Here is a 111,384-nt window from a genome sequence, read left to right as displayed (position 1 = left end):
ACGCCTATGGTAAGCCCGCGCGCGGATGCGATCCCGCTCGGGCGCAGGCTTCGCCGCAGCCGGAAACGACCCGCCGTGTCGCGGCTTTGCAGGACATCGCGATCCGCCGGCGGATCGATATCGCGACAGCGGCGATTTGCGGCGGTCTGAAGACAAGACGGTTTGACGGTGCCCCGGTCGGGCGGGGCGCCAGGAAAGAATGGATTGAGCAAGGCATCATGCAGCAAAGCGGAAGGCATATCGATCGCGACGGCGTTGATCTCGGGGATGAACCGCCGCTCATGGTCTATGACGAACGTGCGCAGCTTCCGGATCGGCGGCGGGTCAGCATTCGCTGGCTGACCGGCTCCGTCCTGACGGGCCTGACCTCGGTCACCCTGATGGGCGGGGCCTTGTTCGCCGCCCTCGACGGCCAGTATCAGGTCTCGGCCGCGCCGGTGCGCGGCGATGACGGCATCGCCTCGCCCGGGACCATCGGCCGTGGGTCGGCCAAGGGCGACCGGGTGATCCGCGCGGCGGCGCAATATTCCACTCGCCAGGTGATCCCTGTCTCCACCGTGCACAGGGTCGGCGACCGCGACCATATCAAGGTACGCCCCTTCGCCCTTGTCACCGCGACGCTTGCGACCCGCGCGTCGCGCGAGACGGCCGCCGACATTCCGCCGTTCAACCCGATCAAGCTTTTCTCCGACAACAACGTCCTTCCAGAACGCGCCGTCAGCGATGCCGTCTACGATGCGCGGGTGGAGGGCGAAGTCTCGATCAGCGTCAGCGACTTTCCCGTCGACAACCCGCTGGCGATCACCAACGCCGGACTTCAGGATGTCGAGATCGAGCAGATCGTGCGCCAGTCGGCGCGCTTCCTGTCGGGAAATGCCATCGACAGCGTGGCCGGACCGGTGATCGATCCGGGCCGCTTCGACTTCAACCTGGCGCAGCAGCCCGAATTGTCCCGGCTCAATGTGCGGATCACGCCGGAAAACGTGTCTTTCGTCTCCAAGAGCGACACGACGGATGCCTTCGCCGGCATGGAAGAAAAGATCATCCCGATTTCGGGAGAGCGGACCTTCCGCGAGGTGCTTCTGGAAAACGCCGCGGGCGAGGAAGAGGCCGACGCGATCATCGAAGCTTTCGAGCGCGAGTTCAACATCGCCGGCGTCGACACCGGACAGCGCATCCGCCTGGCGATGGCGCCGAGCGCAGCCGCCGCCGAAAGCATGGTGCCGCAGCGCATCAGCCTCTACACCGACACCGATCACCAGGCGACGGTCGCACGCTCCGACACCGGCGAGTTCGTCGCCGCCGAGGCTCCCGATACCTTCCTGCCGGACGCGTTCGCCGAGGCCGACCGGGTCGGCTATGCCGGCACCACGCCGACGCTTTACGACAGTCTCTATCAAACGGCGCTGGAACAGAACGTCGAGAAGGACCTGATCTCCGATCTGGTGCGGATCTTCTCCTTCGACGTGGATTTCAAGTCGCGGGTGAAGCCGGGCGATTCCTTCGAGGTCTTCTACGGCCTCCAGCAGGACGATGCCGACGTGCCGGCGGAAATCCTCTACACCGCGCTGACCAACCGCAGCACCACCCGCCGCTTCTACCGCTTCCGCACGCCGGACGACGGGGTTGTCGATTTCTACGACGAGACCGGCAAGAGCGCGAAGAAGTTCCTGATGCGCAAGCCGCTGTCGGGCGGGCGCTACCGCTCGGGCTTCGGCATGCGCAAGCATCCCATCGTCGGCACGATGCGCATGCACAACGGCGTCGACTGGTCGGCGCAGCGCGGCACGCCGATCATGGCCGCCGGCGCCGGCGTGATCAGCCGGGCGAAATGGGTCTCCGGCTACGGCCGCCGCATCGAGATCCAGCACGCCAACGGCTACACCACGACCTACAGCCACCAGACGAATTTCGCCAACGGCATTCGCGAAGGCATGCGCGTGCGCCAGGGTCAGGTCATCGGCTATGTCGGCTCCACCGGCCTGTCGACCGGCCCGCATCTGCACTATGAGGTCAAGGTGAACGGCCGCTTCGTCAACCCGATGCGCATCCGCCTGCCGCGCGGCCGCGTGCTGGAAGGCGAGATCCTCGAGGCCTTCAACCGCGAGCGCGACCGCATCGACACGCTGGTCGAACGCGCCGCCGGCCCCTCGCGCGTCGCCTCGCTCGAGCGCCCCTGACAGCAGAGCAGCCCGCGCCCACACACCCGCGTCGATCACGACCGGCAGCAAACGAAAAAGGCCCCGGACGGACTGTCCGGGGCCTTTTCCATTTTGAGGGACGGCGGCTGTCGCCGTGCCGCGGTCCAGGCTGCGGCGGCTCGCGTCAGGCCGCCTCGCTCTGCGTGCCGGCCACCTCGAACAGCAGCCGGTCGCTTCCGGCACTCACCCGCACCGACTGACCGTCGGCGACCTTGCCGGCGAGGATCAGCTCGGCGAGCGGATCCTGCACCTCGCGCTGGATCACCCGCTTCAGCGGACGCGCGCCATAGGCCGGGTCGTAGCCCTTGTCGGCGAGCCAGATGCGAGCGTCCTCGTCGAGGGTCAGCTCGATCTTGCGGTCGCCGAGCAGCCGCTCCAGCCGGTTCAGCTGGATGTCGACGATCGCCGCCATCTGGTTGCGCTGCAGCCGGTGGAACAGGATCTGGTCGTCCAGCCGGTTGAGGAATTCGGGGCGGAAATGCGCCCGCACCACCGACATCACCTGATCGCGCACCATCGAGGAATCCTCGCCCTCGGCCTGGGCGGTGAGGAACTCCGAACCCAGGTTCGAGGTCATCACGATCAGCGTGTTGCGGAAGTCGACCGTGCGGCCCTGACCGTCGGTCAGGCGACCGTCGTCCAGCACCTGCAGCAGCACGTTGAACACATCCGAATGTGCCTTCTCGATCTCGTCGAAGAGAACGACCTGATAGGGCCGCCGGCGAACCGCCTCGGTCAGCGCACCGCCCTCCTCGTAACCGACATAGCCCGGAGGCGCGCCGATCAGGCGGGCGACGGAGTGCTTCTCCATGTATTCCGACATGTCGAGGCGCACCATCGCGGTCTCGTCGTCGAACAGGAACTCCGCCAGCGCCTTGGTCAGTTCGGTCTTGCCGACACCGGTCGGGCCGAGGAACAGGAACGAGCCGATCGGCCGGTTCGGGTCCTGCAGGCCGGCGCGGGCACGCCGCACCGCGGTGGACACCGCATGCACCGCCTCCTGCTGGCCGATCACCCGGCGGGCGATCTCGTCTTCCATGCGCAGAAGCTTCTCGCGCTCGCCCTGCAGCATCTTGTCGACCGGAATACCGGTCCAGCGCGACACGATATGGGCGATGTGGTCGGTGGTGACCGCCTCTTCGACCATGTCGCCGCCCTGGTCCTGGCCTTCCGCCTCGGCGATGGCCTTTTCCAGATCGGGAATGACGCCATAGGCAAGCTCGCCCGCCCGGCCGAGATCGCCCTGGCGCTGTGCCCGTTCCAGATCGCTGCGCGCCTGGTCGAGCTGCTCCTTGAGCTTCTGCTCGGACGAGAGCTTCTGCTTTTCCGCCTGCCAGCGGGCAGACAGCGCCGAGGCCTCTTCCTCAAGATCCGCCAACTCGCCCTCGAGCTTGTCGAGCCGGTCCTTGGCCGCGGCATCCGTCTCCTTCTTGAGCGCTTCACGCTCGATCTTGAGCTGGATGATCCGACGGTCGAGCTCGTCGAGCTCCTCCGGCTTGCTGTCGACCTGCATCCTGAGCCGGCTCGCCGCCTCGTCCATCAGGTCGATGGCCTTGTCGGGCAGGAACCGGTCGGTGATATAGCGGTTGGACAGCGTCGCGGCCGCGACCACCGCGCTGTCGGTGATGCGCACGCCGTGGTGCAGCTCGTATTTCTCCTTGATGCCGCGCAGGATCGAGATGGTGTCTTCGACCGTCGGCTCGGAGACGAACACGGGCTGGAACCGGCGGGCAAGGGCCGCGTCCTTTTCGACATGCTTGCGGTATTCGTCGAGCGTGGTCGCGCCGACGCAATGCAGCTCGCCGCGCGCGAGCGCGGGCTTCAAGAGGTTGGACGCATCCATCGCGCCATCCGCCTTGCCGGCCCCGACCAGCGTGTGCATCTCGTCGATGAACAGCACGATGCCGCCGGCCGCCGCCTGCACCTCCGACAGAACCGCCTTCAGCCGCTCCTCGAACTCGCCGCGATACTTCGCGCCGGCGATCAGTGAGCCCATGTCGAGCGCCAGAAGCTTCTTGTCCTTCAGGCTCTCCGGCACGTCGCCGTTGACGATCCGAAGCGCGAGACCTTCCGCGATCGCCGTCTTGCCGACGCCGGGTTCGCCGATCAGCACGGGGTTGTTCTTGGTGCGGCGCGACAGGACCTGAATGGTGCGGCGGATCTCGTCGTCGCGGCCGATGACCGGATCGAGCTTGCCGTCGCGCGCTGCCTGGGTCAGGTCGCGGGCATATTTCTTCAAGGCGTCATACTGGCTTTCCGCCGAGGCGCTGTCGGCCGTGCGGCCCTGGCGCAGGGCGTTGATCGCCTCGTTCAGGCTCGCCGGCGTGACGCCGGCAGCGGCCAGTGCCTTGCCGGCCTCGCTCTCCTTGCTCATGGCAAGCGCGAGCAGCAGCCGCTCCACCGTGACAAAGGAATCGCCCGCCTTGTCGGCGATCTTCTCTGCCTGGTCGAAGAGCTGCGCCAGCGCCGGCGCCAGATAAAGCTGACCCGAGCCGCCCGACACTTTGGCAATGCCGGCAAGCGCCTTCTCATTGGCAAGGACGGCATCCTTGACGCGCCCGCCTGCGCGCTCGATCAGACCGGCGGCCATGCCTTCCGGGTCGTCGAGCAACACCTTCAACAGGTGTTCCGGCGAAAATTGCTGATGGGACTGGCCGATCGCATAGGTCTGCGCCGACTGCACGAATCCCCGCGCGCGTTCCGTGTATTTCTCGAAATTCATCTGTCACCTCCAGATCAGGCCATCCCCCGAAGCAGGACGCCTTTACGGATTGCGGGCCCTCATCCGGCACCCGCGCGGCCGGTCCAGGCCGCTCACAGGATATAGTGTGGCATTTCGATCACAAAAGAGGGAAAGCCCGTAGAGCAACAAAAAAGGAGCACGCGTCGCCGCGTGCTCCTGGTCAGTGGCAGTTGACGGCCCGTCGGGCAACGCCTGGATCGCTCGAGACCGGATCAAGACCGGTCCGCTATCTCCTTAGGCGTCGTTGGTCGCGGGCGTCTCGCTCTTTTCGTCCGTTGCGGCCGCCTTGGGCGTGCGGGCACGCGGCGTCCGGCGGGCACGCGGCTTGGGTTTCGCCTCCGGCTCGCCGGCGTCTCCGCCGGCGGCATCGTCGGCGCCATTGGCGGCCGGCGCATCGTCCTGATCGCTGTCCTTTGCACCGGCGTCGTCGCCCGTGCCGGGGGTGCGGGCCTTGCGCAGGCCGCGTCCCCGCGTTCCGCGCGTGCGGCGCCGGCCACGATCGTCGTCGTCGTCGCTGCTGTCGCCGTTGTCCTCGTCCTTCGCCTTTGCGGTCGCAGGGCCGTCGCCGGCCCCCGCGCTCTTGGCATTCAGAACGGGCATGTTGTCGACGAAGGGTTGGGGCGCATCCAGCGGCATCACCGACTTGGCCCCGTCATCCGACTTGGCCGCGTCACGGTCGCCGCGGTCGCTGCGCTCGTTGCGCTCGCCCCGATCCCCGCGCTCGCCGCGATCACCCCGGTCACCACGATCGCGACGCTCCTGGCGATCCTGACGCTCGGCGCGTTCGGTTTGCGCCTCCGCCTCGTCTTCGGCCTCGTCGCCGCGCGGAAGCACCACAGGCTGCTGCATGCTCTGCTGGGCAGAGGCGATGATGCGCAGATAGTGCTCGGCGTGCTGATAGTAATTTTCCGAGATCACCCGGTCGCCGGCAGCGGCGGCATCGCGCGCAAGCTGCTGGTATTTTTCGGCGACATGGTGGGCGGTGCCGCGGATCTTCACGTCGGGTCCATTGGACTCATACGTCCGCGAAAGCGGATTGGGACCCTTGCGGCCGCCACGGCCACGGATGCGCTTGTTGTTCTGATTTCCTGGTCTCATTCTGCCGTTTTCTCTCACGAACGGCGATCGACAACGGCCGATCAACAGTCCGGTCCGACACGGACCGGCGCCATGAAACGCAACGAGACTAAGTCGGTGTTGCGCGATCCATGCAGGTCCTTCGCTCGCGAGCAGGGCGACGCGTCAGCGCCGGCCTCTCCGGTAGTCTGGAAGAAGTCACCTGAACAGACCTATGCCAAGTCGCCCTGGGACCCGAAGGTCCTCGGCGCATCGTCTCCGACGGTGGTTCCCCGTCGCGCAATGCAGGTTCTGGCTGGAACGAAAAGTCTCTCAAAAACTTGTCGAACTGCCTACCCGTGGATAAAAGCACCACCCCCGTCGGGTCTCGGCGCTCAGAAACTAGCCGGTTCCGCCGGGTTTTCCAAGCGTCTTTTTCACGCGGGAAAAATCTGGTGTCATTTTGCAACCCTATGCCCGCCGACAACGCGGTCGCGCCCGCCAAGGTCTTGAAAGACGGCGGTCTCTTCAAGTCCGCCCGCTTCCAGGATCCGACACACGGATGACGCCTGGGTCGCGCCGATCTCGACCATCACCGCCCCGCCGCAAACGAGAAGGCGCGCCGCCTCGGCGGCGATTCGCCGATAGGCGGCCAGCCCGTTGTCCTCGGCAAAGAGTGCCAGCGGCGGATCGAACAGGCGCACCTCGCGCGAAAGCGTCGCGGTTTCCTCCACCGCGATATAGGGCGGATTGCTGACCAGCAGGTCGAAGCCCGGGGCGAGCGCATCGGCGAAATCCCCGTACACCGCATGGAACCGGTCGCCGACACCGTTGCGAAGGGCATTCTCCCGCGCGGTGGCAAGTGCGGCCTCGCTCAGATCGACCGCGACGGCGACAGCCTTCGGCAGCTCGCTCAACAACGCGACCGCGATCGCCCCCGTTCCCGTGCCGATATCGGCGAACCGCCAGTCCCGCTCGCGTCCGCCGCGCGCATCGCACCACGCCAGCGCCTGCGCGACGAGGGTTTCCGTGTCCGGACGCGGCTCCAGCGTCTCCGGCGACAGGGCGAAGGTCAGCCCCCAGAACTCGCGCTCCCCCAGAATGCGGCCGACCGGCTCTCCGGCGAGCCGCTGGGCCATCATGTCCGCAGCGAGCGCCGCCTCCTGCGGCGAGACCGGCCGCTCCGGATCGAGCACGACCCGGTCGACCTCGACCCCGGCGGCACGGGCGGCGAGGAGGCGCGCATCGAGCGCGGCCGTTTCCAGCCCGGCCGCGCGGAACGCTTTGCGCAACCGGGTCGCGAGCCGGCCGAGCGTCTCCGGCGCATCGCCCGGTGCCGCGCCCTGGGTCACAGGCCCTCGGCCGCGAGCAGATTGGCCTGATAATCGAGGACAAGCGCGTCGATGACCTCGCCGAGCGCCTCGCCGCTGACGATTTCGGGAAGCTTGTAGAGCGTCAGGCCGATGCGGTGGTCGGTCACCCGTCCTTGCGGGAAATTATAGGTGCGGATGCGCTCCGAGCGGTCGCCGGAGCCGACCTGCAGCCGGCGGGCCTCGGTGCGTTCCTCGGCAAGGCGCGCGCGTTCGGCATCGAAGATGCGCGCGCGCAGGAGCTGCATCGCCTTGGCCTTGTTCTTGTGCTGGGAGCGCTCGTCCTGCACGCCGACGACGATGCCGGTCGGAATATGGGTGATGCGCACGGCGGAATCGGTGGTGTTGACGTGCTGGCCGCCCGCACCCGAGGCCCGGAAGGTGTCGATCCGAAGATCCGACTCCTGAATGGTGACGTCGACATCCTCCGCCTGCGGCAGCACCGCGACCGTCGCGGCCGAGGTGTGGATGCGCCCGCCCGATTCCGTGTCGGGCACCCGCTGCACCCGGTGGACGCCGGATTCGAACTTCAGCCGGGCGAAGACATTCTGGCCCGAGACCGAGGCGATCACCTCCTTGAAGCCGCCGACCTCGCCCTCGCTCGCCGACAGGATCTCCATCTTCCAGCCGTTGAGCTGGGCGAAGCGCTGGTACATGCGAAACAGGTCGCCGGCAAAGAGTGCTGCCTCGTCTCCGCCGGTACCGGCCCGCACCTCGAGGATGACGTTGCGGCTGTCGGCGGAATCGCGCGGCAGGAAACCGAGGCGCACGTCTTGGCTCAGCGTCTCGATCCGCTCGACAAGCGTCTCGCGTTCGGCTTCCGCCAGCGCCTTCATGTCCTTGTCGCCGCCCGCGTCCGCGATCATCGCCTCGACGTCGTCAAGCTCGCCTTCCGCCTCCTGCAGCGCGCGGACCTTCTTTGCCAGCGGTTCCAGTTCGGCATAGTCGCGCGACAGTTTGACATAGGTGTCCGGATCCGGGTTTTGCGTCATCCCGTGTTCGATCTCGGCAACGCGCGCCAGCAGCGCTTCGAGTTTTTCCGCCGCAATCATGGCGTGGGGGCATCCTTTGAGGTGAGAAGGGAGGAGCCGGCGCGACCGGCAGGCGCGATCCGGCAAGGCGAGAGAGCCGTCTCGCTACAACGGAATGTCGTTTTCAGCGGCAAAGGCGCGCAGCAGCGCGCGCGGATCCTCAAGCGCGCCGGGCGTTTCCAGCCGGGGCAGCAGCCGCGCCGACAGCCGGCCGACGTCGAGGCCGCGCACCATCGCCTTCACCGGCCCCAGCGCCGCCGCCGACATCGACAGGGCGCGGTAGCCGATGGCGGCGAGCGCCATCGCCTGCAACGGCTGGCCGGCGATCTCGCCGCACAGCGTCACCGGCGTGTTGTGGGCGTTGGCGCGCTCCGCAATCTGGCGCAGCGCCCTGAGGAACGGCACGCCCATCGTGTCGAACCGCGCGGCGACCCGCGTGTTGCCGCGATCGACGGCGGAGAAGAACTGGAACAGGTCGTTGGAGCCGATGGAGGCGAAATCGACCGCATCGAACAGCTCGTCAAGCTGATAGAGCAGCGACGGCACCTCGATCATCACGCCGAGCTGCAGGCGTTCCGGCCCCTTGTGGTCGTGGCGGCGCAGATGCTTGATCTCGCGCTCCACCATCGCCTTGGCCTGGTGGAACTCCGACACCGCCGACACCATCGGAAACATGATGCGCAATTCGCGGCCCGCGGACGCATGCAGCAGCGCACGGATCTGGGTGCGCAGGATGCCCGGACGGTCAAGGCCGAAGCGGATCGCCCGCCAGCCCATCGCCGGGTTCTCCTCCTGGATCGCGCGCAGGTAGGGCAGCACCTTGTCGCCGCCGATATCGAGCGTGCGGAAGGTCACGGGGCGCCCGTCCGCCGCGTCGAGCACCTGACGGTAGTAGTCGGTCTGCTCGCTCATGCGCGGAAACGACGAGGCCACCATGAACTGCAGCTCGGTGCGGAAAAGGCCGACGCCGGCCGCGCCCGATTCGGACACCGCCGGCAGGTCGACCAGAAGGCCGGCATTGAGCTGCAGCGAGATGTCGACATTGTCGCGGGTGATCGAGGGCTTGTTGCGCAGCCGCCGGTATTGCGCCTGACGGCGGGCACGGAAGCGTACCTTTTCCGCATAGGCGTTTTCGATATCCTGCGCCGGGCGCAGGTGGATCTGGCCGCTCTCGCCGTCGACGATCACCGCGTCGCCCGATTCGGCGAGGCTGACGAGGTTTTCCGCAAGGCCCACGGCGGCGATGCCCAGCGCCCGCGCCACGATGGTGACATGGCTGGTCGGGCCGCCCTCCTCCAGCGCGATGGCGCGGATGCGGTCGCGGCCGTAGTCGAGCAGCTCCGCCGCGCCCATGTTGCGCGCCACGATGACGGCATCCTGCGGCAGGCTTTCCGACACGGGCCCGTGCTGGCGGCCCATGAGTTCGCGGATCAGCCGGTGCGCCAGGTCGTCGAGATCGTGCAGCCGTTCGCGCAAGTAAGGATCGGTCTGGCGCATCATTCGCGCGCGGGTATCGGACTGGACCTTCTCCACCGCCGCCTCGGCGGTCAGGCCGTTGTTGATCGCCTCCTCGATCTTGCGGATCCAGCCGCGATCATTGGCAAACATCCGGTAGGCTTCCAGCACCTCGCGGTGCTCGCCGTGCTGGGCGAAATCGCCGGAGGCAAGCAGGTCGTCGAGCGAAATGCGCAGCCGGGCGATGGCGCGCTCCAGCTTTTCAAGCTCGGCGGAGGCATCCTCGGCGATCAGGTTGGTGACGACGACCCTGGGTTCGTGCAGCACCACATGACCGAGCCCGACGCCGTCGGAGAGCGCCACGCCCTGGAAATGCATCGGCCGGGTCAGGTCGAGCTTGGTGCCCTGCTGGACGATGGCTTCCAGTTCGCCGGCGGCGACCATTTCCGCGATCACCATCGCGGTGGTCTGCAGCGCCTCGACCTCATCCTCGAAATAGGTCCGGTGCGACTGATTCTGCACCACCAGCACGCCAAGCGTCCGCCCGGCGCGCAGGATCGGTACGCCGAGGAACGAATTATAGGCATCCTCTCCCGTCTCCGGCCGATAGGCGAAGGCGGGATGGGCCTGGGCGTTGGGAAGATTGAGCGGCCGCGCGTCGGCGGCGATCAGGCCGACGAGACCCTCGCCGACCTTCAGGCTGGTCTTGTGCACCGCGTCGCGGTTGAGACCCTCGGTCGCATAGAGCTCGAGCACGCCGTCGGCACGCAGGATATAGACGGAGCAGACCTCGGCCACCACATTGGCCGCGATCAGGACTACGATCTTGTCGAGCCGTTCCTGAGCGTTGATCGGCTCCGCCATCACTTCACGGAGACGACGCAGCAGAACACGGGGGCCGGCGAGAGTGCTCCGCATCACCCGTCTAGTCCTTTCCGCATGGTCCGAACGGGCGACGAAACCGAACCGGTCAGCGCGCCCCGCGGGACCGCCGGGCCGGCAACCGTTCGCTTACCCGTCCAGATCGTATAGCGAATGGAGAGTCCGCACCGCAAGCTCGGTGTAGGCGGAATCGATGAGAACGGAGATCTTGATCTCCGAGGTGGTGATCGCGCGGATGTTGATCCCCTTCTGCGCGAGTCCCTCGAAACAGCGCGCCGCGATGCCCGCGTGGCTGCGCATGCCGATGCCGATGACCGAGACCTTCACCACGTCGCGCGCGCCCTCGATCGCCTCGTAGCCGATCGTGCCGCGCTGCTTTTCCAGCACAGAAAAGGCGCGGTCGTAATCGCTTTCGGGCACCGTGAAGGTGATGTCCGTGGTGCGCCCGTCGGGCGAGATGTTCTGGACGATCATGTCCACGTTGATGTTGGCATCGGCGAGCGATCCGAACACCGCGCTGGCGACGCCGGGCTTGTCGTCGACGTTGCGGATGGAGACCTGCGCCTCGTCCCTTGCAAAGGCAATCCCGGTCACGACTTGCTGTTCCACGATTTCATCCTCGTCGCAAATGAGAGTTCCAGGCGGCAGGCCGCCCGCGCCGACTTGCGGCGCATCCGGGTCGTCGAAGCTGGAGCGCACGAAGGTGCGCACGCCATGCACCATGGCCATTTCAACGGAGCGCACCTGCAGCACCTTGGCGCCGAGCGAGGCCATCTCCAACATTTCCTCAAAGGCGATGCGTTCCAGCCGGCGCGCCTTGGGCACGATCCTGGGATCAGTGGTATAGACCCCGTCGACGTCGGTGTAGATGTCGCAGCGATCCGCGCCGATCGCCGCCGCGATCGCCACCGCGCTGGTGTCCGACCCGCCGCGCCCGAGCGTCGCGATCCTATTGTCGGGCGCAACGCCCTGGAAGCCGGCGACCACGGCGACCTGCCCCTTCTCGAGGCGTTCGACCAGCCGCTCGCCGTCGATGTCGGTGATGCGCGCGGCGCCGTGCTGGGAATCCGTCTTCAGCGCGATCTGCCAGCCCTGCCAGGAGCGGGCCTCCACGCCCATGTCCTGCAGCACGATGGCAAGCAATCCGCTGGTGACCTGTTCACCGGAGGAGACCACCGCGTCGTATTCGCGCGCGTCGTGCATCGCCGACGCCTCGCGGCACAGGCCGACCAGCTTGTTGGTCTCGCCCGACATCGCCGAAACCACGACGGCCACCTGGTGACCGGCGTCGACTTCGCGTTTCACATGGCGCGCCGCATTGCGGATGCGCTCCAGATTGGCGACGGATGTTCCGCCGAACTTCAAAACCAGTCGGGCCATGGCACACGTATGACACTGCGAGCGTGAAAGGGGCCGCATCGGCGGGACTGCCGGGCGGATCGGCGCATAGCCATACAGACTGCGACGCCCCACCGCAACTGCCACGCTTGACAAAGCGCCTGCGACCATCGACCAAACCAGAACCAAGCGAAAGGGATCCCACGATGAGCGCCGCACATACCTCCAAAGGCACCTCCACCGGCACGGTCGACGATGCCGAGGTCGCCCGTTTTTCCGCGCTTGCGGCGGAATGGTGGAACCCGGCCGGCAAGTTCCGGCCGCTGCACAAGTTCAACCCCGTCCGCCTCACCTACATCAAGGAGCAGGTCTCGGCCCATTTCGGCCGCGACGACCGCTCCGCCGACGCCTTCAAGGGGCTGTCGATCCTCGACATCGGTTGCGGCGGCGGGCTGCTGTGCGAGCCGATGGCGCGGCTCGGCGCCAATGTGGTCGGCGCCGATGCCTCCGCCACCAACATCGAGGTGGCAAAGCTTCACGCCGAAACCTCCGGCCTCGACATCGACTACCGCGCCACCACGGCCGAAGACCTCGCCGCCGCGGGTGAAAAATACGACGTCGTGCTCAACATGGAGGTCGTCGAGCACGTCTCCGACGTGCCGCTTTATTTGGATGCCTGCGCGCAACTGGTGAAGCCCGGCGGGCTGATGTTCATGGCAACGATCAACCGCACGCTCAAGGCCTATGCACTCGCCATCGTCGGCGCGGAATACGTGCTGCGCTGGCTGCCCAAGGGCACGCACAGCTACGAGAAGCTGGTGAAGCCGGAGGAGCTGGAAGGCCCGCTGACCGCCGCCGGCCTGAGCGTGCGCGACCGCTGCGGCGTGACCTTCAATCCGCTCGCCGACAGCTGGAACCGCTCGTCCGACATGAACGTGAACTACATGATGCTGTTTTCCCGCGACGCGGACCGGGCGGAGTAGAGGCGGCGATGAGCAGCACGCCTCTGGTCCTCGTTCCGGGCCTCCTGTGCACGGACGCCCTGTTTGGCCCGCAGGTCTCGGCACTCGCCGGCCGGGCGGTGATGATCGCCGACCACCGCTCGGACGCGTCGCTTGACGCCATCGCCCAGCGACTTCTGGACACGGCGCCGGAGCGGTTCGCTCTCGCCGGACTGTCGATGGGCGGCTATGTGGCGATGGCAGTGATGCGCAAGGCGCCGCAGCGCGTCACGCGGCTGATGCTGCTCGACACCACCGCCCGCCCCGACACCCCGGAACAAACGGAAAACCGCCGCCGGCAGATGGCGCTTGCCGACGCCGGGCGGTTCGACCAGATCCTGCCCGCGCTGTTTCCGCTGTTCGTGCATGAAAGCCGCGAGCACGACCCCGCCCTCAGGGCGATCTGCACGCGCATGGCGGAAGACGTCGGCGCTGAAGCCTTCATCCGCCAGCAGGAGGCGATCCTGGCGCGGCCAGACGCACGCCCGGACCTTGGCCGCATCGCCTGCCCGACCACCATCGTCGTCGGCGAGGGCGACCGGCTCACGCCGCCGGACCGGGCCCGCGAAATGCACGCGCTGATCCCGGACAGCCGGCTCGAGGTGGTCGCCGACGCCGGGCATCTTCCGACCCTGGAAACGCCCGACGCGATCACCCGCATCATGCGCGACTGGCTGGCCTGACACGCCTGCGACGAAAGCGGCGCCGGCCCTCAGGCCCGCGTATCGACCATGACCTCGAAGCCGCCGAAGATCATGCGCTTGCCGTCGAAGGGCATTTCGCCGATTTCGGCCATGCGCGGATCGCTCATCATCTTCTCGAACACGATGTCCCGGACCTCGCGGGAGGGAAATTCGATCCAGCTGAAGACAACGACCTCGTCCTTTTCCGCCTTCACGGCGCCGAAGAAATCCGTCGTCTCGCCCTTTGGCACGTCGTCGCCCCAGCAATCCGTCACGCGCGTGGCGCCGAACTCGATGAAAAGCTTTGCCGCCGCAGCCGCATGGGCGCGAAACGCCTCCTTGTTCGCAGCCGGCACGGCCGCGATCATTCCAGTCACATAACTCACGGCATTTCCTCCTCGTGAAACGCACCCGACCGCGTCCCGTCGCCTGTGGCGCAAGCGCGAACGACGGAGCCAACTCGGATGCGGGCAAGCAGCAATCCTTGCTTGCCTATTTGAGTTGATATCAACATGATTACACCATGTCGAGACGGCTGGCTTTCAACGCGACACTCCAAGTGCGCGACACCTGCCTGTGCCTGCATGTCCAGCGCGCCGGCCGCGCGCTGGCGCGCCACTACGACGAGGCGCTTCGCCCCTTCGGCCTGACCAACGGGCAATTTTCCCTGCTGATGTCGCTGAACCGGCCCGAGCCGCCGACCTTCGCGCCCGTTGCCGAGATCCTCGCGATGGACCGCACGACGCTGACCGCCGCCCTCAAGCCGCTGCAGCGTCGGGGGTTGGTGCGCATCGAACCGCATCCGAAGGACCGGCGAGCCAGGTGCCTGATCCTCACCGACGACGGGCACGCCGCGCTAATCGCCGCCCTGCCCGCCTGGCATGAGGCCCAGGCACGGGTCGACCGGCTGCTTGCGCCGGCGGACCCTCAGGCCCTGCGCGATGCGTTGAAACGGCTGTCGTGACGAAACGGCGAGGAGATCAGTTGCGGTCTTCGGGAAGCACCGGCAGGGGCAGCACCGGAATGCCTTCCTCGATCAGGTCCGCCGCTTCCTCGCGCGTTGCCGCACCGTAGATGCCGCGCTCCTCGGCCTCGCCGTAGTGGATCTTGCGCGCCTCTTCCGGGAAGGCCGATCCGACGTTCTCGCCCTTGGCCATGAGTTCCGCGCGAAGCGCCCTGAGCTTGTCGAGGATTTCCGCCGCGCGACCGCTCGCCTCAGCGGCGATCGGCCCGGTCGCGACGGGCCCGGCGGGCGCATCGGGCACCGCGGCCTCGACGGGAGCAGGCACCGGCGCCGGCAGCGCCCGGCCTTCGCGCGAGCGCGCGGTGGAGACGGCCGGCGCCATTAGCGCCTTTTCGACATGGGTCGACCCGCAGGCCGGACAGGCCACCAGATCGCGCGCCCTTTGCGCCTCGAAATCGTCGGAGCCGCGAAACCACGCCTCGAAGGCGTGTCCGTCGGTACAGCGCAGCTGATAGCGGATCATCGCGCGCCCTCGGTGAGCGCGCCCACCTCGCGCAGCGTGAAGGGGCGGGCATTGGCAAGCGCGGGAATGCGCCCGCGCGCCGCAGCGACCTGGGAGAGATCGAGCTCGGCCAGCGCATAGCCCGGCGCGTCGTGATCGATCTCGGCCAGGATTTCGCCCCAGGGCGCGACGATCAGGCTGTGGCCGTAGGTCTCGCGCCCGTCCTCGTGTTTTCCGCCCTGCGCGGCGGAGACGATAAAGGATCCGGTCTCGATGGCCCGCGCCCGCTGCAGGATATGCCAATGCGCCTCGCCGGTCTGGCGGGTGAAGGCGGCCGGCGCGCTCAGGACCCCGGCGCCGGCCACGGCAAGCGCGCGAAACAGCGCGGGAAAGCGGATGTCGTAGCACACGCCCATGCCGAGCTTGACGTCGCCAAGATCGACCGTCACCGCCTCCTCGCCCGGCCGATAGGTCGCGGATTCGCGCCAGCTCTCGCCATTGGGGAGATCGACGTCGAACATGTGGATCTTGTCGTAGCGCGCCATCAACTGCCCGTCGGGCCCGAACACCAGCCCGCGATTGGCAACGCTTTCCGCGCCGGTGCGGATGGCGAGCGAGCCGATGTGCAAAAAGACGCCAAGCTCCGCGGCGAGCCGCGCGAAGGCCGCAACGCCCGCGTCCGCCTCCTCGGTCGCGATCTTGGAAAACAGGTCCTTGCGGCTCTTTTCCAGAAGATGCGTCATTTCCGGCGTCTGGATGTAGCGGGCGCCGTCGCGCGCCGCCGCGCGGATCAGCGCGCTCGTCTCCTCGATGTTGCGGGCGATGTCGCGCCCGCTGCGCGTCTGGATCACGGCTGCGCAAAGATGGGTCATCCGCTGTCCTTCCCGCTCGTCGAGGCCTGCGTCAGGCCGACAGCAGCGCGTCGAGCTTGCCGGCGCGTTCCAGCGCCATCAGCTCGTCGCAACCGCCGACATGGATGTCGTTGATGAAGATCTGCGGAAACGTCGAGGCGCCATTGGCGCGCTGGATCATCTCCTTGCGCAGCCCCGGATCAAAGGTCGCGTCGAGTTCGCGGAACGCGACCTCTTTCTTCTGCAGAAGGCTCTTCGCCATCGTGCAGAACCCGCACATCTGCCGGGTGTACACTTCAACCGCCATGTCGCAGCCTTCCTGAGCTTTGGTGTCCTTGTGGGGGCCGCGCGACTGCGGCCCCGGTCGGGATATATCGAGCATTGGCAGCGCTGTGCAAGGGCCAGCATCCCGCGCCGGCGCGCTAGCCAAGCGGCCGGTCGGCCCCCGCGTGGGCGAAGACCAGCACGTCCACCCCCGCCGCCCCGGCCTTCATCAGCGCGCGCGCCGCCGCATTGGCCGTCGCCCCCGTGGTGTGCACGTCGTCGACCAGCACGCAGCGCCGCCCGGCGATCCTGAGCGCGCCTTGCGAAGAGACCGCAAAGGCGCCGCGCACGTTCTTTGCCCGCGCGCTCGCATCCAGCCCGACCTGCCGGCGGGTGGCGCGCACGCGGCCAAGCCCGTCCGCGCAGATCTCGACGTTTCCGTTGGCGCGGGCGATCTCGCGCGCCAGAAGTCCCGCCTGATTGTAGCGGCGCGACCAGTTGCGAAGACGATGCAGGGGAACGGGCACCAGCAGCGGCGGACCGTTGTCGGCATCCTCAACGCACAGCAACTCGCTTCCGGCGCGCGCCATCCAGCGCCCCATCGCGCGCGAAACCGACGGGCGGTCGTGGTATTTCAGCCGCGCGACCAGCGCCCGCGCCGGCCCGCTGTAGGCGCTGACCGCGCGCAGCCGGTCATAGACCGGCGGTCTGGCGATCGCCTGCGGCGACACCGCGCCGGGCCCAAGATCATAGGCGAAGGGAACGCCGAGGCGCTGGCACCAGGGCGGTGCGAGAAACGGCATTTCGTGCCAGCACTTGAAACAGAGCGCCTGGTCGCTGGCGACCAGCCGGTCGCAGCACAGGCATGTCGGCGGCAGGGCGAGATCGTTTGCCGCGTGAAACAGCCGGACCGCCCCTTGCACCAGACGCATCACCGGCGAGACGCGCGCCGGAGCCGGGCCGCCGGTCTCCCCGCCGCAAGAACCGCTCGCCGACATGCCGGCCTGTCGCTCCACTGCGCGCCCTGCCCCGTTCACGACCGCAGCCCGCGCGTTGACGCGGGAGCGGCTTCCGTGTTTTGACGAAGCCGCGCGGCCTCGCCATATCAAAGCCTATCACGAACACGCCCGCACGCACGCCCGTTCGCACAGCCTTGCGGGCCCCAACACGACGGAACACCGCCATGCCGACCCCGCCGCCTGTGCCTGCCCCGGATGCCGCCCCGCGCGTCTTCGACCGCGCCCTCCTGGCACGGCGCCGGGCCCGCGCGCTGGCACGGCGCGCGCCGGGCGCCGATTTCCTGCTCGCCCATGCGGTGGAGGATCTGGCCGACCGGCTCGCCATCGTCACCCGCGCCTTTCCCGTCGCGGTCGATCTCGGCGGCCATACCGGCCGGCTGCACGAGGTGCTGCGGCGCATGCCGGGTGTCGAACAGGCGCTTCGCGTCGACATCCTGACGCAGGACCGAAAGGTCTCCGGCGCGCATCTCGTCGCCGACGACGCGCTGATCCCCTTTGCCGATGCGAGCCTCGATCTCGTCGTCTCCGCGCTGTCGTTGCACTTCGTCAACGACCTGCCCGGCGCACTGATCCAGATCCGCCGCGCGCTGAAGCCCGACGGACTGTTTCTGGCAGCACTTCTCGGCGGCGACACATTGCATGAACTGAAGGACGTCTTGATGCGCGCGGAGCTGGAAACCACCGGTGGCGCGGCACCGCGTGTCGCGCCTTTCGCCGACACCCGCGCCCTCGGCGCGCTGCTGCAGCGCGCGGGCTTTGCGCTGCCCGTCGCCGACGTCGACCGGGTTACGGTGCGCTACGACAACCTTTTGGCGCTGCTGGCGGATCTGAGGGCCATGGGGGCGGCCAACATGCTGAGCGAGCGGAGCCGCACACCTCTGGCCCGCGCGACGCTGATGCGCGCGGCCGAACTCTATGCGTCCGATCACGCCGACGCGGACGGACGCATCCGCGCCACCTTCGACATCGTGTCGCTGTCAGGCTGGGCGCCGCACGAAAGCCAGCAGAAACCGCTGGCGCCGGGATCGGCGAAAATGCGCCTGTCGGATGCGCTGGAGGCGCTCGATCAGCGTCAGGACAAAACCTAGAGTTTAGACTGCGGCCTGCGTCACATCGCGGCGGCGGCGGCGACGATCACGCTGAACACATCCTCGTCGATGACCCGGCCGATGGCCGTGAGCGAGGTGATGATCGCGAAGGAAATGAACCCGACCATCATCGTGTATTCGATCGCCGTCGACCCGGCCTCGTCGCGCGCGAACCGGTCGAACAGCACGGCAACCCGGTCGCTGCCGTCGCGAAGGCTTTTGGAAATGGCGGTCATCTGGCGCGTCCCGTTGTTGTTTCGGCACGGCCGTTCCTGCGTGGGAGGAACCCCTCAGGCGAGGTCGATCAGATGCGGGATCAGGGGCTCGTCGGCGGGCGGCATCGGATAATCCCGAAGCCGCACCGGCTTTACCCATTTGATCGCCTGACCCTCCCGGCCTGCAACCGTGCCCGACCATCGTCGGCACACGTAAAGTGGCATCAGCAGGTGAAATTCCTCATAAGCGTGACTGGCAAAAGTTAACGGCGCAAGGCACTCTTTCTTAACCGTAATTCCCAGTTCTTCGTCCAATTCGCGAATGAGCGCGTCCTCCGGGCGCTCGCCCGGATCGAGCTTTCCGCCGGGAAATTCCCACAATCCCGCCATCGCCTTTCCCTCCGGGCGCTGCGCGATCAAAACCCGGTTGTCGGCATCGAGCAGCGCGCAGGCCACGACCAGAACCATTTTCATCCAGGACCCCGTCTCGTTTCGGCACGGCCGCATAACCCTTTGCTCACCATGTCCGGGAAAACGCCGGTTCAGCCGTCGGGCGGCGGAAACCGGTAGTGATAACTGTAGGCATCTTCAAAGCCGCAGCGACGGTAGAGCGCGCGCGCAGCCCTGTTCTCGCGCACCACCTGCAGCCAGGCGGTGCGGCAGCCGAGCCGGCGGCCCTGCTCAAGGCACGCCCGCACCATCCGCGCGCCGAGACCCTGCCGGCGCACGAGCGGATCGACCGCAAGATCGTAGATCCCGAGAAGGTCTCGGTCGGCCACGGCAATCGCCACCGCCACCGGCGCGCCGTCGGCGGCGCGTGCCACCAGACAGACCCGCCTGGCGGCGATCCGCGCAAGGGCAGCGCCAAGCTGCTCCACCGCATCGGGCGCGACCGTTTCCGGCCGCGTTCCGCCGACGCGAACAAAAGCGTCGAGCCAGTCGGCAAGCGAACAGGTGGCAATCTCCTCGCCCCGAAGCGCGGCCGGCGTACCCGCGTCGACCGGGCGGATCCACACATCGGTCTCGCCCGCCGAAAGCCAGCCCATGGCATCGACATGCGCGGTCAGCGCCGGCGGCGTCAGCGGGGTATGGCGCAGGTGAAACACCACGTCGTGACGGGCATACAGCGCCTGTGTTTCGGCAAGCCGCGCCGCGAGCCGGTCATCGTCTTGCGGATCGAAGACGTTGAGCGAATTGACCCGCCGCGCCGGAACACCCGGCGACAGGCGCGACAGCCAGGAGCCGTCGGCGCGCTGCATCCAGGCCGGAAAGCCGTTCAGGTTGGCGGTCTCGATCGCCAGGATGGAAGGCGGCTCCACGCGCTTGCCCGCGTCAGGACCGGTAGTCGCCGTTGATCGCGACATATTCCTTGGTCAGGTCGCAGGTCCACACGGTCGCCCGGCCCGCACCGATGCCGAGGTCGACCGTGAGCTGGATTTCCTCCTGCTGCATCACCGCCGTGGCCGCTTCTTCAGAGTAGGCCGCGTCGCGTTCGCCGTCGACGGCGACGCGCACATCGCCGAACCAGATCGCCAGCCGGTCGCGTTCGGCCGGCTCGCCGGCCTTGCCCACCGCCATGACGACCCGGCCCCAGTTGGCGTCCTCGCCGGCAACCGCCGTCTTCACCAGCGGAGAATTGGCGATCGAGAAGGCAATCTTGCGGGCGCTCTCGTCGCTTTCCGCGCCGCGCACCGTGACCTCGAGAAACTTGCGCGCGCCCTCGCCGTCACGGACGATCCAGTGGGCCAGTTCCCGCGTCAGATCGGCGAGCGCCGCCCGGAAAGCCGCAAGCCTCGGATCGTCGAGCGTTTCCACGCGCGCCCCGCCGGCCGCGCCGGTGGCGAAAAGCAGCACCGTGTCGGAGGTTGAGGTATCGCCGTCGATGGTGATCGAATTGAAGCTCGGCCCGACCGCTTCCGACAACAGCGCCTGCAGCACGGGCGCCGCGATCGGCGCATCGGTGACGAGGAAGGAGAGCATCGTCGCCATGTCGGGCGCGATCATGCCGGCGCCCTTGGCGATGCCGTTCAGCGTGACGGAAACGCCGCCCATGTCGATGCTGCGCGTCGCCGCCTTGGGAAACGTGTCGGTGGTCATGATGGCGCGGGCCGCATCGAGCCAGCCGGTGGGCGCGGCCTGTTGCGCCATCGTGCCGAGCACGCCGTCGAACTTGGCGGCGGCGAGCGGCTCGCCGATCACGCCGGTGGAGGCGAGGAACACCTCGCCCGGCTCGCAGCCGGCGGCCGCCGCCGCGAGCTGCGCCGACAGGCGCGTCGCCTCGACGCCCTTCTTGCCGGTGAAGGCATTGGCATTGCCGGAGTTGACGAGCAGCGCGCGCGCCTTGCCGCCGGCCAGATGCGCCCGGCACCAGTCGACAGCGGCCGAGGGACAGCGCGAGCGGGTGAACACGCCGGCGATCTCCGTGCCCTCGTCGAAGAGCATCAGCAAAACATCGGTGCGCCCGGCATATTTGATGCCCGCCGAAGCGGTGGCCAGACGCGCGCCGCCGACGGCGGGCACCTCCGCATAGGACTTGGGGGCCAGGGGAGAAATCGCATCCGACATGGCGGCACCGTCTTTTCTTGAGAAGCGAGAAACAAAAAGGCCTGCCCGCGACGCGCGGACAGGCCATTTGTCTAACCGGTTGGCCGGATCTGTCAAACTACTGTTTGGCAGCGTCCCCGCCGTCCGTCGCCGCGTCGGCGTCCTTGTCCTCTGCGGCTGGTTCATCGGCTACGATCTCGATGGCCGTCTCGGCCTTCAGCGCCGACATGACTTCCGCATAGCGGGCGCGCAGCAGGTCCTGGCGCAGGCGGTCGCGCACGTCGTCAAGCTCCGGCGCCGGCTGCTTGCGGGCGTCCTCGACCGTGATCACATGCCAGCCGAACTGCGTCTGCACCGGCTCCTTGGTGAAGGCGCCGACCTCGAGCGCGAAGGCTGCGTCCTCGAATTCCTTGACCATGCGGCCGCGGGTGAAATAGCCGAGATCGCCGCCGTTGGGGCCGGACGGGCCGGTCGACTTCTCCTTGGCCAGCTCGGCGAAATCGCCGCCGTCCTCGAGCGCCGCGATCACGGCCTCGGCGTCTTCCTTGCTTTCCAGCAGGATGTGGCGGGCCTTGCGCTCGTCCTCGCCGACGTAATCGGCGAATTCCTTGTCATAGGCCGCCTGCACCATCTCGTCGGTGACCTTGTTCTCCACTTCGCGCACCAGATAGGCGTTGCGCAGGGCGCGCATCGTCAGGAAGTCGACCTGGCGCTGGAAGTCTTCCTCGTCGTCGATGCCCGCGTCCTCGGCCGCATTGGCCATCAGCTGCATGTCGATGACGATGTCGGTCAGGACCTTGCGCCACTGGGCCGGCGGCACATTGGCGAGCTGCTGGGCGAAGTCCTGCGACGCGAAGGCGATGTCGGCTTCGGTGATGACGCTTTCCCCGACCGTGGCGACCGCATCGCCCGGCTCCTGCGCCTGCGCTGCGGCAAGGCCGAGGCCCGAGGCAAACGCCAACGCGACCGTGGCGCGCTGCAGTGTCGCGGCAAATCTGGGTGTCATGCTGTAATCCTCTTAGTTGAGCGCGATGCCGTTTCGGCACCGTCGCATATACGGGCCACGGGCCTTTGCGGCCAGGCCCGGCCGGCGATTGTCGCACCGGAGAAACCGTCGCAGCGGCAGCGCGAACGCCTCCCGCCATGGCTCGGCGGCAGACTTGCGCAAAACGCGCGGCGTTGACAACCTCCGGACCCCCTCTTATCTGTCGAACGTCCCTGCCTCATGGCCGGACGACCCCATCTAGGCGCGCGTTCCTCTCCCGTCTCAATGTGGCGGTTGCGAGGCCGGTGCCAAGTATCGTCAATCCGAATGCCGGGTTGCCGCCCATGTCAGACCCTGGCGGCGCCCTTGGCAAGAATAAGGACCGCCACATGGCCGGCCTCGGCGCACTCGCCAGAAAGCTCTTCGGCTCAGCAAACGATCGCCGCATCAAGATGATGCGCGGACGAGTCGCCTCCATCAACGCCATGGAGGAAGAGCTCAAGGCGCTCAGTGACGATGCACTGCGGGCGCGCACGGACGAATTCCGCAGGCAGATCGCCGAGGGTGCGTCGCTCGACAGCATTCTCGAGCCCGCCTTCGCCACCGTCCGCGAGGCCTCGCGCCGCGTGCTCGGCCAGCGTCACTACGACGTGCAGCTGATCGGCGGCATGGTCCTTCACGCCGGGCAGATCTCGGAGATGCGCACCGGCGAGGGCAAGACGCTGGTGGCAACGCTCGCCGTCTACCTCAACGCGCTTGCCGGCAAGGGCGTCCACGTCGTCACGGTGAACGACTATCTCGCCAGCCGCGATGCCGACTGGATGGGCCGGATCTACCGCTTCCTCGGCCTCAGCGTCGGCGTCATCGTCCACGGGTTGACCGACGAGGAGCGCAAGGCGGCCTATGCCGCGGATGTGACCTACGGCACCAACAACGAGTTCGGCTTCGACTACCTGCGCGACAACATGAAGTACGAGCGCGCGTCGATGACCCAGCGCGGTCACAACTTCGCGATCGTCGACGAGGTCGATTCCATTCTCGTCGACGAGGCGCGCACGCCGCTGATCATTTCCGGTCCGCTGGAGGACCGCAGCGAGTTCTACAACACCATCGACGCCTTCGTTCCCCACATCGCCGACGGCGATTTCGATCTCGACGAGAAGCAGCGCTCGGCCACCTTCACCGAGGCCGGCAACGAGAAGCTCGAGGCGCTGTTGCGCGAGGCGGGTCTGCTCAAGGGCGAAAATCTCTACGACGTGGAGAACGTCTCCGTCGTCCACCACCTGCAGCAGGCGCTGAAGGCGCACAAGCTGTTCCAGCGCGACAAGGACTACATCGTCCGCAACGGCGAAGTGGTGATCATCGACGAGTTCACCGGCCGCATGATGCCGGGCCGCCGCTATTCGGAAGGCCTGCACCAGGCGCTGGAAGCCAAGGAAAAGGTCTCGATCCAGCCGGAAAACCAGACGCTGGCCTCGATCACCTTCCAGAACTATTTCCGCCTCTACGACAAGCTTGCCGGCATGACCGGCACCGCCTCGACCGAGGCCGAGGAATTCGGCGACATCTACGGCCTGGAGGTCGTGGAAATTCCGACGAACCTCCCGGTGCGGCGTATCGACGACGACGACGAGGTCTACCGCACCGTCGAGGAGAAATACCAGGCCATCGTCGAGCTGGTGGACGAGTGCAAGTCGCGCGGCCAGCCTATTCTCGTCGGCACGACCTCCATCGAGAAGTCCGAGGTTCTCGCCGCCGCGCTCAAGAAGGCCGGCTACCGCCAGGTCGACGTCACCGACCCGGACGCCTTCAAGCCGCTGCTGGAAGGCGACTTCAACGCCAAGAAGGCCCGGATCTTCGCCGTTCTCAACGCCCGCTATCACGAGCAGGAAGCCTCGATCATCTCGCAGGCCGGTCTTCCGGGTGCGGTGACCATCGCCACCAACATGGCCGGCCGCGGCACCGACATCCAGCTCGGCGGCAACGCCGACATGCGCATCGACTACGAGCTCGAGGGCATGGAAGAGGGCGAGGCCCGCGCCGCGCGCGAGGCCGAGATCCGCGCCGAGATCGAGGCGCGCAAGAAGACCGCCATCGAGGCCGGCGGCCTGTTCGTCATCGGCACCGAGCGCCACGAAAGCCGGCGCATCGACAACCAGTTGCGCGGCCGCTCCGGCCGTCAGGGCGACCCGGGCCGCTCCAAGTTCTTCCTGTCGCTGCAGGACGACCTGATGCGCATCTTCGGCTCCGACCGCATGGACGGCATGCTGCAGAAGCTGGGCCTCAAGGAAGGCGAGGCCATCGTCCATCCCTGGATCAACAGGGCGCTGGCCAAGGCGCAGCAGAAGGTCGAGGCGCGCAACTTCGACATCCGCAAGAACCTGCTGAAGTTCGACGACGTGATGAACGACCAGCGCAAGGTCGTCTTCGACCAGCGCATCGAGCTGATGGACGGCGAGGCCATCGCCGAGACCGTCACCGACATGCGCCACGACGTCATCGAGAGCCTTGTCTCCCGCCACATTCCCGAAAAGGCCTATCCCGAGCAGTGGGACACCGAAGGCCTGCAGGCGGAAGTGCGCCAGGTCCTCAACCTCGATCTGCCGGTCGTCGCCTGGGCCCAGGAAGAGGGCATCGCCGACGAGGAGGTGATCGAGCGGCTGAAGAAGGAAGCCGACCAGGCCATGGCGCGCAAGGTCGGCCAGTATTCGCCCGACATCATGCGCCAGGTCGAAAAGGCGGTCCTGCTGCAGACGCTCGACCACCTGTGGCGCGAGCATCTCGCCAATCTCGATCACCTGCGCTCGGTCATCGGCTTCCGCGGTTACGCCCAGCGCGATCCGCTGCAGGAGTACAAGACCGAGGCCTTCACGCTGTTCGAGAGCATGCTGACCAACCTTCGCCAAGCGACCACGGCACAGTTGATGCGCGTCGAGCTGGTGCAGGAACAGCCGCCGCAGCTTCCCGGCGACGAGGACCTGCCGGAGATGCAGGCGAGCCACATCAACCCGCAGACCGGCGAGAACGAGTTCGAGACCGCCGGCGCGCAGCCCGTCTCCGGCGGTGCCCGCGATCCGCAGGACCCCGCCACCTGGGGCAAGGTCGGCCGCAACGAGGCCTGCCCTTGCGGCTCCGGCAAGAAGTACAAGCACTGCCACGGCGCGCTCGCCTGAGCATGAATTCTCCCAAAGCCCTGCCCGGAACAGCCGGGCAGGGCTTTTCTGCACCCGATCGCACCTCTTCAGCCTTTAGGTATTTCAAGCGATGCGAGCGACATGATCAATCGGCTCCTCGATACGGCCTTCGGCCCGAACGGGTCGAAGCTGCCTGGCTTGCGCGTCAAGACGCCTGCAGGGCTTCCGCTTTCCACTCTTTCGACCGAGAAGCTCGGGACGGCACACGTCCCAACGGACGTCGCGCCGCTGTCTGTGCACATTCTCTGGGTGGAAGGGGAGCTCTGCCGCCTCGGCAGGCTCACATGCGCGAGTTTCGTGGCCAACGGCTACGATGTAAATCTCTGGAGCTACGGTGGACTCACACGTATCCCGGAGGGGGTCACACTTCGCGATGCACGCGAGATTCTCCCGGAAAGCCGGATTTTTCGCTACCAGAACGGAACCGTGGAAAAGGGCAGCCTGTCCCCTTTCGCCAATCTCTTCCGCCTCGCACTGCTCTCGCGCTTCGGAGGGCTTTGGTCAGATGCAGATGTGATCTGCCTGACCCCGGCGCAAACCCTGCGCGACAGCGCCCCGGGAGGGTTCTTCGTTTCGGAACGCCTCAGGAGCAGGCGGGCGGTCAAGGTCAACAACAACCTGATTTATCACCCGGCCCCGAAGCCGGGCGACGTCATCGATCTTGCCTTTCGTTTCGCGGACGGGTTCGACCCGGCTCGACTGACATGGACCGACTGCGGTCCCAGATTGCTCACCACGTTGATCGACACATGGCCAGCACTCGCGCCCCCAATGCTGATGGCTCCCGATGTCGTCAACCCGATCGACTACTGGCAATGCCCCAAGGCGTTGTTCTCACCGCGAACGCGGTTGCCGAGCACGACCGGTTTCCTGCACTGCTACAACGAGATCTGGCGGCGCGCCGGCCTAGACAAGTCGGCCCCCTTCCCGCCGAATTCCTTGCTCGGCCGGATCGCGGCACGCTACGAATGACGCTGCGGGACGCACAGTCCCTCGCGACGAGGAGGCCCGCATGCGCACGACCCCCGAAATCGAGGACATAGAGGACTGGCTGATCCGCGAGGCGCTCGGCCAGCCGGAGATCGGCCAGATGTTCGCCGGCACCTGCGAGCGCATGCGCGCCGCCGGCATCGCCATCGACCGGGCGCTGCTGTCGTGGTCGACGCTGCATCCGCTGATCGAGGCGGAAACCGCACTGTGGCTGCCGGGCGAGACCGTCGCCCACGGGCTGTACACCCACGACCAGCCCGACACCGACGAGTGGCTCTTGAGCCCGATCCGCGCGCTGCTGTCCTCGCGCGAAACGCGTATGCGCCGGCGGCTCGCCGATGGCAACGCACCGCTGGAATTTCCGATGCTGGCGGGACTGCGCGATCAGGGCTTCACCGACTATCTCGTGATCTCGACGCCCTTCGACCTGCCGAGATCGAACCCCTTCGACGTCTCCGGCATCATCGTCACCTGGAGCACCCGGACGGCGGGCGGATTTTCCGACGAGGTCATCGACCGGATCGACTATCTGCAGATGCGCCTGGCACTTGCCTGCCGGGCCAATGTCCAGTCCCGCATTGCCCGCACCATCGCGGAAACCTATCTCGGCAAGCGCGCCGGCGGGCAGGTGATCTCCGGGCGCATTCGCCACGGCGACGGCGAGGCGCTGGATGCGGTGATCTTCTACAGCGACCTGCGCGGGTCGACGGCGCTCGCCGACCGGCTGGCGCCCGACGATTATCTCACGCATCTCAACGCCTATTTCGAGGCGACCGCCGGCGCGGTGATCGCCCATGGCGGAGAGGTGCTGGATTTCATCGGCGATGCGGTGCTGGCGGTGTTCCCGATGGACGAGATGGGACTGCAGGCGGCAACCCACAATGCCATGGACGCCGTTGCCGAGGTCCGCCGGAGGCTCGCATCGGCGCGCAAGCTAACGCCGCATCCGCTCGGCTGCGGCATCGCGCTGTCCTCGGGCCGGGTGATGTTCGGCAACATCGGCGTCGCCGAGCGTCTGACGTTTTCCGTCATCGGCCCGACCGTGAATGCCGCGGCCCGTATCGAGGCGATGACGAAGCGCCTCGACACCGAGGTCCTCGTCACCGCCGAAATCGCCGATCAGGCGCCGGAGCGCTTTCGCGCCGCCGGGCGGTTTCCGCTCGACGGCTTTTCAACCCCGGTGGAGCTTTACGCCCTCAGCGAACCGGCGCTCAAAGCACCGTGACGCGGGCACCGATCGTGACGCGGTTGTAGAGATCCTCCACATCCTCGTTGAGCATGCGGATGCAGCCCGACGAGACGGCGCGGCCGATCGACCAGTCCTCGTTGGTGCCGTGAATGCGGTATTCGGTGGAGCCGAGATAGAGAGCCCGCGCGCCCATCGGGTTCTTCGGTCCGCCCGGCATGAAGCGCGGCAGGTTGCGGCCCTTCTTGCGCTCGCGCACGATCATTTCCTGCGGCGGCGTCCAGCTCGGCCACTTGGCCTTGCGGGTGATCTTTTCCTTGCCCTGCCAGCCGAAGCCCTCGCGGCCGACGCCGATGCCGTAGCGCACGGCCTTGCCGCCCGGCAGCACGAAATAGAGATAGCGGTCGTCGGTGTCGACGATAATCGACCCGGGCTTTTCCGAGGTCCGGTAGCGCACGGTGGTGCGCTTGTATTTCTCGCGCACGATCTTGCCGGCCGCCTCCGGCGTGATCTTGTAGGTCTGCCAGCTGCGGCTGGTCGGATCGTAATAGCGCTCCGTCACCGCCGACGCCTGGCCAAGCGTCATCGCCGTGGCCACAACGGCCATCATCATCAGTCCGAAAATCCGCATCGTCATCCTCACCGCGCTCTCGCCGCCGTCCCTATCGGGACAGGCCAACCGCATTCCGCCGCACAGCCGGCGGCACCCGCTGCCACCCTGCGGTATCGCCGGTAAGGATACTATGAACGGCGCTCCGCCGGCAGCGATCCGCGCTCCAGAAACGCCACGACGTCCGCGCGCTGTGGCAGCGGCGCAACAGCGCCGTAGCCGCAGACCGCGAGTGCGGCCGCCGCATTGGCATGGCGCGCCGCCGACACCCCGTCGGCCCCGGCGAGACACTCCGCCAGGAACGCCCCGTCGAAGGCATCCCCCGCCCCGGTCGCATCGACTGCCGCAACGCTGTGCGGCGCAATCCGCGTGAGGCCATGCGCATCGGCATAAAGCACGCCCTCTGCCCCCAGCGTCAGCGCCACCTGTTTCGCGCCGGCGCCAAGATAATGCGCAACGATGTCCTCGGGCGTGTCCAGCCCGGTCAGCAGGCGGGCGTCGTCGAGACCGGGCAGCACGATGTCGGCCATGGCGGCGGTCTCGGCCACGATCGCCCGCGCCCGTGCCAGCGGCCAGAGCTTCAGGCGCAGGTTGGTGTCATAGGAGACGCGCCCGCCGGCGGCGCGCACGATGTCGATGGCCTCGAACACCGCATCGCAGGCGCTGGCCGAAATCGCCTGGCTGATCGCCGAGACATGCAGGATGCGCGCCTGTTCCAGCGCCGCGCGTGGCAGATCCTGCGGCGCGAAGAGACTCGCGGCCGACCCCGCCCGGCGGTAGGTGAAGACATGCCCCTCCGCCCCGTGGGTGACGAAATAGATCCCCGTCGGCGCCTGCGCGCGGCGCGCCACGTTGCCCGCATCGACCCCCTCGCTGCGCCACAGCTCATGCAAGAGGTCGCCGAAGACATCCGCACCGGTCGCGCCAATGCAGCCCGCCGACGCACCCTGGCGCGCGGCAGCGATGGCGACATTGGACGTGTCCCCGCCGAAGCCCTGGACGTAGGGGCCGCCGGCCCGCGTCTGGTTGAACTCGACCATGGCCTCGCCGAAGCACAGAAGATCCGCCACCCCAAACCTCGCAAATTTCAATCGATTTAATTCCGGTCGAGATCTTGTGCTGCGCCGACCTGTGCCTGTCAAGATCCATCGCCGTACCGACGGGCCGGCCCGGCTTTCCGCTCGCCTCGCGGCAGCGCCTGTGGCAACAAGGCCGCACGGTTGGAAACAGGAGACATTGCATGGTTTCGCAGACGCCGGCGGGCTGCCTGCCATTCACCGAAAGCGGGCCGGACGGCCCGGGCGCGCCCGTGGTGCTGCTGCACGGATTTGGCGGCGATGCCGCCGGCTGGTCGCTGGTGCAGGCGCCGCTCGCCCTCCATCGCCGCATCCTCGCCTTCGACCTGCCGGGACATGGGCGCGCGCTCGACTGGCCGGAGATCGGCGGCGCGGGGATCGCGGCCCGCGCCGTGCGCGGATCGCTCGACGCGCTGGGGCTGGAAAAAGTCCACCTCGTCGGCCATTCCATGGGCGGCGCCACCGCCGTGCTCGTCGCCCTCAAGGCGCCGGAGCGGATCGCGAGCCTGACCCTGCTGGCACCGGGCGGCTTCGGCTTCGAGGTCAACCACCGCCTGCTGCGCCGCTATGCGGCCGCGACGGAGGCGGGCGAACTGGAAATGCTGCTGGAGCAGTTCTTCGGCTGGGAGTTCGACCTTCCCCGCGCCATCGCCCGTCACGCCGCGGAGACCCGCGCCCGCCCCGGCGCCCGCGAGGCGCTGATGGCCATCGTCGAGCATCTGGTCGACGGCAAGACCCAGAAGGTGCTGCCGCGCGATGCGCTGGCCGGGCTGAATGTTCCGGTCAAGATCGTCTGGGGTACGCAGGACCGCGTGCTGCCGACGCGCCAGTCGCACAAGCTGCCGGGCGAGGTCGCGACCCATGTGTTCGAGCGCGTCGGCCACATGCCGCATCTGGAAATCCCCGACGCCGTCTGCCGGCTGATCCGCGAGCAGATCGCCCACGGCTAGATGACCGCCGTCGCCAACGAAAAAGGCCGGAAGCGAATGCTCCCGGCCTTTCGAAAGTCAGCAGTGGCGTCTTCGCCGCTCTCAGCCCTTGCGGGCGTTCTCGCGCTCGATCGATTCGCGGATGATGCGCTTGGCGTCGTCCGGACCGCCGAAGCCCGTGATCTTGACCCACTTGCCGGGCTCCAGATCCTTGTAGTGCTCGAAGAAGTGCTTGATCTGCTCGACGGTGATCGCCGGCAGGTCCTCGAAGTGCAGCACATTGTCGTAGCGCTTGGTCAGCTTGGAGGAGGGCACGGCGATCAGCTTCTCGTCCATGCCGGCCTCGTCTTCCATGAACAGCACGCCGATCGGGCGGCAGTTCATGATCGCACCGGGCACGATCGGACGCTGGTTGGCGACGATCACGTCGACCGGGTCGCCGTCGCCGCACAGCGTGTGCGGCACGAAGCCGTAGTTTCCGGGATAGCGCATCGGCGTGTACAGGAAGCGGTCGACGTACATCGCGCCCGCATCCTTGTCCATTTCGTATTTGATCGGCTCGCCACCGACCGAGACCTCAACGATCACATTGATGTCTTCGGGCGGGTTCTTGCCGATCGGCACGGCGTCGATGCGCATGGATCAAGCTCCTCGATTGGTCGTTGGCGCGCTGTATCGCAAGCGCCACGCCCAAAGGCAAGCCGGAAATTGTGCGCTGCACCTTAAGTGCTAGACCACCCCCCGGCCGGATGACTAGCGAAAGTCATGGCCGGCGAAGGCATCCGCATCGAAGTCGCGCTCCGCGCCGCCACGGGCCGACAGCGGATAGGCCTCCTCCACCAGATAGGGCCCGCCGCCCGTACTGGCACGGGAGGAAAACAGCACGAACCGCGCGGCAGTGAAGGCCGGCACCTGGAATCCGCCATGCTCCGCCAGCCAGCGCGCGACATCCTGGTTGGTCGCGCTGCGGCACCGCGCCAGCGTCACATGGGGAATATACTTGCGCCGCTCCGCCGGCAGGCGCAGCCGCTGCAGGATGCGCTCCTGCTCGCCCTGAAGCTCCATCAGCGCCCGGTTCGGCTCGACCCGCGCCCATACCGCATGGGGCTTGCCGTTGCCGAAGGAGCCGAGGCCGTCGATGCGGATCTCGACGGGATCGCGGCGGATGCGCGCCAGCGCATCGGCGATTTCGTCGGCGGTCGGATCGTCGACATCGCCGATGAATCGCAAGGTGATGTGGTAATTTTCGGGGTCGATCCAGCGGGCGCCGCGCAGGCCGCCGCGTAGCAGGGAGAGCATGAGACCCGTCTGGGAGGAAATCTCAAGCCCGGTGAACAGTCGAGGCATGGGATACCCTCCTCTGTCGCCGATGCCCCATCACGACAGGGAAACGCCCCGCTTCGCAACCAAAAAAGAAAATCCGAAAAAGATCAAACCCCTGGGACCGCCGACGTGCCGCCGGCGACCGGGCGGGAGCCGGGTTCTTCCCCTGCCCGCGCCCGGCGAATCGCCGGCCTCCGCCCGCCGGTTACGGGCAGGGCGAGCCGTGCTTCTGGAAGATCGCGGTGATCTTCTTTTCGATTTCCGGCGTGATCGTCACCTCGAGCGAGGCGAGATCGTGTTCCAGCTGCGCCAGCGAGGTCGCGCCCAGGATCACCGAGGTCATGAAGCTGCGCGAACGCGCAAAGGCAATGGCCAGTTGCGACGGCGCGATGCCGAGCTCGGCAGCAAGATCCAGATAGGCGTTGATCGCCTCTTCCGCGCCCGGCTTCTCGTAGCGGTTAAGCCGGTCGAACAGCGTCTTGCGCGCGCCGGCCGGCAATGCGCCATCGCGATACTTGCCGGTGAGATAGCCCTGCGCCAGCGCCGAATAGGCCAACAGCCCGACATCCTCGCGCAGGCCGATCTCGGCCAGCCCGACCTCATAGGTCCGGTTCACCAGCGAATAGGCGTTCTGGATCGAGACCACGCGCGGCAGGCCGAGGCGCTCGGCCGTCGCCAGCCAGGTCATCGTGCCCCAGGCGCTTTCGTTGGACAGGCCGATATGGCGGATCTTGCCGGCCTTGACCTGATCGGCGAGCGCCGACAGCGTTTCCTCGATCGGAACCTCGTCGGCGACCGGCTTGGGCGCCTGCCAGATCGTCGGATTGGACCCGAAGCCCGAGACCGCGCGGTCCGGCCAGTGGATCTGGTAAAGGTCGATATAGTCGGTCTGCAGGCGCTTCAGGTTCTTGTCGACCGCCTCCTCGACATGGGCGCGGCTGAGGTTCGCCGTCACGCCGCCGTCGCGGAACCAGGTGTTGGCGCTGCGCCCGACCATCTTGGTGGCGAGCACGATCCTATCGCGGTTGCCCCGCGCCTTGATCCAGCTGCCGATGATTTCCTCGGTCCGCCCCTGGGTCTCCGCCTTGGGCGGGATCGGATAGAGTTCGGCGGCGTCGAACAGGTTGACGCCATGCTCGAGCGCCATGTCCATCTGGGCATGGCCCTCGGCTTCCGTGTTCTGCTCGCCAAAGGTCATGGTTCCCAGCGACAGGCTGGAAACGTGAAGATCCGTGCGTCCAAGACGGCGCTTTTCCATGCGATTTCTTTCTTCTTCAGAGGCCGGAGACGGAGCGGCCTCGAACGGGAGGCCTGAAAGGTTGCGGGAATTTGGCGCAGGTGGCACGCCCCGGTCAAGCAGACGACTTGCGGAAGATCGAAATTACGAGTTGTTGGTCCGCGCCCGCTCGATCAGCGCCTCGACCTTGGGAAGGATCCCTTCCACGATCAGCGCCACGCCCTTTTGCGTCGGATGCATGCCGTCGGGCAGAACGGTTTCGCGCGACAGCGGAATGCCTTCCAGGAAATAGGGATAGAGCAGCGCATCGTATTTCGCCGCGACTTCGGGAAAGACCGCATCGAACGCCGCCGCATAGTCCTCGCCCATGTTGCGCGGGGCGCGCATGCCGGCGACAAGCACCGGCAGGCCGCGTTCATCGAGCCGGGCCACGATCGCATCGATGTTGTCGCGCACCGAGGCGACCGGCACGCCGCGCAGCGCGTCATTGGCGCCAAGCTCGACGATCACCGCATCCGCATCCTCCCCGACCGACCAGTCGAGCCGGGCCAGTCCGCCGGACGTCGTGTCGCCCGACACGCCCGCATTGACCACCTCGACCGCATGGCCGCGCGCCCTGAGCGCTGCCTCGAGCTGTACGGGAAAGGCGGCCTCGGGCGGCAGCTGATAGCCGGCCGTCAGGCTGTCGCCGAGCGCGACGATCTTCAGTGCGCCCCCCTCCGCCCGGGCCACCCCGGTCAGCGCCGCGACAACGGCAAGGGCACGGAAAACTGTATCAAATCGTATCACCGGGACTGATCCTCTGGACGTCGGCACCCTGGGGTCCCATATCGGTCAAAGCCTTGCGCGCCTGATCGTCAGACCGCAAGGCCCCGCTTCGACCCCGTATCCTATCGTCCTGCAACATATAGGGCAGTGCATGACCGACCGACCAGACCCGGCCCCGCTGATTTCTCTCCGGGACGTTCATCTCAGCCTGGGTCACGATGCCGGCCGCGTCCACATCCTCAAAGGCGTCGGGCTCGACATCGCCGCCGGCGAGACGGTCGGCATCGTCGGCCCGTCCGGCTCCGGCAAGTCGACGCTGCTGATGGTCATGGCCGGGCTGGAACGCGCCGACAGCGGATCGGTGACGATCGGCGACGCGGATCTCACCCGCCTGTCGGAAGACGAACTCGCCCGCTTTCGCGGCCGTTCCATCGGCATCGTGTTCCAGTCGTTTCACCTCATTCCCAACATGACCGCGCTGGAAAACGTCGCCGTTCCGCTGGAACTCGCCGGCCATGCCGATGCCTTCGAAGCGGCGCGCGCCGAGCTTGCCGCCGTCGGACTGGAAAGCCGTGTCGACCATTATCCGGCGCAAATGTCGGGCGGCGAGCAGCAGCGCGTCGCCATCGCCCGCGCACTGGTGACCCGCCCGCCGCTGCTTCTGGCGGACGAGCCGACCGGCAACCTCGATGAAAAGACCGGCGCGCAGATCGTGGAACTGATGTTCAAGGCCACCCGCGAGCGCGGCATGACGCTGGTGCTGGTGACCCATGACGCAGGCCTGGCAAAGCGCTGCGACACCGCGATCCGCGTCCGCTCAGGCCTTATCGAGACGGTCGAGACGCGCGCCGCCGCCGTGCAGGAGGCCTGAGGCATGACGGCTTTCGTCGCCGGGCAGGCGCCCGCGTCCCGCCCCGGCCTTGCGCTGGCCTTCCGCTTCGCGCTGCGCGAGATGCGCGGCGGCCTGAAGGGGTTTTACATCTTCATCGCCTGCATCGCGCTTGGCGTTGCCGCCATTTCCGGCGTCACCTCCGTCTCCCGCTCCCTGGTCGAGGGCATCGCCGCGGAAGGCACCACCATCCTCGGCGGCGACCTCTCCTTCCGCCTGATCCACCGCGAAGCCACGCAGCAAGAATACGCCTATCTGGAAAGCCTCGGCGCCGTGTCGCGGATCGCCACGCTGCGCGCCATGGCGCGCGCGCCGGCGACCGGCGAACAGACGCTGGTCGAGGTCAAGGGCGTCGACGATGCCTATCCGCTGTTCGGCGCAATGAGCCTGACGGCCGGCGGCGCCCTCGACACCGCCCTGGCGGGGGGCGGCGAGGCCTTCGGCGCGGTGGTCGAGCGCGAGCTTCTGGTGCGTCTGGGACTTTCGGTCGGCGACAGCTTCACCCTCGGACGCGCCACGCTGACGGTCTCCGACACCATCGAGGTCGAGCCGGACCGTCTCAGCGACGGGCTGAACTTCGGCCCGCGGGTGATCGTCGCCAATGCCGCCATCGACGCCAGCGGCCTGGTGCAGCCGGGCAGCCTTGTCCGTCAGAACTACCGTGTCCGCCTCGACGCGCCCGACCGGCTCGACGCCATCATCGAGGAGGCCGAGGAGGCCTTCCCGGAAGCCGGCTGGCGCATTCGTTCGCGCGCCAATGCCGCCCCCGGCCTGCAGCGCAACATCGGCCGCCTCGCCCAGTTCCTCAGCCTCGTCGGCATGACCGCCCTGCTCGTCGGCGGCGTCGGCGTCGCCAATGCGGTGCGCTCCTTCCTCGACGCCAAGCGTCCGGTGATCGCCACCTTCCGCTGTGTCGGCGCCGACGGCGGCTTCGTCTTCCGCGTCTATCTGATCCAGATCCTGATGCTGACGGGGCTGGGCATCGCCTGCGGCCTCGTGCTGGGCGCAGCCATCCCCTTCGCGACGCAAGGCTTCCTCGCGACCATCCTGCCGGTTCAGGCGATTGCCTCGATCTATCCGGCCGAACTCGGCCTTGGCGTCCTCTACGGTGCGCTGACCGCGCTTGCCTTCGCGCTCTGGCCTTTGGGGCGCGCGCACGACGTGCCGCCGCGCCTGCTCTTTCGCGACGACGTCAGCACCCGCCACCGCTGGCCGCGCAAGCGCTACATCGCCGGCACGGCGCTTGCGGTCGGCGTGCTCGCCGCGCTCGCCATCTGGCTCTCAGGCGACACCCGCATCTCGCTGGTCTATGTCGGCGCGACGGCCTCCGTCTTCCTGCTTTTGTCCCTGATCGCGCGCGCCATCATGGCCGGCGCCCGGCGCCTGCCGCGTCCGCGCGGCGCGGAGCTCAGGCTGGCGCTCGGCAACATCCATCGCCCCGGCGCGCTGACCCCCTCCGTCGTGCTGTCGCTCGGCCTCGGCCTGTCGCTTCTGGTGACGCTGGCGCTGATCGACGGCAACCTGCGCCGCGAGCTTGGCGCGACCATCGCCCGCGACGCGCCGAGTTTCTTCTTCCTCGATGTGCAAAACAGCGAGCGCGATGCCTTCGACGCACTGCTGTCGCGCGAGGCGCCCGACGCCACCATCGACGGCGCGCCGATGCTGCGCGGGCGGATCGCCGCCATCAACGACATTCCCTCCCAGGACATCGAAGCCCCGCAGGGCGGCGCCTGGGCGCTGCGCGGCGACCGCGGCATCACCTATGCGGCCACGTTGCCCGACAGCAGCACGCTGACGGGCGGGGACTGGTGGGCACCCGATCACACGGGCGCAAATCTGGTCTCCTTCGAAAGCGAGGTCGCCGAGGCGCTCGGCCTGAAGATCGGCGACACGGTGACGGTCAATGTGCTCGGCCGCAACATCACGGCGGAAATCGCCAATTTCCGCCGCGTCGACTGGGAATCACTCTCGATCAACTTCGTCATGGTGTTTTCGCCAAACACCTTCGCCGGCGCGCCGCACACCCACCTGCGCACGCTGACCTATCCCGACGGCGGCACCCGCGACGCGGAGCTTGCCCTGCTCAAGACGGTGGCGAATGAATTCCCGACCGTGACCTCCATTCGGGTGAAGGACGCGATCGCGCAGGTCAACGCGCTGGTGGAACAGCTCGCCTGGGCGATCCGCGCCGCCGCCTCGGTCACGCTGGTCTCCTCCGTTCTGGTGCTGGGCGGGGCGCTGGCCGCCGGCCACCGCCACAGGGTCTATGACGCGGTGATCCTGAAGACGCTGGGGGCGACCCGCGCGCGACTGATCGCAAGCTTCGTGATCGAATATGCAGCGCTTGGGCTGGTGACCGCGACCTTCGCCGTTATCGCCGGCGCGCTTGCCGCCTCCTTCGTGCTGGTGCAGGTGATGGACAGCCAGTTCACCTTCCTGCCGGCAACCGCCATCGGCGCGGCGATTGCCGCCCTCGTCCTCACCGTCGGCTTCGGGCTGATCGGCACCTGGCGGGTGCTCGGCCGCAAGCCCGCCCCGGTGCTGCGCAACCTTTGAGCTGCGCCATCCACACGCTTGCCGGAGAAAATACCCGGCAAGGGTGCCATTCTCCGCGAGGCCGGATATGGTCGCCGGTGCATGCGGGACGCGCGCGCGTCCCGGCAAGAGGACAAGACCCGGAGAGATGTTTTCATGATCCTTTTCAACCTGAAGAGCGCCGCGCTGGCACTGGCGATCGGCTCCGCCGCCCTTGCCGGCACGGCAACGCCGGGCGCAGCGGAATCGCCCTTTCACACCGGCGTGTGGCAGGTGAACGAACCCGACGGGCCGCGCGGCCTTGTCGTGAGCGACTGGCTGGTTTTCGAAAACGGCCTGCCGGCGCGCTGGCTCTATCGCAAGGCCGGCACCAACGACCAGAACCAGTTCGACTTCCTGACCCGCCGCATCGGACAGGCGACCTATGATCCGGTCCAGATCCGCGTCTATCGCACCGGCGAGCACGAAATGAAGTTCACCACCTTCGCCAAGGGCGCGGAGCCGGTGGAACATCCGGCCAAACGCCTGTCGATCCCCAACTACAAGAACTCCTGCCTGTCGGTGGAAAACAAGGGCGAGCGCCTGTTCGGCCGCTGGACCGGCACCACCGCCGCCGCCTTCAAGTCGCTGCGCCTGTCGAAATCGAAGATGACCATCGACGGCACCACCACCGAAGTGGACGTGACCCCGGTGCGCGTCGGACGTCTCGGCATCGTCGAGAACGGCAAGCCGATCGCCTTCCTGACCGATGCCGGCGGCGACTATGCCGTGCTGCAGTGGTTCAAGCCCGGCGTCACGCCGCAGACCATGATCGATCCCAAGAAGGAGATCCTGGACTTCGCCCGCGAGGAGATCGTGCGCTGGCCGGGCGGCACCTGCGACCGGCAGATCGCCTCGCGCCTCAAGGCGATGAAGTAAGAAGAACCGATGCGGGCCGCGTTTGCGGCCCGTTTACCCTTTGCCGTTCATGACAGATCGGTAATGTGTTTTGGGTCGATTGCACCTTGTTCGGGCGTTCCCCAACGCCCATATTCAGCAGGACTTGTACGTAATCCGCCGTTTTTGGCGCGATTTGGGCGGGAAAATCTCCCCGCGCGGGTCAGGACACCGGTGTTTTACAGGGGCAATCGCCCGCCGACGCGGATAGCGCGGACGGATCACGAGAGGATGGAGAGGATTTCGATGTCGACCTTCGACCGCAATTCCAACTTAGGGTATACGGCGGCCGGCGCGCGCGCAGGGGCCGGCGTCTATGACGAGGGCCTTCGCGCCTACATGCTGGGCGTCTACAACTACATGGCCCTCGGCCTCGGCCTTACGGGCATCCTGGCGCTCGCAACCGCCTGGATGGCGACGACGCAGGATCCGTCGCAGGCCGCCGCCCAGTTCGGCAACGGCATCATGCTGACCCAGCTTGGCGCGACGCTTTACGGCAGCCCGCTCAAGTGGGTGGTCATGCTTGCGCCGCTCGCCATGGTGTTCTTCCTCAGCTTCAAGATCCAGTCGATGAGCGCCTCCACCGCGCAGACCACCTTCTGGGTCTATGCCGCGCTCATGGGCGTGTCGCTGTCGTCGATCTTCCTGGTCTACACCGGCGGCTCGATCGCACGGGTGTTCTTCATCACCGCCGCCTCCTTCGGCGCGCTGAGCCTCTACGGCTATACGACGAAGAAGGACCTGTCGGGCTGGGGATCGTTCCTGTTCATGGGCCTGATCGGCATCATCCTGGCGTCGATCGTCAACATCTTCCTGGCCTCTTCGGCCCTGCAGTTCGCCATCTCCGTGATCGGCGTCCTCGTGTTCGCCGGCCTCACCGCCTACGACACGCAGCAGATCAAGGAAATGTACGACGGCAACGACGGTGCGGAAGTGGCCACCAAGAAGTCGATCATGGGCGCGCTGCGTCTCTACCTCGACTTCATCAACCTCTTCCTCATGCTGCTGCAGCTCTTCGGCAACCGCGAGTAAGCGCATCGCCGCGCGGGCCGCTCAGACGGTTCGCCTGCACACAGACACACAAGGGGCGCCGGAAACATTCCGGCGCCCCTTTTTCTTGCGTCCGCCGCTTCCTGCCACGCGCGCCTCCCGGATCCCGAACCATCCCGAAAGCGCGGTCGCAGGGCGTTCGGGGCGGCGTCGAGCCAGGCAACATGCAGGTTGCGCTCAGACCCGCCCGACACGTCGCCACCTTTGTCGGTTGTTGGCGCGGAACAGCGCGACAGCCGCATTCCTGGCCCGTTGGCCGGCGCAGGTCCCGCGACGCGATCCGCCCCGGAATACGGGATTGCAGAAAGACGCGCAGGCGAAAGGACAATCGTCTCACACGACGCTCAGGTGCCGCTTCTTCTCGAACACCTTGAGCACCTGCGCCAGATCCGCGCCGCGCTTCAGGATCGTTCCGCCGGCGCCGACCACCGCATAGGCGCCCTGCCGGCGGGCGTTCTTCGGAACCTTCTCGACGCGATAAAGCGGCATTTCCGACGCGCGCCGGAAGATCGAGAACACCGCGCGATCCTTCAGGTGATCGATGGCGTAGTCGCGCCAGTCCCCGGAGGCGACGCGGTGTCCGTAGACGCGCAGGATGAGATCGAGTTCACGGCGATGAAAGGCGACGATGGGAGGCGACGGTGCCTGTCCGCCGCCGCTGCCGAAGGGGCCATCGGAGGCGGCCCGCGACGGGGCGTCGCTTCCCGGCCCCGATGCGAACCGGGATGCATCCTCGTCGAATTCGCTCATTGCGCCTCCCGCCTGAATGCCTGCCCGAATGCCCGACCCAGCACCTGCCGGACGCCCCGCCCGCCTGTCGTTTGCGCGCCGACGGACGCAGCACACGCGTGGTTCAAACGACAGTCGAAAATTTCCCTTGGCGTCATGATGGGCCGTTGCCTTCCGCTTTGGCAAGCAACGTTTTCCGCCCGCTTCGCAAAGGCCCCGCAGATTTCACGATTTCGCCCCAATACAGCCCCGACCGCGCCATCTTGACCTGCGAGATTACACTCGTTGCAAACGGTTCATCGAAACGCGAAGCCTCGGTACGCAACAGCCCCCCAGCCCCCCGGGGTTTTGCTGTTCATGGACCCGGACCCGTAAGGGTCGTGTATGCAACCGGAAGGGCCGGCTCCACGCCGGCCCTTTTCCCGTTTTGGCTCCCCTGTTTCAATCTCCGGCCAGCCCTGGATTGCCGTCGCGGCGACCGCCGTCGGGACGTCGTGCCGCGCCTCTCTTTTGCGATTGGGGAATCAGGGGTATCATTGGTGCATGAGCCTCGGCCTGATTGCCCTGCGCCCCGCGCACCAAGACGATGCCGTCTCCCTTGCCGCCGTGCATGAGGAGGCCTGGCGCGCGACCTATCGCGGCATCATCGACGGGCGCGAGCTGGAGCGGATGATCTCCAAACGCGGGCCGAAATGGTGGCGCACGGCGCTGTCGCGCGGCGTGCAGATCCAGATCCTGCATGTGGCCGGCACACCGGCCGGCTATGCCACCTTCGGTCGCTCGCGCATGCGCGAATTGCCCTTCGAGGGCGAGATCTACGAACTCTACATCCGACCGGACCATCAGGGCCTCGGCTTCGGCACGGAGCTGTTTCATGCCGCGCGCGGCGCGCTCGCGCGCTCGCGCATGTCGGGTCTCGCCATCCGCGTCCTGCGCGACAATGAGGACGCCCTGCGCTTCTACCGCCATCGCGGCGGACAGGTTCTCTTGACGACCCGCGAACGGATCGCCAACAGCGCGCTCGACCTGACCGTCTTCGGCTGGTTCGCCGACGACGACGCGACCCGGTCAAACCCCTAGGCTGCCCGCCCGTAGCGCGCGGCCCGTGACAGGAAGCCGCGCCGGTCCTGGTCGCTGGACCCGTGCACCGGCGCAAACGTGCGGAACCGGATCTTCCTGAAGCCGCAAAAGCCCAGGATCTGTCTCTTCATCACCTTGTAGCCGGGCGCGCCGATGACGAGGCGAAGATACCAGGCGGGCGTATCGGCGCTGACGAGCACCTCCGCCGTGCGTCCGGTCAGATGCGGAACCGGCCAGGCCTTCCCCTTCTCGTAGGAAAAGGCGAAACGGGGCAACAGAACCCGGTCGATAAGCCCCTTGAGCTTCGCCGGCATCCCGCCCCACCACAGCGGATAGGCCAGCACCAGATGCTCGCACCACGTCAGCGCCTCCTGCACCTCCACAAGACAGGGTTCCAGCGGCTTGTTGCTGCCGAAACCGCTTTCCATGTCGATGTCGAAGCTCATTTGCGAGATCCGCAGGACCCGCACCTCATTGCCGGCGGCCTCGGCCGCATGGGCATAGGCCTGCGCGATCGCGCCCATCAGACTGTCGCCGCCCGGATGTCCATCGAGAACAAAAATGCGTTTGGTCATGTCGGTCTCCTGAAATCACCATTTTCTGACCGTGGTCAATCGTGATATCGTTTATTTTCTGACCGTGGTCAACATATAAATTGACCGCGGTCATTTATTGAAGGAATGCCTGCAATGGTCGGAAAACCGCAACAGCGCACCAAGCGGACGCAGGAGCGCATCCTCGCCGCGGCACGAGACCTGTTCGAAGACAACGGATATGAGGCCACCAGCGTCGATGCGGTCGCAACCCGCGCCGGCGTCGCCAAGGCGACCGTCTTCGCGCATTTCACCGACAAGGCCAGCCTGCTGATCGCGGCGAAGATCCAGCGCCTCGAAGCGCTCGGCGCCGACATGCGCGCAACCATCGACGACAGCGCGACCGATTGCCCCGCCCGCTATCTCGCGCAGGTGTTCCGGCCGTGGCTGGCGCTCTATCGCGAGGACCCTGAGTTCGCCCGCCTGTTCCTGTCGCAGTCGACGCTCAACGACGGCCCCTGGACGCGCCAGTTCCTTGAGGTCTGCGGCCTGCTTGAGGCCCATGCCGCGCGCGCCGTCGCGCGGCTGCACGGCGAGGGCCGCCTGCGCCCGGAGCTTGACCCGGAAACCGTGACCCAGGGCATTCTGGCGTTCTACTACCACATGATCGTCGGCCACAGCCTCGGCGCGCTTCCCGATGCCGGCGCTCAGGAAAGCCTGTTCGACCGGCTGATCGAAACCTGGATGCACGGCTGCGCGCCGCCTGCAAGCGCCTGAGCGCCCCCGCCCCGCTGTCCCGGCGGCGACAGCGCATGGACGCAGCGTTCTGCGGACTTGACGCGGTCCTTCATTTCTGAAAAGTTTCAGTTGCAACTAATTTTCGTCGCAGACGGGGAGGATATCCATGCGACTTCTGAAAACGACCGCGCGCGTCGGGCTCGCGGCCCTCGCGCTCACCTTCGCCACGGGGCTGACGCCGGCCGCCGCCGAGACCACGCTGGTGCTGTCGTCCTGGCTGCCGCCGAAGCACCCCATCGTCGCCGACGTCATGAAGCCCTGGGGCCGCGACGTCGAGAAGGCGACCGAGGGCCGGGTGCGCGTGCGCGTGCTGGCCAAGCCGCTCGGCGCCCCTCCGGCGCATTTCGACCTTGCCAAGGACGGCGTCGCCGACATCACCTACGGCCTGCATTCTTTCACCAAGGACGACCGCTTCCTGCGCTCGCGCATCGGCCAGTTCTCGTTCCTCGGCGACAATGCGGTGGCCGTCTCCAAGGCCTATTGGGACGTCTATACGGGCGAGCTGGACGCGGCCGGCGAGCATGAGGGCGTCAAGCTGCTGTCGCTCTTCGCCCATGGTCCGGGGCTCGTGCACAACAACCAGCGCAAGATCGGGAGCGCGGAAGATTTCGCGGGTCTGAAGCTGCGCACGCCCGGCGGCTATATCGCCGATCTGGCGCAGGATCTCGGCGTCACCACCCAGTTCATGGGACCGGGCGAGGTCTACGAGAAGCTGTCGCGCGGCGTGATCGACGGCGTGACCTTCCCGATGGAAGCGCTCAAGGCGTTCCGCCTGTCCGACCACATCAAATACTCCATGTCGGTTCCCGGAGGCATCTACAACACCTCCTGGTTCCTGGTCATGAACCAGGCCAAGTGGGACGCGCTGTCGGACGCCGACAAGGCCGCCATCGAGGCGCTGTCGGGTGCCGCCTTCGCAGAACGCGCGGGCAAGGTCTGGGATCAGGCCGATGCCGGCGGCGCGGAGCTTGTCGCGGAAACCGACATCGAGGTGCATCAGGCCAATGACGCCGTGCTCGCCGCCATCAAGGAGCGCGCGGCGAAATACGAGGCCGAATGGGCCGAAGCGGTGAAGGCGCAGGGCTTCGACGGCGCCAAGGCGCTTGCCGATCTGCGCGCGCAGACCGGCGTCAGCTTCTAGGCCGCGCCGAGATGTCATCCCCCATCGAAACGGTCCGGCGTCCGCGCCGGACCGCGAGCAGCGTCCTGCAGACCGTCCTGACGGCGGCGGCCGGCACGCTGCTTGTCGCGCTGACGCTGGTCACCTGTATCGACGTGGTGGCGCGCTACTGGTTCAACGCGCCGCTGTCGGGCGCCTATGAGCTGACCGAGATCTTCCTCGCCTCGCTGATCTTCCTGGCCCTGCCGCTGACCACCGCCCGAAACGAACACGTCGAGGTCGACCTGCTCGACGCCGCCGGCGGCCCGCGGCTTGCGCGCATCGTGCGCCCGGTCACCGGCCTCTTGAGCGCCGGCGTCCTTGCCATCTTCGCCTGGCGGCTGTGGGATCATGCCGCACGGCTCGCCGAGGACGGGGCGGTCACCGATTCGCTGTCCATCCCGCTGGCGCCCGTCGGCTTCCTCGCCGCCGGCGCCTGCGCGATCAGCGCCCTTGCCGCGGCTCTCAACGCGCTCAGGCCGTGACCCGACGGGTCGCCCTCGTTTACCGCCCTCTCGCCGACTGACCGGGACACCCCATGACGGAATCGCTGATCGGCTTTGCCGCGCTCCTCCTTCTGATCTTCCTGAAGATGCCGGTGGCCTTCGCCATGGCGCTCGTCGGCATGGCGGGCTTTGCCTATATGCGCAGCATCGGCGCAACGCTTTCCATGACCGGAACGCTCGTCTTCGACGCAGGCCTCGCCTATTCGCTGTCGGTGGTGCCGCTGTTCATCTTCATGGGCAACGTGCTGGCCCGCTCCGGCGTCAGCCACGGGCTTTATGCGGTGGCCAATCACGCCACCGCGCGCATGCGCGGCGGGCTCGCCATGGCCTCGGTGATCGCCTGCGGCGGCTTTTCCGCCGTCTGCGGTTCGTCGCTTGCCACCGCCGCCACCATGTCGAAGGTGGCAATGCCCTCGATGCGCAAATACGGCTATGCCGACAGTCTCGCCGCCGGCTCCATCGCCGCCGGCGGCACGCTCGGCATTCTCATCCCGCCGAGCGTCATCCTGATCATCTACGGCCTGCTGACGGAATCCGACATCGGCAAGCTCTTCATCGCCGGCGTGGTTCCGGGCATCCTCGGTCTTCTGCTCTATCTCGTCGCCGTCCAGGTCGCGGTGTGGCGCAAGCCGGAGCTCGCGCCACCAGCAACCGAACTGGAGCCGCTGACGACGCGCGACGCACTCGGTGTGATCGCGCTGCTGATGCTTTTCGCCATCATCATGGTCGGGATCTACGGCGGCTTCTTCACGCCAACGGAGGCCGCCGGCATCGGCGCGGGCGCCTCGGTGCCGATTTCCGCTCTCTTCGGCAAGCTGGGGTTTCGCGCGCTCGGCGAAGCCATCGGCGAAAGCGCCAGGGCGACCGCGATGATCTTCGCGCTGATCATCGGCGCCGACATCTTCACCAATTTCGTAAATTTCGCAGGCCTTCCGGATGCGCTGTCGGTCTTCGTCTACGACCTCGGCCTCAACCCGTGGCTGGTGATTGCGGCGATCATCGTCGTCTATCTGCTGCTAGGTTGCGTGCTGGAAAGCCTGTCGATGATCCTCCTCACCGTGCCGGTGTTCTATCCGCTGGTGATGGAACTGGATTTCGGCTCGGGCCTTCTCGCCGATCCGGAACTGGTGCTGATCTGGTTCGCCATCGTCGTGGTGGTGGTCACCGAGATCAGCCTGATCACTCCGCCGGTTGGGCTGAATGTCTTCGTGCTGCGCAGCGTGCTGGAGGATGTCAGCCTGGCAACGATCTTCAAGGGCGTCACCCCGTTCTGGATGGCCGACATCGTGCGCCTCGCACTCTTGATCGCCTTCCCGCCGCTGTCGCTCTGGCTCGTCATGGCGATGAGCTGATCATTCCCATAGCAGAAACATTATTAAAATTAGCGGCAATGCAGCAAAAACAAGAATAATTAAAAACCTTCGAATATTTATAACAGAGGTTTCCTTTATACGTTTTCTTCCATTGCTCTTGATAATGGAATCTTTGAGAATAATAGGAATTATGTGCAATCTAAAGAACTCCTTGTCTATCAACATACCATGATTGGCTTCGTAGAAAGCATCAATAATTGTGCCGGTCCTAAAACCAAAATAACCGTTGTAAGAATAAAAATTTCCCCTCAAAATATATGCTAACAAAACGATATAGTCCCTTGCCCCACAGATATTCAAGAAGATATTGCAAGATTTTTCAACAGAAACAGATAAACTGTCTCTTGACACAGACCCTAGGAAAATTATTTTTTCAAAATGGGTATTTAAATCTCCGCATATCCTTGAAAATATTCTAGACCCAAAGCTATGAGCTATTATATTTACTTTAAGTTTTTCATTTGTATACTTTTCAATAATATTAGTAATTTGACAACTAACAAAGTTTTCAGCTTTCGAAAAATTCTTGCAGAATAAGGCGCGGAACGCGCTTATTCGCTCGTATCTTACAACAACGAGTTCAACTTTCTTATTTATTCCAGCGTCTATTAAATGACTCTGTACAACTTCTCTGCACCCATCAAACGAGCTAGAACTCGATCGTATACCATGTATAAAAATATATATTTCTGAAATATTACTATAATTAGAGCCGCGAATTTCTTCAAGGTCATCCTGAAGAAATTCAATCGACTCAATTTCTTTGCTACTCGAGGAGAATGAATCGTCTAAATTATATGTACTCATGCCCAACCCAAAAAAACAGCCCGACACATTAATGCATCGGGCTGAAAGTATGTAAACAGAAATTTTAGAATTTAGACGACGGCTGGACGCAGTCCAGCGACTCGCCTTTCAGAAAAGGCAGCCCTATCTGGGGAGCCCGCTTCCCTCTTTCGCTCTTCCAAGACAGTCGAAATGGGTTGCTCCTTCATTGAATTCCGCTTTGCGACATTGCTGAAGATAGGCATTCGGACAATTTCATAGCTTTTGTTTGCCTTATTCAAAGACGCAATTTCATGCCCCATCTTCACTTCTGCAACCGCCCACTCAAGAAGCGTAATCGCATTATTAAAGATGTCCTTGCGTGTATCAACACCGCAATCAACCATAAGCTGGTGAAGTTCTTCAACCCTTTCAGGAAGCAGGTCAAATTGTATTCTTATCTTTTCTGCTTCAACCGATGCCGGCTTCATAGTGGGACCTCCTAAATATCAACTGTCTTTGCCAGGAGCATTTCGCTAGTAGGCAGGCAACTGCATGCTTGGTGGTGGTGTGCTTGGTGGTGGCTCATCATCTTGAACATCAACGACATACTCTTTCGGAATGAGCTCCACCGTAGAGGCAACCCAAGCTTCATCAAGAGTATGTTTCGATCCAGACATTCTGAGCTGACTCCACAAGTCATCCCAGGCACACTTGGTACCTCATGAGGAGTAAAATAGGAGTTAATAATGGGTAGGTCAAGACTCCTAGGATACTCTAAAATGAAGCCAAAAAATTCCGACAACCTCTACCCCCGCTCGTCGAGAATCCGCCGGGCGATCACCTGCGCCTGGATTTCCGCCGCGCCCTCGAAGATATTGAGAATGCGCGCGTCGCACAGCACCCGCGAGATCGCGTATTCCAGCGCAAAGCCGTTGCCGCCGTGGATCTGCAGCGCGTTGTCGGCCGCCGCCCAGGCGACGCGTGCGCCGAGCAGCTTGGCCATGCCGGCTTCCAGATCGCAGCGCCGGCCGGAGTCCTTTTCCCAGGCCGAGAAATAGGTGAGCTGGCGCGCCGCCATCAGCTCCGCCGTCATCATCGCCAGCTTGTCGGAAACGCGCGGGAAGTCGATCAGCGGCTTGCCGAACTGCACACGCTCCTGCGCATAGCGCAGACCGAGATCGAGCGCCGACTGCGCCACGCCCAGCGCGCGCGCCGCCGTCTGGATGCGCGCGCCCTCGAAGGTCTGCATCAACTGCTTGAAGCCCTGGCCCTCGACCTGACCGAGCAGGTTTTCATGCGCCACTTCGAAGCCGTCGAAGGCGATCTCGTATTCCTTCATGCCCCGGTAGCCGAGCACCTCGATCTCGCCGCCGGACATGCCGGGCGCGGGGAAGGGATCGGCGTCCGTGCCGCGCGGTTTTTCCGCAAGGAACATGGAAAGGCCCTTGTAGCCCTTCTCGTCCGGGTCGGTGCGGGCAAGCAGCGTCATCACGTCGGCGCGCACCGGGTGGGTGATCCAGGTCTTGTTGCCGTAGATCTTCCAGACATCGCCCTCGCGCACGGCACGGGTCTTCAGCGAGGCAAGATCCGAGCCGGTGTTGGGTTCGGTGAAGACCGCCGTCGGCAGCACCTCACCAGAGGCAATCTGCGGCAGCCACTTGGCCTTTTGATCGTCCGTGCCACCGCACAGGATCAGTTCGGCGGCGATCTCGGAGCGGGTGCCGAGCGAGCCGACGCCGATATAGGCGCGGCTCAACTCCTCGGAGACCACGCACATGCTCTCCTTGCCAAGCCCCAGCCCGCCGAAGTCTTCCGGGATCGTCAGGCCGAAGACGCCGAGCTCGGCCATCTGGGTAATGACCTCCAGCGGAATATAGTCGTTCTTCAGGTGCCACTCATGGGCATGCGGCAGCACCTTGTCGGCGGCGAAGCGGCGCATTTCCTCGCGCACCTGCTCGTAGGTCTCGTCGAGCCCGGTGGCGCCGAAAACGGAAGCGCCCTCCTGCTGGCGGATCAGCGCGGTCAGCCGGGCGCGCACCTCGGGCGTGTTGCCGCTGGCGATCAGCGCCTCGATCTCGGGCACGAGAAACTCGGCCGCCTCGCGCGGCGGCAGGCCAAGGTCGGCAAGCCGCACGGTCTCGCCCTGGTTCATCGGAATGCCGCCGAAGATCTGCGCCAGATATTCTGCAAAGGCGAGCCGCACCGTCAGGTCTTCGGTTTCGCCGAAGCTGCCGGCATCGCGCAGCCGCCCGGCATAGCCGTGCAACTGCTTGAGCGCCTCGACATAGGTCGCAAGCCACGCCAGCCCGTGGGTCGCCCGCTGCTCGGCCTCCATCTTCGCCGAGGAGATCCGGCCGTCGTCGAGCACCCGCACCCGCACCCGGGCGGCGGCGGCATCGAGCAACCGCTCCAGCGACTGGACGCTCGGGCCCGTCAGCGCCTCGAGAGGGCCGTCCTGGGTGTAGTGACCGACTTCGCTTGCAAGCGACATGCATCTTCTCCGTGATCTTGTCCTTCGGCGCGAGCGCCCCTTGCGGATGGCGCCCTGCGACCGCGGACGGGGCGGCCTGCCCCGTCGAATTGGTGCACTGCAAACAATATCGCCCGCAACCTGCGAAGCAATCCTTCTTTTGGTGCAGCTTTCAAGAAATTTTATTGCCGGATGCCCTGCAGCGCAACATCCCCGGCTTGACCGGGGACCGGCGCTGCCGCATTGAGCGAGGCATGACACTCCTTCGACCCATCCGCGCCGTCCTGTCCGTCATCTGGGATGCCATCGACCACATGTCGCGGGACGACGGCTTCGTGATCGCCAGTCACGTCGCGCTATCGTCCTTGCTGGCGCTGTTTCCCTTCCTGATCTTCATCGCGGCGCTGACCGGTTTCCTCGGCATGGAGAACATGGCCGACCGCATCGCGGCGCTGCTGTTCGACGCCTGGCCGGAAAGGGTCGCGGGGCCCATTGCCCGCGAGATTCGCGTCGTGCTCACCGAGCCGCGCGGCGATGCGCTGACCTTCGGTATCGTCGTGGCGCTGTGGTTCGCCTCCAACGGGGTGGAGGCGCTGCGCGTCGCGCTGAACCGCGCCTATCGGGCACACGAATCGCGCAGCTACATCCGGTTGCGGCTGCAGGCCATCGGGCTGATCCTGGTGGGCACGTTCATCCTGATGGCCTTCGCCGTCCTGATCGTGCTGGCGCCGCTGGTCTGGAAAGCGGCCCTTGCCTATGCCCCGATCGTCGAGCAGTTCACCGCGCAGTTGAACCTGTCGCGCTACCTGATCGCGACGCTTCTGACCGGCGGCGGGCTGATTGCCGTTCACGCGCTGCTGCCGGCCGGGCGGCGGCGCATCGGCGAGATCCTGCCCGGCGTCGTGGTGACGCTTGGCCTGTGGCTCGTCTCCGGCGCCGCCTTCGGTGCCTATCTGGCGAGCTTCGCCAACTACGTTTCCACCTACGCCGGCCTTGCCGGCGCGATGACCGCGCTGGTGTTTCTCTATCTCGTGTCGATCTGCTTCATCTTCGGCGGCGAGCTAAACGCCGCCATCATGCGCGCCAGAAAATCGCCGCGCGCGAACGGCTGACCGTCAGCCGCTCACGCCGGGGTGCGCCGCGTGCCGATGGGCCTTTCGCGGATCATCAGCAGCGCCCCGACCACCAGCGCGCTGCCCGCGATCTGCACCAGCGTCAGCGTCTCGCCGAACAGGAAATAGCTCTCGATCGCCGCCGCCACGGGCACCAGATAGAAAAGGCTTGCCACCCGGGCCGCGCTGCCGCGCCGGATCAGCACCATCAGGAGCAGGATCGCGCCGATCGACAGCACCAGCACCAGCCACGCCATGGCGAAGATCATCTCGCCCGACCAGACGATCGTCCAGCTTTCGCCAAGCGCGAGCGGCACGACGATCAGCAGCGCGCCGGCATATTGCACGAGCGTGCCCGACAGAAGATCGATGCCTCCGGCATAGCGCTTCTGGTAGACCGTGCCGACCGCCATGCCGGCGACCGCCAGCAGGCAGACCAGCGCATTGACCAGCGTCAGCCCCGAGGCATCGACGCCAATCCGCGGAGCGACCACAAGCAGCAGCCCGCAGGCGCCAACGGCAAGCCCCGCCCAGTGGCGCGGCGCGACCTTCTCGCCCAAGAGCGGCCCGGCGAGAAGCGCCGTCAGCAACGGCTGCAGCCCGAGCACCAGCGCCGCGATGCCCGCCGGCATGCCGTTGTCGATGGCATAGAAGATGCCGCCCAGGTAGATCCCGTGGATCAGCGCGCCGGCAATGAGGCAATGCAGCCACTCGGTTCCCGTCTTCGGCCAGGACGCGCGCGTCGCGAGGATCAGCGCGAACAAGAGCGGCAGCACCAGCAGGAACCGCACCGACAGGAAGACGAAGGGCTCGATATAGGGCGCGCCCAGCTTGGAGCCAATGAAGCCGGTCGACCACAGGAGCACGAAGATGCCGGGGGCGAACGTGTCGAGATATGAGCGCAAGGCGACGTCCAATCGAAAGGTCGGGGTCCGCGGCGGGCAGGCGAAGAGGCGCGACCCTGGGCCCGAGCCGGGAGAAGTGTGTGGTGATGCGCGCGAACCGCGCTGATGCGCGGGCGCGGGGAAGCAATGGTTTTCCGACCATAGTGATATCGATTTGTCCGCGCATCCCTTTTCCCCGCTCCGCCGTGCCACATCTATCCGCTCGCCCGCGACCTTGGCGCTCCGCCCGCCTCGTGCTAGGTCGGCGGCGGTCACAGGAGAACAATCCATGCAGGACAGCTTGGTAATCGTCGGCGCCGGACAGGCGGGCGCCCAGGTGGCGCAGTCGCTGCGCGCGGCCGGCTTCGAGGCCCCGATCACCCTCGTCGGCGACGAGCCGCATCCGCCCTACCAGCGTCCGCCGCTTTCAAAAAAGCATCTTGCCGGCGAGATCGACGACGAGGCCCTGCACCTGCGCCCGGCCGCCTTTTACGAGCAGAACCGGATCGACTGCCGTTTCGGCGTCGCCGTCGAGGCCATCGACCGCGCCGCACATACGCTCCGGCTGTCCGACGGATCGCAGCTCACCTACGCGAAACTGGTGATCTGTACCGGCACGCGGCCGCGCGCCCTGCCGTTGCCCGGCGCCGGGCTTGAGGGCGTCGTCACGCTGCGCACCATTGCCGACGTGGAAGCGATGCGCGCGCGCCTTGCACAACCCGGACGGGTCGCCATCGTCGGCGGCGGCTATATCGGGCTGGAGGTGGCGGCGGTGGCCCGCGCCATGGGCCATGAGGTCACCGTGGTGGAATCGCGGGACCGGGTGATGCAGCGCGTCGTCTCGCCGGATGTCTCGGCCTTCTTCGATGCGCTTCATCGCGAAAACGGCGTCGACATCCGGCTGAACACCGGCGTCGAGGGGTTCTCCGGCGACGACCATGTCCGCGCGGTGCGTCTTGCAAACGGCGAGGAGCTTGCCTGCGATCTCGCGCTTGTCGCCGTCGGCGCCGTGCCGAACCAGGAACTCGCCCGCGAGGCCGGGCTCGAGGTCGACGACGGCATCCTGGTCGACGCGCACGGCCAGACCTCCGACGCGCATATCTACGCCGCCGGCGACTGCACCCGGTTCCTGTCCGCCCGCTACGGCCGCTCCATCCGGCTGGAAAGCGTGCAAAACGCCATCGACCAGGCCAAGGCGGTTGCCGCGGCACTCACCGGCGCGGCGACCGACTACGACCCCGTCCCCTGGTTCTGGTCTGACCAATATGCGATCAAGCTTCAGATCGCCGGCCTGTCGCAGGGCCACGACACGGCGCTCACCGTCGGCGATCCGGCAGCGCAAAGCTTCTACGTGGTCTATCTGTCGCAGGGGCGGATCGCGGCGGTCGACAGCATCAACCACCCGCGCTCGCACATGATGGCGCGCCGGGCAATCGGCAAGACCTATGAGGAGGGGCTGCTGCCCCCGGCCTGAGCCGACCCCGCAACAGGGTCAGGGCACCTCGGATTCGAGCGAATACATGTCGGCATCCGACAGGCCGAAGTGGTGGCCGATCTCGTGGATCAGCACATGCGAGATCACGCCGCCGAGCGGTTCCTCATGCGCGCACCAATAGTCGAGAATGGCGCGGCGGTAGAGCCAGACGCGGTTGGGCATCTGCCCGGACAGCATCTCGCCGCCGCCCTGGGCGAGGCCGACGCCCTCGAACAGCCCCATCAGCTCGAAGGGATCGTCGATCGAGAGCGCGTCGAGCACATCGTCGTCGGCCATCTCCGCCACGCGGATCTCGATGCCGTCGCACAGCACGCGAAAGTCCTCGGGGAGCGCGGCGAAGGACCGGGCCGCGATCGCCTCGAACGCGGCAAGATCCGGTGCGAAGGCGCCCTGCCAGGCGGGATCCGGGTCGGGTTCGATTGCGGTTGCCATGTCGGTCTCGTTTCCGGGGCCGGATCCTAGAGATAGGTCCAGGCAAGATAGACGATCAGGCCGACGGCGAAGATCCCGCCGGCGGTGCGCCCGATGCGCGCGCCCCAGATCTCGATCGGGTCGACCTCCTCGCCGGGCGCGCCGGGCTTGCCCTTGCGGGAGGCGCCTTCGAAGGTGGTGCGCAACAGCGTCTCGCTGTCGCGGTCGACGCGGGCAAGGCTTTCATCGACGGCCCGCCGGCGTTCCGCCTCGTCGTCCCTCGGCGTCTTGCCTGCCATGGTGGTCTCCCTCGCCTTGCCCGTCCGCGTCTTCTTCAGATAGGAGCGCGGCGGCGCGAGGTCCAGAGGGCGGCGAGCGCCAAAAGCGCGAGACCGCTGGAGGCGACCGCGTTCCAGCCGGCAAACGACAGACCGAACATCCGCCAGCTCGCCTCGGTGCAGCTCACCACCCGCGTCTCGCGCAGGGCATTAAGCATGTTGGCGGCCGAGACCGGCGCGCTGCTGCCGCCGCCGCAATCGACGGGGCCGGGCCAGAAGCCCCATTCCGCGCCCGACTGGTAGATGCCGAGCCCCGCGCCATAGGCAAAGACCGCAGCGACGGCGAGAAGCAGCAGGTTGCGCGTGAAGGCGGCCGCGTCCTGCCACAGCAGCAGGGCGGCGAGTGCTGCCAGCGGCAGGCCGACGTAATAGGGAATGCGCTGCTCCAGGCACAGCGCGCAGGGCACATAACCGCCGATCAGCTGGTAGCCCCAGGCGGTTGCGATCGTGGCGAGACCGCCGGCGATCAGCAGCACCACCAGCGCGAGCGGACGTCCTTGCGTCATTCGGCCCTCCTGAAGGCTCAGAGAAACTTGATCAGCACGAAGCCGCCGACGAGGCCGACCACGAAAATGGTGAACATCAGCGACAGCCGCTCCTCGATAAAGGTGCGGATCGGCGGGCCGAAGAGATACAGCAGCCCGGCCACCACGAAGAAGCGCAGGCCCCGGGCCAGCACGCTCGCCAGCATGAACACCGGCAGGCTGAGCCCCGTGGCGCCGCTGGCGATGGTGATCACCTTGTAGGGAAAGGGCGTGACGCCGGCGATGAAGACGATCCACGCGCCATAGTCGTTGAAATTCGACCGGAAGGTCTCGAACTTGTCGAGATAGCCGTAGAACGACAGGATCGGCTCGGCGAGCTGGACGAAGAGAAGCGCCCCGATCGCATAGCCGGCCGCGCCGCCGATTACCGAGGTGATCGTGCATAGGAGCGCGTAGGAAAACGCCTTGGCGCGGCGCGCGATCACCATCGGGATCAGCAGGATGTCGGGGGGAATGGGAAAGAACGAGCTTTCCGCAAAGGAGACCGCTCCCAGCGCATAGGGCGCGCGGGGGCCGGAAGCGAGCGACATTGTCCAGTCGTAGAGGCGGCGCAACATGGCGATTGATTAGCCGCTTGGCGCCGCCTTGTCATCTGTTTCCGCACAGGCAGCAATGCGGCGATTTCGGAGGCCGCGCGGGCAGCTTCCGGCGGGCGATCTTTCAATTGACGCATGGCCCGCGATGGCTATGATCGCGCCCGTTCGGCGGCATGCTCTGCCCGCTGGCCCCCGTGGCGGAATTGGTAGACGCGACGGATTCAAAATCCGTTTCCTTAACCGGAGTGTCCGTTCGAGTCGGACCGGGGGCACCATTTCAGGATTTTGCGCCGGACCTTCCCGTCCGGCCGGAAACCCCCATCCTGTCAGATCCTTGCAGCCGCCGCCCGGCCCGCATAAGCTTGCCCGGCCCTTGTCGCACCGGGAAGCAGCATGACCACGCCACCGAAAATCGACCCGCGCCAGGCCGTCATCGACACCTGCCTTCGCATGAGCGAACTGGGCATCAACCAGGGCACCGCCGGCAACGTCAGCCTGCGCAACGATGCGGGCTTCTGGATCACGCCCTCCGGCGTTGCCTATGAGGGCATGACGCCGGACCAGATCGTCTCCGTCGGCCTCGACGAGACCTACAGCGGCGACTGGCTGCCCTCCTCGGAATGGCGCATGCATCTCGATATCTATGCCGCCCGTCCCGAGGCCGGCGCGGTGATCCACACCCATTCGCTCCATGCAACGGCGCTGTCGTGCCTGCGTCAGGACATCCCGCCGTTTCACTACATGATTGCGGTTGCCGGCGGCACGACGCTCAGGTGCTCCGATTATGCGACCTTCGGCACGAAGGCGCTGTCGCGCGCCATGCTGGCGGCCCTTGAAGAGCGCTCCGCCTGCCTGCTCGCCAATCACGGGATGATCTGCTTCGGCCCGACGCTCGACAAGGCGCTGTGGCTTGCCGGCGAGATCGAGACCCTGTGCCACCAGTATGTCATCGCCCGCCAGGCCGGCACGCCGGTGATCCTGGGCGACGCCGAGATGGCCGACGTGCTCGCCCGCTTCAAGACCTACGGCAAACAGACCCGCGACATTGGCGCGAAGGACACACCCGCCGTCGACGCCCCGCGCCGCATCTGAACGTCCGACCGGCACCGGCGGGCACAACAAGGAGACCTGCCGCATGCCGCTGTCCGCGATCCGTCCGAACACCCGCACAGTGACCGTCCTTCTGGCGGCGCTGTGGTGCGTGGCGCTCGTCCCGGGCGTTGCCCGCGCCGCGGACCTGCACGCCGGCTACTATTATCCGGCGCCGACGAGTTCGGAGGTCTATGTCGCGCGCGTCGCCGTCGCCAGCGACGCGACGAAACGCTCGCGCGCGGCCTTCGCGGTCGGCTTCGAGCAACAGCAGCTCGGGCGCGGCTTCGCGCCCGACTACCATCTCTTCGTCAAGGGCGACGACTTCGAGAAGATGATCATCGTCGCCACCGGCCCGGATCGCTACGACACGCTGTTTCGCATGCGCGCGCTGCTCGCAGCCCTCACCTCCCAGGCCCGCTCCACGCCGCTGTTCCAGCAGGCGGATATGCCGCACGAACTGACGTTTCTCGACTTCTGCAAGCTGATGGGCTTCCAGCAGCTGAGCCTCTCCGACGGCGACAGTCTCACCCACCAGATCCTGCTCAGATAGCGCCGGGGGCGGCCCGCACGCACCGCCCGCATATGACTAGCCGGCAAATAAAGGCGCACTCAGCGCGCTTTTGTGGACAGGGGTGGAAAAACGGGCTAGAGCGATTTCATGACCGGAACCAAACGCGAGATCGAACTCAAGCTGGAGCTTGCTCCCGATGCGCTGAAGCGGCTGAAAACCGCGCCCGCACCGGAGGGCTTTTCGGTCGAGCGCGCCCGCACGCAAGTCCTGCGCTCCATCTATTTCGACACGCCCGCGCAGGCGCTGCGCCGCGCGAAATGGTCCCTGCGCGTGCGCAAGGTCGGCGCCGACTGGATCCAGACCGTGAAGGCCGGAACCGGCGTGCGCGGCGGATTGTCGACCCCGAAGGAAAGCGAAGCGCTTGTGGATGCGCCGGTGCCGGATCTCACGCGCATTGACGATGCCGAGCTGCGCAGCGGCCTTTGGGAGCTTCTGGAGGGCGCGCCGCTTGCGGCCGTCTTCGAGACCGAGATGCGGCGCACCACGCGGATCTTCCGCGCCGAACCGGACACCGTCATCGAACTGGCCCTGGACGCGGGCGACGTGCGCACGCTGGAAAAAATCCAGCCGCTGCAGGAAGCGGAATTCGAGCTTGTCGAGGGACCGGTGGAGGACCTCTTTCGCCTCGCCCGCGACCTGCCGGGCACGGCCACGGCGCGTTTTTCCCCCGCGAGCAAGGCCCAGCGCGGCTACGCGCTTCTGGCGGGAGAAGACATCGCCGCCGCACCGCGCCTCGCCCGCGCGGTCAAGCTGTCTCCCCAAACGGACACGGCCGGCAGCGCCTTTCAGGCGATCCTGCGCTCCTGTCTGGACCAGATCGCGGCCAATCGCGACGCGACGCTGGCGCTCGATGCCCCGGAAGGCCCGCATCAGATGCGGGTCGGCCTGCGCCGCTTGCGCAGCGCGCTGAAAATCCACGCAAAACACCTGCCTGACGGCAGCCTGGAAGCGCTCGACGGTGAAGCCCGCGCCCTGGCCGCCCGGGTCGGCACCCTGCGCGACCTCGATGTCCTCGCCGATGAAATCGTCGCCTCGGCCGGCGCCGGCGCCCCGCCCGCGATCGGTCTCGACCGGTTGCGCGCCACCGTGCAGGCCGCGCGCGAGGGCGCGCGCGCAACCCTGCGCAACGAGCTTGTCGATCCGTCGGTCAATGCGCTGCTGTTCGATCTTGCAGCCCTCGCGGAAGGCCTGCGCATCCCGTCCAAACCGCAAGACGGCGACGCGGGCGCGGCCCTTGCCGCACCGGCGACCGCCTTTGCCGCCCGGGCGCTGGAAAAACGCTGGAAGGCCGTGGCACGGTTGGGGGCACGCCTCGACGACCTGTCGCTGGAGGAACGGCACGACATGCGCAAGGCGCTGAAGAAGCTGCGCTATGCGCTGGAGTTCTACAAATCCCTCTACAAGCGCAAGACCGCCAAGCCGTTCCTGTCGACCCTGAAGAAGCTGCAGGATGTCTTCGGCTATCTCAATGACGTCGTGATGGCGCACCGGCTGGCGGACCTCCTGCGCGATCGCGGCGAGGTCGACGGCGACACGATGCTGGCGGCGGGGTTTGTCATCGGCTGGCACGAGCGGCGCGCGGAGATCGAATGGGACCGGGCGCGGGCGCTGTGGGACGACACCCGCCACGCGGCCAAATTCTGGCGCGACTAAGCCCGGGCCTGCTGCGACCGGGCCTGGCGCCGGCGCGCCGGACGCGCCTCAGCCCGCGGTCCGCCCGCGCCGCGATGCCGGCCCGTAGAGCCGCACGCGCCGGCCAAACAGCCGGAGCACGATCCCGCAGACATGCCCGGCATCGGCCACGGCACTTGCCAGACGCTCGGGACGAAGCGCCGACCAGAGCAGGTGATTGAGAGCGTATCCGAGCTTCCTTGCCGCGATTGCCGCCGAGCCCAGCCAGACCCGCCAGAGCGTCGGCCGGCGGCGTTTCAGGATCTGCACGTCGGTCATGCCGTCGCGCAGGCCGCGCCGGAACATATAGCCCAGGGCAAGACGCGCGACCGGCACATGCTCGCGCACCAGCGCGCGCGGCGCCACCGCGGTCCGCGCCCCGCCGTCGACAAGCCGTTTCAGGAATTCCCGGTCGCCGCCCCCGGTCGTCCCGAATTCGGGATAGAACCAGTTCCGCCGATCCGCCGGCAAGGCGCCTGCCCGCAGCAGCAGGTTGCTGGAACACAGCGTTTCGCCGGATTTGTGGAAAAACCGCCCCGCCAGCGCCCAGTCCGGCGGCGGCCCGCCGAACACGGGCTCGACCGGGCCGCAGACGATGTCGCACCGCTCCGCGAGCGCCGTCTTCATGAGTTCCTCCAGCCACACAGGTTCCGGAACCTCGTCGTCATCGAAGAATGCGAGGTGGTCAAAGCCCGCGTCGACGGCAAGCGCCATCGCCGCATTGCGCGCCGCCGTCACGCCGGGTTCCGCCACTCGTCGGTAGACGGGCGTCAGGGCCTCGCTGCCAAGGCCGGCCACGACGGTATCGGCGGGCTCGGCGCCATTGTCGGCGACGAAGACCGTGAGCGGCCCCTGCAGCGTCTGCGCCGCGAGCGCGGCAAACAGCGCCGGCAACATGTCCTGCCGGTCGCAGGTGCACAGGCACACGCAGACGCGCGGCGTCTCGGCGGTCTCGACGGGCGCGAACGCGCTCATGGCCGGGCCCGGTCGGACAGGGGCGCGCATCCGGCGGCCGCCTCGCCATCGTCTCCGGCCGGATCGCCGCTTGCGCCGTAGAACCGCCGGCGGTGGCCGGACAGGCACATCGCGATGCCGCAAATGGTTCCAAGGTCAGCGAGAGCGCTGGCGAAATGGGCGGAGGAGGCAAGGCTTGAAACCAGGTGATAGAGCAGGAAGCCGGATTTCTTCGCTGCAACGCCCAGGGCCGACAGGCCGAGCCGGGCCAGCGCTTCCGACGTCTGGCGCAACAATGTCGCCTCGGCATAACCGTCCCTGAGGCCACGCTGGAACATGTAGCCTAGCCGCAGCCGCGCGGCGGGAACATGCTCCCGCACCAGAGCGTCATCCGCCGTCGCGGCCCTTGCGCCACCTTGCTCGAGCCGGGCCAGGAACTCCCGGTCCTCGCCGCCGATCGCGCCGAAGGCCGGCTGGTACCAGTCGCGCGGGTCCTCGCCCAGCAAGGCGGTTCGCAGCAGCAGATTGCTGGAACAGGCGATCTCGCCCGTCTTGACGAAGAACCCGCCGGCAACGGCCCAGCGCGGCGGCGACACCTCGAAATCGGGCAGGACCGGCCCGTAGACGAGATCGGCGCCGGTTTCGCGCGCACGCCCATGCAGCGCGGACAGCCAGGTCTCGCTTGGCACCTCGTCATCGTCGAGACAGGCGATCCAGGGCGCGCCGCTCTCGCAGGCAAGCGCCAGCGAGCGATTGCGGGCGGCGACGAGGCCGCGTTCCTGCAGCCGGACATAGGTTAGCGACAGGGCGCCGGCGGCCGCGCGCTCGAGCGCCACGCCCTGCGCGCTGAGCGTCCCATTGTCCACGACCACCACCTGAAACCGCAGGCCGCCCTGCTGCCGGGCGAGACCGTCGAGCAGGCTTTCGAGCCCGGCCGGCCGGTCGCAGGTGCAGATGGCGACACAGATGTCAGGCATGTCCGTCACCGACGACACCTCCGAGCTATCGGCAAAGCTTGCGCAGGCGTTGATGTCGCACAATCGGCCGGAGGGTGCCAGCCTGCATTCACCTTGCGGAAGTCCTGAAGTTGCGCTCCGGCGCAAATTGGGGGATTGAAAGAACTACGGATGCGGCAGCGACGCCCTGTCCGATGCGGGCGCGGCGTTTCGGGCAGGGCCCCTTGAAGAGGCTTGGGCGGATGAACCGCATCTTCTGTTTCTGGACCGGCACCAACGAGATGAGCGAGAACCGCAAGCGCGGCATTGCCTCGCTGCGCGCGCAGTCCGGCTGCGAGGTCGTCCTGATCACCGCCGACAGGGTCGGCGATCTGGTGCCGGCGGCGGATCTGCATCCTGCCTACCGCCACCTCAATCTCGCGCATCGCTCGGACTACCTGCGCTGCTACGCCATGCGCCACCAGGGCGGCGGCTATGCCGACATCAAGCCCAATCACCACGACTGGACGCCCTATTTCGACCGTCTGGCGGCAAGCCCGGACCTCTGGGCCATCGGCTACCGGGAACATACGCCCGGTTCCGTTTCCAACATGTACACCTCGTCGAAGGATCTTGGGCTGTCCGCACCGCGCCGTGCCGGCGCCTATCTCCACCGCAAGTGGCTGCAGGCGAACCACAAGCGGCTGATCGGCTGCTGTTCCTTCATCTGCAAGCCCGGCACGCCCTTCGTCGAGGAATGGTGGCAGGAGATGAACCGCCGGCTCGACCGCCTGCTTCCCGAGCTGGAACGCCACCCCGCGCGCGTCCCGCACGAGCGCCCCGGCGACATCGTCGACGGCGCGCCGTCGCGCTATCCCGTGCCCTGGACCCATATCCTGGGCGATATCTTCCACCCGCTCGGACTGAAATACACAAGGCGCATGTCCCGCGACCTGCCGCCGCCCGTCTCCGGAAACTACCGCTAGCGACGGCACGGGAGCGCCCGGCCGCGCACGCCTATTGCGCCGGCGGCTGATCCTCCTGCTTCTTCTGTCCAAGACCGAAGGAGCCGAGGAAGCCGGACGGCAGGCCGAAGCCCTGCTCCACCGCGTCCAGCACCTCCTTGTCGTCGACCTCGCCGTCGAGCACCTTCTGCACGTCGATCTGGGTGTTGCCGCCGGTGGCGCGCTTGAGCGCCTCGTTGGCGACCTCGCCGAGATTTCCGGCCGGCACCGCCTCGCTGACGCCCTTGAACAACCCGCCGCCGAGGCTTTCGAGCTGTTTCAGCGCCGCCTGCGGATTGTCGAGAATGCCCTTGATGTCCGGATAAATCTGCGGCCGGCCCCAGGACCCGCGCACGATCACCGGCACGCCGAGGCCTTCCAGCTCGCGCGCCTCGCCCTTGTCGCGCGGCACCGGCGGCGCCCCGCCGAGATCGGCGACCACGCGCGGCTCCAGCCGCCAGTCGAGCGTCTTTTGCGGCATGTCGACCGTGCCCGCGCCGGTGAGACGCACCAGCGGACCGACCATCTCCAGATCATCCGACCGCGCGATCCCGTTCTCCACCGCAAAGCTTGCCGCAAGCACCGAGAAGTCCGTCTGCTGCGCCGGGTTTTCCGACCAGCCGAGCAGCGTGTCGACGGTCAGGCCGCGCACCATCTTCGGAATGTTGAGGCCGAGGATCGCGCCATTGGAGAAATCGAACCGGGCCTGGCCGGCGAGCGCGGAGACGAGATCCGCTTCGCTTGCGCCTTGCGCGGCAAGATCCATCGAGGCGGCGACCCGCCCCTGGATCCAGTCGAAATCCGCCAGCGCGGTCAGGAAGGGACGCGCGCTCACATTCTCAAGCGCGCCCGTGACCCGCACCTGCGGCATCGATCCCGAGCCGTCGAGCACCAGCGTGGCGCGTCCCGCGCCCTCGTAGAGCTGCATTTCGGCGAGCTCGGCGGTGAGGCGTCCGCCCGCAAGCTCGACCTGCAGCCGGCTGCGGCCGATCTCGACGCCGCTTGCCGAAATCGTCTCGGCGCTGAGGTCGAGATTTGCGTCGAGCGCCTTCAGCCCGGCAAGGTCGAGCGGCTCGCGCGACCAGCCGCCATCGCCGCCGCCATTGCCGCCGCCGGGCACCCGCTCACCGCCGGACGCGCCGCCGCCGAGATAGGGGTCGAGCCCGAGGCGGCTCAGCGCCAGCGTCGCGCTGACGCGCGGGCGAACGCCGCCGAAGGAGACCTCGCCGCGTCCGCGCCCCTCGATGTCGTCAAGCCGCAATGCGGCGTCGCTGAACCGCACCAGTCCGGGTGCGGCCTCCAGATCCCCGGAGAAGGAAAACGCCCGCAGGCCGCCGCCTTCGGGCAAGGGCGTGCCGAGCCATGCGGCCAGGGCGCGCAGGTCGCCGGTTTCCAGGAAGACGCCGCCATCCAGCGCGCCGGAGGGCGACAGCGCCCCCTCGAAGCCGGTGCTGAGCCGCGACCCTGCGATTTCCACCTTCACCGGTGCGGGGAGACCGGTCATCAGCAGCGACGGCGTCGCCCCGCCGCCCACGCGAAACGTCTCGCCGCGCCAGGCAAAGCCGCCCGACAGCGCCACAGGACCGTCGAGGCCGGCGAAATCGAGGGCGAGCGCCAGGTCGTCGATGCGCCGGGCCTCCGGATCGTCGCCGATGGGCGCCGGCACCGGCAGATCTTCGATGCCACCGCCGGTCAGCGTCAGCCGCCCGGAAATGTCGAGCCCGCCGATCAGCGTCGCCATGTCCGTGCCGGCCGTGGCAAGGGCGATCTCGCCGCCGAGCGTGCCGCGGGCCCGCTCCTCGCGTCCGGCGAGGATCAGCACCTGCGACAGGCCGAGATCGGACAGGATGAGATCCGCGGAGATCTGCGGCGCCGGTCCGTCGAGCCGGATCGTGCCCTGCCCGCGCATCTCGCCGCCGGCAAGCTGCAGGGTGAGCGTGGCGATGTCGACGCTTTGGGCGGAGACCGAAAGATCGGACGCCAGGCTGTAGGGTCCGGGATCGCGCGCCAGCGGCAGCTGCAGGCCGGCGAAAAGATCGGTGAGCCCCTCTCCGCGCGCCCCGAGCCGCAGGGAGCTTGTCGCCGCGGGCGCGAGGTCGCCTTCGACGGTGAGCTGCGCCCCGGCGGCGGAGACCGTCAGGTCGACCGCGCTGCTGCCGCCGTTGCCGAGCGCAAGCGGCGAGGACAGCGCGCCGGCCAGCTCCACCGTGAGGTCGCGGTAGCCCACGGAACCGTCGATTTCGAGCGGCCCGGCAAGCGAGGGCAGGCCAAGGGTCAGGTTGACGTCCTCGACCGTGTGGCGCAATCCGCTGCGCCGGTCGTCATAGATGACCTGGCCGTCGCTGATGGTCAGCCGGTCGATGCCGATGCGCGCCAGGAACGGCTCGCCCGACGATGCCGCAGGCGCAGCAGCCGGCGCCGGTGCGGCGGCGACCGGCGCGGCATCGCCGTTGGTCTCGGAGATCGCCTGGGTCGCGGAGGTCCAGCGGTCGACGGGAAAGGCGCGGCGCGGCGACCAACTCGTGCTGCCGTCGGGGCCGATCTCGGCCAGGATCACCGGCTGATCGAGAGTCACATGGGTGAGACGGATGTCGCCGCCGAACAGGCCGCCCCAGGCGAGGCCGAAATCGATTTCGGCCGCCCGCGCGAACTCCACGCCGTCGGCGCCGGCAGCGCCGGCGATGCCGACGTCCTCCGCCGTCATGCGGAAGCCGGGCAGCAGCGACAGGCTCACCGGCCCGTCGAGCCTGAGCCGCCAGCCGGTGCTCGCCTCGATGCGCGAGATCAGCTCGGCACGAATGGCCTCCTTCGGCAGCAGCAGCGGCACGATTAGGACCACGAGGGCGAGAAGGAAAAACAGGCTCAACAGCCCGACGATGACCCGTTTCAAACCGGTCTCCCCAGAAAATGCGAATCAGCCGCAGTGTACGGCAAAGCGTGGCCGCAGCATGACCGATGCGCACGGCATGTCACGGCGGTCTGGAAAGCCTCGTCCCGGGCCGCCGCCGGACGCGGCGCTGTCGAGCGGAACGGCGCCATGGACAATCGCGCGACAATTTCCGATGCTGCACGGCAACAGACGGCGCGGACCGCAGGAACAGTGTGGCCCGCGCGCGCGTACCGGCGCAAGGAGGGCGCATGTTTCAGGCCTTGAAGAGCTTTTTGAAGAATGCCGTCACCGGCGAGGACGACAAGCTGAAATTCGCCGAGGACGACCACCGTCTGGCGGCGGCGGCACTCCTGGTGCACATCATCTCCGTCGATGGCGTGGTCGACGATGCCGAACGCGCCGCGCTCAGCGACGTCCTCAAGCATCACTACCAGCTGACGCCGGAGATGACCGCCGACCTGATCAAGGCGGCGACGCGCCGCGACAACGAGGCGGTCGACCTCTACGGCTTCACCTCCGTCCTGAAGCGCAGTCTGGACATCGACGAGCGGCTGAAGATCCTGGAGATGATGTGGCAGCTCGTCTATGCCGACGGCATCGTTCACGAGTTCGAGGACAACACGATCTGGCGGGTGGCCGAGCTGCTCGGCATCTCCTCCCGCGACAGGCTGGCGCTGCGCCGCAAGGTCGCCGGCGACACCGACCAGGACGGCGGAGACGAGCTTTCGTGACCGCGATCCGCAGCGCTTTCGCGGCGCCAAGGGTCGACGCGGTGGTGCGACGCACGATAGACTTTGGCCATGATCATTGATCCCAAAGAGATGCAGGGCCGTCCCAAGGTCCTGATCGTTCTTCATCAGGAAACCTCGACGCCGGGCCGGGTCGGCCAGGAGCTGATCAAGCGCGGCTTCGCGCTCGACATCCGCCGCCCCCGCTTCGGCGACCTTCTGCCCGAGACGCTGGACGACCACGAGGGCGCCGTGATCTTCGGCGGCCCGATGAGCGCCAATGACACCGATGCGTTCATTCACCGCGAGACCGACTGGATCGAGGTTCCGCTGAAGGAGAAGAAGCCCTTCCTCGGCATCTGTCTGGGCGCGCAGATGATGGCGCGCCATCTCGGCGCCCGCGTCACCAGCCATCACGACGGGCTGGTGGAGATCGGCTATTACGACCTGCATCCGACGGAAACCGGCAAGGAGCTGCTGCCCTGGCCGACCAAGGTCTACCAGTGGCACCGCGAAGGCTTCGAGCTGCCGGTCGGCGCGGAGCTTCTGGCGCGCGGCGACGCCTATCCCAACCAGGCCATGCGCTATGGCCCGGCCGCCTACGGCATCCAGTTCCACCCGGAGCTGACCTACCACATGATGGTGCGCTGGACGACGCGCGCGGCCCCGCGCATGGAGCTTCCCGGCGCCCGCTCCCGGCGCGACCATTTCGCCGGGCGCTTCGTCTTCGACCCCGCCGTCAAGGCCTGGCTCGACGCCTTCCTCGATCACTGGATCGGCCACGCCAACGACCGCACCGCCCTCGCCGACGCCGCGCAGTAACCGCATCCGCCTGCCCGCCGCATCCGTCTTGCCTCTTCGCAAACACGCGATTTCGGTCTAAGGGAAACGCCTTGCGGGACCGCGCACCGGCGCAACCGCCACGATCGATCAGCCAAGACGGAGCGCGACATGTGCGGCATCGCCGGCCTCTTCAAACCGGATGGCGCAAGCGAGGCCGACGAGGGCGTGGCCACAGCCCTGCGCGATGCGCTGACGCATCGCGGCCCCGATGCCGCCGGCCTGTGGCGCGACGCCGCTGCCGGCATCGTCCTCGCCCACCGGCGACTTTCGATCATCGACGTGAGCGCGGCCGGCGCGCAGCCGATGCAATCCCCCTGCGGGCGCTACACGCTCTCCTACAACGGCGAGATCTACAATTACCTGGAGATGCGCGAGGAGCTGGAAGAGCTCGGCGCCGCACCCGCCTGGCAGGGCCATTCAGACACCGAAGTGCTGCTCGCCGGCATCGCCCGCTGGGGCCTGGCGGAAACGCTTCGCCGCGCCAACGGCATGTTCGCGCTGGCGCTCTGGGACCGCGAGACCAAAAGCCTGACGCTTGCCCGCGACCGCTTCGGCGAAAAGCCGCTGCATGTGGCGAGCCTCGACGGCGAGATCGCCTTTGCCTCGGAGCTGAAGGCGCTGATGCGCCATCCGCGCTGGCAGGGGCGGGTCGATCGCCAGGCCATCGCCCAGTGCCTGCGCCACGGCTACATCCCGGCCCCGCGCACCGCCTATGAGGGCGTCGTCAAGCTGGCGCCGGGCAGCTGCGTGACCGTCTCGGCCGGCGCGATGACGCCGGACAGCTGGCGGGTCGACCGCTTCTGGGACAGTTTCGCGGAAGCGCGCAGCGCCCGCGCGGCACGCTTCGCCGGCACCGGCGCGGAGGCGGTCGAACATCTCGACAACCTGCTGCGCGCCTCCGTCGCACGCCAGATGATTTCAGACGTGCCGCTCGGCGCCTTCCTGTCGGGCGGGATCGATTCCTCCACCATCGCCGCGATGATGCAGTCGCTGAGCGCGACGCCGGTGGAAACCTTCACCCTCGGCTTTCACGACAAGGCGACCAACGAGGCGGAGTTCGCAAAATCCGTCGCGACCCATCTCGGCACCAGCCACAATGAGATCTATCTTTCCGGCGACGAGGCCCGCGATCTGGTCGAGACAATGCCGGAGATCTACGACGAGCCCTTCGCCGACCCCTCGCAACTGCCGACCTATCTGATCTCCCGCTTCGCGCGGACCAAGGTCACCGTGAGCCTTTCGGGCGACGCGGCGGACGAGCTTTTCGCCGGCTACGGCCGCTATCACTCCATCGCCCGCAACTGGAGCGGGTCGGCGGGCGCACGGATCGGACGCGCGCTGCAGCGCGGCTATGCGGCGGCGCAGATCGCCGGCCTCGTTGCCCCGGCCGAACGGCTCGGGCTGGCGCGGATCGGATCGCGCAGCCCGGCCAGCCTCCGGCTGCGGCTTGAGGAAAAGCACGCCCGCTTCGCCACCGCCTCGGCGGTCGAGGCCTATGAGCGCAAGTTCACGCTGCTCGACACCGCCCATCGTCTCGTGCCCGGAACGCAGCGCGAGACCCATCCCGACCTGGAACGGGTCGCAGCCGAGACGGGCTGGAGCGCGCTGGAACAGGCAAGTTTCCTCGATCTGGTCCACTATCTGCCCGACGACATTCTGGTGAAGGTCGACCGGGCGGCGATGGCGCACTCTCTGGAGACGCGCATTCCCTTCCTCGATCCGGCGGTGGTGCGCTTCGCGCTGTCCCTGCCGGACGAGATCCGCACGCTGGGCGGAACGCGCAAGGGCATTCTCAAGGCGGTGCTCGACCGCTATGTGCCGGCAAGCCTGTGGGACCGGCCGAAGCGCGGCTTCGGCATTCCGGGTGCGGCCTGGCTGAAGGGACCGCTGAAGCCGCTGGCCGAAGAGATGTTTTCAGCCGAAACGCTCGCCCGCGTCGATGTGCTCGATCCGGCGCTGGTGCGGCTGTTCTGGGACGATTTCCGTGCCGGCGACAAGCGTCGCGCCAACATCGTCTGGGCGATGTTCGTCGTGCAACTGCATCTCACCCGCCACACCGGCCGCTGAGCCAACGGGCCCGGCAACCGGCGCGGCGGGCGAGAAAACGCTCTACTTCGCGTGACCGCTCATGCCGCCGGAAATCTCTTCCGTCTGCTCGGCGCTGAGTTCGTCGGGCAGGACCAGATTGAGCACGATGGCAAGCCCCGCCGCCGGCAGCAGGCCGGTGGTCAGCAGGATCTTGAGCGTCGACGGCAGGTGCTGAAGCGCTTCCGGAACGAGCTGCAGCCCGAGCCCGACCGACAGTGACACGGCGAAGATCACCATGTTGCGGCGGTTCCAGGCGACATCGGCCAGCATCGACACGCCGGCGGCCGCGACCATGCCGAACATCACGATGACGCCGCCGCCCAGCACCTCGATCGGCACCGTCGAGATGATCGCCCCGACCTTGGGCACCAGCCCGCAGACGATCAGGAACAGCGCGCCCAATGTGACCACATGCCGGCTCATCACCCCGGTCATGGCGATCAGGCCGACGTTCTGGCTGAAGGAGGTGTTCGGCAGGCCGCCGAACAGACCGGCCACCGCGGTTCCCAGACCGTCGGCATAGGTCGCGCCGGCGATTTCCCGGTCGCTTGCCTCGCGGCCGGCGCCGCCCTTGGCGATGCCGGAGATGTCGCCCACCGTCTCGATCGCCGAGACCACGCCCATCAGGCCGAAGCCGATCACCGCCGCCCAGTCGAAGGCGAAGCCGAAGTGGAAGGGATCGGGCACCATGAACCAGGCCGCGCGGCCGACATTGGCGAAGCTCACCATGCCGAGCGCGAAGGCCAGCGCATAGCCGGCGACAAGGCCGATCAAAACGGCTGCGACCGACCACATGCCGCGGGTGAAGAACTTCAGGCCAAGCGTCACCACGACCACGACCAGCGCCACGAACCAGTTCTGCGCGCTGCCGAATTCGGGCTTGCCCATCGCCGGAACGCCGCCGGCGGCATACTGGATGCCGACCTTGACGAGCGCCAGGCCGATCATCAGCACGACAAGGCCGGTCACCAGCGGCGGCAGAGCGAAGCGGATGCGGCGAATGACCGTGCCGAGCGTTGCGTGGAACAGGCCGCCGATGATCACGCCGCCCATCAGCGCGGCCATGGCGTCGACGCCCTTGCCGGCGACGAGCGGGATCATGATCGGCAGGAAGGCGAAACTCGTGCCCTGCACCACCGGCAGGCGCGCCCCCACAGGCCCCATGCCGATGGTCTGGAACAGCGTCGCGATGCCGGCGAAAAGCAGCGACATCTGGATCATGTAAATCAAATCGAAGACGCCCGGCGTGCCGAAGCCGAAGCCGGCGGCGCCGGCAACGATGATCGCCGGCGTGATGTTGCTGACGAACATGGCCAGCACATGCTGGATGCCGAGCGGCAAGGCCGTTGCCAGCGGCGGCGTGTAGTCCGGATCCCGCAATTGTTCCGGCGTCCCGATCGAATGGTCGGCAGCCATGGGTCTGTCTCCTTCTGGAAGGCGCGCGATGGCGCTTTGGGTGTGTCCGGCGCCGGTCTTGTTGCGTCCGCGTTCCCTGACGGACGACCGGTCTTTTCCGGATAAAAAAAGCCCGGCGCTGTCGCGCCGGGCCTCGTGTCGCCAGCCTCAGGCGAGGCGGCCGAAGAGCCGAATGCGGCTGATGCCGCCGTCGGGATAGATGTTGAGCCTGACGTGGGTCACCGGCTTGGGCGCCCGCACCTCGCCCCGCGCGATGTCGTGGATCGCATCGGCGGTCAGTTTCGTTCGGCCGATGACCTCGTCCCAGAACATCGACGACGTCACCACCGCGTCGTTGAGATCGGCCGCGAAATCGCCGAGATCGGCGGCCTGCAGCGAGAAACTCTCCGGGAAATTGCCCTTGTAGAAGGCGGTATCGATGCTGGCGCGCTCGATCAGCCCGCGCGCGCCGAGCGCGATGATGATCCAGTCGTTGCCCGGCTCGCGGCGCCGCCGCGTCTCCCAGCCGTCGCCCATGTTGACGCCGCGCCCCGGCGCAAGCAGCCGGTGGTAGGCGCCATAGTGCGCATCGGAAAACGCCAGCACCCGCGCGCCGTTGAGCGCGGAGGCCAGATCGACCTCGCTGGAGCCGACCGCTGCGCGGTCGATCTGCGGCCGGCCGAAGACGCGAAAGCGCGCGACGCCGCCGTCGGGGTGGATGTGCAGGCGCACATGGGTCCACACCTGGTCGCTGTCGCAGGCGAAATAGTGATGCGCGCTCGGCCCCAGCGCCGCCATGCCGACAAGCTCGGTCCAGACTGTGGCCTCGTCCGGGTCGCTATCGACCGCGCAGGCCTCGATGCGCGCCGCCGGCGGATAGTTGCCGGTGAAATGGGCGGTGTCGACGTCGAAGCCGGTGATGCGGCCGCGCGCGGCGAGCCGCACCACGGCGCTGTCGTGACCCGGACCGCGGCGACGGCGCGATTCCCAGCCATCCATCCACTTGCCGTTGTCGTCGTATTTGTCGGGGTAGAAGACGGCCTCGTCGTCGGCGAGCATGCGCTCGACGCTGGCGAAGAAGTCGTCGGTGACCGACAGCGCCTTGGCGCCGAGACCGGCGGAGGCGAGATTGATGTCGCTTCTGGCGAACTCCGGACGGGTGTCCGGCGTGGCGAGTGTCATGGGTCTGGGTCCTTCAAGCACGCGCCGGCGCTGCGCCGGCGGGAAAACACGCCGGACGGGTCAGTCCGGCAGGATGTCGGCCAGGCGAAGCCCGGCAATGCGTTCGACCTGGGCGCAGGCGGTGGCGAATTCCGTGTCGCGGTCGTTGTCGACGCGGGCCTCGAAATTCTCCAGGATTTCCTGCTTGTTGCGGCCCTTCACCGCCAGGATGAAGGGAAAGCCGAAGCGCGCCGTATAGGCATTATTGAGCGCGGTGAAGCGCGCGCGCTCCGCGTCGGTCAGCGCATCGAGGCCGGCGGAGGCCTGCTCGCCGGTCGATTCCGCCGTCAGCCGTTTGGCGGCGGCAAGCTTGCCGGCAAGGTCGGGGTGGGCGCGCAGCACCGCAAGCCGCTCGTCCTCGCGAGCCTCGCGGAACACACGCACCATTGCCGCATGCAGGCCGGAGGCGGTGTTTTCCGCCGGTCCGAACCCCGTGTCATAGGCACGCTCGGCGATCCAGGGCGAATGTTCGAAAATGCTTCCGAAGCGCGCGACGAAACGCTCGCGGCTCATTGCGGCGGGCGAAAGATCGCCGTTTTGTTGCGCAGTGTCATCCGGCATGGACCTCTCCCTTGGCCTGGTCGAGAAGCTTTATTGGTAAACCGAAACAATCAACCCGATTGTCAAAATTTTCTTGAAAGAGATGCGCCGGCGAGGCGCGAAGCGCGCCGACGGCCTTGCGGGGACAAGCGGGTCGGGGTGAGCCCCGTCAGCGGAGCCGTCGGACGTACGGCTTGCGTCGCCAACGCGATCAATATCGACAATTCCGCGCGCAAATTTTGCAAGAGTTGATCGGGATTGATCGAGAGTTGCCGAAATTGCACGGTCGCAAGCCGCACCGCCGTCAATCCGCGCCCGGCACCTTATCCCCGCACCGCCTCTCCGGCCTCGCGCGCCAGCAGCGCATCGAGTGCGCGCTGGCAGCCGGCGGTGACGAAATCGATGAAGAGCCGGATTTTCGGATCCTGAAACCGCTTGTGCGGATAAAGGCAGGCGAGCTGCACCGGCGGCGGCGGGGTCGCCGTGCAGACCGGGACCAGCGCGCCGCTGCGCAGGTGGTCGATCACCTCGAACAGCGGCTTGTTGACGATGCCGCAGCCCGCCAGCGCCCAGTCGGTCAGCACGTCGCCATCGTCGGATTCAAACGGCCCGGCGACCTCGTAGCGCAGCGGCTCCTCCGGCCCGGTGAGCGTCCACTGGAACTCGTTGGCGCCGGGAAAGCGCAAGAGCAGACAGCTGTGCCGGCCGTCGACCAGATCGCGACCGCTTTGCGGCACGCCGTGTTCGGCCAGATAGGAGGGCGCCGCGCACAGCACCCGCTCGCACTCGAAGACCGGCCGCATGCGCAGGGCGGAATCCTGCGGCGTGCCGAGCACGAAGGCGATGTCGAGCCCCTCACCCATGACGTCCAGCTTGCGGTCGGAAAGGCGCAGCCGCACGTCGACCGCCGGATAGGCCGCCTTGAACTCCGGGATCAGCGGCGCGATCAGCCTCCGGCCGATGCCAAGCGGCGCGGCCACGAAGATCGAGCCGCGCGGATTGCGCGCCACATCGGCGACGGCGGCTTCCGCCTCCTCGATGGTGTCTAGGATCTTGACCGCGCCCTTGTAGAAGATGGCGCCATGTTCCGTCGGCTGCAGCTTGCGCGTGGTGCGGTTGAACAGTCGGACGCCAAGGTGCTTTTCCAGCTCGCCGATCCGGCTGGAGACCACGGCCGGCGACACGCGGCGGTCGCGCGCGGCCGCCGACATGCTGCCGAGCTCGACAACGCGCACAAACACCTTGAGATTGTTCACATAGGACATGACCAGCCGGATACCATCTTCAAGATTTTTTTGATAGTGCTGGGTGCGTCATCGGACTTTTTTGCAAATCGCCGATCTGTCAGTCTGCGAGGCTGACGGAGGCACGCGCCGTCCCGCCCCTGTCCGCTCCATGGCGGACCCGCAGAAACGGAGACCCTCGATGGAAATGGCGATTGCCTGGGACTGGCTGTCCTTTGCGCTGAGATGGCTGCATGTGATCACGGCCATCGCCTGGATCGGCTCGTCCTTCTATTTCATCGCGCTGGACCTCGGCCTGCGCAAGGCGCCCGACCTGCCGAAGGGCGCCCACGGCGAGGAATGGCAGGTGCACGGCGGCGGCTTCTACCACATCCGCAAGTATCTGGTGGCACCGGCGGACATGCCGGAGCACCTGACCTGGTTCAAATGGGAGAGCTACGCGACGTGGCTCTCCGGCTTCGCGCTGATGGCGGTGGTCTATTACGCCGGCGCCGACCTCTATCTGATCGACGCCAACGTCCTGGAGATGTCGCAGCCGGTGGCGATCGCCGTCTCCATCGCCTCGATCGCCTTCGGCTGGATCGTCTACGACCTGCTGTGCAAGTCGCCCGCCGGAAAAAGCACCACGGGGCTGATGCTGCTCCTCTATGTGGTGCTGGTCGCCATGGCCTGGGGCTACACCCAGCTCTTCACCGGCCGCGCCGCCTTCCTGCATCTCGGCGTCTTCACCGCCACGATCATGTCCGCCAATGTGTTCATGATCATCATTCCCAACCAGAAGAAGGTGGTCGCCGCCCTGCTGAAGGGCGAGACGCCCGACCCCGCGCTCGGCGCCCAGGCCAAGCAGCGCTCGCTGCACAACAACTACCTGACCCTGCCGGTCATCTTCCTGATGCTGTCGAACCATTACCCGCTGGCCTTCGCCACCCCCTACAACTGGGTGATCGCCTCGCTGGTGTTCCTGATGGGCGTCACGATCCGCCATTTCTTCAACACCCTGCATGCCGGCAAGGGAAAACCCTGGTGGACCTGGGGCGCGACGGCGGCACTTTTCGTCGCCGTTGTCTGGCTCTCCACCCTGCCGCCGCCGGGCACCGCGACCGACAACGCCGCCAGCGTCACCGCGCCGGCGACGCCGATGACGCCGGCGATGGCGCAGCTGATCGCCGCGCCGCAATTCGCCGACGTGCGCGACACGGTGCTCGGGCGCTGCTCCATGTGCCACGCCGCCGAGCCCGCCTGGGACGGCATCGTCGTCGCGCCGAAGGGGGTTCACCTGGAAACCGACGCCGAGATCGCCGTCCACGCCCGCCAGATCTACCTGCAGGCCGCGCGCTCCCATGCCATGCCGCCCGCCAATCTCACCTATATGGAACAGAACGAGCGCGCCCTGCTCGCCGCCTGGTACGAGAACGCGACCCGCTAGGGTCCAGACCCGGCCGGACCCGACCGAAAACCGCCGCGCGCCCGGGCACGGCGGTTTGTTTGCGCGCGCTCGCGCCGGCCCGCACCCGTCCCTTGCCGGACTGCGCGAAAACGCGGCGCATGCCCGAATAGCGTGCAGCGGCTGACGCAAGGTGGATTGTTTCATGGAAACGTATTAACAAGACCATCCAGCCTTTGCAGGCACGCCACGTGCCAGCCGGATGCGATCCCGCGACCGGCCATGACAGAAAAATCGCGCTTATCCGGCAGGCCCGATCTTTGCGGGCCGCCGCGCGAACATTGACAAGGAGACGACAGACCGATGCCGACCCTTACGGAAGCGGAAGAAATCTCGGATATTGCTTTTGGCTACATGGGCTCGAAGGCTTTGTTTGCTGCCCTTCACTTCGGCATCTTCACGCAACTGGCCGAAGCCCCGGCAACGGTCGATGCGCTGGCGAAGAAGGTCGACCTTCCGGGCGAGCGCTGCCGCACGCTGCTGACGGCCCTTGCCGCGCTCGGCCTGGTCGAGCGGGTCGATGGCACCTACCGCAATTCGCCGGCGGCCGAGCGCTTTCTGGTCAAGGGCGCGAAATATGATTTCGGCGACTACCTGCGCCTCCAGGTCGGCCAGCAGATGTATCCGCTGATGGACCAGATCGAGCCGGCGCTCTCCGGCGACCTGCCCGAGGATGCCACCGCCTCCTATGCCGAGTGGTTTTCCGATCCCAAGGAAGCCCGGCTCTATTCGGAAAGCCAGCACGCCGGCTCGCTCGGCCCCGCGCTTGGCCTTGCCCGTCGGGTCGATCTCGCCAACGCCCGCACGCTGCTCGATGTCGGCGGCGGCACCGGCGCCTTCGCGATCACCCTGTGCCAGACCTTTCCCGATCTTTCGGCAACCATCGTCGAGTTCCCCAATGTGGCGAAACTCGGCCGCAGCTTCGTCGACAAGGCCGGCCTGTCGGATCGCATCGCCTACCGGGAGGGCAATGCGCTGGAAACCGAATGGCCGCGCGAGCAGGATGCGATCCTCATGTCCTATCTGCTCTCCGGCGTACCGGACCACGCCCATGAGGACCTGTTCAAGCGCGCCTTCGACCACCTGGCGCCGGGCGGCCTGCTGATGGTGCATGACTTCGTCGTCGACAGCGACCGCGCAGGACCGAAGAACACCGCACTCTGGCAGTTGCAGCACACCGCCTTCACGCCGGAGGCGCGTTCCATCGCCGCCGACTGGCTGGAAAAGCAGTTGGTCAAGGCGGGCTTCGAGAACGTCGGCGTCGAGCCGCTGATCCCGGGCATGACCAAGCTGGCGCTCGGCACCCGTCCGGCCTGATCCGGAGCGGGTAAGAAACCGGTCAGGTGCCGCGCTGGTCGAGCAGCCAGTCGCGCACCTGTTCGGCGGAGGGCGGAAGCACCCGGTCGCGCGGCCACACCAGCTGGAACGGCGTCGCGGTTTCCAGCACATGGTCGTCGACGCAAACCAGCAATCCGTCGCCGATCAGCCGGTCGGTGAGATGCTCCCAGCCGAGCGCGACGCCCTGCCCGCCCATCACCGCCTGCAGGACCAGGACATAATCGTTGATCAGCAGCCCGCTGGCGCGCGCCGGGCGCGGCAACCCGACGCTTGCAAACCAGTCGCCCCAGTCGGTGCAGGGCCGGTAAGGCTCCTCCAGATGAATGAGCCGCTGGCGGGCCAGCGCCTCGGCGCCCTCCGGCAGGCCATGCGCCGCAACATGGGCGGGACTTGCGACCGGCTGGATCCGCTCCGGCGCCAGCACCTCCGCGTCATAGGCGAAAAAGCCGCCGACGACGCCGGACCGCACCCCCAGCGGAATGTCTTCCGCCACGATGTCGAGATCCCGCTCGGACGTCTGGATGCGCAGGTCAATCTCCGGCAGGTCCTCGCGAAACCGCGCCAGCCGGGGCAGCATCCAGAAGCTGGCGAAGGCGGTGGAGGCCGACAGCGTGACATGCTGCTCGGTGCCCAGCGCGCGCAGCTCTTCCGCCGACTTGCGGATCGTGCCGAGCCCGAGCGCGACATCCGCATGAAACCGCGCGCCGGCTTCCGTCAGCACGACCCGCCGGTGCCGCCGGTGGAACAGGCGCACGCCAAGCGTTTCCTCCAGTCCCTTCACCGCAAGGCTGACCGCCGCCTGGCTCATGCCAAGCTCCTCGCCGGCGCGGGTGAAACTGCCGTGACGGCCCGCCGCCTCGAAGGCGATCAGCGCGCTGGCGGAGGGGAGCAGATGACGCAGGCTTTCCATAAGCCAAGCTTATCTCACGCATGAGATTTTTCCAGCATTACGCGACGTTTCGCAACAGCTAGGCTTTTGATCGCAAACAGGCGTCGAGGGCGACTTTCCCCGCCCCGCCACCTGGGACCGGGAGGAGAGCGCAATGGCTGTTGCAGGACTGGCTCCGACATCGCGAGGCACAAACGAAGCCGCCGACGCAGGCACACCCCGGCGCGGCGCGCGCGACCGCCGCCGCGACCGGCGCGCGGCCGCGAAACTGTCGGGTCCCGCCTATGTCACCCGCGCCATACCGCCGTATGAGATCCTCGACGAGGAGCGCCTGCTGCGCATCGAGGCGGCGGCCGACCGGATCCTGGCCGAGGTCGGCATCGAGTTTCGCGGCGACGACGAGGCGCTGCGCCTGTTTCGCCAAGCCGGCGCCGGCGGTGAGGGCATCACCTGCACCTTCGAGCCCGGCATGCTGCGCGAGATCCTGAGGACCGCGCCGGCCGAATTCACCCAGCACGCCCGCAATCCGGCCCGCTCGGTGAAGATCGGCGGCCCGCATATGGCCTTCGCGCCCGCCTATGGCTCGCCCTTCGTCATGGATCTCGACCGGGGCCGGCGCTACGGCACGCTGGAGGACTTCGAGAACTTCGTGAAACTCGCCTATATGGCGCCCTGGCTGCACCATTCCGGCGGCACCGTCTGCGAACCGACCGACATTCCGGTCAACAAGCGCCATCTCGACATGGTGTTTTCGCACCTGAAATATTCCGACAAGGCCTTTCTCGGCTCGATCACCGCGCCGGAGCGCGCGGAAGACAACATCGAGATGGCCCGCATCGTCTTTGGCGCGGAGCGCGTCGAGCGCGACTGCGTGATCATGGGCAACGTCAATGTCAATTCGCCGCTCGTCTGGGACGGGACGATGACGGGCGCGATCCGCGCCTATGCCGCCGCCAACCAGGGCTCGGTGATCGTGCCCTTCATCCTCGGCGGCGCGATGGGGCCGGTGACCACCGCCGGCGCCATCGCCCAGGCGCTCGCCGAAACCATGGTCGGCTGCGCGCTCACCCAGCTGGTGCGCCCCGGCGCGCCGGTGATCTTCGGCAACTTCCTCTCCTCCATGGCACTGCGGTCCGGCTCGCCCACCTTCGGCACGCCGGAACCGGCGGTCGGCTCGCTGGTCGTCGGCCAGTTGGCGCGACGCCTCAACCTGCCGCTGCGCTGTGCCGGCTCCTTCACCACCTCCAAGCTGCCCGACGCCCAGGCCATGCAGGAAAGCGCCATGTCGATGCTCTCGGCGGTGCAAAGCGGCGCGAATTTCCTGCTGCATTCGGCCGGCTTCCTCGATGGCTTGCTGTCGATGAGCTACGAGAAATTCGTGCTCGACGTCGACCAGTGCGGCGCGCTGCACAGCTATCTCGCCGGCGTTGCCGTCGACGACAACGCGCTGGCGCTCGATGCCTTCGCCGAGGTCGGTCCCGGCAACCATTTCTTCGGCTGCGCCCATACGATGGCGAATTACGAGACCTGTTTCTGGGACAGCGAGCTGGCCGACAACGACCCGTTCGAGACCTGGGAGGATGCCGGCGGCAAGGACGCGGCGACCCGCGCCAACGCCCGCTGGAAGGCGATGCTGGCCGACTACCAGGCACCGCCGCTGGATGTTGCCGTGGAAGCGGAACTCACGGATTTCATTGCGCGCCGCAAGGCAGCGATGGAGGATGCGTGGTACTGACCAGACACCGGGCGAACACGATGACCTCGACGGATCCCCTGCTGCAGCCCTACCGGCTCAAGCATCTGGAGCTGCGCAACCGGCTGATGTCGACCGCGCATGAGCCGGCCTATTCCGAGGACGGCCTGCCCAGGGAGCGCTACCGGCTCTACCACGCGGAACGGGCAAAGGGCGGCATCGCGCTGACCATGACGGCGGGCTCGGCGGTGGTCTCGCCGGACAGTCCGGCGGCCTTCGGCAATCTCCATGCCTATAGGGACGAGATCGTCCCCTGGCTGAAGGAGCTCGTCGACGACTGCCACACCCATGGCGCGGCGGTGATGATCCAGCTCACCCATCTCGGCCGGCGCACCGGCTGGAACAAGGCCGACTGGCTGCCGGTGCTCGCCCCCTCGCCGGTCCGCGAGCCGGCGCATCGAGCCTTTCCCAAGGAGGCCGAGGACTGGGATCTGGCGCGCATTCTCGCCGATTATGCCGATGCGGCGGAGCGCATGCAGGCGGCCGGTCTCGACGGCATCGAGCTTGAGGCCTACGGCCATCTGCTCGACGGCTTCTGGTCGCCCGCCACCAACCACCGCGACGACCACCACAACGGCTCGCTCGACAACCGGCTGCGGTTCACCCGCGCCGTCCTCGCGGCGATCCGCGACCGCGTCGGTGCCGATTTCATCGTCGGCATCCGCATGACCGCCGACGAAGCCTTCGACAAGGGGCTGACCCGGGCCGAAGGCGTCGAGATCGCCCGGCGCCTCGTCGCCGACGGCAAGATCGACTTCCTCAATCTCATCCGCGGGCACATCGACACCGATGCCGGCCTGGCCAACGTGATCCCGATCCAGGGCATGCGCTCCGCGCCGCATCTCGATTTCGCCGGCGAGGTGCGGGCCGAAACGCGCTTTCCCGTCTTTCACGCCGCGCGCATCGCCGATGTCGCCACCGCGCGCCACGCGATCGCGGACGGCAAGCTCGACATGGTCGGCATGACGCGCGCCCATATCGCCGACCCGCATATCGCGCTGAAGATCGCCGAGCGGCGCGAGCACGAGATCCGTCCCTGCGTCGGCGCCACCTATTGCCTCGACCGGATCTACGAGGGTCACGAGGCGCTGTGCGTCCACAACCCGGCGACGGGCCGCGAGGCGACCATGCCGCATGTGATCGCCAAGAGCGGCGCGGCGCCCCGACGCGTCGTCATTGTCGGCGCCGGACCGGCGGGCCTGGAAGCGGCCCGCGTTGCCGGAGAACGCGGCCATGACGTGACGGTGCTGGAGGCCGCTCCCCATGCCGGCGGGCAGGTGCGGCTTGCCGCGCAAAGCCCGCGCCGGCGCGAGCTGATCGGCATCATCGACTGGCGGCTGGCGGCCTGCAATGCCGCCGGCGTGCGCTTTCACTTCAACACCTGGGCGGAGACCGCCGACGTGCTGGCACTCGCTCCCGATGTCGTCATCATCGCGACCGGAGGCCTGCCCAACACCGGCGCGCTCGACGTCGGCGCGGAGCTTGCCGTGTCCTCCTGGGACATCGTCTCGGGCGACGTCAAGCCAGGCGCCCGCGTGCTCGTCTTCGACGACAACGGCGGCCATCCGGGCATGCAGGCCGCCGAAACCGCGACAAACGCGGGGGCCGAGGTCGAGATCGTCACGCCGGAGCGGTTCTTCGCGCCGGAAATGGGCGGGCTCAACCACGTGCCCTACGCCAGGCTCTTCCATGAGGCGGGCACCCGCATCACCATCAACACCCGGTTGACCGGGATCGCGCGTGACGGCAACGAGCTGGTCGCGACGCTCGGCTCCGACTATTCGCCGCAGACCCACCTCCGCCGGGTGGACCAGGTTGTCGTCGAACATGGCACCCTGCCGCTCGACGACCTCTATCTGGAGCTCAAGCCGGCCTCGCGAAACCTGGGCGCCATCGACTGGCCCAAGGTGATCGCGGCGAGGGGCGCCCTGCCGTTTTCCGAGACCAATCCGGATGGCGCCTTCCTGCTTGCGCGCATCGGCGACGCGGTCGCCTCGCGCAACATCCACGCCGCGATCTACGAGGCGCTCAGACTGACCAAGGACCTGTGATCCGCCGCAGTGCACAAGTGCAACACTCGCCGCAAATCGCCCGCGCGTTAGCGTATTTGCCCGAGAAACAGCGTATAGAAGTTCAAATCCTTTCAGTCTGCCGGAGCGGGCCAACCAAACATGCGCAATTTCAAGCTTCTGACCGTTCTTGCCAGCGTCGCGACCCTGGCGCTCGCAGCTCCTGCCGGCGCGCAGGACGGACTTGCCCCGCCGGACGATCTGCCGGTGCCGCAGAAACAATATGTGATCGACCTGGGCGTCGGCGCGCTCGCCAAGCCGAAATACGAAGGCGCCGACAAGCTCCTGGTCATGCCGATGCCGATCATCTCCGTCGGCCGGTTCTATCTGCCCGGCTTCGGCCAGGTCGCGGATGGCGAAACCAAGACGCGCGGCGTCTTCTTCTTCCCCTCGTTCAACTACGTCGGCGAGCGCAAGGCCTCCGACAGCGCCTCGCTGACCGGCACGCGCACCGTCGACTGGGCGCTGGAACTCGGCCTGGGGGCGGGCTTCCGCTATGACTGGTTCCGCGCCTTCGTCGAATTGCGTCAGGGCATCAACGGGCACTCCGGCCAGGTCGGCCAGATTGGCGCGGACGTGATCTTCAATCCAATGGAGCGGCTGCAGCTCAGCATCGGCCCGCGCGCCGACTTTGCCTCCGGCGACTACATGAGCACCTATTTCGGCGTGACCGCGGCCGAGGCAGCAGCCTCGGGCGGCGCCCTGACGGCCTATAACGCCGGTGGCGGCTTCAAGTCGCTCGGCATTCTGGGGCGGGCGAGCTACGCCGTGTCCGACACGACCGCGCTGCACCTGCAAGCCGGCTGGGACCGGTTCATCGGCGACGCCAAGAACAGCCCGATCGTGCGCGGCGGCAACGAGGACCAGTTCTCGATCGGCGCCGGCGTCACCTATCGCTTCGCCTTCGATCTCTTCGACTGACCGGCTGCACGACAGCCCGAAACGAAACAAGCCGCCGCCGGGGTCCCGGTCGGCGGCTTTTTCATGGGGCAGACGCATCAGGCGGCAACGATGGCCGCGCCGCCATCAGTTGCGCAGATCGTCGCAGACCTCGATCGCCATCCCGTCGGGAAGCCTGGTGCTGGCATCGCCGCAGGCACCGATCATGCGTGCCCTGTCCAGACCGCGCGCGCCGGTAAGATCCGCGCCGACGAGCCGCGTGCGGCGAAACAGCGTTCCCTCAAGCTGCGCGCCGGTGAGATCCGCACCCGTGAGGTTCGCGCTGGAAAAATGCGCGCCCGTGAGATCGGCATCCCGAAAACTCGCCCCTTCCGCCTCGATCCGGTCGAAGTCGGCGTATTTCAGCCGGGCGCCGGTAAAATCGGCCCCCGACAGCTCCGCCCGCTCCAGATTGACGGCCTCCATCTTGGCACCGCGAAACGACGCGCCGTCCGCCCGCACCCGTACCAGCAACGCGAAACGCAGGTCCGCATCGGCAAGCGAGGCGCCGGTCAGGTCCGATTCGGCCATATCCGCATCGCGCAGGTCGGCGTCGTTGAACTGCGCGCCGGCGAGGATCGCCTTTTCCAGGTCGACACCGCGCATCGATGCGCCAGTCATATTGGCGCGCGACAGGTCGGCCCGCTCCACTTCCGCGCGCCGGAGATCCGCGCCGCTCAGGTCCGCCTCGACCAGCGAGGCCTCCTTCAGGTCGGCCTCGCGCAAGATGGCTCTTGATAGATTTGCCTTCTCGATCGCGATCCCGCGCATTTCCGCCAGCCGCAGATCGCAGCGCGGGCACTGTCCATTGTCCCTGAACCCGTCCAGCGCCGTTTGCGCAAAAGCCGCGTGTCCAAACGGCAGGCCGGCACCGAGCAGGAGGGCAAGGACGGCCGAAGCCGCAGGCGTGACTGGGAATGCGCGTCTCATGGGATCCTCTCGAAATGGTGTGCCTCCCTTTAATTTGGGGGCAAACGCGGGTCATTGTAAGGCCAAAGCCTCGCCGAGACCTTACCCCGCTCCGGCAATCCTCAAGAGAGTGCCGGAGCGGCGGCCCGCTCCCGGCCGGGAGCTTGTCCGGCACGCGGTCGCACCAACCGCCTGTCCTTTGGGTGTGACGAAACGGGAATGCGGATATACTGCGGCTCCGGCCCGCAAGCGGGCGGGCCCGGCGGCTTGGGAGGGCCTTCTCATGAAAACCGCAAACGCTGTTCGGGCAGGCATCCTGCCAATCGCCGGCGTCTTGATGCTCGTGCTTGCGATGGCGCTGGCCGCGCCCGCAGCCAAAGCCGCCAGTGTCGTCGCCCGCATCGACCTGTCGGACCAGCGCATGAAGATTTATGTCAACGGCCGCCACACCGCCACCTGGCCGGTCTCCACGGCCCGGCGCGGCTATCGCACGCCCGTCGGCACCTTCCGGCCCGGACGCATGCATGTGCGCTATTTCTCGCGCAAATACGACAATTCGCCGATGCCCTATTCGGTGTTCTTTTACGGCGGATACGCCATTCACGGCACCACGGCGATCAAGAGCCTCGGCCGTCCGGCGTCGCACGGTTGCGTGCGCCTGCATCCCGAAAACGCGCGCCGGCTGTTCTCGCTGATCAAGCAGAACGGCAAACAGAATGCGCGAATCGTTATTACCCGGTAACCTTTACAGGCGGTCGTTGCCCGGCGCGCATTGACGCAAGGCCGCCATTGCATATTGTGCCGGGGAACGCGCAGCCGACGCTCAAGTGCTCGGCGCAAGTCATCGCGGTGTCGCGGACCGGCCCTGCCGGTCTCGTCGGGGCCTGTGGCTTGAGAAGCCGGCGGGACGAAGGAAGACAGCGGGGTCGCATTTGCCGCCTTCCCTCGTCCGCCAAGTGCTGACGACGCACTACCTGACTATCAGCGTGCCAATCATGCGGCAAAACCCTTGCCAAATGGTTGGCACGCTGTCGTTTCAAGATGCGGCACGCGGTTCGACACCCACCACAAGATATTGAAGCCCTTAGGGATTTGCTAACCTTTGCGCCTTGCACTTCGCAACGCAGCGGCCCGAAGGATTAAGCGGCCGTTAACGCTGCGCCGGCGCGCAACCGAGCGGTGCACAGAAACGCAAAAAATATTTCGTTGAGGCGAATCGCCCGCCCGACACCATGGGGGCGGCTAAAGGAACTCCGCCCGCAGATCGATGCTCGAGCGATTGCCGATGGCGTCGAAACTTTCCGCCTCCCAGGCTTTCGCGGCATCGCGGCCGATGTCGTGCAAGTGCTTCAGGAAGCGCCATTCGGCGTTGACCTTGGACGAGGCCTGCAGCGGTTTCAGCCCTTCCGCCGAAATCCGGTGAATGTGGACCTTCTTGTAGTCCTTGCGGTCGAGTTTGCCGTCCTCGATCAGCCGGGTGACGAATTCGATCGCCCGCATCTCGCGCATCAGTGTGGAGTTGAAGGTGATCTCGTTCAGCCGGTTGAGGATCTCGCGCGCGCTCTTCGGGGTCTCCACGCGCTCCACCGGATTGATCTGCACGAGCACCGTATCGCTCGTGTCCGTGGCGCCGAACAGCGGAAACAGCGGCGGGTTGCCCATATAGCCGCCATCCCAATAGGGCACGCCGTCGATCTCCACCGCCTGGAAGAGATGCGGCAGGCAGGCCGAGGCCATCACCGCGTCGAGATCGACCTCCGCACCCGAAAACACCCGGATCTTGCCGGTGTGCACATTGGTGGCGGCGACGAAGAGCGCGATGCTGTCGCAGGCGCGCACCGCGTTGAAATCGACGGAGGCCTCGACGACATCGCGCAAGGGATTGATGTTGAGCGGATTGAACTCGTAAGGAGAGGAAAACCGCGAGGCGAGATCGAAGGCGATGAAGCTTGGCGACATGTCGAGGCTCCACTCGCCCATGATCATGTCGATCGGCGTGCGCTTGATCGGGCTGAGCCAGGCCTGGTCGCTCACCGCTTTCCAGAAGCGATAAAGCGCCTCGCGCGCGCCCTCGCGTCCGCCCTTGTGCAGCCCGTCGGCAAGCACGACGGCGTTCATGGCACCGGCCGAGGTGCCACTGACGCCCTCGATGACGAAATTTTCGCTTTCGAGCAGCCAGTCGAGCACGCCCCAGGTGTAGGCGCCATGGGCGCCGCCGCCCTGGAGCGCCAGATTGATCGCCTTGGGTTGTGCGGTCATGGGGCACCCTTGAGTGCGAGGATGGTTCGACGGCGACCGGAGATCCGCTCGCCCGTTACTGCGCCACCCAGCCGCCGTCGAGCTGCTGCAGCGACCCGGTGATGCAGGAGGCGGCGTCCGAGGTGAGATAGAGCGCCATGGCGGCCACCTGGTCGACGGTGACGAATTCCTTGGTCGGCTGCGCGGCAAGAAGCACGTCGCGCTTCACCTGTTCTTCCGTCAGCCCGCGCGCCTTCATCGTGTCGGGGATCTGCGCCTCGACAAGCGGCGTCCAGACATAGCCCGGACAGATCGCGTTCACGGTGATGCCCGACTGCGCGACTTCCAGCGCGACCGTCTTGGTCAGCCCGGCGATGCCATGTTTGGCCGCGACATAGGCGCTCTTGAACGGCGAGGCGACCAGCGCATGGGCCGACGCCGTGTTGATGATCCGGCCCCAGCCCTTTTCCTTCATGCCGGGCACGGCGGCGCGGATCGTGTGAAAGGCGGAGGACAGATTGATCGCGATGATCGCGTCCCATTTCTCGACCGGGAACTCCTCGATCTTGGAGACATACTGGATGCCGGCGTTGTTCACCAGGATGTCGACCGCGCCGAAGGTCTCGACCGCTTCCCCCATCATCGCGGCGATCTCGTCGGGCTTGGTCATGTCCGCGCCGGAATAGACGCATTTGACGCCGTGTTCCTTTTCGATGCCTGCCCGCTCTTTCTCGATGGCCTCCGCGTCGCCGAAGCCGTTGATTACGACATTGGCGCCGTTCTTGGCAAAGGTCTGCGCAATCGCGAGACCGATCCCGGAGGTCGAACCGGTGACAAGAGCCGTCTTGGAGCTGAGCATGAAATTCCCCTTCGTCGCCATGGCCGCCCGAACCGTCACGCGGCGCGCCGGCGCTCATAGAACATGAGATCGCATTGCACTGCAACATGGGCCGCGAAGCCCCACGCGACAAGGTGCGTCGGCCGAGATCGCCTATCGCGCGGGCGGACAGCTCAGTCCTCCGGCACTTGCGGTCCGCCGCCGGACGGCATCTGCCGTTCGCGCAGGATGTAATAGCCGCCGGTCAAGACGCTGACCTGCAGGGCCGTTGCCGAGATCTGCAGGGCGAGGGTGAGAATGAACACCGCGATGCCCGCGAAGACGCTCGCCCCCCCGGCCGCGAGCAGACCGACGACGAAGGTCCCACCGCCGATCACGAGCGAAAGACCGGTCGCCGCGAAGGACATCGGCAAACCCAACCCCTCGCTGTCGCTGAACGCCTCGCCGAAGCCGAGTGGTTCATCCAGCGCGACGGCGGGCAGAACAAGGCTGAACCGCAGCATGAAGGGAAGGACCACCAGGACAACCGCAGCCGTCATGACGACAAAGGTCAAGACGCCCAGCGTGGCAACCACAAAGGCTAGGGCCCCCACCGGGATCATCAGGACCATCATGATCAGCATAACCACGAGAAACTTCCCCGCGTAGCGCAGCTCGCGGCCGCCGACGGTGAGATGCAGCCAGCCCGGCCGCTCCTCCATCAGCAGGCAACGGTGCCAGGCAACCGCAATGGAGGCATTGCCGAGGATATAGGCAGCGGCAAAGACAAGCGTCGCCGCGAAATGGGCCACGCTGAACGCGAACGGCTCCTGGGGCGCGAGGCCGAACAGCACCGCTTGGCCAATCAGAAAGATCGCAAACCAGGCCCAGCAGATTTTGAGGAAGGTCTCGAAGTTGGCGAAAAGCGCCTTGAACGCGCCGATAAAAAGCCGGCCGGTCGTCTTGAACAGCATGAATCCCCCGAAAACACCAGTAACCGTTACGGCAGCAGGCCGCGCGACGGTTGAAACAGGGTTGCACTATTCCAACCTGCGCGCGCAGAGGCAAGGCGGTTGACGGCAGGAACCGACGTCAGCCGTGACTTTTCCAAACGAACGCGTCAGCGCCGCCGCTTGTCCGAGAGACCGCGCACGGCATCCACGGCCCGCGCCGCCGTTTCGCGCGTCGCCTTGCGGCGGCGCACTTCAGCCTCGGCCAGTTCCGCCGTCTTGAGACCGACCTCCTCGGCATAGCGTTCGCGTGCAAGTGCATAGGCCGTCGTGTGCAGGTTGGCGAAGAGCCAGGTGACGATCACCATCGCTCCCATGGGAAACAGCGCGGAGTACAATTGCGCGAGCGCGCCCATATCGCTGATCAGTGCGCCAAGCAGCATCAGCACCAGCGACCAGATCCAGACGCCGATGCCGGCAAGCAGCGTCACGGCAAGGGCTGCGACCGCCAGCGCCCAGCCGATGCCGCGGGTCAGCGCCCAGGATTCCTTCAGCGTCATGTCATCGTCGAGCGCGGCCGCCGGCAGCACCAGCGAGAGACGCTGCACCAGCATCAGCGCCACGAAGGGCGCGGCGATGAGCGCGAAGACCCCGATCGGCCCCAAAAGCGGCACCAGAACGCCGCCGAGCATGACGAGCAGCAGCAGGATCAGCACGCCAAGGAGACCGAGGATCACAAGCTTCCACGCAACCCGGAGATTGCGCGCGCCGAAGGCGAGGGGAAACTCGCGCGCGCCGAGAAGAATGCGCCGCAGATAGGCGACCCCGATGGAAAAGCCGGCAAGCAGATTGGCAATCACGGCCAGCAGCCGCAGGGCCGCCTCGCGCTCGGCGGTCTCGGTTCCCTCCACGATGGGCTCCATCATGTAGGAGCCGGTGGTGAAGCCTTCCGCCGGCATCAGCGCGGAGCTGATCGCCACGTTCAGCAGGACGAGAAGGAGCATGTAGCCCCAGCCGGACGCGAACAGCGTCGCAAGACGCTTGCGCGCCAGATCGAGCGTGCGGCTCAGAACCACCAGAAGCATGCCTGTCTCCCCGTTTCCTTTCAGATGCGGGTTTGCACGGTCCGGGTCAAGGCATGGCGCGCGCCCCTTGCGCACAAGGGTGGCGCGCCCTATTCAAACGGCGTTAGTCTGCACCCAAGGTCCGTGAGGATTTCGCGCGGGCGCAGCGGCCGACTTGGCCTCCCGGACGGATCGAACGCCATGACTGGATTGACCCCATGAAAAGCGACCTCCACAGCCACAGCGAACGCAGCGGACCGGCGCCGCGCCGGGTCTCGGTGCCCGTCAAGGTCGGCTCGGTCACGGTCGGTGGCGGCGCGCCGGTCGTCGTGCAGTCGATGACCAACACCGACACCGCCGACATCGACGCCACCGTCGCGCAGGTGTCCGCGCTCGCCACGGCCGGCTCGGAGATCGTGCGCGTCACCGTCGACCGCGACGAGGCTGCCGCCGCCGTGCCGCGCATCCGCGAGAGGCTCGACCGCATCGGCTGCCATGTGCCGCTCGTCGGCGACTTCCACTATATCGGTCACAAGCTTCTGGCCGATCACCCGGCCTGCGCCGAGACGCTGGCCAAATACCGCATCAATCCGGGCAACGTCGGCTTCAAGGACAAGCGCGACCGGCAGTTCTCCGACATCATCGAGATCGCGCTGAAACACGACAAGCCGGTGCGCATCGGCGTCAACTGGGGCTCGCTCGACCAGGAGCTTCTCACCCATCTGATGGACGAGAACGCAAAGCTTGCCGCCCCCGCCCCCGCCGACGCGGTGATGCGCGAGGCGATCATCCGCTCAGGGCTCCTCTCGGCGGAACGCGCCGAGGCGCTCGGCATGGGCCGCGACAAGATCATTCTCTCCGCCAAGGTCAGCCAGGTGCAGGACCTGATCTCGGTCTATGCGGATCTGGCGGCACGCTGCGACTATGCGCTCCACCTCGGCCTCACCGAGGCGGGCATGGGCACCAAGGGCATCGTCGCCTCGGCCGCCTCCATGGGCATCCTGCTGCAGCAGGGCATCGGCGACACCATCCGCGTGTCGCTGACGCCGGAACCGGGCGGCGACCGCACCCGCGAGGTGCAGGTGGCGCAGGAACTCCTCCAGGTGATGGGCTTCCGCTCCTTCGTTCCGGTCGTCGCGGCCTGCCCGGGCTGCGGGCGCACCACCTCGACGGTGTTCCAGGAACTGGCGCAGGACATCCAGGACAACCTGCGGGTCTCCATGCCGGTGTGGCGGGAGAAATACCCCGGCGTCGAGACCCTCAACGTCGCGGTGATGGGCTGCATCGTCAACGGACCGGGCGAGAGCAAATTCGCCGACATCGGCATCTCGCTGCCCGGCACCGGAGAGACGCCGGCAGCGCCCGTTTTCGTCGACGGCAAGAAGGTCGCCACCCTGCGCGGCGCCAACATCGCCGACGACTTCAAGAAGATGGTCGACGACTATATCGAGACCCGCTTCGGCGGCGACGCGCGGTCCGCCGCCCAATGAGCGCGCCCGCGCCGCCCCCCGCCCGGGCGGATATTCTCGTCGTCAATTCGCAGGTGGTGCGCGGCGCCGTGGGCGGGCGCATCGCAAGTTTCGCGCTGGAGCGCATCGGCCATCGCGTCTGGTTCCTGCCGACCGTGCTCCTGCCGTGGCACCCGGGTCAGGGACGCGGCGAGCGCCATGTCGCCGACGACGTCACCTTTGCCGCGCTGGTCGACGACCTGATCGGCGCAAATGGCCTCTCCGGCATCGGCGCCGTGGTCTCCGGTTATCTCGGCAGCGCCGCCCAGGCCGGCAACATCGCCCGGCTGGTCACGGCCGTGCGCAAGGCCAATCCGCAGGCGCTCTATGTCTGCGATCCGGTGAGCGGTGACCGCGCCGGCCTCTATGTTGCCGAGGAAACCGCCGCCGCCATGCGCGATAGGCTGCTGCCGCTGGCCGATATCGCGACCCCAAACCTCTTCGAACTGGAATGGATGTCCGGGCGCAGCGTGTCGACGGAAATGGACGCGATCTCGGCGGCGCGCTCCCTCGGCCCCGCCCGGGTGCTGGTCACCTCGGCGCCGGCCATGCGGCGCAATTCCGTCTCCAACCTCCTGGTCGACGAAAAATCCGCCATCGCGGCGGAGCATGGGGCGATCGCCGATGCGCCGAATGGCACCGGCGACCTGATGGCCGCCCTGTTCACCGCCAACCTGCTGGCCGGGCACCCGGACGAAATCGCGCTCAAGCGCTCCGCCGCCTCGGTGTTCGAGCTGGTCGCCCGCTCGGTCAAACGCGGCGCCCGCGACCTGCTGATCTCCTGGGAGCAGGCAGCCCTGGTGCAGCCGATGGCTCTTGTCTCGAGCCGGCGGGTGATGGACGCGCCGATCCGCGCATGAGTGACGACGCGACCGCCCGGCGCGTTGCCGGCGTCGACGGCTGCAAGGCCGGATGGCTGGTGGTCACGCGCCCGCTTCAAGGCACCGCCGCGCCGACCGTCGCCGTCGTTCCGCAGTTCCGCGACATCCTCGCCGATGAGACCCTTGCCGTGATCGCGGTCGACATGCCGATCGGATTGCCGGACCGCGCCGGCATCGGCGGTCGGGGACCGGAGCGCTGCGTGCGCCCGCATCTCGGCCAGCGCCAGTCCTCGGTGTTTTCCGTGCCGTCTCGCGCGGCCGTGGCCTGCACCGACTACCGCGAGGCCTGCGCGGTGGCGCTTGCCACCTCCGACCCGCCAAAAAAGGTCTCCAAACAGGCATTTTACCTGTTCCCCAAGATCCGGGAGATCGACGCGCTGATGACGCCGGACCTTGAGGCGCGCGTCTACGAGGTCCACCCGGAACTTGCCTTCTGGCGGCTCAACGGCGAAGCGCCGATGAGCCTGCCGAAGAAGGTCAAGAGCGCGGTCAGTCCCGCCGGCCTCGACCAGCGCGCGGCACTGCTAGCGGGCCACGGGTTTCCCGAAGCGTTTCTCAACGCCCGCCCGCCGCGCGGGGCGGCGCGCGACGACCTGATCGACGCCTGCGTCAATGCGGTGATCGCGCAACGGATTGCAGATGGGGAGGCGATGCCTTTTCCGCCCGCGTTCGAGCGCGACGCCAAAGGGCTGCGCATGGCGATCTGGGCCTGACGGCGGGCGAAGCGTTCCGACGCCAAGGCGGGGAACCACAAGAGCCATGCGCGCCGCAGGGCACGAGGTGAACTGGAACGGCAGGGGTCCGGGGCGCGGCGCGGCCCCGCCGATCAGGGCTTTGCTGCGGGCAGCGGCGCATCCGGATCGGCCGTGCCGACGCTTGCGTTCTGCGCGTCATTGCCACTGGAGAAGATCCGGCTGAAGAAGCCGCCACTGCTCTTGGCCGGGGCCGGCTCGGGCGCGAAGGCGGTCTGGCTTGCGGCCTGATCCGGCTGGGCTGCGGGCGCGCTTGCGGTTGCGACACCGGCACCGGAGGCGACCGGGGCCGTCGGCTGGACATCCGCTGCCGGATCGACCGGCGCGGCGTTGGCGTCGCTGCCGCCGCCGAAGATCGCGGCAAGCTGCGCCTTGCGCTTCTCGGCGCGGAGTTCCGCTTCCGCGATCTGGCGGACCTTTTCCTCGTCGCGCTGCTGCATCTTGTTGACCGCAACCTCGATACTGTCGGGAACGTCATAGGCCGGGCATTTCGCCGTCGCGCGGAAGGGGACGCCTTCCACCAGCGGCGTCGCGTCGAAGACATATTGCTTCTCGCAGACCTCGACTTTCGGCGGGACCTTGGTCACTTCGAAATGGTCATGTCCGCGCTTCAGCATCTGCCAGAAGGCGTAATGCTCGTTGTCCCGGTGCTTGGCCATGTTTTCCGCCGTCATGCGGAAGGGGAAGGCCTGCACCTGGAAGGACCGCTGCCCGCCGGTAAAACTCTCGCGCGCCAGCGCGTAGATATCCTGCACCTGGGCGTCGGTCATCGCATAACAGCCGCGCGACGAGCAGGCGCCATGCACCATCAGGTGCGAGCCGGTGCGGTTGTGTGCCCGGTCGTAGCGGTTCGGATAGCCGAGATTGAATGCCAGATGGTAGCTGGAGTTCGGGTTCATCAGCGCCGGGGTGATCTCGTAAAAACCCTCCGGCGCCTGACGGTCGCCTTCCTTGAACTTCGGGCCGAGCTCTCCCGACCACTTGCAGATCTCGAAGGTTTCCAGCAGCGCGTAGCGGCCCGTCTTGGTCTGCTTCCAGACCTCCAGCTCGGACTCCTGCTTGAAGATCCGCAACATGATCGGGCTCTTGAGATCCATGCCAAGGCGCGTGATCTCGCGCTTGACCTCGGCACTGACCGGGCGCTTGTGTTTGGGACCGTAGCCAAGCTCGTCTGCCTGGCAGGCGGCCAGGAACCCGGCAAGAGCCATCACTGCCAGCGTTTTCCACGGTGCGCTGCGAACCCGTGCGATGCCCTGCGCCATGCCGATTACCTGCCTCAGCTTTCGATGCCCGCAACCTTGCGGTCAATTCAATGAAAAAGGCTAGTCACAGAGCGTTTACCATCGGTTACTCCGTAAAAACCGGAGCGGACGGAAGCCCTTGAGCCTTGTGCTGACTCACAATTCTGGCGTTTTGGCGGCAAAGGCGCAGAGTTGCACCCGGCGTGGCGCCGGGGCTACAGGCTGCGGCCGATCGCCAGGAACTTCTTGCGCCGCTGCGCGCGCAGCTCTGCTGCGTCCATGCCCTCGAAGCGGGCCAGCGCCGCGTCGATGGCCGTGCCCGCGCGGTCGACGACGATCTCGCCCGCACGATGCGCGCCGCCGAGCGGCTCCTCGATGATCTCGTCGATCACCTTGAGCTGCATCAGGTCCTGCGCCGTGATCTTCATGTTGGTGGCCGCATCCTGCGCCCGGGCGCTGTCGTGCCACAGGATCGACGCACCGGCTTCCGGCGAGATCACGCTGTAGATCGCATGCTCGAGCATCGCCACGTGATTGGCCGTCGCAATGGCAATGGCGCCGCCGGAGCCGCCCTCGCCGATGACGAGCGCGATGTTGGGAACGCCAAGCGCAAGGCCCGCGTCCGTCGAGCGGGCGATGGCTTCCGCCTGCCCGCGCTCCTCGGCGCCGATGCCGGGATAGGCGCCGGCTGTGTCGACAAAGGAGACAAGCGGCAGGCCGAACCGTTCGGCCATATCCATGATGCGCACTGCCTTGCGGTAGCCCTCGGGGCGGGCCATGCCGAAATTGTGCTTCAGGCGCGATTGCGTGTCGGCGCCCTTTTCCTGACCGAGCACGGCGACGGACCGGCCGCGGAAGCGACCGATGCCGGCGATGATCGCGGCGTCCTCGCCATAGCTTCGGTCGCCGGCCAGCGGCGTGAAGTCCTCGATCAGTCCGGTGATGTAATCCACCGCATGCGGACGGTCGGGATGGCGGGCGACCAGCGTCTTCTGCCAGGGCGTCAGCCGCGCATAGAGATCGCGAAGCGCCTGTTCCGCCTTCTTTTCAAGCCGTTCGATCTCGTCGGACACTTCGACCGTTTCGCCGCTGGCGGCAACGGCCCGCAACTCGTGAACCTTGCCCTGAAGGTCGGCGACGGGCTTTTCGAACTCAAGAAAACTGTGCATTGCAAGTGGGTCCAGACGCTGTGCGGGAAGGGCCAGTCCATCCCGCGCGGATTGCGGCGCGACACTGGCGAGACCGGCCCGCCCTGTCAAGACATGCCGGTTCGGGACATGACAGTCATATCCCGCCGCAGCGCCTGTCGGCCGCGCGTCAGATGGCCGTCAGCGGGAGGCCTGGTCGCGACCGCTGGAAATATCCAGCTTGCGCGGCTCGACCACCAGCGTGCCGCTTTTCGTGCCCATGGCGATGCGATAGGGAACAAACACCCGGCCCGACCCGATCGGCGCCAGCCAGGCTTCCATCTTGCGGTTCTCGGCCATGTATTTCACCGAGGCGCGCGAGGGACGGTGGCCCGCGACCGGGATCCAGCGCGCGGAGCACACCACGACCTTGCCGTCGTAACCGCGTCCGGACACATCCTTCATGCCCTTGTAGCTCAACTGGATGTCGAAGCGCGTCCAGCCGTCGAACACCGGGATCCGGCGCTTGCACACGGAGGCGTCCGGCGTGCCGCTGGCGCTCTTGACCGGCATGAGGATCGCGCTCAGCGGATCGACCACGTTGCGCTTGTGCTTGGAGCGGACCTTGATGCGCTCGGGGTTGGGCTTGAACTGCGGCGTGACGCGCATGTCGCGCACCCGGCCCGAGCCTTGCGCCAGATCGACGAAGAAATCCCGGTCGGCGGCGCGCGACGCCATCTTGTAGCGCGAGGGAACGACGCCGCTGCCGTTGACCCAGCCGGAGGCCTCGGCACCGCCCTTGCCGGTGGAGAACAGCGTGCCGATGCCGGCCGGCTCCATTCCCACCTTGGCGGAATAGGCGTTTTTCTGCAGCACGAGCGACAGCGAGCCCCGGGCGATCTTGAAGCCGGAGACCGAGACGTCATAGACGCCGCCGAGCCGTGTGGTTTCCGCCTGGGCGGCAGACGCCAGCGCGGCGAGTGCGCCGCCGGCGACCACGGGGGCGACAAACCGCATGGAGCGGCGGAAGAGGCACATCATCCTGGACATCGGATCCTCACACGGCGCGCGGCCACATCGGCCGGAATTCGAAACGCTGCTGTTGCCATAGCCGCGACCCGTTTCTCCAGCCATCGCACTATGCCATGACAGGACGACGGACCCGGGCTGCCGGCTCCGGACCGGAACGACTCCGGACCCTCAATTCTCTGCGGACCGGCGCATTGTGCAAATCGCACCGGGCTCTTTCGACCGATTGTGTGCCTCCACGGTAACCGCATGGTTAATGGACCGCAAATGTTTGCTGCAATCCGCCGGCGATCTTTCGCGCAGGCGTCGCACGCCCGCCGGCACGGATGATGCCTTGACGGCGGCGCCGTTGCCCCTTATAGCAAGCCAACTTTTCATCCAATGCCGGCCGCTTGCGCCGGACCACAGGGGTCCGCGTACGCTTGGCATTCTCTCAGCCGGGGCCACAACCCCGTGAACGTAACCGCCCGCTCATGACGCGGGCAAGAAACAAAAGGTGTCCCATGGCCCGCCGTTGCGAATTGACCGGCAAGGACGTGATGACCGGCAACAACGTCAGCCACGCCAACAACAAGTCGCGCCGCCGGTTCCTCCCGAACCTGTGCAACGTGTCGCTCCTGTCGGATGCGCTTGGCGCAACCTACAAGCTGCGCGTCAGCGCCCATGCGCTGCGTTCGGTCGAGCACCGTGGCGGTCTCGATGCCTTCCTGCTGAAGGCAGCCGAAAGCGAGCTGTCGCCGAAGGCACGCATCCTGCGCACCGAGATCAAGCGCCGCCTGGCGGAAGCTGCCGCAGCCGCGGCCTGATCGATCGGGCACCGGCCGCACCGCTGTCGCCACCGGCGCAACAATGCGGCTTTCCGATCCGGGCGACCCGGCACCGCCGCCTCGTGCACTGCGCACAGGTGGCGAGACCCGGCCACGCTGAGCGAACATGATCTGAGCGAAGAGGCGCCCTGCGCCTCTTTTTGCCGTTGTGGCGGGCGGCAGCACGACCTCGATGCACTGCCCGGTTTCCCGAAGCCGCCGGATCCGCCAAGCGCGGCGAGCGTGGCGACCCTTGGAGTGTCGAACATGATGGATTTTCGCACTTTCACCGCGGCACGCGCCCTTCAGGCGATCCTGGCGATGGCGCTGGTTGTCGTCGCCTCGAATATCCTCGTCCAGTATCCGGTCTCCGGTACCCTCGGCGGGATCAACCTCGCCGACCTGCTGACCTGGGGCGCCTTCACCTATCCGGCGGCCTTCCTCGTCACCGATCTGACCAACCGCCGCTTCGGCCCCGCCGCCGCGCGCAAGGTTGTCTTCGTCGGCTTCGCGCTCGCTGTCGCGCTCTCCATCTTCCTGGCGACGCCGCGCATCGCCATCGCGTCGGGCTCGGCCTTCCTCTTCGCCCATCTGCTCGACATCGTGCTGTTCGACCGCATGCGCCGCATGGCCTGGTGGAAGGCGCCGATCCTGTCTTCGGCAACCGCCTCGGTGCTCGACACGGCGCTGTTCTTCGGCATCGCCTTTTCCGCTGCGGCCACGCCGCTGCTCGGCTATGGCGACGACTTCGCCACCGGCACCGCCCCGTTCCTCGGCGTCTTCGGCCTCGAAGTCCCGCGCTGGCTGTCCTGGGCCGCGGGCGATCTGGCGGTCAAGCTCCTTGTCGCCGCCGCCCTGCTGCTGCCCTACCGGCTGCTGCTTTCCTATTTCGGCGCCTCGCCCCGGGTCGGCCGCGCCTGAGACACGACCCCAGCCGCATCTCTTCAAGAAAAAAGCCCCGCGCGATCGTCTCGCGCGGGGCTTTTTCGTTCTGAACCGGCCTGCGAACTGGCAGCGCCTACATCTCGGGAACTGTCAGTCCGCGCCGGCGGCACGCCGCGACCACCGTGTTGGCGAGCAGGCAGGCAATCGTCATCGGCCCGACACCGCCCGGCACCGGCGTGATCGCGCTCGCGACCTCCGCGGCCTCGGCAAAGGCAACATCGCCGACAAGCCGCGTCTTGTCCGGCCCCTTGTCGGGCGCGGGCACCCGGTTGATGCCAACATCGATCACGGTCGCGCCCGGCTTGATCCAGCTGCCGCGCACCATTTCCGGACGGCCGACGGCGGCCACCAGAATGTCCGCGCGCCGGCACACCGCCTCGATGTCGCGCGTGCGCGAATGAGCCATCGTCACGGTGCAATTTTCATTCTGCAGCAGCAGCGACACCGGCTTGCCGACCAGGATCGAACGGCCGAGCACCACCGCGTCGAGACCGCTCAGGTCGCCGCGCGCCTCGCGCGCCAGAAGGACGCAGCCCTGCGGCGTGCAGGGCACCAGCCCCTCGGCGCCCAGAACGATCCGCCCCGCGTTTTGCGGATGCAGGCCGTCGACGTCCTTTTCCGGGTCGATCGCCAGCACCACCTGATCCGTGTCGAGATGGGCGGGCAGCGGCATCTGCACGAGAATCCCGTCGACTTGCGGATCGGCGTTGAGGCTTGCCACCAGCGCCATCAGCTCGTCCTGCGAGGTATCCGCCGGCAGCCGGTGCTCGATGGAGCGCATGCCGCATTCCTCGGTCTGGCGCACCTTGTTGGCGACATAGACCCGGCTTGCCGGATCGTCGCCGACGAGCACGACCGCAAGGCCCGGCACGATCCCGGGCGCGGCCTTGAGCCCGGTCACCGCCTGGGCGACGGATGCGCGCAAACGCGCGGCGCGTGCCTTGCCATCGATAAGCGTAGCGGACATGAAACCTCCGAGGAACTGAAACGCAATGCCGATCCCAGTCTGGGCCCGACGGCCCGCGCCCGAAGCGCAGGCAAGCGGCAGGAAATGGCGTATCTGCGTCAGGAGCGGCCGGAAAGGCGTGCGCCCGGATCAAAAAACGTTGGGATAGAGGTAATAGACGATGATGCGCTGGAGCAGGAAGATACCGAGCAGAAGCACGATCGGCGAAATGTCGAGGCCGCCCATGCTGGGCAGGCGCTGACGGATCGGGCGCAGCAGCGGCTCGGTCAGATTGTAGAGCAGCTGGGCGATCGTCGCGACGAACTGGTTGCTGGAATTGATCACGTTGAAGGCAAACAGCCAGGAGAAAATCGCGCTGGCGATGATCACCCATGTGTACATGTTGAGGATGATGAGAACGACGTCGAGAATGGCGCGCATGGGCGGGGAGGCTCCGGCTCGGTCCAAGGATCGTTTGACTGATCATGATGTAGCCGGCGCGCCGCTCCGCCGCAAGGTCGGGAACAGCCCCGCAGACACGCATGGTTACGCCGCCCCCCGGGGATCGCCTGCCGCAGACCGGCGACAGGGGCCCCGCTCCCCCGGCTGCCGCATCTCCTGCGCGCCGCCAGCCGGGTCCGACACGGCCTTCCTCCCCCTCCGGTCCCCGCCCCGGCGAGCGCAGCCCCGCGCCCTTGCACTTCATCACCCTCCCGCCTGGCGCAAGGCGAATCGCGGCCTTGCGCCGAGAGACAAATCGCCGTTCCCGGGCCGACGCGCGCGGCAAACGCGCCCCGCCGGGCAGGCCCTTGACAGGACACCCGCCCCTCCCCTAAATGCCGCTCACGCGCCAAGCGCGCGACGGGGCCGTAGCTCAGATGGGAGAGCGCTGCAATCGCACTGCAGAGGTCAGGGGTTCGATTCCCCTCGGCTCCACCAAATTTTTCATAGATAAAAAAGATTATAAATTTCAAAGTCTTAATGAGATTAACAGATCTACTGCGTACCCACGACAGTACCCAGCTTGCGTACCCATACACCCTATTTTACACAGTATTGTACGACGGTATCTCCGTAGAGAATGCTGAGCGCTCGAACCGATTCTAGTCTTAAGCCATTTCTTGATGCTGACCTGAGACCCGATCCTCTTCCGGCTTAGCGCGGAGTCTGCTGGTTGATTTTTGGCCTCATGCGGCCTGTGTTTGCAATGTCATTTTCAATGCGAATTCGTAGGGCGTGAGATTGCCCAAGGATGAATGAGGTCTGTTTCGGTTGTAGTCGTCCTTCCATGCTGTGATTTGGGATCGGGCTTCCTTCACCTCGCTGAGAACAGTTGAGCGAGGCTCCTTCGGTCCCGCATTCCTATCCTCGACCGTTTCCCGGTTCCGCCACTTTGCAACGGTCTTGGGATTGATCCCCAGTTCTCGGCTCAACTCCGCGATCGAAGCTTGCAATCGCTGTAGTGCTGCTCTGACAGCGTGGGTGGTCGTGGCGCTTCCGTGACGGACCTGGCCCATAGTGCTTCCTTCCATTCCATAGAACGGGTCGCACCATCAAACCCTGGGATCAAACACCTAAACGAACGGCAGCGGCCAGATCGCGACCATCCGCTCAAGCGCCCAGAACGCCGCCACAATGCCAATGCTCCAGGCTGTGACGAAGCGCGCATGAGAGGTCTGCGGCCGATAGATGCGCGAAATGGCGTTTATCGCAATGATGATGAAGCCGATGAAGAGCAACTGTCCCAACTCGACGCCGATGTTGAAAAACAGGAGCGCGGACGGAACGGCATTTTCAGGGATCCCGATCTCGCGCAACGCCCCGGCGAAACCGAACCCGTGAAGAAGGCCGAACAGAAAGGCGATCAGCCAGGGTTTTCGGACCGTCAATGTGTTCTGGCCACGCAGGCGATGTATGACCTCGCCCGCGACAAACACGATCGACAGCGCAATCAACACCTCGACCAGGCGCGGCGGCGCCGAAATGAGCCCGAGAGTTGCCCCCGTCAACGTGATCGAATGAGCAAGAGTGAAGGCCGTTACGGTCTCGACAAGCCGTCGCCGGCCGTCAACCAGCAGCAGAAGCGCCAGGACGAACAGCAGATGATCTATCCCCAGAAGAATATGCTCGACGCCGAGCACCAGATATGTGCCGGCAACGTCAAGAAATCCCTGAGGCCCACGCAATGCAACCTCCGGATTGTCAGGCGTGGCCCGCGCCGTTTCGCTCCCGGCATCTCGATAATCCACCCTCAGGAGGACGTCCGTCCTGAGGGTCTCGAGCCCAATGATGCGAATAGGTGCATTCTTGAGTCCATCTGAACATCTCAGACGACCGCTTTGCTCCGCATAGAGCCCGGACACGGAGAGCGGCATCAAATGCGAAACGGTACACCTGCTGGGGAAGACCGGCTCGATGGCAAGAGGCGCCCCGGATCGCACCGGAACACGCCAAAGATACTCAAAATACCCGTCAGAGCGTTCCGCCAACGTCAAAAGACCTGGACGAATTTCATGAGCGTCCAAGGGGCGCACAAAAAACAGCGATAAAAATAGCGCCGCCATCGAAATGATCCTAAAAGTCATCTTGATGGCCGTTCAATTGAAATCGTGTAGTCTTTCTTCAGGCGCTCGACGACTTCGTTTTGAATGGTTTCAAGCTCTGCGGCCTTGAAATCGCGCAAGACTTGATCCCGGACATCGTCGAACCTTGGGACCTGGCCCGACTGACGCGCATCTACGACAACCGCATGCGCACCGAAGGAGGACATGACCGGTCCGACCCATTCGCCCGGACGGCTCTCCAAAAGCTGAGAGGCAAATCCCTCCCCGAAGGTTCCATTTATTCGCGCTGCCGTCTCACGCTCGATCTGCGCCGGAAGCAAGCTTGACGCTCCCAGAGTTGTCCAGTCGGCACCGCGATCCTCATTCAGGCGGCGGAGAAGATCCCCCCAATCCTGCGCGTCCGAGGCTTCGGGTTTTTGCCCCAGATAGACATGTCTGAACGACATCCGCTCGGGAGATACATAGTTGTCTCGATTGGCGTCGAAAAAGTCTTTCAGCCTCTCTTCGTCGGACTGAACACCACGTGTCATGTCGACCAGCATGAGCTCGAGTTTTTGCCTCATGCGCCGGCGCACGACGAGGTCGTCCTTGTCCAGCCCCAGCTTGATGGCCTCGCGGTAAAGGACCTCCTCGGCGACATAATCGTCGATCAACCCGTCCATCTCTTCGGCGGTCGGCGCACGATTGCGAAGCGTTTGGAAAAAGTCCGCCAGGCTCTGAACCCGAGCCTGGGAGATGAGGATTGTCTCCCGGGGTGTCTCTTCCGGCTCGGCGAAGAAAACATAGGCGCCGAACAACACCCCGCCGACGCACAAGAACTGGACAACCGGTTCCTTGAAAACACGGCGAAAAAAATCCATCGCAGGCATCACTCAATCGAAAGCGCCTTCTGGGCGCGCCGGTGCAGGCCAGCGCGAAAGGCGCAAAGACGCAAAACCCCTAATTCGGCTCCAGCCCGAAGGAAAAGCCGTTCACCACCTGCTCACACTGCGGCGATATTTCGCTCCGGTTTTCCTTGAGGCAGGTGAGAATACGCCCGTGACCGAACTCGGTTCCGGCACAGGTGTTTTCAATGTCTGCGGCGCAGGTCGCGAGCGCAGTGCGAACCGTTGCGAACATAAAGTCCATCGCATCGTGAACATCGCTGTTCGCCGCGTAACATGCCTCGGAAAGCTTGTCCTCATTCGCATAGAGACAAGAAATCACACGGCCATGACCGGGCTCGACCTCCGCACAAAAGGCTGCAATATCCGTCGCGCAATCTTCCAGAATACCTTGGGCAGCGGCCCCCGCGGAGGCCCCGATCAAGAGTGTTCCGCCCAAGGCAACGAACCGGAACAGACCCGTCAGACAAGCAAGCATCTCGGCGCTCCCCGATAGGATCACGGATTGACGACCACATAGACGGTGACACCGCCTTCAACGACGGGGGCATAGTAAACCCCACCGCAATTGTAATAGGCGCGATAAAGCGAGCATCCGGCGACAGAGGTTCGCCGCACGACACGGCGGGTGGTTCGACGCGCCGTCCGTCGCGCGACGTTGCGAGGTGCGGCATGCGCGGCCGAAGGCCCGAGCGTGAGCTCAAGGCCGGCCGCGCCCTCCCCCTTGCGCGGCTCCACGCCCAGGTTGCCGGCAATGCCGAGGATCAGTATCGAAAGGCTGTAGATCACGAGCCGATTTGACCTGGCCATTTTCTTCCTCCGGAGATTTCCCAAATGACCCTCCCGACTGCATCTACTGCTGCGGCGGGTTGTACCAGATCGGCGAGGTATAGGCGCGCTCCTGCAGCTTCATCCGCGTGCCGTCCAAAGGCTGCGTCCCGTAGTATTTGGCGTCATATGCGGTCCAGCGAGGCGTCGGAATTTCGATGACCCTGCCGTAGTAGAAGGCGGGTTCGGCGGGATCGAAATCGGGATCCTCCCAGACTTCAATCAATTCCGACGATCCGATCGAGTTGGTCCAGGTCGCGTTTGCGACGTCGACGGTGTCGCCAACGGAGGGCAACGTCCCGTCCGGACCCGGCTGCCGGTCTCCGGACCAGGCCACGTCATAGACCTTTTCCTGAAGATTGCCGTCGGCATCCAACCAGCCCTTGACGATCTGATAGCGATCGAGGTTCGCCCCGATCGGGTCCTTCAAAGCCGCGACAAGGAAGGTCGGGGCCTTCCCCTCGGGCGCAGGGCCCAAATCGCCGCCCATTGGCACACCCTTGGCATATCCGACCGCCGCCGGAAGGCGATTTACCGCATCCTCGGCTTCGAACTCGAAGGCACCGAAAAACCGAACCAGCATGCGCGGACCGGTCGTGGCATAGGTTTCCCGACGCTGCATGGCATCCCAGATCGATGCGCGCGTGTTTTCCTCAGCCCATACGGCCGCATATCCGGAGGCCCCCACTTCCCAATCCATGATCGTGACCCCGGTCTCGGGATTGGAGACGAAGGTCGCTTTCATCCGCTCTGCACTGGGTTCCTGCGGCACGGTCTTGCCAAAGAAATTGTCTTCCTCCATGGCAACCAGACCGGTGTGCGAGTCACTGCTTCCCACAAGCCCGAATTTATAAGGATTCACGCCCATTTCCTTGCCGAGCTTCAGGCCGTTCTTGAGAGCCGAGCGCGTATACTCGTATTCAAGCATGTCGTTGGTCTTCGCCACCGACCCGTCGAGGTTGCCCTTGTCCCAAATCTCGTAGGCGGCGAATTCGTCATTCGGCGACAAGAACGGATGAGCCTCACCCGTCCCCTTGGTTTGGGTGGTTTCATAGAGACGCTCCCATTTGGCACGCGTCTGCAGATAGGCTTGGTCGATTTTCTTCCCAAACGCCTCTTCCACCGGAAACATGATGCCGTTGCTGAGGTTGCCGTTGTGGGGGATCGCCAGCACGCTGCCGCCGGTTTTCTGCTCGTATGCCTCCATCCATTCCCAAAGAAGGACCGGATTGTCGCTTCCCGGCGGATAGACCGTGAAGGGAACGACGAGGCTTGCCTTGTCAGCATCGTCCCGGAATATCACGTTCCGATGAAGGTTGTTGCCGTTGGTATTCGACGTCCATTCGTAACCGATGAAGGCCGTGAATACGCCCGGGTTATTCTATTCCTCCGCCGCCGCTATTGTTTCATGCCATGCATTTTTATAGGGGCGAGCATCCGAACCGTAAAAGATATCCTTGGGAAACGTATTATGGGAGAAAGCGACAATTATTTCCATCGCCGCTTCATTGCCCTTCCCATTCTTGATCATCTCATACCATTTCTTGCCCGTCGGATCTGCCAAGATGTTGGGCTTGCCGGCGAAGAGATCGGGGAAGAAACCCATGTTGTCCGAGTGATCGGCAACGACCAGAAAATCGAGCGGACGCGAGAGCTTTACAGGCTGACCGCTTGAGGACGTCACCTCCTCCCCCCGGGCAAAGCGGTAGGCGGCACGAGGATCGAGGCGCGCCCCAAATGCGCCCGCATCCATCGAGTAGGAGGTGTGAAGGTGTGTGTCGCCGAAGAAGGGGCGCGTGGGGAAACTCCGCCCGGCATAGGGCAAGTACCCCGACGTTTGCCGGAATCCCCGCTCGGCCTTGCCGGGATCCAGCGTGTTGGAAATGCCCACGCTCTCGCTGGTCCTGCCATCCTGAGCGAGTGCCGCAGACGCAACAGCAACAACGGACACGACAATACTCGTCGCGGTGAGGACGCTCGCAAACGTTGCAGCCATGAGACCACCTCCAGGATCACAAGAACTGAATGACAATCAAGACCCCCGCCAGCCGGCAAAGCAACCGGAACCGCAGATGGCAGACAGGAGCAAGCAAACAAATCCGATATGCGCAGCTATCAAATCTATCCAAAAATAATACAAAAAAATTTGTAGTTATACGGACGCCCCTCTCCCAGTAAAACAGGCAATACCCCATGTCAGAAATCACAATAATCTGAAATCAACATCGAAATGAGGCGTTTCCGTTTTGAGAAAAGCAAGACGAAATCCGCCTTTTCGCCCCCCGGGCATTCGAACCCTGCGGTCGGACACAGACGACCCGAAGGGTCAGAAGCGAACACCGAGGCTCATGAATGGCCCATGCATGGTGGCCTCGTAGTCGAAACGGCTCGCACCGCTCCCGGATTGGTAGTCTGTATAAAGCGCCCGATACCCGACCGCAGTCGATACCCTGTCGTTCCATCTGTAGCCGGCGGCAAGGAAACCCTGGGCGGTAAGCTGGGACCCGACCCCGAAGCCGCCGATGTCGGCAAGGCCGTTGAGGAACCACCGGTCGTTGATGTCATACTGCAAAGCCAACCCGAAAATCGGGTCGAGCCATTGCTTTGTCGTGTGGGACTGTACGCTAACCGGAAAGGCACCGGAGGTCAGCGAGGTTGTGGCCTCGAGCCGCTGATACCTCAGACCGGCCGTTACGCTCAGGTTCAGATCCGGATTGTTGATCGGCAGACGATACCCGGCGACGGCGGATGCGATCAAAAGGGACTGTTCGAACTTCAAACGGGGCGAGTTCGCAACGGACAAGGTCGCGCTGTCCGAGAGGTCCGCATAGACCAGATCCGCGAGGATCATCCAGTCGCCGTTCCTGGCCAGGATCGCCGCCATGGCGGCCCCGTTCAGATCCTCAAGAATATCGGCAAAGCTCGCATCGACCTTGGTGGTCGGCAGGTTTCGAATGCCGACGGAGCCGTTCAAGGCCGTGGCCCAGAGATAGAGCGTTGCCTGGAACTCCCACCCGGACGCACCGATGCCCTGCCCCGCGCCAGAGGCGTCGCCTTCCCGCCCGTCCTCGGCGCTGGCCGGTGCTGCCGCCAGGGTCAGCAGCACGGCCGCCAAAATCAGCTTCAGTCCAGTGCGCGCCATGTCCTGTCTCCAACTGCGAGCCCGATGCGGCCGAAACCGGGCATCACGCGACCGTAAACATCTGCCCTCATGGGGGCGCCAGGGCCTTTGAACACGCCACCGCGACCATGACGCTGCGGCCGCTGCCGCTTATACCCCTATTTCGACGCCGTCACTGCCGGAAAGCTCCAGCTGCCGTCGACAACGGAGGCGTCCGGCCGATACAGCCGCACGACATAGTTCCACCCTTCCGTCAGCGGCACGCAATTCACGCGGGTCGCATCCTCGCATCCGCCGAGATTGACCGTCATCGAGCCATCGGGATTGGCCGTTCCGGCCTGGCTGTTGATATTATAGACGCCCTTGTCGTTCTTCTGGAAAAACCCGTCCTTGTTGTAGACGCTGACCGACCAGAACGCCTTGACCGGGACGTCCCTGGGCACGTCGATCTGATAGCGGCCCACCGGCAGGTCGGGGTTCACGTTCATGTAGAACGCATCCTCGGAGGGCAACCCGCCCCAGCCGAAGGCCGCGCCCAGCAGGTGGGGAACCTGTTGCGTGGTTTCCTTGCTGCCGAAAGCTCCGGTCGAATCGGGCAGAAACTTCGCCACCCCCAGCAGCAGGTCGCGCAGCTCGTTGTAGGATTTTTCGTCGTAGTCGGGATGGGTGTAGGGGATCGCCGATGCCGCCTCGATGCGGAAGCGGTCCTGCAGGGCGTTCGCTTTCTCGATGTCGGCCGGATCGCTGGAATCGACCAGGGTCCGGAAGGCGACCAGCACATAGTCGGTATCGAATTCGTCCTTGGTCAGGTCGTATTCGCCCGGCTCGTAGAACACCGTGTTGATGTATTCCTGCTCGTTGACGATCATCGCGGAATTGTAGCGACCGTCATTGTCCGGCATCGTCAGCTTAGCGCCCTTGCTGATATCGACGATCGCGAAGCTGTAGAGCGTATCCCGGTTCATGCGGATGACCGACTGCTTGTCCAGCGGCGTCGGCTGCCGGAAGCTTTGCAGCTTGTTGATTCCGCCGGTCATCTTGAGGATGCGGTCGAACTGCCCGGCGGTTTCCGCCAACACGTAATTGTTGACGGTCACCGGGACTGCGGCGCTTTGAAGATGGGCGGACAACCTGTCGACCGGCTGGACGGCCGCGGCCGGAAGCGGAGCGAAGGCAACCGTTGCAGCAACCGCGGCAAGAGAAAATGCGCGCACAGGCATGTCTTCACCCCTGCAGGTAAGCAAAACTTGGGGAAGCAACTTTTCAAAACGTCCCGACCAAGACAATGACACAAGTCAAAATATCTTTCTTCCTGAAAGGGTCAGCCGGCCTGCCGGTCTTGCCGCTTTGGCAGCAGCGTCAACTTCCGGAAAGACACATCTCCCGCCACCCCGGTCCCAGTCCCCGCCCCGATCCCGGTTCCGCCCCTGGGCACCGGGCGGTTGCGGACCGGAAAGAGGCCCGCTAGCGTTCCACCGCCCGGCGGCAGGGCCTCATGCGACCGCCAAACCGAGTTTTCCGAAGTCGAGGACATCGCTTGACCAGCCAATTCAGCTAGCCAGCCGGCCGGCGCAGGGACGAAACGAGATCCCGCGCGCGCCCCGACGGACGACCGGGCGCGCCCTTCCACACCAACACAATGACCTTCCGGCGCCGGCGGATTGCAGGCGCGCCCTGAAAAGGCTTGCGATGAACCAACTGTTCCGGCTCCCTCCGCCGCAGACGACCTGGCGCTTTTTCTGGCCGGTGCTGGCATGCGCCCTCGCCCTCCGGTTTCTGCTGGCGCAGACGAATTTCGACTACATTCATCCCGACCAGACCTTCCAGTATCTCGAGCCGGCCTATCGTCTCGTGCACGGCTATGGTCTCGTCACCTGGGAATGGGCCTTCGGCATCCGCTCCTGGTTCGTGCCGCTCGGGATCGCCGGGGTGATCCGCCTCGCCGACTGGATCGGCGTGCCGCATGAACCCCTGGTCGAACTGGCATTCAGCCTGATCAGCCTGGCGATACCGGTCGGGATCTATCGCCTGGCGCAAGTACTTCTGCCCGAGCGGCAAGCGATCTGGGCCTTTCTGATCGGCTGTTTCTGGATCTATTTCCTGCATGCCGCCGCAACGCCGATGCCGTCGATGCTGGCGTCGGCGCCGCTAATCTGGGTCGCCGTCCTCGTGTTGCGGCCGCCGACCCGCCGACGGCTCCTGCTGATCGGCGTGCTCGCCGCCCTGACGCTGGCGATCCGCTACCAGTTGCTGCCGGTGGTCGGCTTCTTGATGCTGTTTTCGCTGATCGCCCTGCGCTGGCAGGCCGTGTGGATCGCGGCCGGCGGCCTCGTCGTCCTCGCCGTCGTCGGGCTGGTCGACCTCTTCACCTGGGGCGTTCCGTTCTGGTCGTTTGTCGAAAACTTCCGGCTCAACATGGTCGCCGGCCTGTCCGAGCGGTTCGGCGTTCATCCGCTGTGGTTCTATCTCTGGAAGGCGCTGCAGGAGACCGGCGGCGTGTTTATCGCCATGCTGGTGGGTCTTGCGCTGATGGGACGCAACGGCTGGCCGATCTGGATCTCGGTCGCCGTCGGCATCGCGTTCTTCCACATTCCGGCACACAAGGAGATCCGCTTCCTGACCTGGGCGATGCCCTTCGGCGCCATCGGCTTTGCACATCTCGCGGCGCGCCTGCTCGACCGGATCAGGGATCTCCGGCCGCTGGCGATGGCGGTCGCGTGTTTCATGCCGTTCTGGATCGTGGCCACGGGGCTTGTGTATCTACCGTTCCACCTGCGCCTGTTCGGCATGAAGCACACGGGCATCGATGCAACGGAGGTCATGCGGTTCCTCCGCACCGAGCGCGATGCCACGGCGGTGCTGAGCCTGACGCCGGAGTTCGGTTGGCTGCGGTCGGGGGGCTACTACACGCTCGCGCGGCCGCTGCCGGTGTATTTCCCCTATCACGGCCTGACGCTCGCAACCGCGGGACCTGCGATCTCGCATGTCGTGACCGACGGCGACGAGGGGCCGGCAGGATTCGAACCGGTTTTCGTCGGTCCCCGGCTGCAGGTCTGGCGCTCCACCGCGTCCAGCAGCGCGTCGGCCGACCGGGACTACATGTTTCGCCCGGATGCGGACTTCGACAAAAACGTTCCCGTCGCGCCCGTGGCGAGGCCATACCCGCCGATCCCGACACGCTTTCCCGATCCGGCGCCGTAGCCTTGCGGCCCCGGGGGCGGCCTCTACACACCGCCGCCGGGCGGCGACATGATACGGATCGCCTACTTCACGCCTTCGATGTTGAGGCTGACGAGGCGGCCGTTTTCCTTGTCCATATGCGGCAGATAGGCCTGGGAGTAGTCGTCCATGTCCGCGTGCTCGGTCGTTCGCCAGTCCCAAAGGCGCACGTCGGAGAAACCGACCTCGCGCAGGGTCGCGCCGAGCGTTTCCTCGTCGAAGGCCATCTTGTGGAAGTCGTATTGGTCGCGCTGTCCGCCGACCAGAAGGCCGAGCACCTGCGGCAGGGCAACGCCGTTGTCGGGCGCGAGATAGAGTTCCGCCGCCGCCTGGAAATCCGGCACCGCCAGCCGCAGCACGCCGCCCGGCGCAAGCACGCGACACCATTCGGCGAGCACGTCCCTGTATTCCTTGCGCCCGAAATGCTCCAGTACATGACACGCGTAGATCAGCTTCACGGTGTTGTCGGGAATGAAGGAGAGGTCTTCCACCGGGCCGATCCGGTCGACATGCGGATAGTCGAGCGCATCGACATGATAGAAGCCGGGGATGTGCTTGATCCCGCATCCAAGGTGAAGCTTTTCGATGGTCATCGTGTCTGTCCGCTGGGGCGCAAGGCGCGCCGGGTGAAGGGAGAAACCGCGAGAGGCGGCCTCAGTCGGTCGGGCGATTGTCCTCAAACCACCGGATCGTGGAGCGAATGCCTTCCTCCAGCGAGATCTTCGGGCTCCAGCCCAGCGCCGTCAGGCGCGAGGAATCCATCAGCTTGCGCGGCGTGCCGTCCGGCTTGCTCGGATCGAGGCGCACCGTCCCGCTGTAACCGGTCTCGCGCGCGATCAGCCGCGCGAGATCGCCGATGGAGATCTCCTGCCCCGATCCCGCGTTGATCGGCTCCGCGCCGTCATAGGCATCAAGCAGGAACGCCAGCGCATCGGCGAGATCGTCGACATGCATGAACTCGCGCAGCGGCGTGCCGCTGCCCCAAAGCTCCACCTCGTCACGGCCGGCGTCGCGCGCCTCGACGAACTTGCGGATCAGGGCCGGAAGCACATGGCTGGTCTTCAGGTCGAAATTGTCGTTCGGGCCATAGAGATTGGTCGGCATCGCCGAGATGTAGGACAGCCCGTGCTGCTGACGGTAGGCCTGGCACAGATAGACGCCGGCGATCTTGGCCACCGCATACCACTGGTTGGTCGGCTCCAGCGGCGCGGTCATCAGCGCGTCTTCGCGGATCGGCTGTTCGGCGAGCTTGGGATAGATGCAGGACGACCCGAGGAACAGGAGACGCTGAACGCCGGCTTCGGCCGCCGCGTGGATGACGTTGTTCTGGATCTGCAGGTTGTCGTAGAGAAAATCGACGGGGCGCTCAGAGTTGGCGAGAATGCCGCCGACCCGCGCCGCCGCCAGGATCACCGCATCGACGGGCGTTTCGCGAAAGAACCCATGCACGGCCGCCTGGTCGGTTAGATCGAGCTCCTGGCGGGAGCGGGTGACCACCTCTACCGGCTCGTCTGCCAGCCGGCGGCAGATCGCCGATCCGACCATGCCCCGGTGACCCGCCACGAAAATACGCCGGGCCATGTCCTAGTCTTCCCGTCCGTAGGCGCGGCGGGCATGACGCTCCACCTGCAGCAGTTCCCGGTCGGCATCGACCATCTCGTCGACGAGTTGCTCGAACCCGGTGGTGTGCCGCCAGCCGAGCGTCTCGCGTGCCTTCGACGGATCGCCCAGCAGCAGGTCGACCTCGGTCGGCCGGAAATAGGCCGGATCGACCGAGACCAGCAGATCGCCGCTGGCGCGGTCGACGCCGGTTTCCTCCACGCCCTCGCCCTGCCAGACGATCTCGCGCCCGACGCGGGCGAAGGCCCGCTCGACGAATTCGCGCACGGACCGGGTCTCGCCGGTCGCCAGCACATAGTCGTCCGGCGTGTCCTGCTGCAGCATCCGCCACATGCCCTCGGCATAGTCGCGGGCATGCCCCCAGTCGCGCTTGGCGTCGAGGTTGCCCAGATACAGCGTCGACTGTAAGCCGAGCTCGATGGCCGCGACCGCCCGCGTGATCTTGCGCGTCACGAAGGTTTCGCCGCGCAGCGGGCTTTCGTGATTGAACAGGATGCCGTTGCTCGCGTGCATGCCGTAGGCTTCGCGGTAGTTCACGGTGATCCAGTAGCCATAGAGCTTGGCGGCGGCATAGGGCGAACGCGGATAAAACGGCGTGGTCTCGCTCTGGGGAACTTCCTGCACCTTGCCGTAAAGTTCCGAGGTCGAGGCCTGATAGAACCGGCAGGTCTTTTCCATCTTGAGAATGCGCAGCGCCTCGAGCAGCCGCAGCACGCCGGTCGCATCGGCATTCGCCGTATATTCCGGCGTCTCGAAACTGACCATGACGTGGCTCTGGGCCGCGAGATTGTAGATCTCGTCCGGCTTGATTTCGGCCACGAGCCGGATCAGGCAGGAGGAATCCGTCAGGTCGCCGTAATGCAGGAAAAAGCGACCGCCCTCTTCGTGGCGGTCGTGAATGATCGGATCGATCCGGCCGGTATTGAATGAGGACGACCGGCGCTTCAGGCCGTGGACTTCATAGCCCTTGTCCAGCAGCAGACGCGCCAGATAGGCGCCATCCTGGCCGGTGACGCCGGTGATCAAGGCCCGGGGTGTGCTCATTGAAGGTCCTTATGCACAACGGTGCGGGTCGGGAGACCCTTTTGTCCCGTCGTACTGCACAAGACCGCGAGGAGCAACTCTCAAGCACCCGGCCCGGCAAGGCGTGTCGTCGCCGGGCCAAAGGATCAGGTCAGCCGCAATAGGCGTGCTTGTCGGGCTGCACCTTCAAGAGCGCCTCGCGCAGCTTTTCCAGAGCGCGGCTTTCGATCTGGCGCACACGCTCCTTGGAAATGCCGAGCTTGTGGCCGAGCGCCTCGAGTGTCGCGCCGTCTTCCGACAGCCGCCGCTCGCGCACGATGCGCAGCTCGCGCTCCGACAGAACGCCGAGCGCGCTTTCCAGCCAGAGGGTGCGGCGCTCGGTATCGATGGCGCCGCCGACCATTTCCTCCGGCAGCGGATCGTCCGAAACGAGAAAATCCTGCCGGTCCGCGCTCGATCCGTCGGATTCCATCACAGGCGCATTGAGCGAGGTGTCGGGACCCGAGAGCCGCGCGCTCATGGTGGCGACATCGGCGACCTTGACGCCCATGGTCTCGGCGATCTTGCCGACCAGTTCCGTCTCGGTCACGCGGGTCGTGCCGCTGCTGAGCTTCGCCCGCAGCCGGCGCAAGTTGAAGAACAGAGCCTTCTGCGTCGACGAGGTGCCACCGCGAACAATTGACCAGTTGCGCAGGATGTAGTCCTGGATCGACGCGCGGATCCACCAGGTCGCATAGGTCGAGAAGCGCACCTCGCGCTCCGGCTCGAACCGCGACGCGGCCTCCAGAAGACCGATGTGGCCCTCCTGGATGAGATCGCTCATCGACAGGCCGAAGTTGCGATATTTCGCCGCCACGGCAATGACGAGCCGCATGTGGGAAAGACTCAAACGGTCCAATGCCGCCTGATCATCATTGTCACGCCAGTCGAGCGCAAGTTGATGCTCTTCCTCGCGGCTAAGATACGGCGCGTTCATTGCCGCGCGGACAAGCTCTCGACGATTTCCGGAAAGGTAGCTCACGGTCAATACCTCCGCGCCGTTGCATTCTTTCCCTGTCCTACGCGCGGAAACCCGGATCGGTTCAGTCCGCCGTCGCAAATTCCGAACAGGACGCTGGTCGCCGGGCGCATCGGTGCGCGCACATCCGCAACCTCAAGGAGTTTAGCATGCCTCGCACCGTCGATCAGAACCAATTCGAGTTTCAGGAAAGTCAATAAGATTTACTGATGGTTGAGGCGGAATGCCGACCGTTCGCGGACGGATTTGCAACGACACAATCGGACTGGCCGGGCGCAGGCCCAAAAAAAGGCCCGGCACATGGCCGGGCCTGCAATCTTTTGGGAACGGACGATCGCGCGGCTTGCGCCTCAGGCGGCGGCCGTCTGCTCGCCTTCGCCATCCTCTTCCGCGGCGGCGGCCGCGGCTTCCGCGGCAGCCTTGCGGCTGGCGGACTTGGCGAGATTCTGCTCGATCTGGCGGATCGCTTCCGTGTCGGAGCACTTGTTCACCGCCGCGATCTCGCGCGACATGCGATCAAGAGCCGCCTCATAGAGCTGGCGCTCCGAGTAGGACTGCTCGGGCTGGCTGTCCGAACGGAACAGGTCGCGAACCACCTCAGCGATCGAGATCAGATCGCCGGAGTTGATCTTCGCTTCGTATTCCTGCGCGCGACGGCTCCACATGGTCCGCTTGACGCGCGGACGCCCGCGCACGGTCTCGAGGGCCTTTTTGACCGCCGGCGCATCGGCGAGTTTGCGCATGCCCACGCTCGCGATCTTCGCGACGGGAACGCGCAAGGTCATTTTGTCCTGCTCGAAGTTGATGACCAGCAGCTCAAGCGCATATCCGGCGACATTCTGTTCTTCGATCGCCGTGATCTGACCGACCCCATGGGCCGGATACACAATGAACTCTCCTGTCTTGAAACCCTGTCTCTGCGCGGTTTTTTTCACCGTTGTTGCCATACGCCTTAATTACTCCTGCGCAGTTGCGGCCAAGAGGCCGTTGGTCGACGCCCGCGCGCCACCTTTTTTCGGAGAAACGCACGCCCTCCGGCCTGGAAATCCGAGCCGCCGGTGTCCGTCCTGGTGTGTTCAGCCTGCCTGCGACGATCTCAACTCGTGAATGTCATGGAAACAAGCTTCGGCCCGCTGCACGTCGCGAGGAAGCTGCAACCATAAAGCCTCCGTGGGAGGGGGGAGATCCAAGGATCAGACGACTAGAGAAAGACGATACCACATTTTCTGTGGATTTCCAAATGCAACGCACACAAACCCCGCCGCCGGCGGGGGCAGCAGGGCGCCTGTCAGGACGGGCCGCGCTCGAAAGCGCTCAGTCTCCTTCGCCCGGCTCAGGGGAAAAGAATTTTTCGAACTTGCCGTCCTGGCCGTCGAATGCCTCGGCGTCCGGCAGCGGGTCCTTCTTGACCGTGATGTTCGGCCATTTCGAGGCATATTCGGTGTTTACCTCGAGCCATTTTTCCAGCCCGGGTTCGGTGTCGGGCTTGATCGCGTCGGCCGGGCATTCCGGTTCGCACACGCCACAGTCGATGCATTCGTCAGGATGGATGACGAGCATGTTGTCGCCCTCGTAGAAACAGTCTACCGGGCACACCTCGACGCAGTCTGTGTATTTGCACTTAATGCAGTTGTCCGTGACGATATAGGTCATCGCATCCTCTCATGACGGTGCCCGTCCCGGTCACCGGCAGCACCCGCATCTCCTCCGGCGAACCGCGCCTGCGTGCCGGAGGCAAGGCACCTTTTACCGATTGCCTACCGGGTTTGCCAGCGCGCATCAAGTTCGGAATATGTTGAGTTTCATAGCGTCGTTGGAAGATTTTTCCAGCCGTTTCCGCGCGCCTGTCCGGCGATGCCCCGCAACCGCGCCCGGACGCAAAGCCGAAACGGCGGAGGACACAGCCAGCGCACCAGCCGCGGCGGGCTACCCCTCGCCGTGGCGGAAGCGGTCGGTCTCCCGCCGTTCCCGCTTCGTCGGACGGCCGCTTCCCGGATCACGATGGGCCGGCGCACCGGGATCGGCCACCGTGGCATCGCGCGGCGGCGGCGGAGGCGTCAGGTCCTCGTAGAGCAACTGCGCTTCCGGTGCCGGTCCGCGCCGCTCGCCCGGCGCCAGCACCTTGAGGATACGCACGGTCCGGGCGACGGAGACCGTCAGCACGTCTCCGGCGCGCACCGATTTGGAGGGCGCTGTCACCTTGTCGCGGTTGACCCGGACATGGCCGGCCGCAACGAGCTTCTGGGCGAGGCTGCGCGACTTGACCACCCGCGCATACCACAGCCACTTGTCGATCCGCTGTACGGGCAGCGCGGCGTCCGCCTCACCCATTCGCCAGCCTCCCGACCGGACCGGCAGAGCCTCCCGCAGGACGCCACCGCCGGCGCGATCCCGTTCCAGCGCGCGCTGGCCTCAGCGCGGCTTCTTTTCCAGGTCCGCCTTCAGCGCAGCGAGCTTGGCGAAGGGCGAATCCGGATCGATCGTCCCGCCCTTGGCCGGACGGCCGCCACGCCCGCCCGTCTTGTCCGGGCGCGGTCCGCCGGGCTTGCCGCCGGCCGGGCGGCCGGAGCCTTCGCCAGCAGGGCGCGGCTTGCCCTTCGGCTTGCCGCCGCCACGCCGCGGCGCCTGGTCGTC

At 66.1% G+C, this 111,384-nt stretch carries 103 protein-coding genes, 2 tRNA genes and 2 pseudogenes; 41 read left to right on the top strand and 66 right to left on the bottom strand.

The window, feature by feature from the left end:
- Positions 1-281 precede the first annotated feature (281 nt).
- Complete coding sequence (locus tag LC092_RS17035) at positions 282-2,180, top strand: M23 family metallopeptidase (protein WP_224808512.1); 1,899 nt, start codon at positions 282-284, stop codon at positions 2,178-2,180.
- A gap of 145 nt (positions 2,181-2,325) precedes the next feature.
- On the opposite strand, the gene clpB is transcribed toward LC092_RS17035, so the two are convergent.
- The 6 genes from clpB to LC092_RS17005 form a co-directional block, all read right to left on the bottom strand.
- Positions 2,326-4,923 (bottom strand): ATP-dependent chaperone ClpB, encoded by a 2,598-nt coding sequence (gene clpB / locus LC092_RS17030; RefSeq protein ID WP_224808510.1) that lies wholly within the window; start codon positions 4,921-4,923, stop codon positions 2,326-2,328.
- A 255-nt stretch (positions 4,924-5,178) separates the two neighbouring features.
- Entirely contained in the window at positions 5,179-6,042 is an 864-nt protein-coding gene (locus LC092_RS17025; protein WP_224808509.1) for a DUF4167 domain-containing protein, read from the bottom strand.
- 416 nt (positions 6,043-6,458) lie between these two features.
- On the bottom strand, positions 6,459-7,352 hold the full coding sequence (gene prmC / locus LC092_RS17020; RefSeq protein WP_224808508.1) for a peptide chain release factor N(5)-glutamine methyltransferase: 894 nt from the start codon (positions 7,350-7,352) through the stop codon (positions 6,459-6,461).
- Positions 7,349-8,422 carry a peptide chain release factor 1 gene (prfA, locus tag LC092_RS17015; RefSeq protein WP_224808507.1) on the bottom strand — a complete coding sequence of 358 codons (1,074 nt, stop codon included), beginning with the start codon at positions 8,420-8,422 and terminating at the stop codon, positions 7,349-7,351. Before prfA ends, prmC begins: the two co-directional genes overlap by 4 nt.
- A gap of 84 nt (positions 8,423-8,506) precedes the next feature.
- Positions 8,507-10,774 (bottom strand): phosphoenolpyruvate--protein phosphotransferase, encoded by a 2,268-nt coding sequence (gene ptsP, locus LC092_RS17010; RefSeq protein WP_224808506.1) that lies wholly within the window; start codon positions 10,772-10,774, stop codon positions 8,507-8,509.
- Positions 10,775-10,867: 93 nt separating this feature from the next.
- Positions 10,868-12,118: an aspartate kinase gene (locus tag LC092_RS17005; protein ID WP_224808505.1), complete on the bottom strand. Its 1,251-nt coding sequence runs from the start codon at positions 12,116-12,118 to the stop codon at positions 10,868-10,870.
- 164 nt (positions 12,119-12,282) lie between these two features.
- On the opposite strand from LC092_RS17005, the gene ubiG reads away from it, so the two are divergent.
- Entirely contained in the window at positions 12,283-13,059 is a 777-nt protein-coding gene (gene ubiG, locus LC092_RS17000; protein WP_224808504.1) for a bifunctional 2-polyprenyl-6-hydroxyphenol methylase/3-demethylubiquinol 3-O-methyltransferase UbiG, read from the top strand.
- Positions 13,060-13,067: 8 nt separating this feature from the next.
- A complete protein-coding gene (locus LC092_RS16995) occupies positions 13,068-13,760 on the top strand; it encodes an alpha/beta fold hydrolase (RefSeq protein ID WP_224808503.1) in 693 nt (230 codons plus the stop codon).
- Between the two features lie 29 nt (positions 13,761-13,789).
- On the opposite strand, the gene LC092_RS16990 is transcribed toward LC092_RS16995, so the two are convergent.
- The gene (locus LC092_RS16990; RefSeq protein ID WP_224808502.1) at positions 13,790-14,146 is read right to left on the bottom strand and encodes a DUF1428 domain-containing protein; all 357 of its coding nucleotides are present in this window, start codon (positions 14,144-14,146) and stop codon (positions 13,790-13,792) included.
- Between the two features lie 137 nt (positions 14,147-14,283).
- Here LC092_RS16990 and LC092_RS16985 point away from each other — a divergent pair, with 137 nt between their 5' ends.
- Complete coding sequence (locus LC092_RS16985) at positions 14,284-14,724, top strand: MarR family winged helix-turn-helix transcriptional regulator (RefSeq protein ID WP_224808500.1); 441 nt, start codon at positions 14,284-14,286, stop codon at positions 14,722-14,724.
- A gap of 16 nt (positions 14,725-14,740) precedes the next feature.
- Here the strand turns inward: LC092_RS16985 and LC092_RS16980 are convergent, their stop codons facing one another.
- From LC092_RS16980 to LC092_RS16965, 4 genes are all read right to left on the bottom strand, one after another.
- Positions 14,741-15,247 (bottom strand): DUF1178 family protein, encoded by a 507-nt coding sequence (locus LC092_RS16980; RefSeq protein WP_224808498.1) that lies wholly within the window; start codon positions 15,245-15,247, stop codon positions 14,741-14,743.
- Entirely contained in the window at positions 15,244-16,098 is an 855-nt protein-coding gene (locus LC092_RS16975; RefSeq protein WP_224808497.1) for a carbon-nitrogen hydrolase family protein, read from the bottom strand. The genes LC092_RS16980 and LC092_RS16975 overlap by 4 nt, the downstream gene beginning before the upstream one ends.
- Positions 16,099-16,129: 31 nt before the next feature.
- Positions 16,130-16,384 (bottom strand): glutaredoxin 3, encoded by a 255-nt coding sequence (grxC, locus tag LC092_RS16970; RefSeq protein ID WP_224808496.1) that lies wholly within the window; start codon positions 16,382-16,384, stop codon positions 16,130-16,132.
- A gap of 115 nt (positions 16,385-16,499) precedes the next feature.
- Positions 16,500-17,339, bottom strand: coding sequence for a ComF family protein (locus LC092_RS16965; protein WP_224808495.1), 840 nt, complete (start codon positions 17,337-17,339; stop codon positions 16,500-16,502).
- Between the two features lie 185 nt (positions 17,340-17,524).
- Between LC092_RS16965 and LC092_RS16960 the strand changes: the two genes are divergently transcribed.
- Positions 17,525-18,448, top strand: a complete 924-nt coding sequence (locus tag LC092_RS16960) for a methyltransferase domain-containing protein (RefSeq protein WP_224808494.1) — start codon at positions 17,525-17,527, stop codon at positions 18,446-18,448.
- Between the two features lie 20 nt (positions 18,449-18,468).
- Here the strand turns inward: LC092_RS16960 and LC092_RS16955 are convergent, their stop codons facing one another.
- The 5 genes from LC092_RS16955 to LC092_RS16935 form a co-directional block, all read right to left on the bottom strand.
- Positions 18,469-18,684 (bottom strand): Flp family type IVb pilin, encoded by a 216-nt coding sequence (locus tag LC092_RS16955; RefSeq protein ID WP_224808493.1) that lies wholly within the window; start codon positions 18,682-18,684, stop codon positions 18,469-18,471.
- A gap of 54 nt (positions 18,685-18,738) precedes the next feature.
- Positions 18,739-19,137 carry an 8-oxo-dGTP diphosphatase MutT gene (gene mutT / locus LC092_RS16950; RefSeq protein WP_224808492.1) on the bottom strand — a complete coding sequence of 133 codons (399 nt, stop codon included), beginning with the start codon at positions 19,135-19,137 and terminating at the stop codon, positions 18,739-18,741.
- Between the two features lie 68 nt (positions 19,138-19,205).
- Positions 19,206-19,982, bottom strand: a complete 777-nt coding sequence (locus LC092_RS21300) for a GNAT family N-acetyltransferase (RefSeq protein ID WP_224808491.1) — start codon at positions 19,980-19,982, stop codon at positions 19,206-19,208.
- A gap of 13 nt (positions 19,983-19,995) precedes the next feature.
- Positions 19,996-21,228, bottom strand: coding sequence for a bifunctional glutamate N-acetyltransferase/amino-acid acetyltransferase ArgJ (gene argJ, locus LC092_RS16940; protein ID WP_224808489.1), 1,233 nt, complete (start codon positions 21,226-21,228; stop codon positions 19,996-19,998).
- A 97-nt stretch (positions 21,229-21,325) separates the two neighbouring features.
- Positions 21,326-22,213: a peptidylprolyl isomerase gene (locus LC092_RS16935; protein WP_224808487.1), complete on the bottom strand. Its 888-nt coding sequence runs from the start codon at positions 22,211-22,213 to the stop codon at positions 21,326-21,328.
- Positions 22,214-22,581: 368 nt separating this feature from the next.
- Between LC092_RS16935 and secA the strand changes: the two genes are divergently transcribed.
- The 3 genes from secA (at position 22,582) to LC092_RS16920 (ending at position 27,601) form a co-directional block, all read left to right on the top strand.
- Positions 22,582-25,365: a preprotein translocase subunit SecA gene (secA, locus tag LC092_RS16930; protein ID WP_224808485.1), complete on the top strand. Its 2,784-nt coding sequence runs from the start codon at positions 22,582-22,584 to the stop codon at positions 25,363-25,365.
- A 102-nt stretch (positions 25,366-25,467) separates the two neighbouring features.
- The gene (locus LC092_RS16925) at positions 25,468-26,358 is read left to right on the top strand and encodes a glycosyltransferase (RefSeq protein WP_224808483.1); all 891 of its coding nucleotides are present in this window, start codon (positions 25,468-25,470) and stop codon (positions 26,356-26,358) included.
- A 40-nt stretch (positions 26,359-26,398) separates the two neighbouring features.
- Positions 26,399-27,601 (top strand): adenylate/guanylate cyclase domain-containing protein, encoded by a 1,203-nt coding sequence (locus LC092_RS16920; RefSeq protein ID WP_224808481.1) that lies wholly within the window; start codon positions 26,399-26,401, stop codon positions 27,599-27,601.
- Here the strand turns inward: LC092_RS16920 and LC092_RS16915 are convergent.
- Both LC092_RS16915 and LC092_RS16910 read right to left on the bottom strand, forming a co-directional pair.
- Positions 27,588-28,193, bottom strand: coding sequence for a L,D-transpeptidase (locus LC092_RS16915; RefSeq protein WP_224808522.1), 606 nt, complete (start codon positions 28,191-28,193; stop codon positions 27,588-27,590). The two genes, LC092_RS16920 and LC092_RS16915, sit on opposite strands and share 14 nt — an antisense overlap.
- 110 nt (positions 28,194-28,303) lie before the next feature.
- Positions 28,304-29,242 (bottom strand): sugar kinase, encoded by a 939-nt coding sequence (locus tag LC092_RS16910; protein ID WP_224808479.1) that lies wholly within the window; start codon positions 29,240-29,242, stop codon positions 28,304-28,306.
- Between the two features lie 170 nt (positions 29,243-29,412).
- Here LC092_RS16910 and LC092_RS16905 point away from each other — a divergent pair, with 170 nt between their 5' ends.
- Positions 29,413-30,198 (top strand): alpha/beta fold hydrolase, encoded by a 786-nt coding sequence (locus LC092_RS16905; RefSeq protein WP_224808475.1) that lies wholly within the window; start codon positions 29,413-29,415, stop codon positions 30,196-30,198.
- Between the two features lie 81 nt (positions 30,199-30,279).
- Here LC092_RS16905 and ppa read toward each other — a convergent pair whose 3' ends face one another.
- From ppa to LC092_RS16885, 4 genes are all read right to left on the bottom strand, one after another.
- On the bottom strand, positions 30,280-30,816 hold the full coding sequence (gene ppa, locus LC092_RS16900; protein WP_224808473.1) for an inorganic diphosphatase: 537 nt from the start codon (positions 30,814-30,816) through the stop codon (positions 30,280-30,282).
- A 114-nt stretch (positions 30,817-30,930) separates the two neighbouring features.
- Positions 30,931-31,524, bottom strand: a complete 594-nt coding sequence (thpR, locus tag LC092_RS16895; RefSeq protein ID WP_224808470.1) for an RNA 2',3'-cyclic phosphodiesterase — start codon at positions 31,522-31,524, stop codon at positions 30,931-30,933.
- A 181-nt stretch (positions 31,525-31,705) separates the two neighbouring features.
- Positions 31,706-32,758: an aldo/keto reductase gene (locus tag LC092_RS16890; RefSeq protein WP_224808468.1), complete on the bottom strand. Its 1,053-nt coding sequence runs from the start codon at positions 32,756-32,758 to the stop codon at positions 31,706-31,708.
- 123 nt (positions 32,759-32,881) lie between these two features.
- Positions 32,882-33,526 carry an arylesterase gene (locus tag LC092_RS16885; RefSeq protein ID WP_224808466.1) on the bottom strand — a complete coding sequence of 215 codons (645 nt, stop codon included), beginning with the start codon at positions 33,524-33,526 and terminating at the stop codon, positions 32,882-32,884.
- Between the two features lie 130 nt (positions 33,527-33,656).
- On the opposite strand from LC092_RS16885, the gene LC092_RS16880 reads away from it, so the two are divergent.
- The 4 genes from LC092_RS16880 (at position 33,657) to LC092_RS16865 (ending at position 38,897) form a co-directional block, all read left to right on the top strand.
- Complete coding sequence (locus LC092_RS16880; RefSeq protein ID WP_224808465.1) at positions 33,657-34,376, top strand: ABC transporter ATP-binding protein; 720 nt, start codon at positions 33,657-33,659, stop codon at positions 34,374-34,376.
- 3 nt (positions 34,377-34,379) lie between these two features.
- The gene (locus LC092_RS16875; protein WP_224808464.1) at positions 34,380-36,950 is read left to right on the top strand and encodes an ABC transporter permease; all 2,571 of its coding nucleotides are present in this window, start codon (positions 34,380-34,382) and stop codon (positions 36,948-36,950) included.
- A gap of 135 nt (positions 36,951-37,085) precedes the next feature.
- Positions 37,086-37,847, top strand: a complete 762-nt coding sequence (locus LC092_RS16870) for a hypothetical protein (RefSeq protein ID WP_224808463.1) — start codon at positions 37,086-37,088, stop codon at positions 37,845-37,847.
- Between the two features lie 264 nt (positions 37,848-38,111).
- Positions 38,112-38,897, top strand: coding sequence for a Bax inhibitor-1/YccA family protein (locus LC092_RS16865; protein WP_224808462.1), 786 nt, complete (start codon positions 38,112-38,114; stop codon positions 38,895-38,897).
- Between the two features lie 351 nt (positions 38,898-39,248).
- On the opposite strand, the gene LC092_RS16860 is transcribed toward LC092_RS16865, so the two are convergent.
- Complete coding sequence (locus LC092_RS16860; protein ID WP_224808461.1) at positions 39,249-39,665, bottom strand: DUF2794 domain-containing protein; 417 nt, start codon at positions 39,663-39,665, stop codon at positions 39,249-39,251.
- 522 nt (positions 39,666-40,187) lie between these two features.
- Between LC092_RS16860 and LC092_RS16855 the strand changes: the two genes are divergently transcribed.
- Positions 40,188-40,724, top strand: a complete 537-nt coding sequence (locus LC092_RS16855; protein ID WP_224808460.1) for a GNAT family N-acetyltransferase — start codon at positions 40,188-40,190, stop codon at positions 40,722-40,724.
- Here the strand turns inward: LC092_RS16855 and LC092_RS16850 are convergent.
- Positions 40,721-41,299, bottom strand: a complete 579-nt coding sequence (locus LC092_RS16850) for an NAD(P)H-dependent oxidoreductase (protein WP_224808459.1) — start codon at positions 41,297-41,299, stop codon at positions 40,721-40,723. The genes LC092_RS16855 and LC092_RS16850 overlap by 4 nt on opposite strands.
- 114 nt (positions 41,300-41,413) lie before the next feature.
- Here LC092_RS16850 and LC092_RS16845 point away from each other — a divergent pair, with 114 nt between their 5' ends.
- The 4 genes from LC092_RS16845 to LC092_RS16830 all read left to right on the top strand — a co-directional run bounded on the left by LC092_RS16845 (position 41,414) and on the right by LC092_RS16830 (position 45,072).
- Positions 41,414-42,034: a TetR/AcrR family transcriptional regulator gene (locus tag LC092_RS16845; RefSeq protein ID WP_224808457.1), complete on the top strand. Its 621-nt coding sequence runs from the start codon at positions 41,414-41,416 to the stop codon at positions 42,032-42,034.
- 127 nt (positions 42,035-42,161) lie between these two features.
- Positions 42,162-43,196, top strand: coding sequence for a TRAP transporter substrate-binding protein (locus LC092_RS16840; protein WP_224808455.1), 1,035 nt, complete (start codon positions 42,162-42,164; stop codon positions 43,194-43,196).
- Positions 43,197-43,207: 11 nt separating this feature from the next.
- Positions 43,208-43,699 carry a TRAP transporter small permease gene (locus LC092_RS16835; RefSeq protein ID WP_224808453.1) on the top strand — a complete coding sequence of 164 codons (492 nt, stop codon included), beginning with the start codon at positions 43,208-43,210 and terminating at the stop codon, positions 43,697-43,699.
- 53 nt (positions 43,700-43,752) lie between these two features.
- Positions 43,753-45,072: a TRAP transporter large permease gene (locus tag LC092_RS16830; RefSeq protein ID WP_224808451.1), complete on the top strand. Its 1,320-nt coding sequence runs from the start codon at positions 43,753-43,755 to the stop codon at positions 45,070-45,072.
- On the opposite strand, the gene LC092_RS16825 is transcribed toward LC092_RS16830, so the two are convergent.
- From LC092_RS16825 to LC092_RS16815, 3 genes are all read right to left on the bottom strand, one after another.
- Positions 45,073-45,900: a hypothetical protein gene (locus LC092_RS16825; protein ID WP_224808449.1), complete on the bottom strand. Its 828-nt coding sequence runs from the start codon at positions 45,898-45,900 to the stop codon at positions 45,073-45,075. It lies immediately after the preceding gene.
- 71 nt (positions 45,901-45,971) lie between these two features.
- A complete protein-coding gene (locus LC092_RS16820) occupies positions 45,972-46,349 on the bottom strand; it encodes a hypothetical protein (protein ID WP_224808447.1) in 378 nt (125 codons plus the stop codon).
- Between the two features lie 317 nt (positions 46,350-46,666).
- Positions 46,667-48,352: an acyl-CoA dehydrogenase family protein gene (locus LC092_RS16815; RefSeq protein ID WP_224808445.1), complete on the bottom strand. Its 1,686-nt coding sequence runs from the start codon at positions 48,350-48,352 to the stop codon at positions 46,667-46,669.
- A gap of 233 nt (positions 48,353-48,585) precedes the next feature.
- Between LC092_RS16815 and LC092_RS16810 the strand changes: the two genes are divergently transcribed.
- Entirely contained in the window at positions 48,586-49,443 is an 858-nt protein-coding gene (locus tag LC092_RS16810) for a YihY/virulence factor BrkB family protein (RefSeq protein ID WP_224808443.1), read from the top strand.
- A gap of 11 nt (positions 49,444-49,454) precedes the next feature.
- On the opposite strand, the gene LC092_RS16805 is transcribed toward LC092_RS16810, so the two are convergent.
- A complete protein-coding gene (locus tag LC092_RS16805) occupies positions 49,455-50,348 on the bottom strand; it encodes a DMT family transporter (RefSeq protein ID WP_224808441.1) in 894 nt (297 codons plus the stop codon).
- 268 nt (positions 50,349-50,616) lie between these two features.
- Between LC092_RS16805 and LC092_RS16800 the strand changes: the two genes are divergently transcribed.
- A complete protein-coding gene (locus LC092_RS16800; protein ID WP_224808439.1) occupies positions 50,617-51,801 on the top strand; it encodes an NAD(P)/FAD-dependent oxidoreductase in 1,185 nt (394 codons plus the stop codon).
- A gap of 18 nt (positions 51,802-51,819) precedes the next feature.
- Here the strand turns inward: LC092_RS16800 and LC092_RS16795 are convergent, their stop codons facing one another.
- The 4 genes from LC092_RS16795 to LC092_RS16780 are packed head-to-tail and all read right to left on the bottom strand — an operon-like array spanning position 51,820 to position 53,673.
- Positions 51,820-52,254: a metallopeptidase family protein gene (locus LC092_RS16795; protein ID WP_224808437.1), complete on the bottom strand. Its 435-nt coding sequence runs from the start codon at positions 52,252-52,254 to the stop codon at positions 51,820-51,822.
- A 26-nt stretch (positions 52,255-52,280) separates the two neighbouring features.
- The gene (locus tag LC092_RS16790; RefSeq protein ID WP_224808435.1) at positions 52,281-52,532 is read right to left on the bottom strand and encodes a hypothetical protein; all 252 of its coding nucleotides are present in this window, start codon (positions 52,530-52,532) and stop codon (positions 52,281-52,283) included.
- Positions 52,533-52,567: 35 nt separating this feature from the next.
- On the bottom strand, positions 52,568-53,077 hold the full coding sequence (locus LC092_RS16785) for a disulfide bond formation protein B (RefSeq protein ID WP_224808433.1): 510 nt from the start codon (positions 53,075-53,077) through the stop codon (positions 52,568-52,570).
- 17 nt (positions 53,078-53,094) lie between these two features.
- Positions 53,095-53,673 carry a YqaA family protein gene (locus LC092_RS16780; RefSeq protein ID WP_224808431.1) on the bottom strand — a complete coding sequence of 193 codons (579 nt, stop codon included), beginning with the start codon at positions 53,671-53,673 and terminating at the stop codon, positions 53,095-53,097.
- Between the two features lie 167 nt (positions 53,674-53,840).
- Here LC092_RS16780 and LC092_RS16775 point away from each other — a divergent pair.
- The 4 genes from LC092_RS16775 (at position 53,841) to LC092_RS16760 (ending at position 56,968) form a co-directional block, all read left to right on the top strand.
- A tRNA-Leu gene (locus LC092_RS16775) sits at positions 53,841-53,927 on the top strand.
- Between the two features lie 118 nt (positions 53,928-54,045).
- Positions 54,046-54,744 carry a class II aldolase/adducin family protein gene (locus LC092_RS16770; RefSeq protein WP_224808429.1) on the top strand — a complete coding sequence of 233 codons (699 nt, stop codon included), beginning with the start codon at positions 54,046-54,048 and terminating at the stop codon, positions 54,742-54,744.
- A gap of 43 nt (positions 54,745-54,787) precedes the next feature.
- Complete coding sequence (locus tag LC092_RS16765; protein WP_224808426.1) at positions 54,788-55,294, top strand: hypothetical protein; 507 nt, start codon at positions 54,788-54,790, stop codon at positions 55,292-55,294.
- Between the two features lie 108 nt (positions 55,295-55,402).
- Positions 55,403-56,968, top strand: a complete 1,566-nt coding sequence (locus LC092_RS16760; protein ID WP_224808424.1) for a CYTH and CHAD domain-containing protein — start codon at positions 55,403-55,405, stop codon at positions 56,966-56,968.
- A gap of 48 nt (positions 56,969-57,016) precedes the next feature.
- On the opposite strand, the gene LC092_RS16755 is transcribed toward LC092_RS16760, so the two are convergent.
- Positions 57,017-57,961: a glycosyltransferase gene (locus LC092_RS16755; protein ID WP_224808422.1), complete on the bottom strand. Its 945-nt coding sequence runs from the start codon at positions 57,959-57,961 to the stop codon at positions 57,017-57,019.
- Positions 57,958-58,917: a glycosyltransferase family 2 protein gene (locus LC092_RS16750; protein WP_224808520.1), complete on the bottom strand. Its 960-nt coding sequence runs from the start codon at positions 58,915-58,917 to the stop codon at positions 57,958-57,960. The genes LC092_RS16755 and LC092_RS16750 overlap by 4 nt, the downstream gene beginning before the upstream one ends.
- A 221-nt stretch (positions 58,918-59,138) precedes the next feature.
- Between LC092_RS16750 and LC092_RS16745 the strand changes: the two genes are divergently transcribed.
- Positions 59,139-59,861 (top strand): hypothetical protein, encoded by a 723-nt coding sequence (locus LC092_RS16745; protein ID WP_224808420.1) that lies wholly within the window; start codon positions 59,139-59,141, stop codon positions 59,859-59,861.
- A 31-nt stretch (positions 59,862-59,892) separates the two neighbouring features.
- On the opposite strand, the gene LC092_RS16740 is transcribed toward LC092_RS16745, so the two are convergent.
- Complete coding sequence (locus tag LC092_RS16740) at positions 59,893-62,769, bottom strand: AsmA family protein (RefSeq protein ID WP_224808418.1); 2,877 nt, start codon at positions 62,767-62,769, stop codon at positions 59,893-59,895.
- Positions 62,770-63,017: 248 nt separating this feature from the next.
- On the opposite strand from LC092_RS16740, the gene LC092_RS16735 reads away from it, so the two are divergent.
- The 3 genes from LC092_RS16735 (at position 63,018) to asnB (ending at position 66,407) form a co-directional block, all read left to right on the top strand.
- Positions 63,018-63,500: a TerB family tellurite resistance protein gene (locus tag LC092_RS16735; RefSeq protein WP_224808416.1), complete on the top strand. Its 483-nt coding sequence runs from the start codon at positions 63,018-63,020 to the stop codon at positions 63,498-63,500.
- 69 nt (positions 63,501-63,569) lie between these two features.
- Positions 63,570-64,319, top strand: coding sequence for a glutamine amidotransferase (locus LC092_RS16730; RefSeq protein WP_224808414.1), 750 nt, complete (start codon positions 63,570-63,572; stop codon positions 64,317-64,319).
- Positions 64,320-64,448: 129 nt separating this feature from the next.
- Positions 64,449-66,407, top strand: a complete 1,959-nt coding sequence (gene asnB / locus LC092_RS16725; RefSeq protein ID WP_224808411.1) for an asparagine synthase (glutamine-hydrolyzing) — start codon at positions 64,449-64,451, stop codon at positions 66,405-66,407.
- A 42-nt stretch (positions 66,408-66,449) separates the two neighbouring features.
- Here asnB and LC092_RS16720 read toward each other — a convergent pair whose 3' ends face one another.
- The 4 genes and pseudogenes from LC092_RS16720 to LC092_RS16705 all read right to left on the bottom strand — a co-directional run bounded on the left by LC092_RS16720 (position 66,450) and on the right by LC092_RS16705 (position 70,849).
- Complete coding sequence (locus LC092_RS16720) at positions 66,450-67,844, bottom strand: uracil-xanthine permease family protein (protein ID WP_224808409.1); 1,395 nt, start codon at positions 67,842-67,844, stop codon at positions 66,450-66,452.
- Positions 67,845-67,991: 147 nt separating this feature from the next.
- The gene (alc, locus tag LC092_RS16715) at positions 67,992-69,005 is read right to left on the bottom strand and encodes an allantoicase (RefSeq protein ID WP_224808406.1); all 1,014 of its coding nucleotides are present in this window, start codon (positions 69,003-69,005) and stop codon (positions 67,992-67,994) included.
- A gap of 60 nt (positions 69,006-69,065) precedes the next feature.
- Positions 69,066-69,551: pseudogene (gene uraD, locus LC092_RS16710) on the bottom strand (2-oxo-4-hydroxy-4-carboxy-5-ureidoimidazoline decarboxylase); the annotation flags it as partial.
- A 356-nt stretch (positions 69,552-69,907) separates the two neighbouring features.
- Positions 69,908-70,849 (bottom strand): LysR family transcriptional regulator, encoded by a 942-nt coding sequence (locus LC092_RS16705; RefSeq protein ID WP_224808404.1) that lies wholly within the window; start codon positions 70,847-70,849, stop codon positions 69,908-69,910.
- 130 nt (positions 70,850-70,979) lie between these two features.
- Here LC092_RS16705 and LC092_RS16700 point away from each other — a divergent pair, with 130 nt between their 5' ends.
- The gene (locus LC092_RS16700; RefSeq protein ID WP_412103597.1) at positions 70,980-72,254 is read left to right on the top strand and encodes a urate hydroxylase PuuD; all 1,275 of its coding nucleotides are present in this window, start codon (positions 70,980-70,982) and stop codon (positions 72,252-72,254) included.
- Between the two features lie 321 nt (positions 72,255-72,575).
- The gene (locus LC092_RS16695; protein WP_224808400.1) at positions 72,576-73,589 is read left to right on the top strand and encodes a methyltransferase; all 1,014 of its coding nucleotides are present in this window, start codon (positions 72,576-72,578) and stop codon (positions 73,587-73,589) included.
- A gap of 22 nt (positions 73,590-73,611) precedes the next feature.
- Here LC092_RS16695 and LC092_RS16690 read toward each other — a convergent pair whose 3' ends face one another.
- Entirely contained in the window at positions 73,612-74,520 is a 909-nt protein-coding gene (locus LC092_RS16690; protein ID WP_224808398.1) for a LysR substrate-binding domain-containing protein, read from the bottom strand.
- Positions 74,521-74,653: 133 nt separating this feature from the next.
- On the opposite strand from LC092_RS16690, the gene LC092_RS16685 reads away from it, so the two are divergent.
- The 3 genes from LC092_RS16685 (at position 74,654) to LC092_RS16675 (ending at position 79,242) form a co-directional block, all read left to right on the top strand.
- Positions 74,654-76,234: a trimethylamine methyltransferase family protein gene (locus LC092_RS16685; protein ID WP_224808395.1), complete on the top strand. Its 1,581-nt coding sequence runs from the start codon at positions 74,654-74,656 to the stop codon at positions 76,232-76,234.
- A gap of 20 nt (positions 76,235-76,254) precedes the next feature.
- Positions 76,255-78,303: an NADH:flavin oxidoreductase gene (locus LC092_RS16680; protein ID WP_224808518.1), complete on the top strand. Its 2,049-nt coding sequence runs from the start codon at positions 76,255-76,257 to the stop codon at positions 78,301-78,303.
- Between the two features lie 120 nt (positions 78,304-78,423).
- Positions 78,424-79,242, top strand: coding sequence for a MipA/OmpV family protein (locus LC092_RS16675; protein ID WP_224808394.1), 819 nt, complete (start codon positions 78,424-78,426; stop codon positions 79,240-79,242).
- Positions 79,243-79,347: 105 nt separating this feature from the next.
- Here the strand turns inward: LC092_RS16675 and LC092_RS16670 are convergent, their stop codons facing one another.
- Positions 79,348-80,190, bottom strand: a complete 843-nt coding sequence (locus LC092_RS16670) for a pentapeptide repeat-containing protein (RefSeq protein WP_224808392.1) — start codon at positions 80,188-80,190, stop codon at positions 79,348-79,350.
- Positions 80,191-80,452: 262 nt separating this feature from the next.
- Between LC092_RS16670 and LC092_RS16665 the strand changes: the two genes are divergently transcribed.
- A complete protein-coding gene (locus tag LC092_RS16665) occupies positions 80,453-80,911 on the top strand; it encodes a L,D-transpeptidase (RefSeq protein WP_318245932.1) in 459 nt (152 codons plus the stop codon).
- Positions 80,912-81,411: 500 nt separating this feature from the next.
- Here the strand turns inward: LC092_RS16665 and LC092_RS16660 are convergent, their stop codons facing one another.
- The 4 genes from LC092_RS16660 to LC092_RS16645 form a co-directional block, all read right to left on the bottom strand.
- Positions 81,412-82,428: a patatin-like phospholipase family protein gene (locus LC092_RS16660; protein WP_224808391.1), complete on the bottom strand. Its 1,017-nt coding sequence runs from the start codon at positions 82,426-82,428 to the stop codon at positions 81,412-81,414.
- Positions 82,429-82,483: 55 nt separating this feature from the next.
- Entirely contained in the window at positions 82,484-83,266 is a 783-nt protein-coding gene (locus LC092_RS16655) for a 3-hydroxybutyrate dehydrogenase (RefSeq protein ID WP_224808390.1), read from the bottom strand.
- 152 nt (positions 83,267-83,418) lie between these two features.
- The gene (locus LC092_RS16650) at positions 83,419-84,198 is read right to left on the bottom strand and encodes a hypothetical protein (RefSeq protein ID WP_224808389.1); all 780 of its coding nucleotides are present in this window, start codon (positions 84,196-84,198) and stop codon (positions 83,419-83,421) included.
- 146 nt (positions 84,199-84,344) lie between these two features.
- Positions 84,345-85,259, bottom strand: a complete 915-nt coding sequence (locus LC092_RS16645; protein WP_224808388.1) for a 4-hydroxy-3-methylbut-2-en-1-yl diphosphate synthase — start codon at positions 85,257-85,259, stop codon at positions 84,345-84,347.
- Positions 85,260-85,456: 197 nt separating this feature from the next.
- Here LC092_RS16645 and ispG point away from each other — a divergent pair, with 197 nt between their 5' ends.
- Genes ispG through LC092_RS16630 form a run of 3 tightly spaced genes read left to right on the top strand, consistent with a single transcriptional unit; the run spans position 85,457 to position 88,340 of the window.
- Positions 85,457-86,728, top strand: a complete 1,272-nt coding sequence (ispG, locus tag LC092_RS16640) for a flavodoxin-dependent (E)-4-hydroxy-3-methylbut-2-enyl-diphosphate synthase (RefSeq protein WP_224808387.1) — start codon at positions 85,457-85,459, stop codon at positions 86,726-86,728.
- The gene (gene pdxY / locus LC092_RS16635; RefSeq protein ID WP_224808386.1) at positions 86,725-87,606 is read left to right on the top strand and encodes a pyridoxal kinase PdxY; all 882 of its coding nucleotides are present in this window, start codon (positions 86,725-86,727) and stop codon (positions 87,604-87,606) included. The genes ispG and pdxY overlap by 4 nt, the downstream gene beginning before the upstream one ends.
- Positions 87,603-88,340 carry a DUF429 domain-containing protein gene (locus tag LC092_RS16630; RefSeq protein ID WP_224808384.1) on the top strand — a complete coding sequence of 246 codons (738 nt, stop codon included), beginning with the start codon at positions 87,603-87,605 and terminating at the stop codon, positions 88,338-88,340. Before pdxY ends, LC092_RS16630 begins: the two co-directional genes overlap by 4 nt.
- Positions 88,341-88,453: 113 nt before the next feature.
- Here LC092_RS16630 and LC092_RS16625 read toward each other — a convergent pair whose 3' ends face one another.
- The 3 genes from LC092_RS16625 to LC092_RS16615 form a co-directional block, all read right to left on the bottom strand.
- On the bottom strand, positions 88,454-89,641 hold the full coding sequence (locus tag LC092_RS16625; protein ID WP_224808382.1) for a L,D-transpeptidase family protein: 1,188 nt from the start codon (positions 89,639-89,641) through the stop codon (positions 88,454-88,456).
- A 194-nt stretch (positions 89,642-89,835) separates the two neighbouring features.
- Positions 89,836-90,789: an acetyl-CoA carboxylase carboxyltransferase subunit alpha gene (locus LC092_RS16620; RefSeq protein WP_224808380.1), complete on the bottom strand. Its 954-nt coding sequence runs from the start codon at positions 90,787-90,789 to the stop codon at positions 89,836-89,838.
- Between the two features lie 159 nt (positions 90,790-90,948).
- Entirely contained in the window at positions 90,949-91,797 is an 849-nt protein-coding gene (locus tag LC092_RS16615) for a DUF3108 domain-containing protein (protein WP_224808378.1), read from the bottom strand.
- Positions 91,798-92,279: 482 nt separating this feature from the next.
- On the opposite strand from LC092_RS16615, the gene rpmB reads away from it, so the two are divergent.
- Complete coding sequence (gene rpmB, locus LC092_RS16610; protein ID WP_224808376.1) at positions 92,280-92,582, top strand: 50S ribosomal protein L28; 303 nt, start codon at positions 92,280-92,282, stop codon at positions 92,580-92,582.
- A gap of 267 nt (positions 92,583-92,849) precedes the next feature.
- Complete coding sequence (locus tag LC092_RS16605; protein WP_224808374.1) at positions 92,850-93,503, top strand: VUT family protein; 654 nt, start codon at positions 92,850-92,852, stop codon at positions 93,501-93,503.
- Between the two features lie 97 nt (positions 93,504-93,600).
- On the opposite strand, the gene folD is transcribed toward LC092_RS16605, so the two are convergent.
- Both folD and LC092_RS16595 read right to left on the bottom strand, forming a co-directional pair.
- Entirely contained in the window at positions 93,601-94,494 is an 894-nt protein-coding gene (gene folD / locus LC092_RS16600) for a bifunctional methylenetetrahydrofolate dehydrogenase/methenyltetrahydrofolate cyclohydrolase FolD (protein ID WP_224808372.1), read from the bottom strand.
- A gap of 129 nt (positions 94,495-94,623) precedes the next feature.
- On the bottom strand, positions 94,624-94,914 hold the full coding sequence (locus tag LC092_RS16595) for a YggT family protein (protein WP_224808371.1): 291 nt from the start codon (positions 94,912-94,914) through the stop codon (positions 94,624-94,626).
- 422 nt (positions 94,915-95,336) lie between these two features.
- Between LC092_RS16595 and LC092_RS16590 the strand changes: the two genes are divergently transcribed.
- Positions 95,337-95,412, top strand: a tRNA-Ala gene (locus tag LC092_RS16590).
- Between the two features lie 248 nt (positions 95,413-95,660).
- Here the strand turns inward: LC092_RS16590 and LC092_RS16585 are convergent.
- The 8 genes and pseudogenes from LC092_RS16585 to LC092_RS16550 form a co-directional block, all read right to left on the bottom strand.
- Positions 95,661-95,990, bottom strand: a complete 330-nt coding sequence (locus LC092_RS16585) for an integrase core domain-containing protein (RefSeq protein ID WP_224808368.1) — start codon at positions 95,988-95,990, stop codon at positions 95,661-95,663.
- 57 nt (positions 95,991-96,047) lie between these two features.
- On the bottom strand, positions 96,048-97,037 hold the full coding sequence (locus tag LC092_RS16580) for a HupE/UreJ family protein (protein WP_224808366.1): 990 nt from the start codon (positions 97,035-97,037) through the stop codon (positions 96,048-96,050).
- Positions 97,038-97,054: 17 nt separating this feature from the next.
- Positions 97,055-97,906, bottom strand: coding sequence for a peptidyl-prolyl cis-trans isomerase (locus LC092_RS16575; protein WP_224808364.1), 852 nt, complete (start codon positions 97,904-97,906; stop codon positions 97,055-97,057).
- A 70-nt stretch (positions 97,907-97,976) separates the two neighbouring features.
- Complete coding sequence (locus LC092_RS16570) at positions 97,977-98,399, bottom strand: cysteine rich repeat-containing protein (RefSeq protein ID WP_224808362.1); 423 nt, start codon at positions 98,397-98,399, stop codon at positions 97,977-97,979.
- Between the two features lie 20 nt (positions 98,400-98,419).
- Positions 98,420-98,731, bottom strand: coding sequence for a hypothetical protein (locus tag LC092_RS16565; RefSeq protein WP_224808360.1), 312 nt, complete (start codon positions 98,729-98,731; stop codon positions 98,420-98,422).
- Positions 98,732-98,774: 43 nt separating this feature from the next.
- Positions 98,775-100,745: pseudogene (locus LC092_RS16560) on the bottom strand (DUF3604 domain-containing protein).
- Between the two features lie 330 nt (positions 100,746-101,075).
- Positions 101,076-101,891: a hypothetical protein gene (locus tag LC092_RS16555; protein ID WP_224808359.1), complete on the bottom strand. Its 816-nt coding sequence runs from the start codon at positions 101,889-101,891 to the stop codon at positions 101,076-101,078.
- 137 nt (positions 101,892-102,028) lie between these two features.
- Positions 102,029-103,090 (bottom strand): DUF1214 domain-containing protein, encoded by a 1,062-nt coding sequence (locus LC092_RS16550; RefSeq protein WP_224808358.1) that lies wholly within the window; start codon positions 103,088-103,090, stop codon positions 102,029-102,031.
- Between the two features lie 469 nt (positions 103,091-103,559).
- On the opposite strand from LC092_RS16550, the gene LC092_RS16545 reads away from it, so the two are divergent.
- Complete coding sequence (locus LC092_RS16545; protein ID WP_224808357.1) at positions 103,560-105,071, top strand: hypothetical protein; 1,512 nt, start codon at positions 103,560-103,562, stop codon at positions 105,069-105,071.
- 62 nt (positions 105,072-105,133) lie between these two features.
- Here the strand turns inward: LC092_RS16545 and LC092_RS16540 are convergent, their stop codons facing one another.
- From LC092_RS16540 to LC092_RS16505, 8 genes are all read right to left on the bottom strand, one after another.
- Positions 105,134-105,682 carry a class I SAM-dependent methyltransferase gene (locus LC092_RS16540; protein WP_224808356.1) on the bottom strand — a complete coding sequence of 183 codons (549 nt, stop codon included), beginning with the start codon at positions 105,680-105,682 and terminating at the stop codon, positions 105,134-105,136.
- Positions 105,683-105,743: 61 nt separating this feature from the next.
- Entirely contained in the window at positions 105,744-106,670 is a 927-nt protein-coding gene (locus LC092_RS16535; RefSeq protein WP_224808355.1) for a GDP-L-fucose synthase family protein, read from the bottom strand.
- 3 nt (positions 106,671-106,673) lie between these two features.
- On the bottom strand, positions 106,674-107,753 hold the full coding sequence (gmd, locus tag LC092_RS16530; protein ID WP_224808354.1) for a GDP-mannose 4,6-dehydratase: 1,080 nt from the start codon (positions 107,751-107,753) through the stop codon (positions 106,674-106,676).
- Positions 107,754-107,883: 130 nt separating this feature from the next.
- The gene (locus LC092_RS16525) at positions 107,884-108,759 is read right to left on the bottom strand and encodes an RNA polymerase factor sigma-32 (RefSeq protein ID WP_224808353.1); all 876 of its coding nucleotides are present in this window, start codon (positions 108,757-108,759) and stop codon (positions 107,884-107,886) included.
- 341 nt (positions 108,760-109,100) lie between these two features.
- The gene (locus LC092_RS16520) at positions 109,101-109,697 is read right to left on the bottom strand and encodes a CarD family transcriptional regulator (RefSeq protein WP_224808352.1); all 597 of its coding nucleotides are present in this window, start codon (positions 109,695-109,697) and stop codon (positions 109,101-109,103) included.
- A 367-nt stretch (positions 109,698-110,064) separates the two neighbouring features.
- Positions 110,065-110,403 carry a ferredoxin FdxA gene (gene fdxA / locus LC092_RS16515; RefSeq protein WP_224808351.1) on the bottom strand — a complete coding sequence of 113 codons (339 nt, stop codon included), beginning with the start codon at positions 110,401-110,403 and terminating at the stop codon, positions 110,065-110,067.
- A gap of 273 nt (positions 110,404-110,676) precedes the next feature.
- Positions 110,677-111,081, bottom strand: a complete 405-nt coding sequence (locus LC092_RS16510; protein ID WP_224808349.1) for an RNA-binding S4 domain-containing protein — start codon at positions 111,079-111,081, stop codon at positions 110,677-110,679.
- Positions 111,082-111,162: 81 nt separating this feature from the next.
- A partial coding sequence (locus LC092_RS16505; RefSeq protein WP_224808347.1) for a hypothetical protein occupies positions 111,163-111,384 on the bottom strand: 222 nt, incomplete at its 5' end.

It is taken from the genome of Stappia stellulata (assembly GCF_020176715.1).
Taxonomy (GTDB): domain Bacteria; phylum Pseudomonadota; class Alphaproteobacteria; order Rhizobiales; family Stappiaceae; genus Stappia.
This window is presented reverse-complemented; position numbering and strand designations above follow the sequence as displayed.

What these genes read in the sequence shown, in the direction of transcription:
- LC092_RS17035 (WP_224808512.1), top strand. Translation starts at nt 282, where the DNA reads ATGGTCTATGACGAACGTGCGCAGCTTCCGGATCGGCGGCGGGTCAGC.
- clpB (WP_224808510.1), bottom strand. Translation starts at nt 4,923, where the DNA reads ATGAATTTCGAGAAATACACGGAACGCGCGCGGGGATTCGTGCAGTCG.
- LC092_RS17025 (WP_224808509.1), bottom strand. Translation starts at nt 6,042, where the DNA reads ATGAGACCAGGAAATCAGAACAACAAGCGCATCCGTGGCCGTGGCGGC.
- prfA (WP_224808507.1), bottom strand. Translation starts at nt 8,422, where the DNA reads ATGATTGCGGCGGAAAAACTCGAAGCGCTGCTGGCGCGCGTTGCCGAG.
- ptsP (WP_224808506.1), bottom strand. Translation starts at nt 10,774, where the DNA reads ATGCGGAGCACTCTCGCCGGCCCCCGTGTTCTGCTGCGTCGTCTCCGT.
- LC092_RS17005 (WP_224808505.1), bottom strand. Translation starts at nt 12,118, where the DNA reads ATGGCCCGACTGGTTTTGAAGTTCGGCGGAACATCCGTCGCCAATCTG.
- ubiG (WP_224808504.1), top strand. Translation starts at nt 12,283, where the DNA reads ATGAGCGCCGCACATACCTCCAAAGGCACCTCCACCGGCACGGTCGAC.
- LC092_RS16995 (WP_224808503.1), top strand. Translation starts at nt 13,068, where the DNA reads ATGAGCAGCACGCCTCTGGTCCTCGTTCCGGGCCTCCTGTGCACGGAC.
- LC092_RS16985 (WP_224808500.1), top strand. Translation starts at nt 14,284, where the DNA reads ATGTCGAGACGGCTGGCTTTCAACGCGACACTCCAAGTGCGCGACACC.
- LC092_RS16980 (WP_224808498.1), bottom strand. Translation starts at nt 15,247, where the DNA reads ATGATCCGCTATCAGCTGCGCTGTACCGACGGACACGCCTTCGAGGCG.
- LC092_RS16975 (WP_224808497.1), bottom strand. Translation starts at nt 16,098, where the DNA reads ATGACCCATCTTTGCGCAGCCGTGATCCAGACGCGCAGCGGGCGCGAC.
- grxC (WP_224808496.1), bottom strand. Translation starts at nt 16,384, where the DNA reads ATGGCGGTTGAAGTGTACACCCGGCAGATGTGCGGGTTCTGCACGATG.
- LC092_RS16965 (WP_224808495.1), bottom strand. Translation starts at nt 17,339, where the DNA reads ATGTCGGCGAGCGGTTCTTGCGGCGGGGAGACCGGCGGCCCGGCTCCG.
- LC092_RS16960 (WP_224808494.1), top strand. Translation starts at nt 17,525, where the DNA reads ATGCCGACCCCGCCGCCTGTGCCTGCCCCGGATGCCGCCCCGCGCGTC.
- LC092_RS16955 (WP_224808493.1), bottom strand. Translation starts at nt 18,684, where the DNA reads ATGACCGCCATTTCCAAAAGCCTTCGCGACGGCAGCGACCGGGTTGCC.
- mutT (WP_224808492.1), bottom strand. Translation starts at nt 19,137, where the DNA reads ATGAAAATGGTTCTGGTCGTGGCCTGCGCGCTGCTCGATGCCGACAAC.
- argJ (WP_224808489.1), bottom strand. Translation starts at nt 21,228, where the DNA reads ATGTCGGATGCGATTTCTCCCCTGGCCCCCAAGTCCTATGCGGAGGTG.
- LC092_RS16935 (WP_224808487.1), bottom strand. Translation starts at nt 22,213, where the DNA reads ATGACACCCAGATTTGCCGCGACACTGCAGCGCGCCACGGTCGCGTTG.
- secA (WP_224808485.1), top strand. Translation starts at nt 22,582, where the DNA reads ATGGCCGGCCTCGGCGCACTCGCCAGAAAGCTCTTCGGCTCAGCAAAC.
- LC092_RS16925 (WP_224808483.1), top strand. Translation starts at nt 25,468, where the DNA reads ATGATCAATCGGCTCCTCGATACGGCCTTCGGCCCGAACGGGTCGAAG.
- LC092_RS16920 (WP_224808481.1), top strand. Translation starts at nt 26,399, where the DNA reads ATGCGCACGACCCCCGAAATCGAGGACATAGAGGACTGGCTGATCCGC.
- LC092_RS16915 (WP_224808522.1), bottom strand. Translation starts at nt 28,193, where the DNA reads ATGCGGATTTTCGGACTGATGATGATGGCCGTTGTGGCCACGGCGATG.
- LC092_RS16905 (WP_224808475.1), top strand. Translation starts at nt 29,413, where the DNA reads ATGGTTTCGCAGACGCCGGCGGGCTGCCTGCCATTCACCGAAAGCGGG.
- ppa (WP_224808473.1), bottom strand. Translation starts at nt 30,816, where the DNA reads ATGCGCATCGACGCCGTGCCGATCGGCAAGAACCCGCCCGAAGACATC.
- thpR (WP_224808470.1), bottom strand. Translation starts at nt 31,524, where the DNA reads ATGCCTCGACTGTTCACCGGGCTTGAGATTTCCTCCCAGACGGGTCTC.
- LC092_RS16890 (WP_224808468.1), bottom strand. Translation starts at nt 32,758, where the DNA reads ATGGAAAAGCGCCGTCTTGGACGCACGGATCTTCACGTTTCCAGCCTG.
- LC092_RS16880 (WP_224808465.1), top strand. Translation starts at nt 33,657, where the DNA reads ATGACCGACCGACCAGACCCGGCCCCGCTGATTTCTCTCCGGGACGTT.
- LC092_RS16875 (WP_224808464.1), top strand. Translation starts at nt 34,380, where the DNA reads ATGACGGCTTTCGTCGCCGGGCAGGCGCCCGCGTCCCGCCCCGGCCTT.
- LC092_RS16870 (WP_224808463.1), top strand. Translation starts at nt 37,086, where the DNA reads ATGATCCTTTTCAACCTGAAGAGCGCCGCGCTGGCACTGGCGATCGGC.
- LC092_RS16865 (WP_224808462.1), top strand. Translation starts at nt 38,112, where the DNA reads ATGTCGACCTTCGACCGCAATTCCAACTTAGGGTATACGGCGGCCGGC.
- LC092_RS16860 (WP_224808461.1), bottom strand. Translation starts at nt 39,665, where the DNA reads ATGAGCGAATTCGACGAGGATGCATCCCGGTTCGCATCGGGGCCGGGA.
- LC092_RS16855 (WP_224808460.1), top strand. Translation starts at nt 40,188, where the DNA reads ATGAGCCTCGGCCTGATTGCCCTGCGCCCCGCGCACCAAGACGATGCC.
- LC092_RS16850 (WP_224808459.1), bottom strand. Translation starts at nt 41,299, where the DNA reads ATGACCAAACGCATTTTTGTTCTCGATGGACATCCGGGCGGCGACAGT.
- LC092_RS16845 (WP_224808457.1), top strand. Translation starts at nt 41,414, where the DNA reads ATGGTCGGAAAACCGCAACAGCGCACCAAGCGGACGCAGGAGCGCATC.
- LC092_RS16840 (WP_224808455.1), top strand. Translation starts at nt 42,162, where the DNA reads ATGCGACTTCTGAAAACGACCGCGCGCGTCGGGCTCGCGGCCCTCGCG.
- LC092_RS16835 (WP_224808453.1), top strand. Translation starts at nt 43,208, where the DNA reads ATGTCATCCCCCATCGAAACGGTCCGGCGTCCGCGCCGGACCGCGAGC.
- LC092_RS16830 (WP_224808451.1), top strand. Translation starts at nt 43,753, where the DNA reads ATGACGGAATCGCTGATCGGCTTTGCCGCGCTCCTCCTTCTGATCTTC.
- LC092_RS16825 (WP_224808449.1), bottom strand. Translation starts at nt 45,900, where the DNA reads ATGAGTACATATAATTTAGACGATTCATTCTCCTCGAGTAGCAAAGAA.
- LC092_RS16820 (WP_224808447.1), bottom strand. Translation starts at nt 46,349, where the DNA reads ATGAAGCCGGCATCGGTTGAAGCAGAAAAGATAAGAATACAATTTGAC.
- LC092_RS16815 (WP_224808445.1), bottom strand. Translation starts at nt 48,352, where the DNA reads ATGTCGCTTGCAAGCGAAGTCGGTCACTACACCCAGGACGGCCCTCTC.
- LC092_RS16810 (WP_224808443.1), top strand. Translation starts at nt 48,586, where the DNA reads ATGACACTCCTTCGACCCATCCGCGCCGTCCTGTCCGTCATCTGGGAT.
- LC092_RS16800 (WP_224808439.1), top strand. Translation starts at nt 50,617, where the DNA reads ATGCAGGACAGCTTGGTAATCGTCGGCGCCGGACAGGCGGGCGCCCAG.
- LC092_RS16795 (WP_224808437.1), bottom strand. Translation starts at nt 52,254, where the DNA reads ATGGCAACCGCAATCGAACCCGACCCGGATCCCGCCTGGCAGGGCGCC.
- LC092_RS16790 (WP_224808435.1), bottom strand. Translation starts at nt 52,532, where the DNA reads ATGGCAGGCAAGACGCCGAGGGACGACGAGGCGGAACGCCGGCGGGCC.
- LC092_RS16785 (WP_224808433.1), bottom strand. Translation starts at nt 53,077, where the DNA reads ATGACGCAAGGACGTCCGCTCGCGCTGGTGGTGCTGCTGATCGCCGGC.
- LC092_RS16780 (WP_224808431.1), bottom strand. Translation starts at nt 53,673, where the DNA reads ATGTTGCGCCGCCTCTACGACTGGACAATGTCGCTCGCTTCCGGCCCC.
- LC092_RS16770 (WP_224808429.1), top strand. Translation starts at nt 54,046, where the DNA reads ATGACCACGCCACCGAAAATCGACCCGCGCCAGGCCGTCATCGACACC.
- LC092_RS16765 (WP_224808426.1), top strand. Translation starts at nt 54,788, where the DNA reads ATGCCGCTGTCCGCGATCCGTCCGAACACCCGCACAGTGACCGTCCTT.
- LC092_RS16760 (WP_224808424.1), top strand. Translation starts at nt 55,403, where the DNA reads ATGACCGGAACCAAACGCGAGATCGAACTCAAGCTGGAGCTTGCTCCC.
- LC092_RS16755 (WP_224808422.1), bottom strand. Translation starts at nt 57,961, where the DNA reads ATGAGCGCGTTCGCGCCCGTCGAGACCGCCGAGACGCCGCGCGTCTGC.
- LC092_RS16750 (WP_224808520.1), bottom strand. Translation starts at nt 58,917, where the DNA reads ATGCCTGACATCTGTGTCGCCATCTGCACCTGCGACCGGCCGGCCGGG.
- LC092_RS16745 (WP_224808420.1), top strand. Translation starts at nt 59,139, where the DNA reads ATGAACCGCATCTTCTGTTTCTGGACCGGCACCAACGAGATGAGCGAG.
- LC092_RS16735 (WP_224808416.1), top strand. Translation starts at nt 63,018, where the DNA reads ATGTTTCAGGCCTTGAAGAGCTTTTTGAAGAATGCCGTCACCGGCGAG.
- LC092_RS16730 (WP_224808414.1), top strand. Translation starts at nt 63,570, where the DNA reads ATGATCATTGATCCCAAAGAGATGCAGGGCCGTCCCAAGGTCCTGATC.
- asnB (WP_224808411.1), top strand. Translation starts at nt 64,449, where the DNA reads ATGTGCGGCATCGCCGGCCTCTTCAAACCGGATGGCGCAAGCGAGGCC.
- LC092_RS16720 (WP_224808409.1), bottom strand. Translation starts at nt 67,844, where the DNA reads ATGGCTGCCGACCATTCGATCGGGACGCCGGAACAATTGCGGGATCCG.
- alc (WP_224808406.1), bottom strand. Translation starts at nt 69,005, where the DNA reads ATGACACTCGCCACGCCGGACACCCGTCCGGAGTTCGCCAGAAGCGAC.
- LC092_RS16705 (WP_224808404.1), bottom strand. Translation starts at nt 70,849, where the DNA reads ATGTCCTATGTGAACAATCTCAAGGTGTTTGTGCGCGTTGTCGAGCTC.
- LC092_RS16700 (WP_412103597.1), top strand. Translation starts at nt 70,980, where the DNA reads ATGGCGGACCCGCAGAAACGGAGACCCTCGATGGAAATGGCGATTGCC.
- LC092_RS16695 (WP_224808400.1), top strand. Translation starts at nt 72,576, where the DNA reads ATGCCGACCCTTACGGAAGCGGAAGAAATCTCGGATATTGCTTTTGGC.
- LC092_RS16690 (WP_224808398.1), bottom strand. Translation starts at nt 74,520, where the DNA reads ATGGAAAGCCTGCGTCATCTGCTCCCCTCCGCCAGCGCGCTGATCGCC.
- LC092_RS16685 (WP_224808395.1), top strand. Translation starts at nt 74,654, where the DNA reads ATGGCTGTTGCAGGACTGGCTCCGACATCGCGAGGCACAAACGAAGCC.
- LC092_RS16680 (WP_224808518.1), top strand. Translation starts at nt 76,255, where the DNA reads ATGACCTCGACGGATCCCCTGCTGCAGCCCTACCGGCTCAAGCATCTG.
- LC092_RS16675 (WP_224808394.1), top strand. Translation starts at nt 78,424, where the DNA reads ATGCGCAATTTCAAGCTTCTGACCGTTCTTGCCAGCGTCGCGACCCTG.
- LC092_RS16670 (WP_224808392.1), bottom strand. Translation starts at nt 80,190, where the DNA reads ATGAGACGCGCATTCCCAGTCACGCCTGCGGCTTCGGCCGTCCTTGCC.
- LC092_RS16665 (WP_318245932.1), top strand. Translation starts at nt 80,453, where the DNA reads ATGAAAACCGCAAACGCTGTTCGGGCAGGCATCCTGCCAATCGCCGGC.
- LC092_RS16660 (WP_224808391.1), bottom strand. Translation starts at nt 82,428, where the DNA reads ATGACCGCACAACCCAAGGCGATCAATCTGGCGCTCCAGGGCGGCGGC.
- LC092_RS16655 (WP_224808390.1), bottom strand. Translation starts at nt 83,266, where the DNA reads ATGCTCAGCTCCAAGACGGCTCTTGTCACCGGTTCGACCTCCGGGATC.
- LC092_RS16650 (WP_224808389.1), bottom strand. Translation starts at nt 84,198, where the DNA reads ATGCTGTTCAAGACGACCGGCCGGCTTTTTATCGGCGCGTTCAAGGCG.
- LC092_RS16645 (WP_224808388.1), bottom strand. Translation starts at nt 85,259, where the DNA reads ATGCTTCTGGTGGTTCTGAGCCGCACGCTCGATCTGGCGCGCAAGCGT.
- ispG (WP_224808387.1), top strand. Translation starts at nt 85,457, where the DNA reads ATGAAAAGCGACCTCCACAGCCACAGCGAACGCAGCGGACCGGCGCCG.
- pdxY (WP_224808386.1), top strand. Translation starts at nt 86,725, where the DNA reads ATGAGCGCGCCCGCGCCGCCCCCCGCCCGGGCGGATATTCTCGTCGTC.
- LC092_RS16630 (WP_224808384.1), top strand. Translation starts at nt 87,603, where the DNA reads ATGAGTGACGACGCGACCGCCCGGCGCGTTGCCGGCGTCGACGGCTGC.
- LC092_RS16625 (WP_224808382.1), bottom strand. Translation starts at nt 89,641, where the DNA reads ATGGCGCAGGGCATCGCACGGGTTCGCAGCGCACCGTGGAAAACGCTG.
- LC092_RS16620 (WP_224808380.1), bottom strand. Translation starts at nt 90,789, where the DNA reads ATGCACAGTTTTCTTGAGTTCGAAAAGCCCGTCGCCGACCTTCAGGGC.
- LC092_RS16615 (WP_224808378.1), bottom strand. Translation starts at nt 91,797, where the DNA reads ATGTCCAGGATGATGTGCCTCTTCCGCCGCTCCATGCGGTTTGTCGCC.
- rpmB (WP_224808376.1), top strand. Translation starts at nt 92,280, where the DNA reads ATGGCCCGCCGTTGCGAATTGACCGGCAAGGACGTGATGACCGGCAAC.
- LC092_RS16605 (WP_224808374.1), top strand. Translation starts at nt 92,850, where the DNA reads ATGATGGATTTTCGCACTTTCACCGCGGCACGCGCCCTTCAGGCGATC.
- folD (WP_224808372.1), bottom strand. Translation starts at nt 94,494, where the DNA reads ATGTCCGCTACGCTTATCGATGGCAAGGCACGCGCCGCGCGTTTGCGC.
- LC092_RS16595 (WP_224808371.1), bottom strand. Translation starts at nt 94,914, where the DNA reads ATGCGCGCCATTCTCGACGTCGTTCTCATCATCCTCAACATGTACACA.
- LC092_RS16585 (WP_224808368.1), bottom strand. Translation starts at nt 95,990, where the DNA reads ATGGGCCAGGTCCGTCACGGAAGCGCCACGACCACCCACGCTGTCAGA.
- LC092_RS16580 (WP_224808366.1), bottom strand. Translation starts at nt 97,037, where the DNA reads ATGGCGGCGCTATTTTTATCGCTGTTTTTTGTGCGCCCCTTGGACGCT.
- LC092_RS16575 (WP_224808364.1), bottom strand. Translation starts at nt 97,906, where the DNA reads ATGCCTGCGATGGATTTTTTTCGCCGTGTTTTCAAGGAACCGGTTGTC.
- LC092_RS16570 (WP_224808362.1), bottom strand. Translation starts at nt 98,399, where the DNA reads ATGCTTGCTTGTCTGACGGGTCTGTTCCGGTTCGTTGCCTTGGGCGGA.
- LC092_RS16565 (WP_224808360.1), bottom strand. Translation starts at nt 98,731, where the DNA reads ATGGCCAGGTCAAATCGGCTCGTGATCTACAGCCTTTCGATACTGATC.
- LC092_RS16555 (WP_224808359.1), bottom strand. Translation starts at nt 101,891, where the DNA reads ATGGCGCGCACTGGACTGAAGCTGATTTTGGCGGCCGTGCTGCTGACC.
- LC092_RS16550 (WP_224808358.1), bottom strand. Translation starts at nt 103,090, where the DNA reads ATGCCTGTGCGCGCATTTTCTCTTGCCGCGGTTGCTGCAACGGTTGCC.
- LC092_RS16545 (WP_224808357.1), top strand. Translation starts at nt 103,560, where the DNA reads ATGAACCAACTGTTCCGGCTCCCTCCGCCGCAGACGACCTGGCGCTTT.
- LC092_RS16540 (WP_224808356.1), bottom strand. Translation starts at nt 105,682, where the DNA reads ATGACCATCGAAAAGCTTCACCTTGGATGCGGGATCAAGCACATCCCC.
- LC092_RS16535 (WP_224808355.1), bottom strand. Translation starts at nt 106,670, where the DNA reads ATGGCCCGGCGTATTTTCGTGGCGGGTCACCGGGGCATGGTCGGATCG.
- gmd (WP_224808354.1), bottom strand. Translation starts at nt 107,753, where the DNA reads ATGAGCACACCCCGGGCCTTGATCACCGGCGTCACCGGCCAGGATGGC.
- LC092_RS16520 (WP_224808352.1), bottom strand. Translation starts at nt 109,697, where the DNA reads ATGGCAACAACGGTGAAAAAAACCGCGCAGAGACAGGGTTTCAAGACA.
- fdxA (WP_224808351.1), bottom strand. Translation starts at nt 110,403, where the DNA reads ATGACCTATATCGTCACGGACAACTGCATTAAGTGCAAATACACAGAC.
- LC092_RS16510 (WP_224808349.1), bottom strand. Translation starts at nt 111,081, where the DNA reads ATGGGTGAGGCGGACGCCGCGCTGCCCGTACAGCGGATCGACAAGTGG.